Origin of the sequence: Microcoleus sp. BROC3, assembly GCF_036702515.1 — a bacterium.
Classification (GTDB): Bacteria; Cyanobacteriota; Cyanobacteriia; order Cyanobacteriales; family Microcoleaceae; genus Microcoleus.
In genome coordinates, this window is sequence record NZ_JAUBTQ010000004.1 from 113,823 (window position 1) to 225,452 (window position 111,630).

A 111,630-nucleotide genomic window follows, 5' to 3' on the forward strand; every position below is an offset into this window, starting at 1 on the left:
CTCGCAAATTGGTTGATATTGATGCTGACAAATACTAGGCCGATCAAGCCGATCGCAAAACTCAGCCAAGCCCCGTTACCCGAAAGAGCCACGATTAAACCTATATTAGATGCTGGTATAGTTGTAGGTGCAATGACGGCAAAGGATTGAGCTAAAACCTCACCGAAGGAGAGGCAGTCCGGCTTTAAGCCGTGAGTACTGTGATTTTTTTGCGTTTTCTTGGTCATTTATCTTCTCTATTTTTGTCGCTCGACTTTTGGCGATCGGCTTCAACTTGTCGGTGCTGCTTCAGCGTCGGGCCGAGCGTTTAGACGCTTGACTCTAACTCTAAGGCCCTTCAGCGGTAAAATCAAATGTTGTTTTTTATCGAATTCATAAATGCAAGTGATGCAGTGCCGCCCGGAAAAGAACTGTTGGAATACCAGACCTATTTGTCCTCAAAAGCTCAAACCCTTGACGTTAAAAGGAAAATTTAAAGAGCGGCTGATAACCGTGATTTATCGGGAATTCCAACCTGTACCAGAGAGTCGATCGAAAAGTTCAGGTCAAAGCTTAGCCACAAGAGATTTTAATCTCAAAAAATAACTGTATTTAGTAAAGGAACCCTCAGAATGGCCGGAATGACGCTTGACCAACTGCGAGTTTTTATAGCTGTAGCGGAACACCTGCACTTCAGCCGCGCGGCGGAGGAACTTTACATCACTCAACCCGCTGTCAGTGCGGCAATCCAAAGCTTAGAGGCGCAATATGGAGTAAAACTATTTCACCGCATCGGCCGCCACATCGAAATCACTGAAGCCGGGAAGTTGCTGCAAGTTGAAACGCAGAAAATTCTCGACCAAGTTGCTTTGACTGAGAGAGGTTTGCGGGAGTTGAACGACTTGCAGCGAGGCGATTTAAAATTGGGTTGCAGTCTGACCATTGGCAATTATTGGTTGCCTGATAAAATTAGCAAGTTCAAACAGAAATATCCCGGTATTTGCGTGAATTGTACTCTGGCAAATGCCGAAGAAATTTGTGCGGGTACGGCAACGGGAACATTTGATTTGGGTTTAGTGACCGGAGACATCAAAGCTTCGCTTAAGAACACTCTGGAGGAAGAAGTTATAGGCAGCGAACGCTTGCTGATTGTTGTTGGCAAATCTCACCCTTGGTTTGAACGTGCAGAGGTGAATTTAACGGAAATTGCGCAAACGGATTGGGTGATGCGAGAAGCTGGTTCTGGAGTTCAGCAAATGTTGGAACAAGCTTTGCAAAGTTGGGGCATTAATCTCCATGAATTGAATGTCACTTTAGTTTTGAATAGCAGTGAAATGGTAAAAGCAGTGGTGGAAAGCGGCACAGGTGCAGCGGCTATTCCTGAATTGATGGTAAAAAAAGAATTGCAGCTATCTACACTGCGAGCGATTAAAATTATAGATAGCCAAGCAAGTTCAAATGTATCTCTTGAAATAATTAAACCAGTTTTGAAACTGAAGCACAGACAGCGTTTTCAAACTGGAATTACTAAAGCTTTTGAACAGATATTAATTCAATTTTCTGGGGATTGGTAATTCAGGACTTACCCACCAATACTCAAGCAACCGGGTTTTTTACCGACATAAAAAGCTAAACGCCGTGTATTTTCGTAAAAAAAACCCGGTGTCTGGCCAGCCGTGCGTCCAGGATGATAATTATCGATCGACCAATTTCCTCAAATCCAATAAATTTTTACTTCCATCACCAACAATTAGCGGCAATTTCCCATTCCATTTTTCTATAGCTTGCCTTTGCAACAGTTCCGGAGTCAAATTGTCCCGCAGCAATCTTTGCACTTCGGCTTCCCCTTTGGCTAAATTCACCTTAGCCTCTGCCTCTTTTGCTGCCTTCAGTGCTAAAAACTCCCCTTTTTTTGCTTCCTGTTCGGCAATTTGTTTCGCCTCCACCGCATCGCTAAACCGCTCAGAAAAGTGAACGTGCACTAAAGAAATATCGTCAACAGCAATGTGATATGTAACCAACCTCAAGGTCAAAAAATCATCAACTTCCGCTTTAACTGCTCCTCGTTTAGTAATAATTTCTTCAGCCGTGTATTTTGCCATGACGGCTTTTAATACTTCTTCAACTGCCGGATCGATAATGCGATCTATCACTTCTTTTTCGTCACCTATTTGTTGAAAAATAGCATTTGCTTTTTCGGGGATAATGTGCCAGTTCAGCGCTACATCGGTGAAAACATCTTGCAAATCTTTTGAGGAAGCTTCAGCGGAGCTTTCCTGTTTTTGCACCCTGACACTCAATTTTTTTACAGTATAAACTATGGGTACTATGACGTGAATTCCTTCTCCGAGTACCTGTTCTTGCACTTTACCAAACTGCATCATCACGCCCCGTTCTCCAGCGTTTATAATGACAAAAAATTTGGACATAATAGCTAAAAAAACTATCACTAGAGATAATTGAACAGCTATATAAATATCCTTATGTTTTTTATTGCTTGATTTGAGTGAGTCAACTTTACTGCTGGATTCTCCAACCATATTCCACCCCGATCGCACTTAATTATCGGACAAATATTGACTTAACCGCTCTTCTATTTGCCTTCCACCAGCAACCGTTCAAAATCCGCTGCCACCAAAGGAGGACTGAACAAATATCCTTGCATTGTATCGCACTCGTAGCGCCAGAGAAAATCTTTTTCTGCTTCGGTTTCAACTCCTTCGGCAATTACCTCAAGACAGAGACTGTGCGCCATTTCAATAATAGCTTTCACAATCGCTGCATTTGTGCAACCATCGGTGATATTGCTGATAAAACAGCGGTCGATTTTTAAAGTATCGAAGGGGTATTGGGTCAAATAGCTTAAAGAAGAATACCCGGTTCCGAAATCGTCAAGAGATATAGAAAGTCCCAAACTTTTCAATTGTTGCAAAGCAGCGATCGCACTTTCGGCATCCTCTACCATCAAACTTTCTGTCAACTCTAATTCCAAACAGCTCGGTTCCAAACCAGTTTCTGCTAAAATTTGGGCAACTCTGCTGCTGAGATCCGGTTGGTGAAATTGGCGCGGCGACAGATTCACCGCTACCCGCAGCGAAAAACCAGCATTTTGCCAAACTTGCATTTGCCTGCAAGCTGTCTGCAAAACCCACTCGCCTAACTCTACAATGAAGCCAGTTGCTTCGGCAGCAGGAATAAATTCTGCGGGCGAAATCAGCCCTTTTTCTGGATGCAGCCAGCGCACTAAAGCTTCTGCGCTGATAATTTTACCTGTCTGGACATTGACCTGCGGCTGATAGTAAACTTGGAATTCTTCACGTTCCAAGGCGTTGCACAAATTAGTTTTTATCTGCTGTAATTTGTGGGCGGTATCTGGGATTAAGTCGCCGTTTTGCGATCGCCAATTATTGTACTGTTCGGCGACAGCTTCTTGTTTTTTCAAGCGGCTCGATATCGCTCCCACAAGTTCAGCTCTACTAAAAGGTTTAGTCAGGTAATCATCTGCTCCCAATTCCATACCTTGTCGCATTTCAGAGCGATCCGCTTTACCGGTGAGAAAAACAAAAGGTACTGTAGCAGTAACAGGATTCGATCGCAAGGCCACCAGCACCCCGTAACCGTCAAGTTCTGGCATCATCACGTCGCAAATAATCACGTCGGGAAGATTTGACACCGCCGCATATAAACCTTGTGCTCCATTTTCTGCACCTGTCACGTCGAAACCTTCAGCTTTGAGGAGTTTGAGAATATTCTCCCGAATTACTTGCTCGTCCTCAATCACTAGAATCTTTTTCATACGTAATTCCCTGAAAGCGGTATAATTGACCCTGTAGCTGAACGCGATCGGCGTAGCAATAACTCAAAAGGCACAGCTCGATCGGCCCGACAGCCGAATATTTTTAGACAAAAATAGCAAACGCCTGAAAAACCATAATTTTTCAAGGACAACTAGATTAATGTTTCTCTGCTTACTCTGTGCCGTCCGTATTATTACGAGGTTAATTAATAAATCTCTAATTAATTCTAGGCGATCGACAGTTACTAGCGCTCTGAATAATTGTTAAACTGGTTGTGCAGATCGATCGTCTGCAAACAATCTCAGCCTATTTATACCAGTTGCCAAAAAACAACGCAACTGCAAGCAAGTTCCAAACCCTTGCGGAGTCAGTCTTTCCCCATTCTTTAATGTAAAATCTCAACTCTCCCATATCAAATGGTATTACCTACTGGATTCCCTGAACCCGCACAGATTGGGGTCATAGAAGTTAAGCAATATCCTCATTACCGGGCTGTCACCTACACCCACGCGGGCGATTTGCGACAAGCAACTGGAATCGCCTTCAATCCCTTATTTCAACACATCAGCAACAACCAAATTGCGATGACAACGCCAGTAGAAGCGCGCTACACCGAAACTTCCGGGGCAATCGATGCAGTTCCCCAAGCAGAAGTTTCGTTCCTCTATCCCGCACCAAATATCGCCCCCAGCAGCGTTAACTCCGCTGTAGAAGTCACAGATACTTCTCCGATGACAGTTGTCAGCATCGGCGTGCGCGGGGCCTACACTTGGGAAAGCTACGAAAATAACCTCCAGAAACTCAAAGATTGGCTTCAAGAACATCCCGAATACGAAATAGTCGGGCCGCCGCGCCGCTTTTTTTACAATTCCCCGATGACGGCGGAAGCAACTAAAATCAGCGAGGTACAAATTCCGATCAAGTGCCGCTGACGTGAACAACTAATTCGCGAATGTGACCCCGCTGGCGGTGTTCCCACAGGTAAATTCCCTGCCAAGTTCCTAACAGCAACCTGCCGCGATCGATCGGGATTTGTTCGGAAGTGTGAGTCAGCGCAGTGCGAATGTGGGCCGGCATATCGTCTGGGCCTTCCGCATCGTGAATGTAGCGATCGCCCTCCGGTACCAGTTTAGCTAAAAAGTTAGCCAAATCCTTAAGTACATCCGGGTCAGCATTTTCTTGAATCACCAAACTAGCAGAAGTATGGCGCAAAAATAAGCTACAAAGTCCCGTTTTAATACCTGAATTCGCCACCGCATCTTCTATCTTAGGAGTGATTTTGCACAGAGACTTCCCTGTAGTTTGAATCTTGAGTATCTGTTGATAGTGATTCATTCGATTTTAGATTGTAGATTTTGGATGAGACTGATGCAAAACTCTTCATTCGGCGCAGCCCGAGTTTGTTTGTTTAGGATCGATTTCTAATCGCCGTCTTCTATTTTAAACTTTCGATGAGACTGTTGCAAAACTCTTCAGTCGGCGAAGGCTGACTTTGTGTTACAAGAAGCGATGTCAATCGCCTTATGTAAAATAATCTACAACAGCTTGGGCGATCGCCTCCGTACCATTCTTATCCAATTTATCCGACAAACAGGGCGGATGCAGCGGTTGTCGCAAAAACTCCCAATCCCCCTCAAAAAACTCCGTCGCCGTCACAATTTGATGTTCCGCATAATTTTGAATCCCTTCCAGCAACACCGCAGATTCCGCGAAACCTTCTCTCATTATAGAAACAATAGGTATTTCCAAGCGCAAAGCTTCCGCAAAAGTGCTGTATCCCGGTTTAGAAACTAAGCGCCCGCAGACAGGCATAATATCGACCGGACGCGGTAAAATCGGGAAAGATTGTGCAAACTCCGGATTTTTGACATTAATCAAATTCGGCAAATCGGGAGCTCCCGCATCAAAAGTAATAAATTGCCAGTCGCTAAATAGCTGTAAATTTTGATAAGGAATTTCTTCTAAACCCAATCCGCCGAAAGTCAACATTACATTTTTTTCCAGCGGTGTTTCGATGCCGAATACTTCCCGAATTTTTTCGTTACTGTAGCGAGGATTGCCACCAGTCAAGCCCACATCTTGAATATTTGGAAAAGCTGTCATCGGTTCGTGCAAAGGAAGACGAAAAAGCCGATCGCACATTCCGAAACACTCACCAATCCAATCTGCCATTTCTGCAAATTCTCCACCCCAATCTCGATAGATAAAATCCCACCCAAAATTGCTCATCATCCAGCAAGGAACCCCAGCCGCTGCCGCCATTCGCGTTGCCAAAGGAGGAATATCTGCCAGCACCAAACCCACCCGATTTTGCTTGATAAAATTAACTTCGCCCGCAATTAGCGAATTTTGCTTTTTCCGAATTTCCCGCAATTTTTCCAGCGTTGCGTCTTTATCCATATGCAAACTGTCAGCTTGCACCACACCCACATCAAAAGCGCGGGGACGGTGGATAAAGTCGCCGCCAATGTAAGATTCTAGCAGCCAGCGAGGTGCTGTTGTTGTGATAATTAGTAAAATATCTGGATTTAATTCTTGAATTTTTGCAGCTACGGAGGAAAGTCGCACAGCGTGGCCGAATCCGTGATTCGTGATGGCAATATATAATGTGGGTCGAGACATTGATAATAGGGAATAGGGAATGGGGAATAGGGAATGGGGAATAGGGAATGGGGCATCGGGCATCGGGAATTGGAGGTAGAGACTGGAAGCCAACAAGGCCAAGCTTCAAGCGACCCACAACGAACAATGACACAATTAATAACTAATGACTAATGACTAAGCGGTTGTGTATTTAACTTGTATAGCTATCCTAAATCATTTGTGAATTTCTTACTCCCTCCCCTTGATAAGGGGAGGGTTGGGGTGGGGTCAAAAATTTACGACTCCTGCAAGGATTGCTATATATTCCTGGCGTTGCTCAGAGCAACGGCCCAGAATAGTTTTATTATTATTAGTGACTATAATAAAATTAGTTTTTAATGATGAACGCCAGTCCTCTCTTTGTGAATAAATTAAAACTAAAAATTTTCCTCCTAACTTAATTATAATTGTACAGGCATCGAATATGCAAGAACTCATCAATCGGACGCGCCCTCAGACCAAACAGGCAATTGATTAATTTTGTCCAGCGTTATATCTACATACTTTTGACCCTCCGCCGCCCGATTTTCCCCAAAATATCCATCATCGCCGTCGTGCTTGTGAGGGCCGCTCAAAGCTTCTGCATAGCGGCCTTGCAAACGAGCTTGGTTGAAAGGAGAAGTCGCGTACCAGTACCAGCGAGTCGGAAAAACTATGCCGCCAATATCCTCAATTGAATCGCGAGTGCCGCGAAAGTGGAAAATGCGATCGGCTTCTGCAAAACCATTTTCTCCCGAAAACACGCCCCCAACCGAAACAACGGTAATTTCTGCCTTCAGCCATTCTTTAAGATAGCGACTAGCACCCAAAGCAACTTGTGCGCCGCCGCTAGTGCCAATTAAAATAACTTTCAAAGGTTGTTGAGGATTAACTGAAATGGGAGATTGAGCATTCATGCGCTCGATAATTGCATTAGCCATTCCCTGATTGTATGCAAAGCCGTAGCGATAATCTAAAGAAATTGCAAACCTCCAGAGATTGCGAATTTTGATGAATATATCCCCCGCAATCGGCCCTTTTTTTGCCTGTTCTGCAAACCGCCAAAAAGGAGCTAGCCATCGCTCTCCTCCTAAACTTTTGTTAGAAGCCGAATAAGGAAAAATATCGCCCACTGCTACGCACTGCGGGTGATTTTTAACTAAACGCTTGAGAAAAAACTCTTCACCAGGGGTTAATTCATCCCCTGAAAAATCGCCAACTCCCGGTAAAAAGATGATATAACAATTGAGCGGCGAAGACTTGCCCGCTTCTATATTGCCCTTGTTTGAAGGCAATATCTCCGGCGGAGTTTTCTTGAAACCCAAAGTTTCGGCACTTTGATTCAGCCACCATATAACAGTCCCCACCGGGGAAAGAATGCCCCAAATTATCAGGATTACACCGGCGATGAGCAATAAATTTAAACTTCCCCCGCGCAGCCATGCAAGTATCCGTAAAATCAATCTTAGCATTTAATAAAATCTGGTATAATGCCAATTAATTACCTAATTACCTAGAAATAGTTCGGTGATTCTGCTGTATTAGAGCTTATTTTGTAAAAGTTGTCAACTATCTTGAGGAGCAGGAGTTCAACGTGAAGGGAGAAGATTCAATTGCAGGTTTGGGGGCAACGCTTTGGAACGCACTTTCTTTGAACGGCAATTTTTACGAAAAAACTCCCTACACTGGCAGAACTAAGCGAATAGCTTTAACAATTGTAATTTTAGCTGCGCTGTCCCGCGTGTTGGGCAGTGCTGTCATCTTGTTAATCAACCGAACTGAGCCATCAGTATTATTTCTAGGACTTTTGATAGATGGTTTGGCAGTCGCGGGGGGTTATTATTTTTGGACTTTCACTATCTTTAAAATCGGGGAGTGGCTGAAGCCGGGACACGTAACTTATGGGGAGTTGTTGGTGCCGATCGGCTTTGCCTACGCGCCCCAAGTGCTGAATTTTTTAACGCTGATTCCCTTGCTGGGAGAAGGAATAGAGCGCATATTAGCTGTGTGGAGTTTGCTAGCTGTAATTGTGGCGGTTCGCCAAGGTTTGGATATTCAAACTCGCTGGGCGGTGTTCATTTGTTTTGTAGGTTGGCCGTTGATTCAAATTGCGATCGGCTTTGTGAAAGTAATTGAACAGTTGCTTTCACGATGGCTTTAATTAATCAATACGGAAGCAGTATAGTAAACTCGCTGCCCTCTCCGGGTTCGGACTTGCAAATTAGCTTTCCTCCATGCTGTTCTACCACAATTTGATAACTGATAGACAATCCTAAACCAGTCCCCTTACCTACGTCTTTAGTAGTAAAAAACGGGTCGAATATTTTACCCAGTACCTCCGAACTCATCCCCACACCATTATCAACAATGCGAATCGCTACTTGATTTCCTTCGGCGACTTCCGTGCAAATCTGAATTGTTGGAGTCTTTGTCGAGTCAGCTTCACTCACTCTTTCGCAAGAAAAAGCATCAATTGCATTGGTAAGTAAATTCATAAATACCTGATTAATTTCTCCCGGATAGCAGTTCACTAAAGGCAAATTGCCGTACTCCTCGATCACTTGAATATCGCTTAATTTTTGAGCCAAAATCATCAATGTGCTGTCGATACCTTCGTGGAGATTAACCCATTTTTTATCTGATTCATCTAGTCGAGCAAAGTTTCGCAGCGACAGCACAATATCGCGAACCCTCGCAGCACCAACTCTCATGGAATCAATCATTTTAGTGAAATCATTCATCAAAAAAAATAAATCAACTTGTTCACTTTTATTTATTATTTCTTGCACGGGATTTGGGTAATTATTTTGGTATAATTGTAGTAAATCTAGTAAATTTTTAGAGTATTCATTGGTGTAATGTAAGTTTCCATAAATAAAGTTAATCGGGTTATTAATTTCGTGAGCAATCCCCCCTACCACTTCCCCTAAACTGGACATTTTTTCACTTTGAATTAGCTGCAATTGAGTGCGGCGAAGTTCTTCCAGTGCAGTTTGCAATTTCTCAGTTCTTTGGGCTACTCGCGTTTCCAGAATAGTATAAAAACGGGCATTTTCTAGAGAAATAGCTGCCTGTGCAGACAGGATTCCCAAAACTTCTACCCTGTCGCTAGTAAAAGCACCTTTGGTTAAATTATTTTCTAAATAAAAAATACCCGTAAGGTTGCCTTGATGAATAATTGGCAATACCAGGATAGATAGGGGTTGATTGGTCGCAATATACGGGTCAAATTGAAATTGATCGGATCGGGTAGCATCGTCTAAAACCAAGTATTTTCTGGTTCTTTCTACATATTTAATTAAGGAAATTGGCAGCATATCGGATTCGGCAATCGGGAGAGATTGCAACACGGTTACATCCTTAAAGTCACCTGTCAGCGCCGCTTCTATGAATAATTGATTACCTGTATTGGCAAGAAATAATACTTTTCGAGCACCTGCGTTTTCCTTCACAAGCTGTACGAGTTTCTCTAGCAAGCGGCTGAGAATAATTTCGCTCGAAACAGCTTGTGATGCTTTGACAACTGTTGACAAATCCAGCACAAAACTATTATTATTAATAGTAGTTTTGGTAGTGGTGACAACATTTTTATATATTGCGTCTTGATGGCGATCGACTAAATAAGGATAACGGGATTCTAAGTCTTTAACTTTGGCTGTAGCTCCCCAGCGAATGTAAGCATAATAAGCTTTGGTCAGATAAGCTCGAGCACTTATCTCTTTATCCAAAGATTGATAAAACTCTCCAGCTAATTCAGAAGCTAATGCTTCTTCGTGGATGTAACCGTTAGCTGCAGCTCCTTTAATAGCTAAGTCATAATAATCCATTGCGGCAAGTTGATCGCTGATAACTCGCGCTTTTTCTGCTTCGACTAACTCGTATTTATGCTGATAATTCATGGGTGCATGGTAGGCCCACTTTTTCATAATTTGTTGATTAGAGTTAACAATAGCTAGGTATGCTTCTTGATTGTCACTGTCAGGATAGTGGGCGAGGAGAGCCAGCGAATAGTAGAAATTGTGTACCCCAACAGTGATTAAGCCGATCGCCCCATCTGCATATTCTGCCGCTAATTTACCGCTGGCAACAGCCGAAGCATAATCTTTCAATAAATAAAGCAGCATCAATTTACCCGCATAAGCTGCAAACAGCGACATTCGATTATTTTCTTTCTGCCAACGCGACATCACAGCAGGTTCATCCAACCTGCCACTAACTAACCGTAATTGCTCTGCTGTTTGGCTTCTTAAGCTTAAAGCAATTGCTTGCCAAATTTTAGCATAACCTATGGCAAATTCGTGTCTATTTTTTAGCAAAAAATCCATATAAAGGGTTTGTTTTTCTTTGACATATTCTAGCGGTTCTCCTACCAAAAATAAATTGGTAATATAGTGCATAGAATTATATATCGCCCATTCTAAATCGCCCGTTTCCACACCAACATTCATTCCTTCTATAAATGAAGCAAGTGTAGTCTTAGTAGACTCTTTCCAGATTCTTATATGACCATTAAACATTACATAAACCTTAGCTTTCTGTTGGCTAGCATTAAATTGTTCTAGCAGCTTTAAAGCAATTAATCCAGCGTAGTAGCCAGCTTCTATGTCGCCTGCGATGCCGCACAGCATCGTTCCATAAAGAGTATAGGGAAAAGTAGCTAATGCTGAATGACCGCGCTCAATACAAAGATTGACCATAGTCAAGACGAGGGAGGACACAATTTCTGGTTTGGCAATATAAGCAGGAGGATAGAGGGCTGTCAGGATTTCCATAGCTGCCAGTTGATAAGGATCTGTCATAACTGGCAGGTTTTCTAATTCCTCAATTCGCGGCAATTTTGGCACTGCAATGGTTGGGCTATCTAATAGGTTTACTCCCAGCATTTTCAGCACTTCTAAACCTGTTTCAACAGCTTTTAGCATCAGGCTTTGAGCCTGATAAGATAGGATTTTTAGCTGATACACTTTCACTATGTCAAGCTGGTTTTTAGCCGATCGCAAAACCACTTCTGCCAAAACTTCTGCTTGCTCGAAGTTGGTGTTTAAATATTCCGCTTCCAGCGTCTCTACATACAGCCGCAGCGTCATGCGATAGTTGCGAACCCAGCTATCAGGTGCTAATAAGGAAATTCCCACATTCAAATACTTAACAGCGGGTTCGTAAGCATTAGCTGCTTTTGCCTTATGCCCAGCCATTAAATTTAATTCGGCTAATTCATCTTTTTCTGATTGCAGGAGCAGACAATCCATTCCTACATTCAACTGGTTGATAATATCAAAAATTCTCTCTTCTACTTTATCGGGTGGCGTATTTTCAAGTAGCAATTTACCGATGCTAAGATGAGTGGCTTGCTTTTCATCATCAGGAATCAGCGAATATGCAGCTTGCTGGACGCGATCGTGCAAAAATTTATAGCTGATTCGCGAAGAATCGAAAGTTAAATTAGCTACTCCTTCTCCCTCTAAAAATAAAGGAATGAGGTAACTCTCATTCAAGGGAAGTATTAACCCTGCTTGCAAAGCATCCCAGAGTTCAGTCGCCGTGACTGATGGAGATTTTGCGTTGACAGTAGAGAGAACATCTAAAGTGAATTTGTCTCCAACACAAGCCGCCAATTTCAAAACTTGTTGTGTAGTCTCTGGCAATTGTTGAATCCGACTGGCTACCAGTTCAACTACACTCTTATCTGTGATGCCAATAGCCTGAATCTCCTCAATGTTCCACTGCCACTCCCCTCTGCTTCCGGGAGACAGCAGCCGGGAAAAGTCAAACCTCAAAAGTTTTTCTTGATAAAGAGTGTTGAGCAATTGCGTCAAGAAAAAAGGATTCCCACCAGTCTTATTCCAAATTAACTCCGCTAAAGGTTGAATTCTGTCTGAGTCATTCAAGGTCTCCGAAATTAACTCAGTAACCTGGGCTAAAGAAAGAGGTTCCAGCACTAAATTGTTGATAATAATACCCGTTTCTTGAAGGTAATCTACTGTCTGCATTAAAGGGTGTGTAGATCTAACTTCATGGTCTCGATAGGCTCCTATTAATAGTAAATATTTGCTGTCTTGGTCAGTTGCCAGCAATTCCATTAATTGCAACGTCGCTGAATCTGACCACTGCAAGTCATCGAGAAATATGACTAATGGATGCTCTTTTTGCGCGAATACGTGGATAAATTCTTTGAATAGCCTGTTAAAGCGGTTTTGTGCTTCTGTTGGGGCAAGTTCCGCAACGGCAGGCTGTTTGCCAATTACCAATTCTAGTTCGGGAATCACGTCAATAATTACTTGTCCGGCATCGCCTAGTGCGACTAAAAGTTTATCTTGCCAATCTTGTAATTTTTTGTTATTTTCCGCAAGTAACTGCTGGATCAAAGATTGAAAAGCTTGAATTAAAGATGCGTAAGGTATATTCCGCTTGAATTGGTCAAATTTACCTGAAATAAAATAGCCCCGCTGTCTGGTGATAGGTTTTTTAATTTCGTTGACTACTGCCGATTTGCCTATACCTGCATAACCAGAAACTAGGATCAGTTCAATTTGGGAAGGGGAAGAAATTTCCTCGCAGGGATTAGCTACACGTTCAAAGGCTGCTAATAGTTCGCTGACTTGTGTTTCCCGACCGTACAATTTTTGAGGAATCAAAAACTGACTCAATATATCTAAGTTTCCAGGCGTAAAATCGACTATCTTGCCTGTAGTTTCTAACTGATTTAAACAATTTTCTAAATCTGCCAACAATCCGCCTGCGCTTTGATATCTCTGTTCGGCATTCTTTGCCATCAATTTCATCACAATTTGTGATATAGCTGGTGGAATATCTGAATTAATTTGATGGGGTACAATTGCTTGAGAGGCTATGTGACTGTAAACTATTTCTAAGGGGTCGTTACTCAAAAATGGCAATTGACCTGTCAGCATTTCATACAGGGTAATTCCGAGAGAATAAAAGTCGGTGCGGTAGTCGAGGGTGCGGTTCATTCTCCCGGTTTGTTCGGGAGACATATAAGCAAAAGTGCCTACTATCGAGTTATTATTAATTTGCGGATTTTCTTTGGACAATCGAGAAGCAATCCCGAAATCGGTCAGTTTAATAATTCCTGTGTGGCTGTTGATGATGATATTGCTAGGCTTAATATCTTTATGAATAATTTTTTGAAGGTGCAGATATTCTAAGGTTTTTATGAGTTGGATGCCAAACCTCAAACAGGTGATGACTTCGAGCTTTTGTCTGGACATCAGGCGATCGATAGATTCGCCATCAAAGTCTTCCAAAAGCAAGCCGAGACGGTTGTCAAAGGTTTCTAGGCTAATTACTTTAACTAGGCCCGGATGGTCTAAATGTTGGCGAATGCGATACTCGTGCTTGAGCCGGGTAATTGCATCGAGGGTGGGATATTCAGCTTTCAGGATTTTGAGTACGGTTGTCTCGTGATGGGTGGGGATTTTTCCTCGATAAACAATCGTTTCGATACCTTGGTGGAGAGTGGAGTGGATTTGGTATTGCGAGAGAAATTGCATCGAGTTCTCCTCTGAATTAAAAAAATATCTGATTCGAGTCGCTGTTGGCTGTTGACTTTTGGCTGGCGGCACGACCACCGTCAATCGTCAAAAGTCTTGACAGCGCAACCGTTATATGCTTAGCTTAGTTAAATGGTGTACTTAGGTAAAAAAAATCAGGATTTATTTACTGGTACAAAAATATATTTATATATAAAGATTATAGTATCTATGGAATAAAGCCATTTTGCTACTATATATTCTCAATTAATATTCGCTGGTGGCGGACGGCAACCACACCCGTACTATTCGGCTCTCCTCACTGTCGGCCCATCCTCAGCAGCGATACATTAGATTGAAGGAAATACACAAAAATTTACATCTATAATTTGTGTAGTGTTCCAAATCGCTCCTCACCAGCAGCGATACAGCCCTCGCCAAGACAGTAGGATAGAAAAAATATGTTTGAACGCTTTACAGAACAAGCCATTAAAGCAATCATGCTAGCCCAAGAGGAAGCGCGCCGTCTCGGCCACAATTTTGTAGGCACCGAGCAAATCCTCCTGGGACTCGTCGGCGAAGGCACTGGCATCGCTGCAAAAGTATTACTGGATATGGGCCTCAACTTGAAAGAGGCACGCAATGAAATCGAAAATATCATCGGTAGAGGTTCCGGGTTCCTCCCGCCGGAAATTCCTTTTACGCCCCGCGTCAAGCGCATTTTTGAGACGGCGCTGAACGAAGCGCGGCAGTTAGGCCACAATTACATCGGCACCGAGCACATCCTGCTGGGGCTGATTCAGGACGATGAAGGGGTGGCGGCGAAGGTGCTGCAAAACTTGGGGATCGATCGCCAGAGAGTCCGCACGCAGGTAATTCGTGCCGTGGGAGAAGTCGCGGCGGTACCCGGAGGCAGGGGTGATAGCGGCGATCGCAAAATCCCGACTTTAGAAGAATTCGGTACCAACCTGACCAAGTTAGCCGCAGCAGGCAAACTTGACCCCGTAGTGGGCCGCGAAAATGAAATAGAGCGCGTGATCCAAGTGCTCGGCCGCCGCACGAAGAACAATCCTGTGTTGGTAGGGGAACCGGGAGTAGGCAAAACAGCCCTCGCCGAAGGCCTCGCCCAGCGAATTGTTAACAGAAACGTCCCGGAAATTTTAGAAGACAAACAAGTAATCAGCCTCGATATGGGTTCGCTGATTGCTGGTACAAAATTCCGAGGCGAATTTGAGGAACGGCTCACGAAAATCATGGCGGAAATTCGCGCTGCCGGCAACATCATTCTGGTAATTGATGAAATTCACACCTTAGTCGGTGCAGGGGCGATTCAAGGCAGCATGGACGCCTCCAATATGCTCAAACCAGCCCTTGCCAGAGGCGAATTGCAGTGTGTCGGCGCAACTACCTTAGACGAATACCGCAAGCACATCGAGCGCGACGCTGCGTTAGAACGCCGCTTCCAACCGATAAAAATCGGGGAACCGAGCGTGGCTGAAACCATCGAAATATTGTACGGGTTGCGATCGGCTTACGAACAGCATCACAGACTGACAATTTCCGACGCAGCTTTAGAAGCAGCGGCCACACTGTCAGACAGGTACATTAACGATCGGTTTTTGCCAGACAAGGCGATCGACTTAATTGACGAAGCAGGTTCCCGCGTCCGCGTGATGAATTCACAAACCCCGCCCGAAGTTAAAGAACTCAAAAAGCAACTGCCTGCAGTAACAAAAGAAAAAGATGCAGCAGTGCGCGAGCAAGACTTCGACAAAGCTGGAAAATTGCGCGATCGCGAATTAGAAATTGAAGCCGAAATCGCCGAAGCTACGATCAACAAAAGCCAGCTCAAAACCTCTCCCATCGTCACCGAAGAAGACATCGCCCACATCGTGGCTAATTGGACGGGAGTACCGGTCAGCAAGCTGACAGAATCCGAATCGGAATTGCTGCTGCACATGGAAGACACGCTGCACCAGCGCTTGATCGGTCAAGAAGAAGCTGTCAGCGCAGTTTCTCGGGCCATCCGCCGCGCGCGGGTAGGCTTGAAAAATCCGAATCGCCCGATCGCCAGTTTCATCTTTTCCGGCCCCACAGGCGTCGGCAAAACGGAACTTACAAAAGCCCTGGCAACTTATTTCTTCGGTTCCGAAGAAGCCATGATTCGGTTAGATATGTCCGAATTCATGGAACGCCACACGGTTTCCAAACTCATCGGTTCGCCTCCGGGTTACGTCGGCTACGATGAAGGCGGCCAACTAACAGAAGCAGTCCGCCGCCGTCCTTATACCATCGTGCTGTTCGATGAAATCGAAAAAGCTCACCCGGATGTCTTCAACATGATGCTGCAAATCTTGGAAGACGGTCGCTTGACTGATGCTAAAGGTCGGACAGTTGACTTTAAGAATACACTGCTGATTATGACCTCAAACATCGGTTCGCGAGTGATTGAAAAAGGCGGCGGCGGTTTGGGTTTCGAGTTTAATGAAAACTTTGCAGACGTTAAGTACAACCGCGTTCGCAATTTGGTCAACGAGGAACTGAAACAGTTTTTCCGTCCCGAATTTCTAAACCGCTTGGATGACATTATTGTCTTCCGCCAGTTGAATAAGGAAGAAGTCATGCAGATTGGCGACATCATGTTGCGGGAAGTTTTCAGTCGCTTAACGGAACAGGGTATTACTTTGTCGGTGACGGAACGGTTCAAGGAACTGTTAGTTAAAGAAGGCTACAATCCCAGCTACGGTGCTCGACCTTTGCGGCGTGCAATCATGCGGTTGTTGGAAGATGTACTGGCTGAGGAAATGCTTTCTGGGAAGCTGACGGAAGGCCAAAGCGCGATCGTTGATGTGGATGAAAACGGTCAGGTTAAGGTGGTGCCCGATGGTTCATCTGAGCCGAAATTGCCTGAATTCGCTTTGAGTCATTAATCTGACAGACACCCAGATAAATACTGTGGATTAAAAACCCGGTTTCTTGAAGAAACCGGGTTTTTAATTAAAAAAATACCAATTAAAAAAAATGCAATTCTCGACCAGCGATCCCAACCATAATATAGCAATCCTAAATGATTTGTGAGAAACTATCCTAGGTGACAAGCTGGTGAAAATGAAAGATTTAGAGATGAGTGACTAATACCATTTTAGACTTGAGATTTGAGATTTGAGATTGAGACTGACTGACTGTATAAGGGCTTGAATCACAGGTCTAGAGTTGCATTCTTTTTTGAAACTGATATTAGATGGAGGCTTCAAACATTGCCAGACTAGATAGTGGAAGCTTGACTCAATGACGAATGACGCCACCTTCGCGCCCGGGAGGGGCGATTCTAAGAGCGCAATAACTACGCTTCACGCGGGGGGATTCCCCCTACAAAACGCTCTTGTTCGGGGCGATTCCAATAGCGGGATAGCTACGCTTCACGCGGGGGGATTGGCACTATGTGCGTCAATCCTAAAGTCTTGAACCCACTCGACCAAAAAACCCGGTTTCTCGTTGTCACCTTCGAGCCTATATGACCAAATTACGTGCAGAGACCGGGTTTTTGCGTCCAGGACTATCTTATTTAATGCACATCGTGCTTCGGCTCGCTATCCTATTTGTAAAGTTTTTTATAGATCCGATAGAACTGCTTTTGTTTGATGGATAATGTGAGTTTATTTAATTTTGGTCAGGAAAGATCGCTTTACCAAAGTATTTACTTTTCTTTACAAAAATCCGACCAAAAAACGGCGCATGAGGCAAAAATTCCCTTGCAGACTTTAAATGCGCCGCGCGATCGACTAGAGTAAAAAAAATGGCTTTATCCGTTTATTCATCGCAAAGGAAACAAAGCTCATGGTTCAACGCGGTTCTACAGTCCGGATTCTCCGCAAAGAATCTTACTGGTATCAAGAAGTGGGCACCGTTGCTACGGTAGACCAAAGCGGCATTAAATACCCAGTTATCGTTCGCTTTGACAAAGTAAATTATGCCGGCGTCAACACCAACAACTTCGCCCAAAGCGAATTAGTGGAAGTATCCGCCCCCAAAGCGAAAGCAAAATCAACCGCAGCTCCAGGCGGCAAGCAAACCACGATCGAGGAAAAAACCCGGAAAACTGGCAGCGGAGGAGCCCCCCAGCAGCCGAAAACTGCGACGGACAGCAAACCAGGGGCGGAAGTTCCCGGCAGCGTCGAAGGTTCGCCCAATCAAGGAACAGAACAGCGCTAATTGTGCCAGAACTGCCAGAAGTTGAAACTATTTGCCGGGGTTTGAATCAAGCAACCCTCGATCGAGAAATGTTGGGCGGGGACGTGTTGTTAAACAGCTCAATCGCCCGCTCAATCTCTGCGACCGATTTTTTGACAAAACTCAAAGGAAAGTCGATCGAACGCTGGTACAGACGCGGCAAATACCTCCTGGCAGAACTATCTCAATTCCCAGAAGGAGGAAGGGAGAAAGGGAAAGAGGGAGAATTTAGGGATCGAACTCCAAGTTCTTCCACTCTTCCTTCTTCCTTCTTCCCTCTTCCTTCTTCCTCCCTCCTGCCTTCAAAAGCCGGCTGGTTAGGCGTTCACCTGCGGATGACGGGACAACTGCTGTGGGTGAACAGATCCGAACCCCTGCAAAAACACGCGCGAGTGCGGTTGTTCTTTGAAGGAAACCAAGAACTGCGATTTGTAGACCAGCGCACCTTCGGTCAAATGTGGTACGTGCCGGCAGCAACCGAGGTTTCCAGCACTGTCACCGGTCTGAAACTTTTAGGGCCGGAACCGTTTTCAGACGAGTTTACAACAGAATATTTGGCCCGCAAGCTCCACCGGCGGGCGCGACCTATTAAAACAGCTTTGCTAGACCAGTCACTGGTAGCGGGTTTGGGCAATATCTACGCAGACGAAACTTTGTTTTTGTCGGGAGTCCTGCCGACAACTCTCTGTGCGGATTTGACGGCAGCGCAAATTGGGCGCATCCATACAGCTATTATTCAAGTTTTACAGAAGGCGATCGCATCCGGCGGCACCACTTTTAGCAATTTTCTCAACGTCCAAGGTGTCAACGGCAACTACGGCGGCGTTGCTTGGGTGTACAATCGCGCCGGTCAACCCTGCCGCACTTGCTCCGCAACCATCGAACGTATAAAATTAGCAGGGCGATCGACTCATTTTTGCCGCGCGTGTCAGCAATAAGCAGAATGAAGAAGCAAGAAGCAACGAGAGAGAACTGATATCTTGCACCATTGTCAATAAGGCTTTCAGCGGCGGGCGGGACAGCCCACAAGAACCTTTAACTATTGTGGAACAGGCAGTCGGGCCTGTTCTTAAGAATGCTGCAAGATGCGAGAAGAAAGAAGAAGTCCTTTCCAGGCAAATCTAGATTAAAATTTGTATAGTTTTTTAAACTAAACAAAGCAAGTTATGGCAATCAAGAAAGGCAGTATAGTTCGCGCTGTACGCGAAAAATTGGAAAACAGTTTAGAAGCCAAAGCCAGCGACCAGCGCTTTTCCTCCTATATATTTGAAACAAAGGGCGAAGTGATGGATGTTCGCGGTGACTACGCCTTCGTCAAATTTGGCAAAGTACCCACCCCCAATATTTGGCTGCGGGTAGACCAACTCGAAGATTTTAAGTAACTCACCAAAACTAAACATCACTGCTCTTAATGTCGTGTAGGGTGCGCACCGCGCACCTTCCCCCAATTAAGCTGATTGCTAAAATCTAAAATCTAAAATCTAAAATCTAAAATCTAAAATCTAAAATCCAATGAATTCTCCATCAACCCGCGTCTCAATTATTGGTGCCGGCAAAGTTGGCAGCACCTTAGCCCAGCGAATTGCCGAGAAAAATCTGGCAGATGTAGTATTGCTAGATATTGTGGAGGGTTGGCCGCAGGGCGTTGCTTTGGATTTGATGGAAGCAAGGGGAGTGGAACGCCACGATCGCCAAATTGTCGGTACAAATGATTATACAGATACGGCCAACTCAAATATCATAGTAATTGCCGCCGGAGTGCCGCGCCAACCCGGTATCAATCGGGAAGATTTAATTAAAATCAATGCTCGAATTGTCACCGAAGCCTCAAAACAGGCGATCGAGCATTCTCCAGAAGCAATCTTAATCGCAGTCACAAATCCCCTAGATATCATGACTTATTTAGCGTGGGAAGCTGCGGGTTTGCCAAAACACCGAGTCATGGGTATGGGGGGAATTGTAGACTCCGCCCGCTTTCAAACTTTTATTGCAATGGAATTGGGCGTTTCAATTGCTGAAGTCAATGCAACAGTCATCGGTTCTCACAGCGATTTGATGGTTCCTTTGCCCCGCTATTCCACTGTCAACGGTATTCCCATCGGTCAACTTATGGATGCTGGGACGATCGATCGACTCGTACAGCGGACTCGCCACGGCGGCGCAGAAATTGTCGGATTGATGAAGACTGGTAGCGCTTATTTTGCACCGGCATCTTCTGCGTGCTTGATGGTAGAATCAATTTTACTCAATCAGTCGCGACTCTTGCCTTGCTCAGTTTATTTGCACGGCGAATACGGCGTGCAAGATATATTTTTGGGACTTCCCTGCCGCTTGGGATATCAGGGAGTCGAACAGGTAGTGGAACTCGAACTCAGCGATACCGAAAGAGCAGCCTTTATCGAATCGGGCAAATTGGTTGCCCAAAATATTGAGGAAGCCAGGGCGATACTGAAAAGTGCTTCTTAAGCTTGTAGCAGTTCGCCATCGCAGCAGCCGATCGCTCGCCGCTTCACTATAATAATTTATACTGAGTATGACAGTGCGGTCGCTCTCTCGAAAGTACCCCGATCGGAACTCAATCGCGCTTTGACAAATATCATCAATAAGGCTGGTTATGGTGTATTTCAAAAGCCTAAAACTGGGCAGGAAGGAACCGAGCTGTCAACAGAAAATTTCCCTCTCAAAAAGTCGGTAAAAATGCAAAACTTGGCAAAAGCATTTGAACTTGGTCTCCGTGAAAACGGCATCATAATTTCTCTATAAATTCAATCAAAAATCTTCTCTGCTTTCTTTACTACTAAACCGACTGCAGAAGCAATCGGTTTGGAATTGTCTCTGACTCGCCATATTATTGCCGGAAAGCACGGTGGCACTTTAAAGGTAGAAAGCAAAAGGCGAGTTGATACGGAATCGATCGTTATTTTTCCCAAACTTTAATCATCGCGATCGCCATTTCTATTTTTCAAGCTTGAAATACCTTGACTTTAATCAAAAATGTGATACCGTAAACCTTGGTATTATCTAAAAATTTCTACACTTCTCAAAAAATGTAAAAATCGGGCAAAAAGTGTTCGTGAAGCGAGGCTATCCCGAACGCGCCTGCGTGCCCAAAGGGTAGGGAATCGCCCTTGAGTTGAGCTAATTTAACCCTAGCCTGCAACTACCTCAACTTTTTAACCTAAAACTCACCTCTTCTTCAGTGGATTTTAATAAGTTTGAACAATCAAATCGACCGCATAAAAAAATAAAATGCAACCAAAAATATCTCAAAAATCGGATTGCCCGAAAGTGTGTATTAAAAGGAAATTAGGACAGAGAAATCGAGAATTAGCAACAACTATAGAAAAGGCGAGCGCCTCTCTTTAAAAAAAAAATAATAGAGGGGATTGCAACAGGATATTCAAGCGCAAAACCAAGGAAACCTTCGATAGAGTTTGGAGTAATAATAAAAAGGTGCTCGTTACAACCAAAGGCGATCGAAAAAAATGTCAAAATTAGTCAGAATGCTCCTGCCATCGCGTCATGAAACGCGGTTTCTGGTTTCCACTTTCAGAGCTTCCCTGACTTAATTACGTTAAGAAACCCAGTTTATGTGTAAGTTTTGTTAAAATAATTCTCAATTATTGACAATTTATGAAATAGCAAATTACGCCAATTTTTTCAGTAAATATACGGAAGTTAACAGGCTCGATAGACCTCCCAATCTAGAAAAAATACGGAAATGCAGCTTGAGTAGCTGCTAAGTGCTAGCAGAAGGAGGAGAATTTGTCCTTTGCCCTTTTGATTTACCAGGCTCAACTTGTCGATCGCGATTGAGATGCCGTCAACCTCGATACCAAACCGCAAAATCACGAAAGAAAGAGCATTATGTTTCATAAATACCTGTATCAAGAAGTAACCAACCTGCGCGAGAAACTAGCTCACCTAGAAAGACAAACGCAATCTCAAACCTGGTTCAAAAAGCTGCAAGCGCTGATGGGAGTTATTGGCAAAATTCGCGAATCCCTAGACTTAGAAACAATCTTTAAAATCACAGCCACCGAAGTCCGGCAACTGCTAAATGCCGATCGAGTCGCCATCTACCGCTTTCTTCCCGAATCCGACTGGAACGAGGGCGAAGTAGTCTCCGAAGAGGTACTTCCCCTATACACCCCATCTTTGGGAATCAGAGTTCGCGACTACTGCTTCGGCCAACAATTTGCAGCAAACTATGCCAAAGGATACGTTCAAGCTGTCAGCGACATCTACAAAACCCGGTTGAACCCGTGCCACCTCAAAATCCTCAAGCGATTTCAAATCCGAGCAAACTTAGTTGTACCCCTACTGCAAGGGCAACATTTGTGGGGATTGCTGTGCATTCACCAGTGCGGCCGTCCCCGCAATTGGCAAGAAGACGAAATCGAATTTGCCAGACAAGTAGGCGACCATTTAGCAGTTGCGATCTACCAAGCCGAACTGCACTTGCAAACCCAGAGGCAATTAGCAGAAATCCAAGCCGTGCAGCAGAAACTCCGCGACAGCGAGAAAAAATATCACCAAATTCTCGATTCGATCGCCGATATGGTATTAGTCAAAGACCGTCAATCAAAAATCGTCTGGGCTAATAAAGCATTTCGCGATTATTACGGGATGACTCAAGAGGAACTTCAAGGAATCGTAGACGCACCTTTGAGCAATCCCGACCATACTATCGAGTACATCAAAGATGACACCTTCGTATTTGAAACCGGACAGGCTCTGCAAATTTCCGAAGAACCGGCGACGCGGTACGACGGAGAAGTGCGGCTGTTGAGCACAGTCAAAACACCGATCCGCAGCCAAGACGATCGAATCGTCATGACTGTCGGCGTCTCCCGCGACATGACGGAACGCAAACAAGCAGAAGAAGCCCTCAAAGCCAGCGAAACCAAATACCGCCGCCTGGTAGAAACCTCCCAAGACATGATTTGGTCCGTCGATGCTTCAGGACGCTACACCTTCGTCAACCCAGCAGTTAAGTATATCTACGGTTACGAACCAGAAGAAATGATCGGTCGGCCGTTCTCTGACTTTGTGACAGCAGAACAACTGCAAAAAGATTTAAAAGTTTTCGCCCGCCTCCTTACCGGAGGATCGGTTATCCAGCACGAGAGCACTCAAATCGCCAAAGACGGGAGCCTCAAACACCTGATGTTCAATGCCATCGCGCTCTTCGACGAAACAGGAAACGCTCTCGGCACCACAGGCACTGCTACCGACATTACCGATCGCAAGCGCGCAGAAGCGTCATTGGAACACGCCAACGCAGAACTAGAGCGCAGAGTAGAAGCACGCACGGCCGAACTGCGAGAGACTTTTGCCGCACTCAGTGTCAGCGAAACCAAGTTTCGGACGATCGCAGCCACCATGCCGGGAGCTTTGTTCCAGTTTTGCAACCGTGACGGAGTTTGGCGCATTGACTACATGAGCGATCGCATCTTCAATATCAGCGGCGTCACAGCAGCAGAAATGATGCGAGACATGAATACATTCATTTCCCGCGTCCACCCCGAAGACTTGGAAGGCTACATCGCTTCGGTGAATCAAGTTATAGAAAACCTTTCCGTCTGGCACTACGAAGGGCGCTTAGTCAAGCCCGACGGCGAGATTCGCTGGTGGCAGGGTGATTCAATGCCCACCCGCAGCGAGAACGGCGAAATAGTATTTTGCGGCGTTTTGCTCGACATCACCGATCGCAAAGTTGCCGAAACAGCCATCCGCAACAGCCAGCGGCAGCTACAAGAAGCCCAGAGACTCGCCCACGTCGGTAATTGGGAAGTCGACGCAACAATGGGAACCGTCACTTGGTCAGAGGAACTCTTCCGCATCTTCGGACTCGAACCGGCCACCTTTGCCCCCAACCTAGCCGAACAGGTCGCTCTGATCCATCCCGAAGATTTGGAATTGTGGCGGACTCAAGTGCAGCGAGGACTCGAAACGGGCATCCCCTTTGATTTTGACCTCCGCCTTTGCCGTCCCGACGGCACGCTGCGGCATCTCAACGCTTTGGGTCGCGCTGAAACCGATGCTAGTGGCAAAGTGCTAAAATTGTTCGGCACGGCGCTCGACATTACCGATCGCAAAGTCGCCGAAGCAGCCCTGCGGCAAGCAAAAGCCGAGTTAGAAGACAGAGTGAGCCATCGCACAGCCGAACTGTCCCAAGCAGTCGCCCAGTTAGAACGAGAAATCGGCGATCGAAAAGAAGCCGAAGCAGCGCTACAAGTTTCCGAACAAAACCTGCGAACCATATTTAACAATGTCTACGATGCTATCTTCATTCACGATTTAGAAGGCAACATTCTCGATGTCAATAATCGAATGTTAGAAATGTACGGAGTCAGCCCCGAACAAGCAACAAAATTATCAATTAAAAACGACTATTCAAGCTGCGATAATCCCATTCAAAACCTGGAAGAACTTTGGGAAAAAGTATTAGCCGGCGAAACAGGTCGCGTGGAATGGAAAGCGAGGCGTCCCAACGACGGTTCAACTTTTGATGCAGAAGTTGCCCTGTCCAGAATTCATCTCAACGGCAATCTCAGCGTCATTGCCAACGTCCGAGATATTAGCGATCGCAAACAGGCAGAAGCAGAACTGCAACAGGCTCAACAGTTTATGGAATCAGTGCTCAAAACCATACCCGTAGGAGTGCTTGCCAAGGATGCCCAAGAACTGCGGTTTGTACTGTGGAACCCGGCAGCCGAAGAGTTACTCGGTTTCAGTGCAGCAGAAGTTATCGGCAAAAATGATTACGACTGTTTCCCAAAAGAACAAGCTGATTTTTTTACCGCCAAAGACCGAGAAGTGCTCAACAGCGGGCAAATTGTAGACATCGCCGAAGAAGAGATTGAAACGGGCCAAGGAGAATCCCGAATATTTCACACCAAGAAAATAGCAATACTCGATGCTGATGGCAAACCGCAATATCTATTAGCTGTCACCGAAGATATTACCGATCGCAAGCTAGCAGAAATTGCCTTGAGGCGATCGGAAGCCCGACTCAGACAGCAGGCAGATCGAGAAAAATTGCTCAATATTCTCACCGCTCAAATCCGCAATTCCCTCGACTTCGACAGCATCGTTACAGTCGCAGTTGAGCAAATTCGCGCTTTCTTGCAGATCGATCGTTGCAGCTTTAGCTGGTATCGCTGCGACGGAGACGCACCTTACTGGGAGACAATCAAAGAATCTCGCCTCCCCGAACTTCCGGATTTAACAGGTCGCTATCGAGCTTCCGACTTCGGTTCTCTTGGAGAAGAAATCTTGCAGATGGAAATGCTGCGGGTCGATGATGTCGAAACAGTAGCAGACCCTCTTTGGAAACAAACCATTCGATCGTTCGGCTACCAATCTGTATTAATCATCCCCATGCAGGCACTTTCCGGGGTAATGAGTGCAGTTAGCTGTTGCTCTTGCAGTTCTGTGCGGCCTTGGAGCGACAGCGAAGTAGAATTGTTGCAAGCGATTACAGTTCAATTGGCGATCGCCCTCAACCAAGCCGATCTATACGCCCAAACTCGCAATAAAGCTCGCGAATTAGAGCAAACCTTGCAGCAATTAACCAGCGCTCAATCGCAGTTAATTCAAAACGAAAAAATGTCATCTCTCGGTCAACTCGTGGCAGGAGTCGCCCACGAAATTAACAATCCAGTTAACTTTATTTACGGCAATCTCAGCCACGCCAACGACTATGCTCAAGACTTGCTGCACCTGATCGAACTTTACCAAAACTACTATCCCGATCCTGTCCCGGAAATTGTAGAGGAAGTAGAAGCTATTGAACTCGAATTTCTGATGGATGACTTGCCGAAACTGCTTTCCTCGATGAAAGTCGGTGCAGACCGAATTCAGCAAATCGTTGCTTCTCTGCGCACGTTCTCCCGCATGGATGAAGCGGAAATGAAAGCAGTCAACATCCACGACGGCATAGATAGCACTCTCATGATTTTGCAGCACCGGCTCAAAGCCAAACACAATCATCCAGAAATTGAGGTGATTAAAGAATACGGCAAATTGCCGTTAGTAGAATGTTATGCCGGACAGCTAAATCAAGTATTTATGAATATCTTGAGCAATGCTTTAGATGCTTTGGAAGAGAGAGACGCGCGACTTTCTGCCGACCAAATGCGGAAAAATCCCAGCCTGATTCGTATCTGCACTGAAATGCCAAAACCCGATCGGGTGCTGGTTCGGATTGCTGACAACGGCCCGGGAATGACAGAGACTGTCTGCAATCGACTTTTTGACCCATTTTTTACCACTAAACCTGTGGGAAAAGGCACTGGGATGGGCTTGTCAATTAGTTATCAAATTGTTACAGACAGACACAACGGCTCGCTCAAATGCACTTCTTCGCCGGGACATGGTGCAGAATTTGCGATCGAGATTCCGCTCAAAGCTAATGGGTAATGACTAATCAAAGCTAATTGGTAATTGGTAATTGGTAATTGGGAAAGCTCGCATCCCCCTAGCTCGCATCCCCCTGGGCCAAGCGGGACGGGATTGCTGGTATTTCACCGGACTTGAGATTACCGAGATTTATCAGAATTTCAGTGATCGCCAAACTGTCTAAAGGTTTAGAAAACCAATATCCCTGAGCTAATTCGCAGCCGAGTTCTCGAAGCTGTGCTAACTGTTCGGCGGTCTCAACACCTTCGGCGATCGCATTCAATCCCAAATTGTGAGCCAAAGTTACGATCGCCCGCACAATCTGCAAAGGCTGACCCCCGCCGTCACCGTTTTCGACAGCCCCCAAGCGGCTCACAAAAGATCGATCGATCTTCAGCGTATCGAGCGGAAAGCGGTGCAAGTAACTCAAAGACGAATAGCCAGTACCGAAATCGTCGATCGACAACCGAATATTTCTACCTTTTAATTGGGCTAGCACAATATTGGCTTTCTTCACATTTTCCACGATCGCGCTTTCAGTAATCTCCAACTTTAAACAACTCGGCTCGCAGCCAGTTTCTGCCAAAATTTCATCTATCTGTTCGATCAAATTCTGTTGACCGAGCTGTTTTGCTGAAAGATTGACGCTCATTGTTAATTCGGAAGGAGCAATAATTGGTAATTGGAACTTGGGAATTGGTAACGAACCCTCCGTAATTTGTAATTTGTAATTTGTCATCGAAAATTTGGAATTAGAGTCAGTTAAAAAGTCTCTGCCTTCCTCCTTCTTACTTGTTTCTCCTTCCTGTTTCCTGATATCAGTTAAACTCCCTACACTGCTCCTTGCCGAACTTCCTGCTTCCTGCTTCCTGATATCAGTTAAACTCCCTACACTGCTCCTTGCCGAACTTCCTTTAACATCCGTTAACAGTTCTTGCCAAAAGCGCAATTGCCGGCAAGCTTGCCGCAGCACCCAGGCTCCCAGAGGCACGATCAAACCTGTTTCTTCAGCTACAGGAATAAAAGTAGACGGCGGCACTAGACCCCGAACCGGGTGCTGCCAGCGCACCAAAGCCTCAAAACCCTCGATCGCACCGCTGGCGATCGAAACAATCGGTTGATAGTGCACCATAAAGTGCGAACCTTCATCTTTGCTCTTCCCTAATTCCTCCTTGCCACAAATAGCCAACCGCAGGTCAGTTTCTAACTGCAACAGCGACATAGTTTGGTCGTGCATTGCCAAATTAAACACCTCGTGGCGGGCCTTGCCCAAAGCTTTAGCGCGGTACATAGCAATGTCAGCATCGCGTAGGAATTCTTCCGGGTGAGTGTACAGATTCGATTGACGGCTGTCGGCTGCTGCGACTTCGCCTCGACTGAACACAATGCCAATGCTAGCGGTAGTAAATACTTCGTGCCCTTCGATATGAAACGGCTTCGTCAGTTCTTTTTGTATCTTGTTAGCTGCTAGGGTGGCGTCGCTAAGGCTCTGAATGTGGTCTAGCAGGATGGTGAATTCGTCTCCCCCCAGCCTGGCCACGGTATCAGAAGCCCGCACGCAGCTTAGCAGCCGGTGCGCGAGGGCGACTAGCAGTTTGTCTCCTAGAACGTGTCCTAAAGAATCATTAACTACTTTGAAGCGGTCTAAATCTAGGAAAAGTAAACCAAATTTATAATTAGGGGACTGTTTTGAGCGGCGGATAGCTTGTCCTAGCCTGTCGATGAACAAAACCCGGTTGGGCAAACCCGTCAGCGCGTCGTGAAAAGCGCCGTGCAGCAGTTCCCGTTCTACTCGCTTGCGCTCGGTGACATCTCTGATAATAATCTGGGCGGCGAGCGAGCCTTGATAAGTAGCGGGGATGCCGGCCACTTCAACGTCTATTATTTGTCCGTCGAGCCGCATCAGTTTTTGTTCGGCAAGCTCGAGCGGCATATTTTCTTCCTCTACTTGCCGGATTCGCTCTTTGGCTATTTCCACATAGTTTTGATGCACAAAATTCAAGACAGGAAAGCCGATTATCTCTGCCGGAGAGCTAGCGCCCAGAAGTTTAGCACCAGCAGCATTGATATATGCGATTTTCCCTTGACTGTGAACGGCGATCGCTTCGGGAGACAGTTCTACCAAACGGCGGTAGCGTTCTTCACTTTCTTGAAGAGATACTATCAACTCTGAGCGCTCTTGTTCGGCTTGCTGGCGTTCTACTTCCCTTTGGTGATCTGCGAGAAATCTACCTATGCTTTGAGCCATCAATTCTATTATTTCTATGGCCTGAGATTCAAATTCTTTTTTCCTTTCCTCGGGAGCAGAAAAACTCAAGGTGCCGTATATTTTATTGTCAATAAATATCGGTGTTCCAATGTAAGATTTTATTGACCATTTTTTATAGGCTGGATGTTCGCACATATCTAAGGTTCCTCCTATGTGAGAACAAGCGATTGTTTTCTTTGATTTAATCACTGAGCCGCAGTAAGTATCGCTAAGATTTAATTCTAATCCTCGTGTAAAATTTTCTACATCTGTTCTCACGGAGCGAATAACCAGACATTCCTCCTCAACTTGAGCAATGAGACCAATAGAAAGTCCAAAAATTAAACAGCCAGCTTTTAGATAATCGTCAACCAGTTCTTCAAAATTTTGATAGTGATAAGTTGTAATCCGGTGCAGGTGTTTGAGATTGGCACTAAAATTTGCTAAAGCTTGAGACTTTAAAAATAATTCTTCTTCCGCTCGCTGGCGGTCGGTAATGTCGGTTTGAACCCCAATAAAGTGAGTTAAGTGTCGGCGCGAGTTGTAAACAGGAGCAATAGAAAGTTCGTTCCAAAAAGGAGAGCGATCTTTCCGAAAATTTCGCAATATAACTTGAGCTTCTCGACCTTCTTCAATAGCAGTTCGCAGCTTTTTTACACTGGCAGAGTTCGTGCCGCGGCCCTGTAAAAATCGGCAATTTTTACCCATTAATTCATCTCTTCTGTAACCCGTTATCCGCTCAAAACTGGGATTGACATAAATAATCGGATTGTCGGCAAGCGTGGCATCGGTAATTACAATGCCGTTGCTGCTGCTTTCGATCGCCCTTTCCATCATTTGCAAGCGTTCCGAAGCTCCGATCCGCTCGATCGCCGCAGCTAACAGGTTGGCGATCGCCTCCATAAAATAAACGTCATCTTGGTTAAAAACTCGCTCGCCCTTGGTGTGAACCCCCAAAACCCCCCAGACAGGAGATTGAGAAGTGTTCGTTGATTCTGCTAGTCCCCACTTCCTTTTCCCCTGTTCCTTATTGCCAGGAATGATGACGGTGACACCGCTGACGGCGAGGTGGTTGTGCAGCAGCGGCAACTCGCTAAACCGCGTTTCCACCCGCAAATCTTTGACGATCACCGGTTCGTTAACTAACAATGTATAACCTGCTTGAGAGCGGGCCGAAGCGGTGACAGTGGCGCTACCTACCAGGCCAGGCCCCCAGCCGACACCCGCTCGCAACTCCAAAGCATGACCTGATGGCAACAGTTCCAACAACTGACAAAAATCGGCATCCAAGGTTTGGGCAATTAAAACTGCTGCTTTGTCCATCAGTGCCGACAAATCTGTTTCAGAGATCGCCTCATGCCCCAAGTAAGCGACGGCTGCTTGCTGACGGGCCCGCAAGTGGATTGACCCGAGCAATTCCTGCTCTAGCGCTGCGACTCTCTTGCGCTCGGTAATGTCGCAGAACACCGACAGAACAACTTTTTCCGAGTGCAATGTTAGATACCGCATTGATACAGTTGCCCAAAACAGCGTGCCGTCAGTTGTTTTGAGGCGGACTTCGGCTTCGCGGACGTGTCCTTCAACAGCGAGTATGTCGAGCAATTCCTGGCGCTCTGCAGGATCGCTGTAGAGTGTTTCGGCTTTTTGGCGTTCGAGGGACTCGGATGCTGTCAGTCCGAAGGCAATACCGCATAAATCGTTATAATAAAGAATTGTGCCATCAGCCAAACTGCTGATAACAAGTGGCACCGGCATCGCGTCGGCGATCGTCAGAAATATTTCTTTAGTTTGTTGCAGCGCTTCCTGCATTCCTGTCTTGAAGCCACAGCCATGACAGTCTTGGGGGATAAAATTGTCAAATTTGTGATTGATCCATTGCGATAATCTATTTTGCACAGAATCGGACTCCTGTAACTCCGCAGCGGAGAAGTATGAATTGGTCGGTGATCGCTGGCGATTGCAGATGCAGAGGACGATCGACACTTAAATCCCTGCACAAGATCAATCTTAACTAGAAGAATGCCACAGAGCGACCCTAAACTGCGAGGCTGGAGCTTGACAGGCCTGGATGTCTGAGCACATCTGTCTTTGGTATGGAAATCTACTGTTTCTTAAGTTGCGTTAAGTTTTGATTAGAGCGGCTTACTGTGCCAGATGTCGGCGCAAGCCCCTAATCTGAAAGGTAAACTAATCTGCAAACAATTACCGAACGCTATCCGAGGAGAGAGGACAAATGCTTGAGTCTTACCGCCAAAAGGCTGCTGAAAGAGCGGCCTTGGGAATTCCACCGCTGCCATTAGATGCTCAGCAAACGTCTGAACTTTGCGAACTGCTGAAAAATCCGCCACCGGGAGAAGAGGAAACCTTAGTAGAATTATTGCGCGATCGCGTTCCCCCAGGCGTAGACAGCGCAGCCTACGTCAAAGCAGGTTTTTTAACCGGTGTTGCCAAAGGCGAAATCCACACTCCCCTAATTACCCCGAAATGGGCAGTTTACCTGCTGGGGACAATGATGGGAGGGTACAACGTCCAATCTCTAATCGATTTACTCAATCCTACTGCCGAAATCGCCATTCCCGCCACCGCCGCCCGGGCACTGAGCAAAACCCTGTTAGTATTCGACGCTTTCCACGACGTTCTAGCGTTGTCTGATACCAATCCCTATGCCAAACAGGTAGTAGATTCTTGGGCCGATGCGGAATGGTTTACGGGTCGTCCTGTGTTGCCAGAAGCGATTACCGTTACTGTCTTCAAAGTTCCCGGAGAAACCAATACCGACGACTTGTCGCCCGCACCGCACGCTACCACGCGGCCGGACATTCCGCTGCACGCTTTGGCGATGCTGGAAAGTAAGATGCCTGGGGCTTTGCAAACCATTGCAGAATTGAAGCAAAAAGGCCATCCCGTCGCCTACGTCGGTGATGTTGTCGGTACCGGTTCGTCGCGGAAATCGGCGATTAATTCCGTGCTGTGGCACATTGGCAATGATATTCCGTTTGTGCCGAACAAGCGCAGTGGCGGTTATATTTTAGGAAGTGCGATCGCCCCGATTTTCTTCAATACCGCTGAAGATTCCGGCGCTTTGCCGATCGAATGCGATGTCTCCAAAATGGAAACAGGAATGGTAATTACCATCCATCCCTACAAAGGCGAAATTACCAACGAAGCCGGAGAAATCATCTCCACCTTCACCCTCAAACCCGACACAATTCTAGACGAAGTTCGCGCCGGCGGCAGAATTCCGCTATTAATTGGACGCACTTTAACCGACAAAACCCGCGCAGCTTTAGGGCTAGAACCGAGCACTATTTTCACCCGCCCGACTATTCCCGCCGATACCGGCAAAGGCTTCACTTTAGCACAAAAAATGGTAGGCAAAGCTTGCGGTTTGTCCGGCGTTCGTCCCGGTACATCTTGCGAACCAGTCATGACAACAGTCGGCTCGCAAGATACCACCGGGCCGATGACTCGGGACGAATTGAAAGAACTTGCTTGTTTGGGATTTAGCGCCGATTTGGTAATTCAAAGTTTCTGCCACACCGCCGCTTATCCGAAACCAGTTGATGTCAAAACTCACCACGAATTGCCCGATTTCATGTCACAGCGCGCCGGCATAGCTTTGCGTCCCGGAGACGGCATTATTCACTCCTGGCTGAACCGAATGTTATTGCCGGATACAGTGGGAACAGGCGGCGATTCTCACACTCGTTTTCCTTTGGGAATTTCCTTTCCTGCGGGTTCGGGATTGGTGGCATTTGCTGCGGCCTTGGGCGTCATGCCTTTGGATATGCCGGAATCGGTATTAGTGCGCTTTAAAGGCGAATTGCAGCCCGGAGTAACGCTGCGGGATGTTGTGAATGCAATTCCCTATGTAGCAATTCAAAAAGGTTTGCTAACCGTCGCGAAACAGAACAAGAAAAACATCTTTTCTGGACGGATTATGGAGATTGAAGGTTTGCCCGATTTGAAGGTTGAGCAGGCTTTTGAATTGACCGATGCGTCGGCAGAGCGTTCTTGCGCTGGATGTACGATTAAATTGAGTGTGGAGACTGTTTCCGAGTACATTCGCTCCAATGTCGCGCTGCTGAAAAACATGGTGGCGCGGGGCTATCAAGATGCGCGGACGATGATGCGCCGGGTGGCGAAGATGGAGGAATGGCTGGCTAATCCGGTGTTGCTGGAGGCGGATGCTGATGCGGAGTACGTTGAAATCATCGAAATCGATCTCAACGAGATTACAGAACCCATTGTGGCTGCTCCCAATGACCCGGATAATGTTAAGTTGTTGAGTGAGGTTGCGGGCGATCGCGTTGACGAAGTTTTTGTCGGTTCCTGCATGACAAATATCGGTCACTACCGCGCCACAGCGAAGGTGTTGGAAGGTGCAGGGGAAGTGAAAACTCGCCTGTGGATTTGTCCCCCAACTCGCATGGACGAACAACAACTCAAAGAAGAAGGTTATTACAGCATTTTTGGAGCCGCTGGAGCGCGTACAGAAATGCCCGGTTGCAGTCTTTGTATGGGCAATCAAGCGCGGGTTAAAGATGCGACAACGGTGTTTTCAACTTCTACTCGTAACTTTAACAACCGCATGGGCAAAGATGCACAAGTTTATCTGGGTTCAGCGGAATTGGCTGCTGTTTGTTCGCTGTTAGGTCGCATTCCTACAGTCCAAGAATACAATGACATTGTGTCGAAGAGAATCGATCCTTTTGCTGGCGATTTGTATCGGTATTTGAATTTCGATCAAATTGCTGGTTTTGAGGATGAAGGGCGAGTGATTGCTTTGGAAGATATGCCTCGCATTGAGGATATTTTGGGAATTCCCGATGGTGTGTTGAGCAAGTAAAAAGTGTGGCGGGCGATCGCCCGCCCTTTGTTTATAATATGAGTAAATGAGAGAAAGGAAAAAAGTAATTATGTCAGAACAAGTTTTAAGCAGCGAAAGCCAAGAGACAGTAAAATCTGCGCCCGAAACTCCTATAGTTGAAGACAAAGAAAGCGATCGCCCCTTAAGCCAGCCCATCGCAGAATTTCTCCGCTTAATTCAGCAAACTCCCAGAGAATATTGGCCTAATTTACTTCAGATGATGCGCTTATTTATGGAAACGGTGACAGTAAAGCCAGTCTTATCCGAGGAGGTTCCCCCACCTGAGAAAATAGACATTACTAAACTGTCGCTGGAGGAACGGATACAAAGAAATCAAGGTGCAATTGAATTATTGCGATCGTGGCGAGAAGATGATGATGAAGAAGAGCAAAAAGAAACTGCGGAATATCTAGAACAAGTCATCAATGAAGATCGGATGTCTAATCGACCCTTGTTTCAATGAGCAGAATAATTATTTTGGATTCTGGCCCATTAGGGATGGTAACAAACCCTCAAGCCAAACCTCCTTATTTGGAATGCCAACTTTGGCTAGACTCCTTACTAAAAAATGGCGAAATGGTACTCCTGCCTGAAATTGCTGACTATGAGGTGCGGCGAGAATTGATTCGAGCGGGAAAAGAGAGAGGTATCAGAAAACTTGACCTATTCAAGAAAGTCCTTACATACCGTCCTTTGACTACAGAGGTAATGCTTTTAGCCGCTCAGTTGTGGGCTGATTCGAGAAGGAGAGGAAGACCAACAGCCGAACCTAATGCACTTGACGGGGATGTGATTTTGGCTGCTCAAGCAATATTGGAGGCAAGTGAAGGCAATGATGTGGTAATTGCTACAACAAATGTGGGGCATTTGTCGCAATTTATTGATGCTCGCCAGTGGCGACTAATTCAGTAATCTTTAAATCGATCGCACTTACCCTATCCCTGTTATACTTTGAACTACAGCTATTTTTGCAAACACCGTTGGCGAGATAAACAGGATGGTGGAAACAGTGGACACAATCGAAAAAATTGACGATCGCACACAAACCCGCTACTGGGGTCAAGTTACAGTCATAGACGCGGGCGATCGTTATAAGATCAATCGCATTGAAGTCAAGCCGGGGCATCACATCAGCACCCAAATGCACTATCACCGCAGCGAGCACTGGGTTGTCGTCTCCGGTACCGCTAAAGTTATCTGCGACGACAAAGAGACGATTCTCATGCAGAAACAGTCAACCTACGTTCCCATGAATACTGCTCACCGCGTAGAAAATCCAGGCGTTATTCCCCTGGTGATGATTGAAATCCAAAATGGTGAATACCTCGGCGATGATGACATTATCCGCTTCGCCCAAGATGCTCGCGAGGAAGATTGATCTGACATCACATCATAATTATGAAGCAATCGCAGGTGCCAGCGAAAAGTTTCCCACACCGAGCAATGACAATCAAGCATCCAGGATACAAGCCCCCGGATTCATCCGTCCAGAAATCAAAAACCTGTATCCGATGAAACTTGCCCCCCCGAATTTATCCGTCGGGTCAAATCTAAAATCTCAAATCTAAAATCTCAAATCTCAAATCGATTGACCCACACAGCGATCGAAAACGAGATAAATCCTACACTTAAATAAAACTGTAGGGGCCATTTCAGAATTGCCCCTACATTATATTATATTAAGCTTGTTAAGCACCAGAATTTGATATAACAATTGGCGATCGTCCTACGGCAAAGAAGCGTTTTTCAAATCTACATTTGCCATATTGGCATTCTTTAAATTAGCACCTGTCAAGTCGGAACCGTTCAAATTAGCACCGTTCAAATTTGCATTGGTCAAATTTGCATCCCGCAAATTGACTCCCTGTACGTCTATGCCCGACAAAGTGCCACCTCTGAGGCTGACATTAGCTAAATTCGCTACAGACTGGCGAGCATTTCTCAGGTTTGCACCCCCCAAATCGGCACTTTCTAAATTAGCGCCGATTAAATTAGCGCTGGTGAGGTTGCTATTTTTCAAACTGGCAATCACTAAACCCGCCAGACTCAGATTAGCGCGGCTCAAATCAGCACCCTCCAAATTGGCACCGTGCAATTTAGCCCCAATTAAACTCGCACCTTGCAATTTAGCTTGTTTCAGATTTGCTTCGTTCAATTTGGCTTCGTTCAAATTTGCACCGTTCAAATTTGCACCGTTCAAATTCGCACCGCTCAAATCTGCTCCGCTCAGATTCATACCAGCAAGCTGCGCTCCTGTCAAGTCACATTTGCTACATTTTTTAGTTTCTAATAGTTGCTTGACTTGTGATACATTTTCTGCTTTTACTCCCGAGGCACAACCGATCGCAATCAGCAGCCCTGTTGTTGTTAAAATTCCAAGTTTCATATACTTACCCTCAGCAATATCCCTCTTTAATAATATCCCACATTGTTTGAGAGGGTTGGGTGATCGGGCTCTTTGAGAAACTGTGACAATCATCACCCTGTTGTGCACAAAATATGCAATAATAATTGACGTTTAAACTCCCGCCAATTATTGTAAAGAATTATTGCTTTTTCAGGAACCAAAAAGGAAAAGATTGCGTCGGTTCTAAACGGACGCCGGTAACATTTTTCTGAGCAAAGGTGTAGTCCTTATCCTGCCAAAGAGGGACGAAAGGTACATCTTGACCCAATATATCTTGAATTTCGGCAAACAGGGCTTTGCGGGTTTGAGGGTTTGTTTCTTTGCGCTCCTTGTCGATCAGTTGATTTACCCGATCGCTATAATAAAACGAACCCTGACTTTGACTTGCACCCTTGGAGCAGCCCCCAGCCTCCGAACCTGTGGCACAATCTAAAAACGGCTGAATGTAATTGTCAGCGTCAAAAAAGTCGGCGGACCAGTCCACTAAAACCGCTGGATAAATGCCCTTCTCTATGTTTTGAAACAAAGTCGGAGATTCAACGCTGTTAATTTCTACCTGCATTATCCCGTCCATTTTTAGTTTAGTTTGGGCCTCGATCGTACTTGCGACTAAAGCTCTTTTTCTGGAAGCCGAAGCATACCAAATTGGCAGAACAAAAGGATTTGTGGCAGAGTATCCCGCTTTCGTTAAAAGTTCCTTGGCTTTTGCCGTGTTGGCGTCGCCGTACAGTTCTTTGAAAACCGGTTTTTGAACGTCCAAGGTTGTGGGAATCAGACTGTAAAGCGGTTGTGCTTGTCCCTGCAGTACGCGCTCGTTAATCAAGGGGCGATCCATTACTGCTGCGATCGCCTGTCTCACTTCTAACTTGTCCAGCGGTTTAGACTGCATATTCAGCGTCATGTAATTAACCGTACTGCTTTCCCCCACGATTTCCTGCCATTTCCCTTTTTTTGCTCCCTCGTCCAAGCTGCGAACTTGGTCTGCATCCAGAGACAAATAAGCCACATCGATCGCACCCGTCTGAAAAGTATTGAACAAATTTGACGAACTAGAAAGCAGCAAAATGTCAATTCCTTGATTGACCGGCTTTTCCCCCCAATACTTGTCAAACACGTCAAACTTGAGAGAATCGCTGCCGTACTTCGCCAGCTTGTAACGTCCAGTTCCCACAAACTTATCGGGTTCAAATTTACCCTGCCCAATCTCGTAAGCTTTCGGAGAAACGGCACACATACCGGAAAATGTCAACAGGGAAGGAAAAGCAGCAAAAGGCTTTTTGAGTTGAAAAGTTAATTCGTATTCGCCGGTCGCTTTCACCGATTCTACTGCATCGCTCAACAACAAAGCCGGACTGCCGCCATTTTTGATAAACCGTTGCAAGGAAAATTCCATTGCTGCGGCGTTAAACGGTGTGTCGTCGTGAAAAATAACGCCTTGACGCAAGGGGATTGTATATGTCAATCCATCTTGGCTAACTTTTGGCATTGCTGTTGCTAAGTGGGGGATTAACTCAGTAGTTCCCGACTTGTAAGTGTAGAGAGTGTCGCCCAAATTGCGCAGCAATTGTCCTGATAAGGTTTCGTAACCGTCCGCAGGGTCGATCGTCCGCAATTTCAAGGTTGTGCCAATAGTAACGCGGTTATTAGCATTTTCGCCGCTCGCATTCACCGATCGACGTGCCCCCTGTCCGCAACTTGCAGTTAACAAGCAGCACAGAAAGAAGAGAGCTATCGCTTTAATCACTGAAGGTTTTATATGTATTCTAGGCTGCTGCTTGTTAATTTTCATCGTCTTTTTTTGACACTCCAAATTATTGATTATATTATCAGGACTTACGCACTGTTAGACTAGAAACCGGATTTATTGGTAGATTTTCCTGTAATACAAATATCGCTGCCTAACCACAGCAACTTAAAAGCTTGGTGATGTTCGATAGGTTTGAACTCCTTCGGCTCAATTTTTATAGCTGGCTGGGCCATGAGTATTTTTGCTAAGAAGTGCGGCGATCGTCTTAATTAATTCATCCGGTTCGATCGGCTTTGCCAGATGTCGTTGAAATCCAGCTTGCAAAGCTTGCTGTTGATTAAACTCTCCGGCATAGGCAGTCAGGGCGATCGCGGGAATCAGCCCACCCCGTTCTGGCGGCAGGGCTCGCACTTGCCGCAACAGCATATAGCCATCCATCCCCGGCATTCCAATGTCGCTCAACAAGACATCTGGCTGGAACCTAGCCAGCGCTGTGAGGGCTTCTGGAGCGACAGCAACAGTCACTACCTCTGCACCTGCCTCTTCTAGTGAAAAGGAAATCAAGTCTCGCATATCCGGCTCATCATCTACAACCAGTATCCGCATCCCGGATAACGGTTCATCCGCAGTCGATCGTTCCGAAAGTCCTGCAAGAGAGTTTTCTTGTCCCTTTACCTTCCCTGATAGGGGCAGTCTTACAGTAAAGGTAGCTCCTAGCCCTTCACCCTGGCTCTCTGCCCCAACGGTGCCACCGTGCAGTTCGACTAGATGCCGCACGATCGCCAGCCCCAATCCCAAGCCACCAAACTTGCGGGTTGTAGCCCCATCTTTTTGCCGGAAGTAGTCAAACACGTAGGGTAAAAACTCCCGTGCGATGCCAATCCCTGTATCCGCCACCGTAATTTGAGCGTGATTGCCAACACGAGTTAAGCGCACCTCAACGCGCCCCCCGGCTGAGGTGAATTTGACCGCATTGGAAACAAGATTCCAGACAATCTGCTGCAAACGGCCCGAATCCCCCAAAATCTGTCCGATCTGAGGATCTAACACAGTCCGAATATCAATGGATTTGGCAACTGCAGCCAAATTGACAGTTTCGATCGCCGATTCCACGGTTAAAGCTAAATCGACTGCACGAATATTAAGACTGAGCTTGCCTTGGAGAATTTTCGAGACATCGAGCAAATCTTCAATCAGTTCAGTTTGCAGCTTGGCGTTCCGTTCGATCGTCGCTAACGCCTGTGCAGTTTTTGCCGCATCCAGCTTGCCAGTTTGCAGCAGCTTTGACCACCCCAGGATGGGATTGAGGGGCGATCGCAATTCATGGGACAGTACCGCTAAAAACTCATCCTTGATGCGATTTGCTTGTTTTAGCTGTTCCGCTTGCTGCTGGAGCGAATCGTTCAGGTTTGCCCGTTCCAGAGCGATCGCGATTTGGTCACAGGTCGATCCCAGCAGCTCGATTTCTGCAGGGGTAAAGTGCGTCCGAGTCAGACTGGCAAATGAGAGCGTTCCTAATAACCGCCCTTGAGCGATTAACGGTTGACCCACGTAAGCCGTCATGCCCAGTTCACAGAGGGCTTTAGCATTTGGATGAGTGGAAAGTTGGGCTTGATTCAAGACAAGTTGCTGCTGCGTTTGGGCAACCAATCCACAGAGATATTCACCTAATTCGATCCAGGCGATCGCCTGCGCCCTTTCTTCAGAGATGCCATCATAGTTTCTCAAATGCAGCATCGGGCGGTTGTCTTTTTCTTCCACCATGAAGTTGTAGTAACAATGCAGATCGAGTTGCACTGAAAGTTTGCGGAATAGCGCGTGCATCAAAGCCAGAGGCTGTTCTGTCTTCAACAGATCGCGGGTAGTTTCATAAAGCAATTGCAGTCGCTCGCTTGCTTGCCGTTGTGCGGTCTTGTCCTGCATAATTTTGACAAATCCCTGCGGACAATCCGCTTCATTAAGCAGGGGCATCATCAATCCACTCGCCCAAAAGCGATTTCCATCTTTGCGGACGTGCCAGCGTTCGTCTTCTGAGCGTCCTTGTGTTAGAGCTTTTTGCATCTCATACTCGGCTTGTCCTTGTTCGTTATCTTCTGGTGTGAAGATCATCCGACTCGGGCAACCAATTGCTTCTGTCTCGGTATAGCCCAACAGCCGCTCTGCCCCTGAGTTCCAACTAGCGATCGCCCCGTTAAGGTCGAGGGTGAAGATCGCATAATCTTTGGCGCTTTCAAAGATCAGACGGAGGCGGGATTCACTCTGGCGCAGGGCTTCCTCAGCTTGTTTGTGGTCTTCAATATCAACACAGGAGCCGATGTAGCCCAAGAACTCACCTTCCAATCCGTACCGAGGAACAGCTTCATCCATAATCCAACGGTATATGCCATCAAAGCGTTTCAAGCGATATTCCATCTTGAACGGTTGACGGGCATCAAAGGCAGTCACATAGGTGTCTAAACACCGATCGAGGTCGTCGGGGTGGACTCCTTCTGTCCAACCATTGTCCCTTTCTTGCTCGATCGTCCGTCCGGTAAAGTTTAGCCACGGGAGGTTGAAGTAATTACAGAGTTTATCGGTGCCAGCCATCCAAATCAGCACAGGGGCAGCATCTGCCATCAGCCGAAACCGTTCCTCACTCTCCCGTAGTGTGGCTTCGGCTTGTTTGCGATCGGTGATATCGTTGACCAGTGCTACAAACCCTTCAACCTTTCCCTGGCTGTTGAAGCGGGGAACATAGGTCGCATTGACATAACGGGTTCCACCATCTTTGTAGGCAATTTGGCTTTCAAAGGTCAGTTCCTGTCCTGCCAAGACTTGCTCAACATAAGGACGAATTGCTTCATAACCAGTTTCGCCTAAAACCTCTCGGAGATGCTTGCCGTAGATTTCCTTTGCCACAGATCCAAACCATTCTTCGTATGCTCGATTGTGGAAGCGGTAGCGTTGGTCTGAGTCTACAAAGGAAATCAACGCAGGCACGGCATTGGTGACTAAACGAAGTTCTGCTTCTCGTTGTTGCAATACCTCCTCGGCCAGTTTTCGATCGGTGACATTTCGGAAATAAATGGTAATCCCGTTCGCGGCAGGGTAGGTGCGAACGTCATACCACCGATCGTGATCGGGATAAAACGCGGTAACAGACAAAGCCGCGCGCTCGTTTGCTACGCGCCGATAAACCCGCTCAAACTCGCTGCCATCGAGTCCTGGGAATTCTTCCCACAAATTCTTTCCAATCAGATCGCCCGAAGTGCGGTCTAGCAGAATTCTGCCTGACCGATTCAGGTAAGTGAAACGCCAATTCTCATCCAGGGAAAAGAATCCATCATCAATGCTCTCCAGAATGTTCCGACTCTGCTCTTCGCTTTGACGCAACGCTTCTTCGGCTTGTTTGCGATCGCTGATGTCGATGAATACGCCCCGCGTCGAAATTATGATGCCATCAGCGTTGTAGGCGCAATCGCCCTTTGCCAAAATCCAACGAACGGTGCCATCTGCCCACAGCGTCCGATACTCTATTTCAGTATGCGCTTGATTCGCTTTTAGCTCAGTGAGGACGGTGTGAACGAACGGGCGATCGTCGTGATGCACGGCTTCTAAAAACACCTGCACCGACATTGCTGTATTGACGGGTAAACCAAACATCGCTTTGGCTCTATCCGTAAAACTCAGCGTGTCTGTTTCTATATTCCAATACCACAAACCAAAATTGCCGCCTTCGCAAGCAAATCGGAGCTGTTCTTCGCTCTCGCGCAACGCCTGGAACGATCGATCGCGCTCGAAGGCGATGCTGGCAACTTGGGTGCCGAACTCGGCGAGTTTATATTCCCAATCCGTCGGCCTGCGCGCCTCGCTAAAGCAAAGCATCAGCGACCCCAGAGCTAGATTGTCCTGCCCGAGCGCGGGCTGAGAATGACAGGCTAGAATGCCATGAGCCACGCATAAATTTCGCCATGCTTGCGACCAGCGATCGTCGTTGGCAATGTCGGCACAGGTCACGGGCTGACCGCAATACACTGCTTCGCCGCAGGTTCCAATGCACAAATCGTTAATCGGAGCATCCTTGAGTCCTTCACCAAAAGACGGTGGAAAGTCTGGAGTAATCGAGATCTTGAACGTCAGCCGCTGAGCATCGGCTAGCAGGAAGCAGGCGCGGGTACCCGGATTCAGCCTGGATACTGAGTCACACAGGGCTGCCAGACAGTCGTCGAGTGGCTGCCCGAATGCGATCGACTCCAGCAGTCGTTTCTGCTCGACCAGGAGGAGTTCTCCCTGCTTGCGATCGGTAATGTCAGCAAGCAAAACGGTCAGTCCACTGGGCGAAGGGTAAATTCGATAGTCATGCCAACCGTTCCAAGGGGAGTACAGATAATCAAACTGGAGCGGCGTTTGTTCGCGCATTGCCCGATGAAACTGCACGTAAGCAGCGGTGTCAACTGCCGCCGGAAATAGCTCCCAAACGTTCTGACCCAGAATCGCTGACCGCGGCATTCCAACCATTTCACAGTAGCGATCGTTGGCATAGGTGTAACGCCAATCGCGATCGAGGATGTAAAACCCATCGTTGATGCTAGAAAGTACCGTTTCTAGCTGTTCTTTTGCCGCAGTCGCCGCAGCTTGTGCTGCTTCGCCCTGCACCTTTTGTTCTAGTTCCATTGCCTCCTGTAAAGTTTGCAAGGCTGCTTTCGCGTTTTTTATAGCAGTGCGCCACGATAGATTGAGTGAAGCGATCAATCCTGCCGCGATCGAAAACATACCCAGCCGAAGAATTGTCTCTATATTAACTATTTGTAAGGAATAGAACGGCTCAATAAAAAAATAGTTGATTGCCAGCGTGGATAAAATTGTTGCCAGCAACCCAGCCCCAAAACTGCCATACCAGGAACTCACTATCACCGCGATGAAAAACAGGGGCGTCGTGGTTGGGTAGATCCACGGTAAAAGCGATTGGGTTAGCGTCAGTGCCAGTGCCACGGAGAGTGTCGCCACACCATAGGGAAGTAGTCGAATATCTCTGAAAATGCTGTTGATTCCCTGTAAACTCACCCTTTGTACTCCTTATCCGAAAAATATCTTGCTCGCAGCGCCTTACTGCATTCGCGAAGCGTTGCATCTGGCGAATTACCTAACTCAAGCAATATCTAAATTTGCTTGAGTGCCAAGCCAGAAGGCGTAGCGTGTCCATTTGCCCAACGATTAATCGTGGCAAAGGTCGTCCCTAATTCATCCGCCAACTTTTTCTGAGACAGGTTCAGCGCTGGCCGCAGTTCTCGCACCAAATTTCCGATCGCTGGTTGTTCCGCCCTCAGCCGTTCTATTTTGAGAGGCATCACAAATCACGGGTATAAAGCTGTTTATATTTTACACTTTTGATAGACCTTGGAGGTCAGTCATCTCTCTCAAGATAGGTTTTAGTTGTCGCGGCTGGAACATATAAACGGTTCAGCTTATAAACGCCTGTCCCTTAGCGGGGACGATTCGGCTTTTGTTGAAAGTCTCTGGTTTGTACCCAAAAGCTCGATTGTCGATCGTGTTGTGGCTGATTTTAAACACGCGACAGGCTTCTGTTTTATTCATCGCAGAAAGCTCTGTGGCCCGGGATGAATTTGTGACGCCGATCGTAACTGTATGGTTTGGCCGTGAGGGGATTGAACGCTATTAAGACGAGGGACTATCTCTAGTATCTTTCCTAACAGCCTTGGCGACTGTTATATTATTCTGATTTAACCGGATTTGATATGAGTCATGATTCATGACTCATATCAAAAATGGATACTTGCTTTCCGACAGGAGTCGCAAGCAGCTCAAAATTTTAGGCCCAACTTCAATCTCATAGATTCATCTGTGGAGTAAATCTCAAATCTCAAATCTCAAATCTCAAATCTACAATCTACAATCAACTAAATTCCTTTGAGTAGCGATCGCCAATCCCGACAGCGTTTCAGGTAAATGCGAGCTACCCGATCGCTCGGATTTGTCCGCAAACATTCCTCAAACAATTTTCCCGCTTCTCGGAACTCCTTGCGATCGCACAGTAACATAGCTTCATTATATACGCGCAAATTTGCTAGCTTTGCCGACATAATTTCCGGCGGATCGGCATCAAATACCTCATAGACTACGACATATTGAGATTTTCCTTTTACCTGTACTTTATCCACAATCCGAATAGCATAATCGGCCGGATTTCGCAACCGTTCCAAAGTCTGCTGAGAAATTAACAGAGGTACGCAGTAATCTTTGGTCAATCCTTCAATGCGAGATGCCAAATTAACAGCATCGCTAATCACAGTGCTGTCCATCCGGCTGTTACCCCCGACTGTCCCTAGCATCAAAGAACCCGAATTGATGCCAATGCCAATTTGAATCGGGATGTAGCCGACTTTTTGACGGTGTTCGTTGTAATCAGTCAGGATATTTAGCATCGCAATACCCGCTTTCACTGCATCATCTGCACAGTCGCTAAACAGAGCCATAATTGCATCGCCGATGTATTTGTCAATAAAGCCGTTATTGCTAGTAATAGCAGGCTCCATCCGCGAAAGGTAAGCATTGATAAAATTAAAATTTTGTTGCGGCGTCATAGTTTCTGAAAGCGCCGTGAAGTCGCGGATATCAGCAAACAGCACCGACATTTCCTGCTGTACTTGGTCGCCTAAGTTGACATCTATAATACTTTCATATCCCAACAAGTTGAGAAATTGGTGCGGCACAAATCTACCGTAGGCATCAGTTAACTCTGATTCGGCATCCAGGGATTTTTCTAAATTTTGGTTGAGGTCAAATAGTTTCTTAATAAATAAATGGCGGTCGGCTTCAGCTTCTTTGCGTTCCGTGACATCTTGAAAAACTGCGATCGCAAAAGCAACTTTGCCACCCTCGTCAAAAATTGGCGTTCCCCAAATCTCAAGGGGAATTTTCTTGTCTGGTTGATGAATTTCCAGATCCTCAGCCGTCGCGTTTTCGCCCCTCAATGCTCGGACAATCGGCAAATCCTCACAAGGGTAAATAGTATCAGTTCCCGCAATATAAATTTGATAACTTTCTGACAAATCCTCAACTGCTTTTAAGGGCAAAACCCCTTGACCGAGTAACTGCTCTCCGGCGTGATTGACGTAGTAAGGTTGGCCTTGAGCATCGAGTACGGCGACGCCTACCGGAATCGCTTCCAGAAATTGAGCCAGCTTGATTTCGCCTTCTCGCACTGCCTCCAATGCCCGATAGCGCAACTCGGTTTCAACCGTATCGGAATGTTCAGCCGTAGTTTCCAGCAAGATTTCCAGATCCGCTTTTTGCTCCTTCAAGTCTTCCACTTGCTGGCGCAATCTTTCTATCTCTAAAAGTAGCTGTTCTCTAGATGGTTTTTCTTCCAGCATAACCCGAGAATTTGCGCCTCTACTAACAGAAAATTGCTCTACAGCCTGCACCATAAAAGTAATCGTGTATCTATACTAATTCCAACTGCAATCCCGGCATCAGGCGCTGCAAATTCTTCAAAGATTTACCTTGCCAAGCTATGCCTTGAGAGCCTTGTACCGCCATTTGCACCCCCGCTTTTTTGCGCACCTCGATAATAAACTTCGACAGCATATTTATGCCAGAACTGTTCAAAAATTCTAACTGCTGCAAATTGAGGGTAATTTTCGTCGGTTCCACGTCTGCCACCTCGCCCAGCAACTGCACTATTGGCGCGTACTCCGCAGACCCGCTAAGCCTTAGAGAGCCAACAAAGCTCACGGTTGTCGTTGCTGGATCGTAACAGATCCGGTAATCTTGTGTCTTAATTTCCATTGCAGCCAAAAAAGTCCTTTAGATATTATCGATCGCCAGCGTTGCTTATACTCTCAATTGCACCATAGTTGTCACCGCAATTACTTCGGGGTCTTTTTGCACGGTTTTGAACTTCCAGCCGATTTTGGCAGTATAATCGCTGAGCATGGTCAGCAACCCCAATCCTGAATCGGTAAAGCTTTCCTCAGTAGCATTTTTTTCCAACTGCTGAATGTAAAGCTCGCTCGGCTCACAGGTCAGCAACTGCTGAATGTAAGCCTGAAACTTGCCCACAGCTTGCGGAGTGATGCTGTTAGCAACTGAGAAAATCACTCGGTCGCTCTCTAAGTGCAGTTTAATGTCGATCGGGTACTCCGAGGTTTGATCGTTAAACTTCATCGCATTTTCTAATAACTCGTTAGCAATGTAGCTAACAGCGCTTTTTATTTCAGCTTGTCTTTCCATGGTCGAGGGGTCGTCTTCATTGCCCGGAAAAAAAGTCGTCAAGTAGTCAGCCAGAAAATCCGCCGATAAACCGTTGTTCCGCCACCGCTGCTTGAGGGGAACCGAACTAGGAGAAAATCCAATTATTAAGTATTCTTGGCTAGCTGGCTGCTCGATGAAATCGCCTAAAATCTGAATCATATCGATGTGAGAGGTAAAGTTTGAGTTTAGGAATATCAATTAATATATTTTAAACTTGAGGAGGGATATTCAAGTAGTTATTTTTGTTTGAGTACCAGCAATGTGATGTCATCAAAAACTTTTTGTTCGCCGATGTGCGATCGCACGTCCTTAATTACAGCGTGCCTGATTTCTGCGGCCGTTCGCTGCCAATTAATCTGTACTACCTCAATTAACCGCTCTAAACCGTAAAGCACTTTCTCCATATTTTCAGCTTCCGTAATCCCGTCAGTGTACAGCACTACCACATCTCCTGAATGCAAATGCACAATTTTTTCAGCAACAAATTCAGCAATATCTGCATCCAAGCCGATCGGGAAACCCAAATCGATCGTATCAAACCGTTCTACACAACCGCTAGACCGCACAACAATCATTTCTTCGTGCTGGCCGCTCAACTTCAGCATCCCCTCCTCATAGTCTAGCAAGGCAAGGCTAGCGTTTTTGTCTGATTTCATCCGCTGCACGTTACCGTAAATTACACTGTTAATAGCGCTTAAAAATCTCACCGGATCGAGTTCGTTGTAGGCGAGCAAAGTTCGTACTGCCGTTTGCACCATAATCATTAAAACGCCGCTCTCCAATCCATGTCCGGTCACGTCGCCAATGCCAATTTTCACTCTACCTTTGTGCTGGAGTACGTCGTAATAGTCGCCGCCAACTTCCTCAGCAGCTTCCATAAATCCCGCAATATCTAAGCCGATAACTTCCTTGAGTTCTCGGTCTTTCGGCAGCAGCATCTGCTGAATCTTGCGAGTAACGTCTAGTTCGGCGCTCATTCGCACATTTTCAGCTTTTAGGCGATCGTTAAGAACAGTAATTTCTTGATTTGCACTAACTAAGGCATCGGCAATCTTGTTAAACGCACCTACAACTTGCCCCAGTTCGTCTCTGTTATCTAAAATAATTTTGTGGTCTAAATTGCCGCTTGCCATCTTTTTTGAGGTTTCGTCAAGAACAAATACAGTTTGCATAACTGCTCTGTAAAAAGACAAAAATAGATAAAATACGATAACTAATATTATTAACACTAAAATACAAATAAATTGTCTTCTGTTAACAAAAACATCGATCCGGTGTTGAAGAAGAAAATCTAACTCATTTACAGTTTTGTCCCCGAGTTGAAAACTTGCATTTAATGCCAAATTGCTCGCCGTGATATAGGCGTAATATTTTAGCGATACAGTTTGATATATTGTTCGATCTAGTTGGTTAGTTAGCTGCTTAACAAGAGAGTTAAAATTTTTAAAATCCTGTGTTAATTTCGGTCGCAGATTGCCCTGAGGATTATTGCTAAATGCTATTTCCATATTAATCGCCAAACCCTCATTGATTTCTCTCAATCGGCTCGAAAGAGTAATTAGTTCCGCTCTTTCCTCTGGTGTGGCATCGGAACGCACGCTAATTTTTTGAGAAATTAGTCTAATTTGTGACAAGATTTTTTCCATCTCGGGAAGCTTCAGCAAAGTAGCATTCATCAAGTAATAGGTATCCAAATCCGGGTCGGAAATCAGATTTGAAGTATCCCCGACGCTAGCGCTCAGTCTATCAATGTCGCCAGCTAAACGTTGATATACAAAATCGTACGTTTCTAAACTCCACTGGCGGCGGCAAAGTTTAAAGTTTTGCCAATCTTGATGAATTTTATTAAAATTTTTACTTAAGATTAATATGTTTCCGAGCTGGCGCTGGGTATTTAGCAGGGATTGAAAGTTCGCGTCTATCTTAGCTTCTAAATCTGCTCTCGTATCTGGTAGGCTTAAATTTGTATTTAAAGGCTGATAATTTAAGAGTTGAAGTTTCGGTATGTATTCCCTCAACTGGCGGAGGGAGCGCAGGTATTCATTACCGTAAATTTCTTTTTGGGTAAAATTAACCCGGCTATTAATTTCGGAAATCAGCAAGTACATGACCAAGGTTAACGGTATTGCAAATAGAAAACCGATTAAGGTAAATTTTTGAGGATAGCTCAGCCGATTCATTAAATGGATTCCCAGAGATTTTCTGTTCATAATCGAGAGATTTCAACAATATTGTACAAAAAAAGTAGCGTTTGCTACTAAAGTAGTTTCGGGGACGATCGCTCTTGAAAACCCGAATGGTACAATTAATCAGCAATAGCTGGCTTAATTTCTAATGCGTTCCTGTCCTGTGGCAATAGATTGTGCGGCATCCCTTTGATAGAGTCGGCTCAGCTTGCCTCCCACAGTCTAAAACACCTTTAGGAGTTTTGGAACGATGAATAGTCCTTTGTACTGAGATTCTCTGCCTGAATTAGATGCTTTTAAGAATATTTACTTAAGCATAAATTTTTTTTAATACCCCGAGACTAATAGTAAAAATTAAGTAATAACTGGGTAGTACAAGTTTCCTGAAACACAACTGCCTGCTGCGAGTAGAAAATACTTGCGCCGCACCAGCAGTCAAGTCGGTTCTGTCCAAAGGAACTAACAGCACCAGCAACAGTGTCTACATAAGTATCTGCAGTTGAGTGTTCAGGAGCGATCGCGCATTGTGTAAAGTGAGGCAGAGGGCATATGATGAAACGAATCTCCAAAAATAACTCTCAAAACAATCAAAACCGAGACCAAAAGCAGCCCAATCCTTTAATATTGGCTTTGGTGCTGACAGGAATTCTGGCCTGGGAAATGTATCCGGCGCTAAGACACACCGCAGCAGCTAACGCGGGCGCTCTCAAACATTCCCTCAGCCAGTTGGAAAGCCAACCGCAGCAAATCGCGCAGCAATTTTCCGCTGCCGCGATGCCCCAAAAAATCAGCTATTCGGTATTGGCACTCAATAGTCTAATTTCCGAACCGGGCAATTTGGCCGAGGGTACGCGCCAAAATCGCCCGAACCAATTGCCCGCAACCGTAGCAGCAGCAGTTCGCCAAAACTTGTCGCGCTCCACTGGCATTGCTGCTGACAAGTTGAAAGTAACTGAATCGAGCAGACAAAGTTGGTCAAATACTTGTTTAGGACTCGCAAAAGCTGATGAAATTTGCGGTCAAATGATTGTCGAAGGTTGGCGGGTTGTGGTTTCTGATGGCAGCAAAACTTGGGTTTACCGCACTAATGCTAGGGGAAATGTGTTGCGCTTGGAAAAGAAAGTTAGTTAGGTAAATTTGAGCCTGTGAAATCAAAAATAAACTTCCTTTTGGAACAGGCAAGATGCCTGTTCCACAAAGAGTGAGTTTTTTTGTGGGTGGCGATCGCAAACAGGCAAGATGCCTGTTCCACAAAGAGTGAGTTTTTTTGTGGGTGGGGATTGCAAACAGGCAAGATGCCTGTTCCACAAAGAGTGAGTTTTTTTGTGGGTGGTTTCTTGTGGGGTGGGCTTCTAGCCCGCCCCTTGCCTTAATTTGGGAGTTGGTTTCTTTCGATGATGCCGCCGCCCAAGAGCACGTCTCCGTCATACCAAACAGCCGCTTGTCCGGGGGTAATGCTCAACTGCGGTTCGTCAAAAATCAACTTAACTCTTGTACTGCCGGCTTTTTCCTGTGCTTGGGAGGGTTCCACAGGAATAATTGTAGCCGGGACGGGGTGCGATCGATATCGAATCTGTACCTGAGCCCGAATCGGAGCCATCGGCTCGGCCACAGAAACCCAATTGACTTTCTGGACTGTACATTCAGATTCTACTGCCAACTGTCGATCGCCCACAATTACCCGATTGCCAGCAGCATCGAGTTCAATCACGTACAGCGGTTCCGGTGCAGCAATCCCGAGTCCCTTCCGCTGGCCGATGGTGTAGTGGTGCACGCCGTCGTGCTGTCCGAGCACCCGTCCTGACTTGTCCACAATGTCACCCTTTTGCGGCGCAATGTACTTGTCCAGAAAAGCCCGCATCGAACCGTTACTTTCCACCAAGCACAAATCCTGACTTTCCGGCTTATCAGCAGTTGTCAAGCCAAATTCCGCCGCAATTCTGCGAGTTTCTGTCTTGGTAATTTCCCCCAAAGGAAACTCCGTACCCGCCAACAAATCCTGTGTTAGATCGTACAAGAAATAAGACTGATCTTTCGCAGGGTCGATCGCCCGCAGCAACTGATAGCGACCTGTAGCAGCATCGTAACTAATCCGAGCGTAGTGCCCTGTAGCGATTTTTTCAATTCCGAGTTCTTCGCGAGCATACTTGAGCATTGGCCCGAACTTCACAGTTTTATTGCACTGCGAACAAGGCAGAGGCGTAATTCCTGCACTGTAACCCTCCACCAAATAATCCACAATACTTGCCTGAAAGACCTCGCGGCTGTCAACAATGTGGTGGGGAACGCCCAAATCTTCGCAAATTTTAGCTGCATCGACCATTCCCTCAGAGCAGCACTGACCTTTGCCCTTCATCAACCACAGCGTTAAACCCACCACTTCATATCCCTGATGGTGTAAAATTGCGGCTGCTGCGGAACTATCGACCCCGCCGGAGAGGCCTACAACAATCTTGTTCATGGTTGGAGAGAAATTGCTATTTTACTGTGAGTTAGTTCGATCGAGCTAATTTATTATACCACAAAGATACTACAACTTGCCACTGCTGCTGTTAGCTGAAATTTTAGCACTAATATGACTATTCAAAAATTTGTTGTCACCGCCGACCAAATGCGGCAAATAGAAACCAGAATCTTTGCCGCTGGAATGCCAGTAGCAGCTTTAATGGAAAAAGTCGCGGGACTGATTGCTAGACGCATTCAGGAGCTTTTGAAGGTGGAAGGAAATTCGGCAACTAGCAGTGTACGGGATTTAACGGATAGAAGGAAAAGGGAAGAAGGGAAAAATCTTGTTAATTCTCAATTGCCAGTTATCGGCGTATTGGTTGGGCCGGGACACAACGGCGGCGATGCTTTGGTTGTTGCCCGCGAATTGCACTTTCAAGGGTTCCAAGTAGTTATTTACTGCCCGTTTTCTAAACTAAAAGAACTCACAAAAAATCACGCTGATTATGCGCGTTCTTTAAATATTCGATTTGTTGACAAAATTGAACCGCTGAAAAACTGCGATTGGCTCGTAGATGGTTTATTTGGGTTTGGATTAGAACGAGAAATTAATAACGCTACGGCCGCAGCTATTGACGAAATAAATAATTTAAACATCCCCGTTTTTAGTATAGACATTCCCTCCGGAATTCACACAGATACCGGAGAAGTTTTGGGAATGGCAATCCGGGCAAAACATACATTATGTTTGGGTTTGTGGAAAATGGCATTTCTGCAAGATAGAGCGTTAGAATATATCGGAAGTTCAGAATTAATTGATTTTGATATTCCCGCAGCAGATATTGCAGCAATATTGGGTGAAACGCCAGCAATACAACGCATTACAAAAGCCTCGGCAACTCAGCATTTGCCGTTACCCCGATCGCCAATTTCGCACAAATACACCAACGGTAACATACTAATTATTGCAGGTTCCCGCCGCTACAGCGGAGCAGCAATTTTGGCAGCATTGGGAGCAAGAGCAAGCGGCATCGGAATGCTCTCAATCGCTGTTCCTGAGTCGATTAAACCGATGTTGAGCAGCCAGTTGCCAGAGGCATTAGTTATAGGATGTCCCGAAACCCAAAGCGGTGCAATTAGCGAGTTGCCAGTAGCAATTGATTTGGGCCTCTATGATGCGATCGCGGCAGGGCCAGGTCTGACATTGGAAGCGGCAATAGCTGTAGAATCTTTACTGGAGAGCGATCGGCCTCTGGTTTTAGATGCTGACGGTTTAAATATCCTCGCTCAACTCGGCACAGTCCCGATTTTGTCCGAACGCTCAGCACTGACAATTATCACGCCTCACCCGGGCGAATTCAAGCGTTTATTTCCCGAATTAGCCGACGAAACCGGCGAGGATCGAATTGCGGCAACTCAAGCAGCAGCTCAGCTTTGTGGCGCAACGATATTGCTCAAAGGAGCGAGAGTTTGCATAAGTTGGAAGGATGAGGGCGATTCCCTACGGGATAGCTACGCTTCACGTATCATCACCTACCTCAATCCCGAAAGCACCCCAGCCCTCGCCAGAGGCGGCAGCGGCGACGTTCTCACAGGCTTGTTAGGGGGACTGTTAGCAACTGCGATCGCCCGCAATTCCCCCCCCAAATCAGTTGCTGCAACAGCAGTTTGGTGGCACGCTCAAGCCGGAATCATCGCTGCCAAAGAACGGACGGAATTAGGAGTAGATGCCTTTACTTTGACGCAGTATTTAATTCCAGCTTTGCGAGAATTTGCTTAGGAATGAGAATTAAATAACTTCCACTCTTGAAAGTGGGATGGGCGTCCCGCCCGTCCAAAAAAGACGGGCGGGACGCCCATCCCACAATAACAGTTAAAATTGTAAGTTATTTAATTCGCGATCCTTAGTAAACAATCAACAGTAGTTGGTAGGGTGCGCGGTGCGCACCTTTGTATTTTGTAGGGTGCGCACCGCGCACCTTACCCGTTGGTTTGTAGTGACAACGGAATTCCTCTTAAAAATCTTACGACTTGCATTCCTTACGACAAACCAACGGGTAACTCAAACGAGTGACACTCGAAAAAGTGACTGTTCACTCACAAATCCCACCAGTTATACCTGAAATATCAAACACCAAAACTTAAATGTTGAGAGGAACCACATTATGTACACCGAAGAAAGAAGCTTGAACAATGAAACTATGGCTCTTGTCGCCGATACTACTTCTCAATCAACTCTTGCATTTGCTGAAACCACGGGAGTAAACAAACCCACTTTACAAATGGGTTCAACAGGTCAAGCTGTCAAGGAACTACAACAGCTTCTATATCATTGGGCTTATTATTTCGGGCCGATTGACGGTATTTTCGGCGTCCAAGTTCAAAACGCCGTCAAAGGCTATCAACACCGCGTCTTTTTAAAAGAAGATGGGATTGTCGGCCCTACCACTTGGGAAGCACTATACTCTGGTGCACCTGTGAATATGCCGATCGTTATGAAGGGCAGTTCTGGTAATGCTGTTAAAATTGTTCAGAATGTCTTGAAAATCAATGGATACTATTTCGGTGCGATTGACGGATTCTTCGGGGCGATGACAGATGTAGCAGTGCGACAATTGCAAATCAGCAAGGCTTTACCGCAAGATGGAATTGTCGGCTACAGAACTTGGCACGCCCTCAGCAAGTTACCGCACTAATCAGGGGTTGGGTTAACTTTAATCATCGCCAAAAATCGGTAGCTCAATTAGGGATTTAGGCTTTGCCTAAGTCCCTAATTATAGTTAAGGGGAATGCTGGGCACGTCCAGGGCGATCGCCAATTCTGTTACTGTTCCCGGGGATGAAAAATATTCTGAACTTCCCCGTGCTTTTTTGTTACTACATCGTATGAAATTGGGAGTCACAACCCGGTTTATTTCCCTTCAGCTTTAGTTGTAAAGAGTTGCACTCAGAAAAATATTATTCCGATACTTACCTAACAAGATTTACGCATGGGGGGCTTATTCCCGGTTTCTACGAAAAATTCCAGGTTTAGTAACGAGAAATCTAGGAATCAACCGGGTTTCTAAGCCAAGCGCGCGCAAGTGGCGAACTAGCCTTTGATGAACTTTTCTAATTTTTTAGCCAGCTTCTCCACAATTCCATCCGAAGTATCTCCCGGCGATACTTCTGCTTCAATACGCTTGACAGTATCCTCTGGAAGATTCAGCAACTGCACTAATTTTTGATAAGCTGCGGCTTCTTCAGCGTTAATTTTGGGTTCGTCGGGAGTGCGAGAACTAGATGAAATCACTTCATAGCCGAGTTGCAAGACTAATTCCCTTTCCTCTTGAGTTTCTAGTTGCCCGATCAACTCGTCAAGGGGGATATTTTGCATGATGTAATCCCGCAGTTCTTGTTGCATTTGTTGTCCGTCGGTATCTGGGGCAAACAAACCGCAAAAGCGATCGAGCATTAAATTAACTTCTTCTGTCGCGAGTTCGCCGTCAGCCCAAGCCATCGAGGCAACAATTCTCAGCAGATTCATCTGGCGGGGCGTAATTGATGGAGGAGGTGGGGTTTGCATAATCAAAATGGGTAATTGGGAATTGGGAATTGGGAATTGGGAATTGGGAATTGGAATTGAGCCTGATTCCTTCTTGTCTTTTCTTTCCCCTTCTCCTCCATTTATGTCACAATTTCGATAAAGGAACTCCCAGCCATCCAGTAAAGTTTTGTTTCTGAATAGCAGTGGGCTGTTCCAGCGGCACGATCGAGTAACGGCCAGGTCGCGGCGGGGCGAGAGTAACGCGACAAGTCCGCAGTTCGTCTTGGTGAAAAACCGTCACCTCTATTGTGTCCCCCGGCTGATAATCTTTTAGTCTCTCGCCCGCTTGTTCTGCATTTACCCGAAAACCTTCGATCGCCAGCAACTCGTCCCCAGCGTCAATTCCCGCCAATTGTGCCGGAGAGCCTATTTCGACAAATTTAACCATTTCCCGCCCGTTTTCGGCTCCCAACGTCCAACCGATGCGAGGCGTTCGGTCAGTTTCATCTACCCAAATTTGCAGCCCGAAAGGTTCGAGATATTTGTTGTAAGGCAACTCTTCTGTGCCGTCTATATAGCGGGCGAAAAAGTCGCTCAAATCGATGCCGGCGACGGACTCGATCGCACTTTGCAACTCTTCGGGAGTAAAGCCTATTTCTGCCGGCAGCGAAGGAGAATTTAACTCTCCGTTGGATGTCAGATGCGCCGGCTTGGCGTCTGTTTCCGACTTCAGGTCAAAATCGCCGTTTTGGGCCGAATTAGCATTGCCAAACTGCTGCCACATCAAACGCATCACATCGTCGAGCGAGCGATCGTTGCCGTGTCTGGCTCGAATCAACAAATCGAGCAAAAACGAAACAACTTCCCCTTTCAAATAATAGGAAATCTGCGAATTGTCGCTGTTAGCATCCCTGCGATAAAGTTTAATCCAAGCATCCCAGCTCGACTCGCTGACAGGCTGCACGCTCCGCCCCGGAGTCGTCTGCAAGCGAGTGATTTCCTTAGCCATACATTGGAAATAACCTTTGACGCTGTAGAGACCAGCTCGAAAAGGAATCACCAAATCGTAATAACTGGTCGTGCCTTCAGAAAACCATAAAGAAGGAGTGTAGTTCTCTTTTTCGTAGTCAAATACTTCCAGAGCTTTCGGTCGAATGCGCTTGACATTCCAGAGGTGAAAAAACTCGTGAGCCACCAACTGAATAAAGCGTTCGTACTTTTCCTTAGCCCGAAAACTAAAACGCGGATAGTTGAGAGTGCAGCACTCCTTGTGTTCCAAACCACCAAAACCCGATCCGGACAAATGCAGGAAAAATACATAGCGTTCGTAAGGCAAACCGCCGAACATTTTTGCCTCGACTTCGATCACTTTTTGGATGTCTCGAATCGCCCGTTCCGGTTCTAAATTGCCTTTTCCCCAAACAACTAGCTGGTGGAGTTTTCCCATCACTTCAAAATCGTATACGTCGTGACAGCCAATCTCAAAAGGACTATCGACAAGGGTATCAAAATCCGCAGCAGCGAAAGTAAGATTTTGGCCGGAAACAGGTGGCAAAGTAGTAACGGTGCGCCATTCCGGCTGCGGTGGCACAACTGTCACGGTGTAGCAGTTGCGCTCAAAACCGGGCAAGAAAAAGCACAAAGCCGCCGGATTGAAATAACCGTGAGTCGAGTCTAAATGATTGGTTCGCACTGTCAGTTCGTTGGCAAAAATGCGGTAGAAAACCGTGACATCTGACACCGAATTAGTTTCGATTTGCCAGTGATTTTTGCTTTTCTTGCGCCAAGGTAAAGCTCGATCGCCCGCCTGGGCTCTAAAATCTTGCAGGTGGCGGGCGTACTCTCGAATTAAATAAGAACCGGGAGTCCAGACAGGCATTTTTAAATCCAGAACCGGCTCCGACCAACCTTGCACGCGCAAAGTCACTTCAAACAAGTGGGATTCAGGATTGGGCATCGCCACCGAATATTGAATTGTCGGTGCTGTTAGTTGCCCCTCACGGTTGCCGGCAGCAGACGAGGTATCCAAACAAGTAACATCTGTCATTGACTTGCCAAATTAATCAAGTGCTTGAGGTTGATCAAATGGATAGTTTGGCGGTCTGGATCGATTTTGATCCAACCTTTACTATCGAGTTTTTCCATAATTTTGCTGGTTTCATCTAGGGTGATATCTGTGACATCAGCTAAGTCTTCATAAGGGATATTGAAGATATCTTTGCCCTCAGCAGTTTTCTGACCGTAGTTTTCTGCCAGCTCGACTAAAGTATTTGCTAGTTTAACCGCTGGCTGGCGGTTGCGGAGTTGATATCGGAGATTGGTTTGGCGCAGCCGCCGTACCATCAGTTGCAGCATCCGGTGGTGCAATTGCGGGTCTTTAAACAGGGTTTGGATAAATCGCTGAGCTGTGACGCTGAGCAGCCGCACCGAGGAGAGAGCAAGTACGTCATTCGATCGGGGAGATTCGTCAAGAATGGCCATTTCGCCGAAGAAGGCACCCCGTCCTAAAATAGCCATTGATACAGCTCGATCGTTTGACAAGCGGCGGACTTTTACCCAGCCAGACACGACAAAGTAAATCGCGTTGCCCCAAGAATCCTCCATCACCACAGCTCGGCCCGGGGGATACTCATGCTTGACGGCATTTGATAGCAGCCCTCCCAAGGTTTCTGGGTTAGCACCCTTAAATAGAGGGAATAGCTCACTGAAAGCTTCTGTCTTCATGCAAACTCGCGGAGGTGGGAAATATGATTAGGCGACACCCAACAGCTAGGGAACGATCGATGTTTGGGAACACAAACAATCCGTTGCTCCTTTAATTGATGATAAGGGTGCACAGGCCCGGTTCACGTAAAATCGGCAGATTCTTTAATCTTAAACGGGTTTACAAGCCTGTCACTGCCTGTTGAACTTTGCCCAACAGAGGTTCTATGTAATCCGGCCAGCCGATCGCGATTGACTGCGTGTGGGCCAGAGTCTCCGGCTCGATCGCATCTGCCGTCCACCTCAGCGGTTGACCTTGCAAGTCGCAACAAACCAATCCCGCTGCTTTTGCTAGAGCCAGAGGGCCGGCGGTATCCCACACTTTAACTCTGCCGTTGAGATACAGGTACAAACCGGCTCTACCGAAGATAACTTCCATCACTTTTAACCCAAAGCTGCCCAGCGAGTAAAATTCGGCTCCGGGGATGCTTTGGGCGATCGCCCGGGCGTAGTTTTTTTGGTCTTTATCTCCGAGAACAATTTTACAATTTTCTGCTGTCGGGGCCGGGGGTTTGCACAGGGCGATCGGCTGCGGCGCTTGGGTTCCCACACTTTGAAACAATCCCCAATCTTTGCCGCCAAAATACATTTGGTCAAAAGCCGGGGCGTAGAGCCAGCCGGCCACCGGTTCCCCTTCAAGCAGCAGCCCCACCATCGAAGCGTAGTGCAGTTTTCCCCGAATAAATTCTTCAGTCCCGTCGAGGGGATCGATGCACCAGAGGCGCTGGTAATTGGCGCGGTAAGCTGCTCTGGAGGCGCTGTTTTCCTCGGTAATCCTGCCGTCTTCAGGAAACAAAGCGCTAAATGCTGCCGATAGTTGTCGGTCTAGGTATTGATCGATACTCGTCACGTAGTCGTTGGGCCCTTTCTCGGAAACTTCAAAAGGTTCTGCTGCTAGCTTGTAAGCTTCTTGACCGCACTCGCGCAGGGTGTAGCGAATTTTTTGGTCTTGTTCTGGAGAAATATACATGAGGTTAAACATAAATTTTTTAGCTAACTTCAGCATAAAAGCTTAAGTCCTTGGAATCGATCGGCCTGTGTCACTGTTTTTGATTCGTACAGGATTTGCGCGCGGGTGTCGAAAAACCCGGTTTCCTAACCGTCAGCGCCGTTGCGATACAAGCCCCAGACAGGATTGACGGAACTCAAAAAAATTCACACATTAGGGAGAACCCCCCAGATTTATCTGTAGAGTCAAATCTAAAATCTAAAATCTAAAATCTAAAATCGACCAGCGCCGTTGCGATACAAGCCCCAGACAGGATTGGTGGAACTCACAAAAATTCACACATTAGCGACAACCCCCCAGATTCATCTGTAGAGTCAAATCTAAAATCTAAAATCTAAAATCTAAAATCTAAAATTGACTGAGCGATCGCACTAGCACTTTCAACAGCAGAGGATAGAATCTTCTGAGGTTAGATAATTTGTGCCTGTACCAGGATAATTATAAGGAGAATAGTTTGAAATACCATTTGGCATTAGGTCGCAAAATAGACCTAGATGGAATTGACCGCGATGCACAACTCGGTAAATGCCCCCGCCACGTCCTGCGGGCCCTCAGAGACAGCTTAAATGCCACCGTTCATGCCCCGGATGGCGAAGCGATATCGTTGAGTGACAAGCTGCGATCGAAAATTTCTTCTAAACCCGAACATTGGGCCGCCGCGCGCAAATTGTCCGAGCAAGTCAGCAGCGACGACGTGATATTTTGTAACGGTGAGGACATTGGCATTCCAGTCGCGGCGGTTTGCGGCCAATTGCCCGATCGCCCGAAAATTGTTGTACATTTCCACAATATCGATCGGCTGCGCGGCCGCGTCGCCCTGAAACTATTCGGTTTAGCTGACAAAATTGACGTGTTCATGGCCTGCGCCAGCCCTCAAACTGACTTCCTCCGCAGTTATTTAGCTTTACCTGAATCCCGGATTTTAGTGCATCTAGACCAGACAGACACTAAGTTTTTCACACCCGGCCCCGTTTCTGGCGAGAAAAAGCGGCAAACGGTTGTTAGTGTCGGATTAGAAAAGCGCGACTACCGACTTTTAGCAGCAGCAACTGCTGACTTAGATGTTGACGTAAAAATTAGCGGTTTTTCTAAAGATGCCAAAGCTTTATCGCAAGCTTTCCCCGATACTATGCCAGAAAATATGTCCCGCAAGTTCTACGAATGGCCGGATTTAGTGCAGCTTTACCGCGATGCAGACGTAATTGCAGTTTGTTTGGCGGACAATAAATATGCTGCTGGAGTGCAGGGTTTGCTGGAAGCAATGGCTTGCAAGCGGCCCGTTGTCATTACTCGGACTCAAGGTATGGTCGATTATTTAGCGGCCCCGGATATTGCCAAAGTGGTAGATGTGGGAGATGCAGCAGGTTTGCGCGAGGCGATCGTCCATTTGCTAAAAAATCCTCAAGAAGCTGAATCTCAAGCGCAGCGGGGCTACGAAATGGTTGTGAACCAACACAGCAGCGAACCTTATGTCGATGTTTTGGCCCAGAAGCTGCGATCGCTTTAATTAAGTAGGGTGCGCCTCGGCGCACCATAACTCATGTCCGGAGGGTGCCGATTGCGCACTATAACTCACCTCCGGAGCGTGCACAATTCACACCTTATTGCTATACAGAAAAGGTCAAAATATTTGTTACCTAAGTCCTCTTTAAAAAGTAATGAGTTATGAGTTGCAATTACAAATTATATCTCACAGGACTTGCACACCCTACTAAATAAACCGGGTTTTTAAAACATAATCGAAAGCCTTAAAGAAGTATTTTCGTCCATCAAACCCGGTTTATGCACCCAGAACTATCTCACTCAAAACTCAAAACTCAAAACTATTAAGACTCCCGTCCACTGGCCCACTTATCCCGCCATTTCACAGTCCCTTCCGAAACTAAAACCCAGCGGCGACAAACCAGATTTTCTCGCAGTGGCGACTGTCCTTCCCGTAGCAGCGCATACTTATAAGTAATCAACTTCCCCGCACTTTCATTAAAAGGAATTTCCCCAAACCAAGTATTAGTATTGATATACTCCAACGGGAAACCCTTACTAATATCCCAATTCCCCAATTCAGGACAATCTCCTATCACCACAATTCTTTCCCCAGGCTGAGTTTTAACGCTGTTAAGCTGCGCCCGCACGATAGTTGTCGCCTTAACGCGCTCTCCGACGCGGCTAAAAATCATTACTTCCCGCGCACCCAACTCTAAATTGTACAGCTTCCCATCTTTAACTTCAAACTTGCGGCGCGATAAAACCTCCGTATGCTCTCCATCAGGCAGCTCAGTATCAACCTCTTCAAGAGTAACAGAATTGCCACGATTCATCGCTACAAACACCACAGAGTCGCGATAGCGGCGCACGTAACAATAAACATCAGGAGTTAGATATTTTTGCCACTGACTCCCCATCGAAATAGCTGGATTCAGCCGTCGCAATCCAGACAGCAACCGCACATCTCGGTAAATCGACGAATCAGTATCCCACTTTTCCATCATCGGGCGGTTGTAAGGGTCATTTCCCCCTTCGGTATCATCGTGCAGATACTGTTCAGTGCCGTAATAAATACAGGGAATGCCGCGAGTCGTCATAATTAAACCAATCGCCAACTGCAGCATTTGCGGATCGGGATTTAACGACTGAAACCTCGGCATATCGTGGTTGTCAATAAAAGTAATCAACTCCGTCGCCCCGTAGTAGTGGTAATCCAGATCCAGTACATCTTGGATTAACTTAAATCCCTCGCCCGCACCCTTGCCCAATACTTCTCGAATTGCCACGCACAGACCAAAATCTAAAATAGTCATCCCTGACTCGTTGACAAATTCCACAGAACGATCGTTTCGAGGATCGCTGTAAATCCATTCGCCAAAAATGAAAACATCAGGTCTGTGTGTTAAAATGTCAGCATTAAATTCCTGCCAAAACCAAATAGGCATATGCTTGACTGTATCAACCCGCAAAGCATCAACACCTCTGTCTAGCCATTGTTTAATTGCTGATTTAATGTAATTGCGGTAGGCAATATTGTTTTCGTTGAAAGTTGCTAAACCCGACAGTTCGCAGTTTTGGACTTGCCATTCATCTTCCCAGTTTCTGACTTCACCGTAGTGGTGATACCAGTTATCTTCATCGTCGTTAAAGTCAGCTATTTTTACGCCGTCGTCGTAGAGTTCGCCTTTTTTTCCGCTAAAATCAGGGTTGCTGTGATTGCAGACAATATCGAGCACGAGTTTCATGTTTCGCTGGTGCAACTCGTCTACTAATTTGTCAAATACGGTATCTTTAGTTTCTTGTGTTTGGTTGATAGAAGGATTGTCCCCTGTGGCAATGAAGCGGGGATTTAGTCGCTTGAAATCTTTAGTCCAGTAGCCGTGAATTGCAGCTTGTTCGACAAATAATGCTTCTACTTGCTCGAACAGTGGCGTCAGCCAAACTGCGGTAACACCCATATCTTTTAAGTAGTCGAGTTTGTCGATAACTCCCTGCAAGTCGCCGCCCCAATATTTGCCCCAATCTTTGCCTTCTGGATCGTAAAGTTCTGGGTTTGGGCCTTCGTTATTTGTGGGGTCGCCGTCGTAAAAGCGATCGACTACAAGGAAATAAATTGTTTCTTGTCGGAATTCAATGTCTCTGGTGTAGAGGAATTCTAAATCCAGTTCGCTTTCTGGCTTAACTTCTTCTACCAGAGACTCAATTTTTTTTTCTGGTTCGCTAACTTCGTATTGAGAGGAAGTTTGATTGGGAGTGACTGGTGTCATGAGATGTATTTTTTTATATTGTAAGATTGGTCAGTTATTCGGAGCTAGAGTCGGAGATAGCTTTCCCCTTTGACTGACTTTTACAGCATCATACGGAATTTACTCGTTTAATGGAATCTTCCTTTAGAGAGAGGGCAGACTCATCCTTAAGCATTAGGTGGATGAGAGTTAATGTTTAGCGTAATTCTCTATCAAAGAGCCAGAGCGTCAAAAACCTGCGCTACCAGGCTTAGCCTGGTAACGAGAAAAGGTACACTAATTGTGCGATCGCACTTTTTCCCTTCCTTTCATTCCTCCCGCAAGTTTTGGATATCTTCAACGCTCAAACCAGTAGTTTGACTAATGGTTTGATTGTCAAGCACATTGAGAAGTTGCCTAGCAATTTCTAGAGCTTTTTCTCTCATTCCTAGCGCGAGTCCTTCTTCTCTGCCTTCTTCTCTGCCTTGTGCAATCCCTTATTCAATTCCCTTGAGCAAGACACCCTGCTGATCGAGAATAAACATTTCGCGTTCTTCTAAATCTGCCAACTCCTCTGGATTCAAATTAGTTTCATTGGCAATCGCAAAGGCTTGCTGTATTTCCGATACTGTTTCCATTGTTGACGGCACTATTTCCAAGCTGGGAGCATGTTTCATAAAATAAATCCACTTGTCAGTCAAAGTTTCTAACTCATCCAATTGTTTATTGAATTTTGGCAATTCGATAAATATCAATTCAATCTCTGGATCGACATAATCAAATAAACGTTTTTTCTTTAAACACAAAATTAAAAATTACTTCTGGATCATTGTCAAACATTTCAAAATCAGTAATTGTCAAAGCAATTACTGGTTTTAACTTAAAGTAACCTTGACCGCGAATCAGTTGAGTTGAGTAAGTTTTCGCAGCATTGTAAACCACCCGTTTCGCAAAAGATGCTACATTTAAAACTTGCATTTCGATAATTACAGTTGCGCCTCCTGCAAGCCTGGCTTTGACATCCAGGTACGAGTCTTTGAGATACGGAACTCTTGATGCTAAATACGGGTCGATAATTTCTAGGTCAGCGATGGTGGGGTTGCCATCATAAATCATGGCATTGAGAAAGCTGATTAAAATTGGTTTGCTTTCGTTGCAGCCGAATATTTTTTTGAATGCAAAATCGGTTTTGGGGTTAATGAATGTCATGGCTAATCTCTTTTAAAATGACTTACCTATTATTTTAACCCAGTGGAAAAATGGATTGGGCGAGTTACCAAAACTAGATATCAGATGCTTTATCCAAGCTTGATCCGAGCGATAATGAAGTCGAGCAGCCATTAGCGCTTGCTCTATATTCTATTCTGTCAAATCGACTTGTTGAATCTCTTCTAGCGTCATATCCAAACATTGTGCGATTTGCTCGTCGCTCAATCCTATTGCTTGCAAGCGTTGGATAGCCTCCATTTTTGCCTGCAGCTTTCCCCGCAAAAACTCAGGCGACTCTTCCTGTGACGTGCAGACATTCAGCGCTCCGATTACATGACCGCGAGCAACATGATTGCCACTAATGACGCTACCAGTAACGTTGCTAATCCTGGACTTACGAATCAGTGCCGATCGCAAGTTTAATTTATTAACCTCTTCTCCGAAAACATCAGAGAACAACTCCCATAGCTCGTAGCCCACATCTTTAGCATAACCCTCAGTACAGTTAAGCGCTTGGGCAATATCGCCGTACTTTTGCCGCTTCAAAACGCCCTCAATCACGCCCACTTGCATATCATCTAAATGCTTGCCAGTTTTCGCAAAGACCACTTCATCAGCAAAAGCCAGTGCTTCTTGAACGTTCATCAGGCTTCCCTCACAACCTCGCAACAATAAAATTATAACCGTCTATATCCGACTATTTTCGCCTTTAATACAAAAACGGTTAAATAGCTCTTAAAATTTTCTGCATTATCCGACTTTATTCGACTTTATTCGACTATACAAATGAATTTGCAAGTTCTATCATTGTGAGTGTAAAGCCATCGAACACATAAAAATAAACTCATGACGACTACCCAGATCGCTCTCGACAAAAAAGCAAATCCTTTGATGATGCACCTGAGCATTTTACCAAAGTACCGCATCACCGCCAAGGAAACGTTTAGTTACGATCCCACGACACAGACTTCTAATATCCAGTCTATGGATGCCTCCACGTGTCAGCGACAAGGTTCCTGGCGAAGTGACGACTAGCATTTTCTCGGAGTATTGGGATCGGAGTCTTCTTTCTTGAAAGACCTGTCTCTTTTTTGTGTTGCAGGTCTTTCATTATCAACTTTATTTTAATTAATTTAGATATGACCGACCTTTTGATCGTAACTTCCGAGACTGATAATCATGTAAATGTCGTTATCAACGAATTGCATAAATCAGACGTTCAAGCAATTCGATTGAATTCAGAAAGTTTTATTCAACAAAGTCAGTATTTTTATGAATGGCAAGCTTCTGGAAATCCCATTCAAAGTTTTTTGTCTTTTGAAGACTCCTTGAAAAAAGTGCAAGAAGTTGGCGTAATTTGGTGGCGTAAACCAGACGAGTATCAACTATTTCCAGAAGTTAATGATGATTGGGCTATCAAGTATTGTCGAGAAGAAACAGAGCATTTAATTTATTCTCTATCGGGACTCTATCCGAAAGCTAGATGGATCAATAACTACTACAATATGAGATTGTTATCTCATCGAATCAACCAAATCCCAATTGCTCAAAAACTGGGAATTACTATCCCTCCAACACTCGTCACCAATTCATACGAAGCTGCTTGCGAATTTGTGACACAACAGGGAAAGTGCATTGTTAAAGCGATGCGCTACGCTGGATTTGTACATGATGAAAAGCAGTACGCTTGCTATACTCGCCCCATTGATGTAGAAACACTTGAAGCATTTCGAGAGAGCATTCGATTGGCACCAGTTTTCATTCAAAAACGAATTCAAAAGAAGGCAGAATATCGCGTTACATTAATTGGTAAACATGATTTTGTTTGTCGCATTGATGCCAAACATATCAACGATTCAGACGTGACTTTAGATTGGCGCGTCACCGAACCGGATAAACTCGTTCACGTTCCCGACAAATTGCCGATCGACTACCTCAACAAACTTCATCAAATGCTTGACGAGTTTGGTTTAAATTTTGGTGCATTCGATATCATTCGCGACGAGGACGACACCCTCTATTTTATCGAACTCAATCCTAACGGACAATGGTATTGGATCGAAATTCTCACTAAAATGCCTATGGTTCGCGCAATGGTCGAACTCATCGAAGATTTAGCGCTGCAATATCAACAGGATTGCTGATTTTTATCAGGAAATACACATTTTATTGGCATTGCTTGGTTCCTCGCAATGACAAGGAATCAGCGCTGAGATTGCTTCATTCCTCGCATCGCAATGACAAGTAATCAACGAACTACAGCCACATCCTCAACTCCCACCTCAGAATGCTCCACCCGGAACACATTCGCGCTCAGATTAGCAACAATTTGTTTCCCCTGCTGCGTCAGTTCCAAATAGCCGATCGCATCCTTGATATAGCGATAAACCACATTCCAATAAAAGTTCGGATAACCATCCCGCAACTCCCCCGGATTTTGATAGCCCAAAACCAGATTCTGCCCAGTCTCCTCAAACTCGTAAAACAGTGCAGCAATTTTTTGCAAATATCGCGGATCGCTCAACTGACCAATTAAATCAGCAGCGCGAACTAAAGCCGGATAATTCACAGTATCTTGATAATCTTCATCCGCAGGAACCGGGAAACGAGTCAGCTCAATATTATGCTTAACCAGCTCAGTATCAATCAGTTTGTGACCGCCAAAACGCTCGTCAATAAACATTTTTGCCCGATCGATATGATAAGGGGTCAAACTAGCATCCGTCGCCCCCGGGGGTAGCTTCACTTGCAAATCGTCTATCCCAGTTGCATACAGTCTCAAATCAGTTCGATCTTGCCGACAAACCCCTTTTGCATACCCGATATCGTGACACAGCAAAGCAATATGGAAATGCAGCCAATGTTCACATAAAACACCACCCTCGCGAATGTGTTTGCCACGCAGAATCTCCTGTCCCACCAATGTCACTAAAATAGTGTGTTCCACATTGTGGTAAAGAGCATCGCTATTAGCAATATTTTCCAAAGCCATACTCGCTACCCAAGCAATAATTTCACCATAGTCTGATTTGAACCCGCCGTAGGTGTAGCGGTAGCCTTCAATCAGCCGATTTACAAAAGCATTAATCAGCAGTTCAGTTGCGTTAAACATATCCACTTCCCTGTGCCAAAGTAGCTTGTTAAATTATTTTTGTAAAAATAGTTTTTTATTTTACCCTTTGATGTTATTTTGGGCTTAACCGCGACGATGGATGCCTGCTCCTATTTACAGGCATCCAGTGATATTATCCACGATTATGACTTAAATTACCGATCGAACAACTAGCAGTTTCACGCACCCCGTACACGATTCACATCAATGGCGATCGAGGTATGACACCCCTCAATCAGCAGTACGGCGTTACATCTTCCCCGCATACGTCAGCCAAAAAGGAGAGCGACCGAAAACGTAACCCCACTAATTCTTCATACACAGGATTCAGCTTGCACATAGGCGGTATGTGGAAAAGATGGTGTCCCAATAGCTGGATATCTCTCTCAAAAGGACACTGTGCTGGTATAAGTTGGCACAACCACCGAGCTACTTGCGGATCTCCCACTGCAATGCGATCGAGCCACTGTCGCACTGGTTGGACGAGGCGATCGCCAAAACTTAAGTGTTGGCACTGATTTTTAGGAAAAATACTTGTAGTCGAGTTCATAATTAACCTCAGTAATCATTACTAACAAAGAGTTCTGAATCACCCTTTCTTAATAATCAACCAAACCCGCCGTTACCCCAGTGACGTGGATAAGTTTATCCCGTGACACTCGCGGCCTCAAAATGTGATACAGAAAACTAACAGTTGTGATGACAAGTCCCAAAAAGTGTGAGACAGATCACGCCCTGTACCCGCTACGTCATGTATCTTAAGATATATAAAAAATAAATATAACTTTCTACTCCCCGCCTCTACTTTAAAATCCTACTTACCTGTAATATATTACCCGGTCAATTTCCTAATATAAGGTTTCAGGCAATGATTAAACAAAAACATAAATATGCCGACCTTGCTCAACGCCCCCACACAGATACCGTGCTGGAAAAACTCCCTGTAGAAGTTAAAGATTGGGCCCAAAGCTTGCCTTGGAACCAGCGGCGCTATGTCTTGTCCCTCTGCTACATATTGTGCGCCTCTACTCCCGACTTGCAAGCAGAATTTTTAGATGACTATACAGCCGACGGTTTAGTCTCAAAAATGTTTGAAGATGTAGATACTCTACACCGCGTCAAAGAGTATTTAATCAGATTCCGAGTCAAAAAACAATTAAACGAATCAGATTTAAGAAGCTACATCAAACAATTTTATATCCACTCAGCTCAACAAGCGCGCCGAGAAACAGACCAATATTTAGAATCTGCACTCCGCTTCGTCTTGAGTACAGAAGAACGCAATAATGTTTTTAACTACATTTTGGGCTTTGAATTTATTAAAATTGTGTTTCAAATGAGCTGGTTGCAACACGAAAGATTAGCGAGACTGCAAAAAAATCAGTCGCAGTTTATTGAAACCTATATCAAGCCGATTCAGCACGCACACAGAATTAATGGCATAATTCTCCCGAAAGATGAGAGAATATTTTTTGCCAGACGCGCCTATTACGTTCAACTGCCTAACATTTCTTACAGAAAGCTGATTGAGTTAGTCATGGCAACTTTTACTACAGAAATGGTGAGTAATTGCGGATTTTCTATCAGTCGCCACTCTCAAGCTCTGCGCTTTGACTGCGATTACATTTACGATCCAGAACCAGAAGAAGAAAGATTTCCTACGGACTTACAATTTATTCATTGACTTTAGGCAGTAAGGTTCGCACGGCTCTGTACACCCTACTTAGTAGCTTTTTTCTATTTACTTTTAGTGCCGCGTTGGGCAAAGGATAGTTTTTGAAGCATCGCACTTCTAGTAGGTAAGTGAAAACCCGCTTTTTAAGCCGGATTTGATATAAAATACGATAGCTGTATCAATTAACCTTCCGCTTGCATTTCTTCAATTTCAAACCAGCTAACTATCACTCCCGCTAGCGGAATCGCCAGAAATATGCCTAAAAGTCCTGCCGATCTCGCGCCTACTAACAGTGCAAAAAATACCACTACCGGATTGAGGTTAAGGGAATTTTGCATGAGTCTCGGATGAATAAAGTTGTCTTGAATTTGCTGCAAAACAATGCAAGCTGCCAATACTTTTAAAGCTAGCCACACATTTTGAGACAATACAAGAAAACACACTAAGCTAATTCCCAGCGTCGCTCCGATCCCCGGAACTAAATCAAACAATCCGATAATAAATGCTAAAATTAAAGGAAATCTCACATCTAACAGCAGGAAAATTAAAAAGCTTGCTGTTGTCAAAAATAACATTAACAGAATTTGTGCCTGAAAAAATCCTAAAAAGTTTCGCTCTATTGTTACAGTTAAACGCCTGTGCAGGTGTCTAGGTATAAATTTGAGAACCAACAGCCACAGCCTCTCTCCATCAAGTAACATGAAAGAAGCCACTACCATAATTAATATTAAATTCAATAAGTTGGTTAAAAATACTTGTAAAAAAGCAATACTCGAAACAACTCCAGCCAAAGCTTGATTTCGGAGTTGTTCCTCAATAACTCGCAGGTTAACTTGCAGGTTTCTCGCCTGCAGGAAGGCTTCGATGCGCTCGGACAGAGGTGCCAGAGCATTCACAAATTCAGTCATGCTGTCAATTAATTGCTGTCCTTGAGATAAAAGAGTGACCCCTAGGGTGACGGTGAGACCGCCAAAAACTAAAATGGTGAGCAAGACAACGAAGGCGACAGCTAAACTTCGCGGTAAAAATCTCTGGAGAGTTCGCACCGGATAGTTGAGCAAAAAAGCCACGAGTGCAGCAATGGTGAAAACCGCGACTGCTGTTTCAAAGTAAGCTAAAAGTTGCAGTCCAGCCCAACCAGAAGCAAATAAAAGCAAAAACCGGACTAAGGCTAAATTGCTTAGCATATTCCAAAAATTGGGAGGGGTTCTTTCTTGCTCTTTCACAGGGATTTCCAGGGATTAATAACTCAAAAATATTGCAGAGTCCTCTTTTAGAATCTCACCCAAGATCTATCTGCGGCTATCCCCCTCAAGGCTGAAAACATATGTCAAAGGAAGAAGGAAGAAGGAAGGAAGAGGGAAGAAGAAAGAAGGAAGAGATAAGAAGAAAGAGGGAAGAAGGAAGAAGGAAGAAGGAACGAAGGCAGCAGGCAGAAGCTATGAGGAAGGTAGTAGGCAGTGCTTTCTAACTTTTGTCTGAGGCAAGGGTGGGTTCCCAGAGGCATAAGTTCGATCGTACTTATGCCGAATTAAACACGCCCGCGATCGATCAAACAGCCTTTTTGACTCTAAAACCGACTCGGAAGCTCTTTGCGGTACCAGGATTTGCCACCTCGGCCCGCAACTAACACACAGATGCTCAAACTTGCTTGATGCCTCAAAACCCGGTTTCAGTGCCAGTCCCGAAAAATTTCAACTCTGCCTCTTGGAAGATAGTGTGAACAGGTCAATTTTTGGGATACTAGAAACTAGCACTCAACTTAGCTGAGGAACAAACGTGCTGCTATCAAAAGGCTTTGAAGTAGAAATGTATACCGGGACGCCCGAAGGTGAGGTTGTCGGTCTCTCCGATCGCATAGTCGCCGATCTAGAGGGATTTGTCCGGGAGCCTGATAGCCGCAATGTGGAGTACACGACCGCCCCGCTGTGCAGCTACGACCGCCTGTTGTGCGCCTTAGTCAACCCGCGAGTCCGGCTGCGCGAGTATTTAAAACAATTGGGCGACTATACCTTGCTGCCGGGAAGTACCCTGTCTCTCGGAGGGAGCGATCGATTTTACAGATCCGATCCCAACAACCCCTACCACACCTACATCGAGCAAACCTACGGCACCAAAGTCGTCACCGCCAGCATTCACATCAACATCGGCATCTCCCAACCAGAACTGCTGATGCGGGCCATCCGCCTCGCCCGCGTCGAAGCACCGCTGTACCTTGCCTTGAGCGCCTCTTCCCCCTTCCTCGACGGCGAAGTCACGGGCTATCATTCCACTCGCTGGGGTTTGTTTCCCAAAACTCCAGCCATCGTCCCCCTGTTTGAAAGTCACAGACATTACATCCAGTGGACTGAAGAACAGCTAGAACTCGGCACTATGCAAAACGTCCGCCATTTGTGGTCTGCCGTGCGGCCAAATGGCGATCGTCGTCCTTACTGTCTCAACCGCCTCGAACTGAGAATTTGCGACCTCGAAGTAAATCCTCTGGCTTTGTTGGCCATCACTGCCTTACTAGAAGCTCGCATTTGGCAGATGATGGAAGACCCCAGCTTAGACCCCTTAGAACTCAGCACCTTACCTGCGGCCACCCGCAACCAAGACTTAGTTGCTCTCACAGATGCCAACGAAATTGCTGCATCCCGGCAAAGTTTGGATGCCGAACTCACCCATTGGCAAGACGGCAGAACTATTCTGGCACGAGATTGGATTGAGGAAATTTACCGAGAAGTCTGGCCTATAGCCAAAAAACGAGGCTTTAGCTGCTTTCTCTCGCCGCTCAAAAAGATTCTCCGGGAAGGCAACACTGCCCAGCAGTGGTTGAAGCTGCACGAGGGCGGTTCGGACACCCGCAGTATTATTTTGCAAGGGATTAAGGGCATGGCTCACCAAGAATGGGAGCTCGAAGACAACTTGTGCGCCCAATTAGTGGCCTAAACTACCCGCAGCATAGCCAGGAGGCTACTGAAAGCCCCTGGCTATCCGTACTCAGCTAACAATACAAATAGCCCGAACCTCCTGCGAAAAAGTTGCAGGGCGGCTCCCAAAAATAAATCAGAATATTTAATCAATGGAACTCGACAAAGGCCATAAATAAAAGCTATAAGTTATATCTACCTTTGGGTAGATTTCTAGATTTCCAAATGGCTGTATTCAGCGCTGTTAATTAGCTTCATGCCCCAACTTGTCTTAATTCACCCGCAAATCCCCCCCAATACTGGCAATATCGCCCGCACTTGCGCTGCTACAGGCACGGAACTGCACTTAGTCGGCCCGCTGGGGTTTGAAATTAGCGATCGCTACCTGAAAAGGGCAGGCTTAGATTACTGGCCCTACGTCAACCTCCACTGCCACGAAGATTTAGCGGCTTTTTTGACCTTTCGGCAGCAGCGCGGGGGACGGGCGATCGGATTCAGCACTGGCGGGCGATGCAGTTACGCCGAATTCCAATTTCAGGCCAGCGACTGGCTGATGTTTGGCTCGGAAACTGCTGGTATTCCCCAATTCGTCTTAGATGCCTGCGACGCCACAGTTTTTATTCCCATGAGCCAGCCTGGAGTCAGGAGTTTGAACCTCTCCGTCAGCGCCGCTGTAGGTTTATTTGAGGCTAAACGACAGTTGGGCGAGCTGCGATAAATCATTATCAACACATAAATATATAGATATTTAATAGCTGGCGAGGGCGGCCAAATTTCCATTTAAATATAAGAAATTTGTATCAAAGCCAGGAGAATCTAGATAGCTGAGATTAATATATTTTATTCATCCAAAAACAGATTGTTATCAGCAACACCAAATTACTCGCAAGACAATTGAGCAACAAAAACAGAGAATTTCACCGATTTAGGGCTTGAAGGGAGCACAGGCTTGGGTCTGAACGCTATATCTAGTAAATATACGGTTGTAAGCAGTCCGGAAATTAGCGTAGAGTCGGATAATAGGTGAGAGTCTTAGCCTTACCGGAACGCAGATTTTATCTATTCGTTCCAGCTATTGCAGTGTAAGGCTTTTGGGGTGTAATTGCAGCAGGTTGAACCGATAATTTTAAAATTTATGACGGTTCGAGCTTGTCTAAATTAAAAAAGCAAGGTAATCTGGCCTAAGCATGATAGCTGTCAACAATCAGAATATTTTTGCTTGTTGATTTAAATTCAGCGTCATGCGATCCCCTTGAGTGTTTCCAAGGACAGTTAGCGCTTCTCAGTAGGAGGTCGTTTTTTTGAAACGAACATATCCCCAAATTAAGCCTGTTCAGGCTAGTGAAATCGACAGAGACGGTTCAGCAGAACCGTTCAAACAGACAACGCTCAGCACTGGCAGAGTTCGCTCTCTCGCCACGATCGGGCTGGCAATATCGGTAGGTGCTTCTGGCATCCTGCTACCGAGAAATGGAGACAGCGCTCGCGCGTCTGAACTCGCACCGACATCAGAATCCACCGCTGAAGTACAGCCAGTCTCTGCCAACGGGCCCGCTACCGCCGCACAACTTGACGGTTCTAGGGTCGAACAGCCCGGATCGCCTTCTGACCCGGTGGCGGTTAAGGTGCAGCAGGGACAAACCATTTGGGAACTGTCTCGGGACTATGAAGTTGAACCGTTGGCACTAGCAACTGCCAACAGCATCAAACCCGATACCCCACTCCAAGTGGGCCAAGAACTCAGAATTCCGACGGCGACGGAAGCCGCGCCACAAGAGAACGCCGGCAATATCGCGGCGGCTTCGCTAGAGCGCGCTGCAGTCAATCCCGAACAAGAGTTAAATCTGACTGGCTCCGATCCGTTGGATAGTGCAGCCCTGTCAGGGCAGCCATCAACCGCAGCGACTCCGCTGGGCACGACGGTACCGGAACAAGGTTCGATCGATAGCCCGAACGCAGACGGGGCGATCGACAGTTTGAAAAAACAGGAAAACCGCACTACAGAATCGGATCGAACCCTGTTCGGGTCTGAGGGGGGAGCAAATTCATCTACACCTGCGGCATCTTTGCCGGAGTCAGCACCGACGCTGGCATCCCCCGGATATGCAACTCAGACAACTATTCCCGACCTCGGGGCGACACCTATAATTCCAAATGCTGGGGTCGGTCAAGCAGCATCGCCCGATCGAGCATTCGAGTCAATTGAACAGTCTCTGGCAACACCCAGTTTGCCCTCGGCTGTGCTAGTCCCCCCTGCGGGAAGTACAGCCACGCCGGCTGAGGTGCTCTACAGCGTGCGTCCGGGAGATACCCTAGATGCGATCGCCAAAGGTCACGGGGTATCGCCCAATGAGCTGATCTCCGTCAACAAGCTCGGCAACCCTAACTTGCTGAATGTCAATCAACGGCTGAAAATTCCTCAAGTTCGGTTAAATAATCCAGCGGTGCAGGCGGCAGCCTCTTATTCTGCCTCCAACTCTACATCTGTGTTGTCGGCAGCTTCGGTTCCCGCATCTTTGAACCCCAGCTCGTCTACCCCGGAAATAGCCGACACTGGCGTTGCAGCACCCGCGCCAACAGTGCCCGTTGTGTCTCCCCTGGCGAACTTGGAAGGTCTGAACAATATTTCAGCGCCGATGGTTCCCAAAATTAACAGCATTTCGCTAACTCAAGTTTCTCAAACGATTAGCGACCCCAGGAAGCTGGAGCTTCAAGGCGAACCAACATTTACAGGTGCAGTTGACACCAGTGCCCTGCCCCGGTCAGCAAATGCAACGGCTACCGCCATCGCTACGGGAGAATACCCGCAGCCTGTGGGCCTCATGCCAAATGCTAGCGCCCAGGGTTTAAATGCCGCTCAAACTAGCGCTTTACCTGAGTCGAATCCGGAGGCTCTCTCCACCCAGCAGGCTCTCAACCCTTATGCCGAACGCTTGAGGGCAGAAGTTGTGAGGCTGCGAGAGGAATATCGTGCCGAGCGCAATTCGATCGGCGCAAATGCAGTGTCCCTGGCTCCCGCTGACGGCCCCTCGGGCAACCCGTCTGAGGAGCTCCCCAGTGTCAATCCATATCTCTACACCCCCGACTATACTGAGGCGGTGCAGAATGAAATCAGCAGACCGCCGTCGAGAGCCTGGTCTGAGCAGGTTCAGAAGCAGCAGCAAGAGCGTTATGACCCCGCTAGCGCAGCGGAACTGCAACCGATCGACCTGACGCCGACTTCTGCTCAGGATCGGCCTATGGTAGCAACTGCTCCTTTGGGAGCAGAGGGTTACGACCCCCTGAGCAACCCGTCTTTGGGACGCATGGTTTCTCCAGAACTGCCTCCGCTTTCGAGCCCTGATACTTATCTGCCTAACGGCAAACAACAGTCGGCTAACGGGTTTATTTGGCCGTCTAAGGGCGTTCTTACTTCAGGCTACGGTTGGCGGTGGGGACGGATGCACAAAGGAATTGATATTGCAGGGCCGATCGGCACGCCAATTGTGGCAGCATCAGACGGGGTGGTTACCTATGCTCAGTGGAACGACGGCGGCTACGGGTATCTGGTGGAAATTACCCATCCTGACGGCACTGAGACTGTCTATGCCCACAACAGCCGAATTTTGGTGCAAAAAGGTCAGAGAGTCGCTCAAGGGGAACAGATTTCAGAAATGGGCAGCACAGGCTTCAGTACCGGGCCGCACTTGCACTTTGAAATTCATCCCGCCGGACAGGGTGCTATCAACCCAATGGCTTTTCTGCCCGACGATGCGTCCAGCGCTTCTCGGTAACGACTGGTCGGAAGTTATGGGTTTTGAATGATTACCAAAACTCATAACTTTTACTGGAAGTCATTACAAATAGTGTTGTTTTAAAACAAGACATAGCTCGCCCTACCGTGCTACGATAGTAAATCGTGAAGTAAGTTTGGCTCAGTGGCGCAGTGGTTAGCGCAGGGGACTCATAAGCCCAAGGTCGCAGGTTCAAATCCCGCCTGAGCCATGATTTAATCGAAAAAACCGCGCTCTGAATTTTGAGAGCGTGTTTTTTTTTGATTTTTAGAGAAGATACTTGTAGTCGTTATGAGTATGATATATTTGTAACAGTTCGTAAAAAAGGAAACAAAATCTATGACCAGTGAATGCCTCCGGGTTGGTCAAGCTGCACCCGATTTCGCAGCAACAGCCGTAGTGGATCAGGAATTCAAGACAATTAAACTGTCAGACTATAAAGGCAAAAAGTATGTAGTCCTGTTCTTCTACCCCTTGGACTTCACCTTTGTTTGCCCGACTGAGATCACAGCATTTAGCGATCGCTTCGAGGACTTCAAGAAAATCGATACCGAAATCCTCGGCGTATCTGTTGACAGTGAATTCTCTCACCTCGCTTGGATACAAACAGACCGCAAATCAGGCGGTGTCGGCGACCTCAACTATCCCTTAGTTGCTGACCTCAAAAAAACAATTAGTTCTGACTACAACGTCCTCGACCCAGAAGCAGGCATTGCCCTCAGAGGTCTGTTCATCATCGACAAAGAAGGCATCATCCAACACTCTACTATCAACAATCTTGCCTTCGGCCGCAACGTGGACGAAACTCTCCGCACTCTGCAAGCTATCCAATACGTCCAGTCTCACCCCGATGAAGTTTGTCCCGCCGGCTGGCAGCCCGGTGACAAGACTATGACTCCCGATCCGGTCAAGTCTAAGGTATTCTTTGCTGCGGTTTAAGCACATTATATTTGTAGGGACACGGCGCTGCCGTGTCCCTACCCGCAGAGGCATTTATTTAATCGGATTTTTAATTAGCAATTAGCAATTAGCAATTACCCAATTAGGAAATATGCTGACTTCTACTAATTTTAGCGGCTTGTTAAATGAGCGGTTTTTCCAAAATTTATTGCCTGTTCCCGCGACAAATGTTCTGAAGCTGGGACAGATGACCCCAGATTTTGAATTGCCTGATATTAATAATGGCAAATTGGTGCGGCTGTCGAATTATCGGGGCGATAAGCCGGTAGTTCTGGCTTTTACGCGGATTTTTACTGAAAAGCAATATTGCCCTTTCTGTTTTCCTCACATTAAAGCTTTGAATGAAAACTGGGAAAAATTTGCCGATCGCAACATAGAATTATTGATGGTGGCCAGTACCGACGATCGCCAAAGCCAAATTGTAGTTAGAGATTTAGGCTTGAAAATGCCTCTGCTGTCCGATCCAGGCGTAAGAGTGTTTCGGGCTTATCAAGTCGGTCAGGCTTTAGGTGCTCCTTTGCCCGCTCAGTTTGTTTTGGATGCAGAGGGAAAACTCGTCTTCAAACATTTGTTTTCTTTCATAGACCACAATGCTAGTGTGGACACTTTACTGCAATATGTCGATCGCTAGATACCCATAAGGACACGGCAATGCCGTGTCCCTAGCTGACAACGCAAAATTTGTGCCATTAATACTATTAGTTTGAGCGCATTCCGTAAGTTTTTCCCAATCTAATACCAATCTCAAAAATCATGCAACATTAGCTAGGGGCGATCGAATCTAGTCGCATCCGGTTATATCGCTCTTCTATTAATCTAAGCAGAAAAAATAGGAAATCTGGGGTAAAAGTCGTTTGAGTAATAAGACTGGGAAAAAAGTTCATCAAAGAAATCAGCCTAGGAAATTCCAAAGATTATTGCGGCGGAATCGGAAATATCTTCAACCAGCGTTGGATGAGATTGAAATAGATAAATGGCTGGCTAATTAAGCGGAGATTATTGAGGAAATTTTTCCATCCCTTGGACAAATCCCAATTAGGATGTTGTGAGATCAGATTGATGACTGACTGACTACGAGGATTAACGGGTGATGGATTTGAGTCCCTCCAATGGGCGCGAATAAACTGACTAATAAGTAAGCCCTACTAACCAGTTCCCACCATTTTTCAATGCTTTCATAACGACTCAGACGAAAATCCGCCCATCCCAATTCATTTTTGCTCATTGATCGGGCATATTCTACCTAATTTATACAGCCGTATAGATTCCCGACATCTTTGTAGCCAAGGTCGGGAATTTCGGTCATCACATACCAAGTAGAGTTGGGCGGTAAAGTTTCTGGGTCTGTGGTAACTTCCCAATATCTTCGCTCTCCTTTTTTGCCAAAAATTATTTCTATTATCCAGCGCTATTCTTGAGTTTTATCGCTAAAAATGCGATTGAATTTACGCCACTTATTTTGCCGAACCCTCTGCCCTGCTGGTAACCAGACTCAATGATTGCTTCTAATCGCTACAGCAAAATTTAGTTTTAATTGCTCTAGGCCTCCTAAGAAATTTGTTTCAGTTGAACCATATAGGCTATCAGCTAATACTAGCTCTATTTAAAATCCCATTTGCTGAATTTTTTGGATCGACCTCGCGCCTATCTCGGGTTTAGAATAATAGATATCGCCTGCTTTCAGGCGTGATTGCGGTTGATAAATTTCAAACATTAACGAAAAAGCGCTCTGCTCAATTAGTCCCCAGGCTGTGACCGCAACAATTCCGTTATCTATCTTTCCGAGTTTTCCTAAATATTGCCGACTCACATAATCGGTGCTTCTTCCTTTCTGTCGATCTCCGGTTTCATCAATAATTACAAAAATTTTTCTGTTGTTCAAGGCTTGTAAAGTGAAAGATAGTCTTTGATTTGTTAATTGTTGAGCTCATCCTTGGAGATTGAGTTAAAAACTAATGTAAGGATTGTTCATTAGCTAATCCAACTACTTCGGCAATACCTAGTAAAGTTTTACGTTAGACTCAGGAGAGCATTCCTACGTGTAGTTGCGTGAAAGCCTCAAAACTCCTAAAATCTGAAAACAAATTTCTATAGAAGGCACAATATCGATCGATAAAATTGATGGTCGGTCGAGCGGGCGCGGGCTTCATCCACAGACAGCAACTGGGTTGGGAGCATTTTCGGCGGCTATTATACTCCCATCACAGTGACAGAACAGCGATATATCCGTGAAGTTACTTAGTTAAATAGGATGTAGTGCGCACCTTTCATAAATTAATGACAGATAAAATCGATCGACCTCACGCAACAGTAATACTAGCGATCAGTGCTGACGGTAAAATTGCAGATGCAGTTCGATCGCCCGCGAGATTCGGTTCTGCCAACGACAAAGCCCACCTCGAACAGCAAGTAGCAGCAAGTGACGCGGTTTTGTTCGGCAACGGCACGTTACAGGCTTATGGGACGACGATGAGAGTGATTTCGCCGGAATTGCTCAAACAGAGGGAACTGCAAGGGAAGCCACCACAACCGGTGCAAATTGTGTGTTCCCGATCGCCCGCATTTGACCTAAACTTGCGATTTTTCCAGCAACCTGTGCCTCGGTGGCTGCTGACGGGGCAAGAAACTAGGGAGACATTGGCAATGCCGTTTCCTTACCCGATGAAAAACAGTAAGTTCGATCGAATTATCTATGCGAAAACCGCAGAGGGAGAAATTGATTTGATTGATGCGTTTCAACGGCTAGAAACTCTCGGGATCAAACGTTTGGCGATTCTGGGCGGGGGAAAACTCGTCGCGTCTTTGCTTGCTGTTGGCTTGATAGACGAACTCTGGTTGACGGTTTGCCCGTTAATTTTGGGTGGCGCGGATGCACCGACACCTGTGGAGGGAAAGGGTTTTTTAGCGCATTTAGCGCCGAAATTGGAGCTTTTGGCGGTTAAACAGGTGGGGCAAGAGGTATTTTTGCATTATCGGCTCGATCGCCCACAGAGTGAAAATACCCATAAACAGGGGAAATTATATTAACTTAAATGAAGTTCGATCGCTCTACGCTCAAATCTCCCTATGCTGAAACAGCCAAAACCTGAATATTCTGTAGCCTGGATTAGCAAAATAGGCGAAATCCCGCAAGCGTCGTGGGATGCCTTGGCGATGCCGCTAAAAACTCCATTTCTGGAATGGGATTGGCTTAACAATCTCGAAGTCTCCGGCAGTGCCACAGGTAAAACCGGTTGGCTGCCGCATCACTTGACTGTGTGGCGAGACAAACAGTTGATTGCTGGCGCGCCACTTTATGTCAAAAGCCACAGCTACGGCGAATTTGTGTTCGACAATCAGTGGGCCGATTTAGCCCAACGTTTGGGCATTAAATATTATCCGAAATTGATGGGAATGACGCCGTTTACTCCGGCTGAAGGCTATCGGTTTTTGATTGCTGAGGGGGAAGATGAAGACGAGTTAACCGGAGTAATGGTAAGCGCGATCGACCATTTTTGCGATCGGCACAATATCTCCGGCTGCAATTTCCTGTACGTCGATCCCGAATGGCGCGAAAGAATGGAACGCCACGGTTTCAGCACTTGGCTGCACCACAGCTATATTTGGCAAAATCAAGGCTATCAAAATTTTGACAATTATTTAGGCGCATTTAATGCCAACCAGCGCCGCAATATCAAGCGCGAACGCAACGCAGTTGACAAAGCTGGTTTGTTGGTAAAAACGCTGACGGGCGATGAAATTCCCCAAGCCATGTTTGCTCAAATGTATGCTTTTTATGAGAATACTTGCGACAAATTTGGTTGGTGGGGAAGCAAATATCTGACTAAGCGATTTTTTGAACAGTTGCACCACAATTATCGCGATCGAGTTTTATTTGTAGCCGCCTACGACAAGGAAGATGACAGACAACCGGTGGGTATGTCTTTTTGTTTGTATAAGGGCGATCGACTGTACGGGCGTTATTGGGGAAGTTTGCAGGAAATCGACTGCTTGCACTTTGATGCTTGTTACTATACGCCGATCGAATGGGCGATCGATCGGGGCATCCAAAGCTTCGATCCCGGTGCCGGCGGACGGCACAAAAAACGGCGCGGCTTTCCAGCTACGCCAAATTATAGTTTGCACCGATTTTATAACAACCGTCTGGCGCAAATTCTCAAGTCTTATATCGGTCAAATCAACGAAAGAGAACAGGAAGAAATTGATGCAGTCAACGAGGATTTACCTTTTACTAAGTTACCTCCGTTGTTACTCGGCGATTGACGGTTGACTGGGAATGTGGAATTGGAAATTGGGAATTAGTAACAGCCCATCGGTGTCAACATAATACTAAAACCCTGTGTATATCTCGTTTGTATCGAAGTTTCGATCCCCCTAAATCCCCCTTAAGAAGGGGGACTTTGAATGCTCTTCCCCCTTTATTAATGGGAGTTAGAGGGGAGGTAAGAATACTCTTGTCCCCCCCTTATTAAGGGGGGTTAGGGGGGATCGAAACTCAACTATAAACGATATTTATTATGGATTTTAGTCTTAAGTTGACACGAATGGTAACAGTCAACAGTCAACAGTCAACAGTCAACCTAATTCAAAATTACCTTGCCATCTTCCTGAATTTCCAACGATTTTGTATCAACGCTCAACTCCGTTGTCGCGCCGAAACTGACTTGCAACATTCCCGGCATCGCGGTTGCTTGGGGGCGAACCAGCAGCAATCCGCCGTCTGGGCGCTGGTAAGTGAGGGTGATGGGCACTTTGATGGTTTGAAGCAAAATTTCAGATTGTTCGCCCAGAGTGCGCGGCTGGGTCACGCCTACGATTTGATAATTGATGACAGCATTGGTGGTATTCACCAGTTTAATTACTATCATGCCTTCGGCAGGCGTAACTCGCGCACTCGGCATGGGGAAGCGGGGAGGCGCGTCTGTGGGTGTAGAGGGCATACCGCTGGGGATCGGACTCGCAGCCGGAGTCGGTTGGCTGACTGGTTCTTCAGTGGCTGCGGGAGTTTCTGCGGGTTGGGAAACGGGTTTTCCTTGTTGGGGCGGTGGGCCGCCGGCCTGGGAAAGTGTTGCGAGACTAACGAGTAAACCCCCGCAGGTGGCGGCTAGCAAGCTGATTTTTTTGAACGGTAGATTGTGGCGAAACATAAATAACTCCTCACAAGTTCGATCGAGGTTTTCCAACAACGTTTATGTTAATCTATGGCGGAAATGAATTTTAATAGCTGGGTTTGGGCGCGAGGTAGGAAGAATAAGGGTTTGAGGGGTAGATTTTTTTTAAACCGCAGAGGGCTCAGAGGGCGCAGAGGAGGGGAAGAGAGGATTTTTAGAGGTGAGATGCTTCTGATTTGTGGGGGGGGAGGGTGACGGTAACGGCGGTACCTCGATCGACTTGGCTGTCAATGCGGATTTGGCCGCGGTGATTTTCGACAATTGCTTTGGCGATGGCTAATCCTAAACCCGAACCGGCGGCGCTGCGGTGGGTGCGGGCGGGATCTGCGCGGTAGAATCGATCGAATAAATGCGGCAGGGCTTCTGCGGAAATTCCGATGCCGGTGTCTGTTACTTTTATTTGCAGGGCTGGATTTAATATCGGCGAATTTCTTTTGTTTTTAGCTGCAAGCTGCAATTCTACTTGAATTTGACCGCCAGAGGGCGTGTACTGCACGGCGTTGCTGACGAGATTGGTAAAAAGTCGGGCTAGTTGATCCCAGTCGCCCAACAGTGTAAAGTTTTCCTCAGCGTTGGGCAGATCGACAATTTCCAAAGAAAGAGAGAGATTTTGGGTAGTGGCGATCGCCTGTTGTTCTTCAATTACCTCCATCAGCAAAGCATCGAGAGGAACCTCAATCCACTGCTGCTGCACGATACCGCTATCTTGTCTGGCTAAAAACAGCAAATCATCAACCAAGCGCCCCAAACGGCGCGTGAGACGTTCGATAACTTGTAGCTGTTGATGCTGCTGCGGTTCGATATCCGGTTCCGCCAAAGCTACTTGGACGTTAGTTTGAATAGTGGCGATCGGATTTCTGAGTTCGTGAGAAGCATCAGCAGTAAACTGTTTGAGACGCCCGTAAGACTCCCGCACCGGTGCCATCGCCAATCCCGACAGCAGCCAGCCAATAGCTGCAACGCAAATTAGAGTTAAACCCGCGCCCAAAATTAAATCAAGAATTAATTGGCGGATGGGTTTTGTCACTTCAAACCAAGGATGGCTGACTCGCAAATATCCCAGAACTTGGCGGCCGCTTTGTACTCGCTGCGTTACTTGTCTGAGGGAATAGTTTTGATCGGACTGCAACTTATTATTAATTATCCAAACTGTTTCGCCGGTACGGTTAGCGTGAATGGGAATATTCAGCGGTTCCGATAATGTAGACCACAGCAATTCACCTGTAGGACTGAACCATTCTAAATCAATGTGGTCGTCTTCTACTGCATCGGTGCTATCTCGAAAACTCGCTTGAATATTAACTTGCAATTTAATTTTATCTGTGGTATTAGGGAAAGTTAGCGGTTCGATAACGAGAGTTCGCTCTATTACTTCGACAACATGATTGAGAGTGTCATCAATGCGATCGATCAAAGTATTGCGGACGTAGAAATAGAAACCAGTGGCGAATACAAGTAACAATACAGCAGTAACGGCTGTGTACCAAATAGCGAGGCGGCGGCGGGTAGTTTGAAACATTGGAAATGGGTAATTTTTTTTTACTAACGAACCGCGAAGACGCGCGAAGGAAGAAAAGATCGAGAGAATCTTAAAGTGATTGTAAAGTAATAATCATTAACTAACTCTTAACCAACCATTTACAAATATAACGCTCTTCTCTTCTCTTCCTTTGTGTCCTTCGCGCGCCTTCGCGGTTCGTTAAAAAAAGCCTTGTTCAGAAGTCCTGCAATAATTGCTACCACAATATTCCATTATTAATACTTCAGATAGATGTCTAGGTAGGTGTCAGGCTGGTAATCTACTCGCTAAACTTTTTAGGTATCAAGCCTGTGAACAAATTTTTATTTCGAGCTGCGATCGGGCTATTAATGGCATTTTTTGGGGCAATTACCTATTTTACAAACGACGTACAAAATCCCGTAACAGGAGAGAGACAGCGGGTGCAGCTTTCTCCCCGCCAAGAGATAGTTTTGGGATTGCAAGCGCGAGATCAAATGGCCGCCAAGCATGGGGGGCTTTATCCCAGCCAGAGTATTCAGCAGTATGTCGATCGAGTCGGCGAACGAGTTGTCAACGGTTCGGCCGCGAAACAAGCGGGTTATCCGTTTGAATTCCACCTGCTGCGAGACGCCCAAACTGTCAATGCTTTTGCTTTACCGGGGGGACAAGTTTTCATTACTGCGGGGCTGCTGCGGCGGCTGAATTCCGAGGCTCAGTTGGCTGCTGTACTGGGGCACGAGGCCGGTCACGTGGTGGGCCGACACGGTGCGGAACACTTGGCAAAGCAGCAGTTGGGCAGGTCTTTGGTAACGGCGGTTGGGGTGGCTACTAGCGACGATCGCGGGGGCGGGCAGCAGGCAGCATTAATTGCTCAAGCTGTCAATCAAGTGGTCGGTTTGCGGTACGGTAGATCCGACGAACTTGAGAGCGATCGGCTCGGTTTTCGGTTTATAACGGAAGCGGGTTACGATCCTAGAGGTATTGTTGAGGTGATGCAAATCCTCGGTGCCGCTAGGAAGGGCGAAGCGCCGCCGGAGTTTTTGAGTTCTCACCCGAATCCTGAAAACCGAGTTCAAAAGTTGCAAGCTTTAATCGCGCAAAATTACCCTAACGGCGTTCCAGCTAATTTGGTGTCGGGACGCGATGAGTTTGCTAAGAATGTGTCGGGCGGTTAGCGATAATTGCATCGGGCTTTACAAAAGTTATTACTAAAGGCGGAGCTAAGTTCGGCTGGGAGTTGGCACGATCGACTTAATGAGCGATCGAGCAATTGGAAAGTTGAAACCATGATTGAATCTTGGATGATTATCGGCGGCGTGACTTTCTCAGTCGCCTTCGCTACTCTATTTTTTAAACTGCGCGATATTAACTGGGCTATCAAACTTCAAAGACCGGATTGGATGTTTTTTGAGCCTGCTATTCCGTTCATTTGGACGGTGATTTTTGCTTGCGGGGCCGGCAGCGCTACTTTTGTATGGGAACAGGAGCCAGGGAGCCTTAAAACTTGGCTGCTGATGGCTTTGTACTTGCTTTTAGAAATTGTCACAGTTGCTTATATTCCTGCTACTCTCAGAGCCAAAAGTCTCAAAGTAGGGACGATTTTGGGAGGGGCTGGCGAGATTTTGGGAGTTGTGCTGACCTTGGCTGTTTTGCCGATTTCTCAAACCGCCGCTTTGTTACTTTTGCCTTACGCGATTTGGGGTGCGATCGGCACTTATACCACTTGGGAAATGATTCAGTTAAACCCAGAAGCTGCATAAATATTCGGTGCGCATTTCCGCATAAATATTCGGTGAGCATTGCGCACCTTAGATAGAGCTAATTCGGTGGGCAATGCTAACCTTAGATAGAGGCAAGGTGCGCCGAAGATTGCCATCCGATCATTGTTAGTTTTGAATTTGCTCAAAGCAACATTGGCTGGTTAACCCACCCATCGAGTGAGGAAATCCGCTTGACACTGCGTGCCTATTTGATGAGAAAATAAATGAATAAAATTGACTAAAATTCAAGGACGATCGTTATCAATGGCAATTAAAGACCAGCCCCAACCACCTCGTTTTAGGCAAATTAGCAATATTTTGTTATTGCTCTCAAGTTTGTTTCTGCTGGCAAATATCTTTTTGCCCAATTTGTTCGGGCCGCAAATTCCGCAAGTGCCTTACAGCTTGTTCGTCCATCAGGTTCAAGAACAAGATGTAGTCAGAGCTTCGGTAGGCCAAAATGAAATTCGCTACCAACTCAAAGGCGAAGGCGACAAACCCGGTCAAATTCTGTCAACTACGCCGATTTTTGACTTGGAACTGCCTAAACTTTTGGAAGAAAAAGGCGTTGAATTTGCGGCAACTCCCCCGGCTAAAAATGGCTGGATCGGGAGTGTTTTGAGCTGGGTGATTCCGCCGCTGATTTTTGTAGCGATTTTTCAATTTTTCATGAACCGGGGCGGTGGCGGGCCGCAGGGTGCGCTCTCGATCGGCAAAAGCAAAGCTAAGGTCTATGTAGAAGGCGAATCGGCGAAAATTACTTTTGCTGATGTGGCTGGAGTAGAAGAGGCTAAAACTGAATTAGTCGAAGTTGTTGAATTCCTGAAAACTCCTGACAGATTTACGGCAATTGGCGCGCGAATTCCGAAAGGCGTACTGTTAGTAGGACCTCCGGGAACTGGCAAAACTCTGTTAGCTAAAGCAGTAGCTGGTGAAGCGGGAGTGCCGTTTTTTAGTATTTCCGGTTCGGAGTTTGTAGAACTGTTTGTAGGTGTTGGTTCTGCAAGAGTTAGAGATTTATTTGAGCAGGCTAAAAAACAGGCTCCTTGTATTATTTTCATTGATGAATTGGACGCGATCGGCAAATCTCGCAGCAGTAACGCTAGCTTCGGTGGGAATGACGAACGCGAACAAACTCTCAATCAATTATTAACTGAAATGGACGGTTTTGCGGCGGGCAATACTACGGTAATTGTGCTGGCTGCAACTAACCGCCCGGAAAGTTTGGATGCTGCTTTGTTGCGCCCCGGCCGTTTCGATCGCCAAGTTTTAGTCGATCGCCCCGATTTATCTGGCCGCGAAGAAATTTTGAATATTCACGCTCAAAAAGTGAAGTTGGGCCCGGATATTAACTTGAAGGCGATCGCCACTCGCACCCCCGGTTTTTCGGGCGCTGATTTGGCAAATTTGGTGAATGAAGCTGCTTTGTTGGCGGCGCGCAACAAACGCCTAACTGTAGCACAGGAAGACTTTGCAGAGGCGATCGAACGGATTGTAGCGGGCTTGGAAAAGAAAAGCCGCGTGCTCAATGAAAAGGAGAAAACCATCGTTGCTTATCACGAAGTCGGCCACGCAATGGTTGGTGCTTTGATGACTGGTAATGGCGAAGTTGCCAAAATCTCGATCGTCCCTCGCGGGATGGCTGCTTTGGGTTATACTTTGCAGTTACCGACTGAAGACCGTTTCTTGTTAGATGAGTCGGAATTGCGGGGTCAGATTGCGACTTTGTTGGGCGGGCGATCGGCTGAGGAAGTGGTGTTTGGTAGTATTACTACTGGCGCTTCAAACGATTTGCAAAGGGCGACGGATTTAGCTGAACGGATGGTGACAACTTACGGGATGAGTAAGGTTTTGGGGCCTCTAGCTTACGATCGAGGTCAACAATCAATGTTCCTCAACGATGGTATGGGAAATGCCCGCCGGGCGGTAAGTGCTCAGACTGCTGAGGCGATCGACCAAGAAGTGAAGGAAATTGTCGAAACTGCACACCAACAAGCTGTGGATATTCTGAAAGCAAATCGGGAATTGTTGGAAACAATTACGCAGAAACTGTTGGAAACTGAGGTGGTGGAAGGTGACGCACTTCGCGAATTCCTCCGTCAAGTGCGGCCTTTAGATAAGGTGGTGGCTTGAGTTTAATAGGGTTTAATTAAACCGCAGATGAACGCAGATGAACGCAGATGAACGCACATCATCTGCGTTTTTTGGTATTTCTTAGCTCGTAAATTTTCACGCAGAAGGCTTCGGAGCCGGTGCCCCCCGCAGCATTCCTTCTGTACTGAGGTCTTCATCGATTTCTTCCCAGTGAATGCCATAGCCTCCTCCGCATACTTCCCATTTTGCCCTTTGCTCGGGCGTTGCATTAAACAATCTGGGATACCAAATTAAAGGCACAGTAATGGTTCGTCCATCCATCAAATCAACACTAATTGTTTCTTCTGTAAAATGAATTTCCTTAACTCTCTCGTCCGCTCGAATCGCCAAAATACCCATACCAAGCCTCCAATAGCGTTTGTTGATTTTCTTGTACTACCAGGTGTATTTTCCGAAGTTCTTTAGCACTAAAACCCAGGTTGTTTGCCAAACTGACTGGCTCCAACCAAAATTTAACTGATGATTTGTCTCTGTCAATGTGAACATGAGGTGGTTCATTCGGTTCATGGCTGTAAAAGTAAAGTCGGTAAGGACCTACTCGTAAAATAGTTGGCATAATTTCAGGTTATACAACATTTCAATGCGAATATCTGTAAGTTTTGTATTCTATGATAGCACAGGGCGATTTTATATTTTGGTTACAACCCTTTGATATACTGCCTCAATACAGGTGGGAGAGTGTAAAGACTTTCCTGTTTTTCTATCAAGCAGCGCCGCGATAAAGATTGGAGCGCGTTGAGTAAATCAGATGATGATATTTGTCCTTTTTCTAGCAATTTTGCCAAGTTGACTGGCTGGTTTTCTGTCGCCAACAAGGACATAACTTGTTTTTCTAGTTCGGAAGTGCGATCGTACTGCTGCTGTAAAACATCTTTTAAATCTTCCGGCAACAATATGGTATCATCTATTAATAACTCAGTCACGCCGATTCCCAACTCTTCAATCAGATTCGCTACGCTTTTTAACCATAGGGGGTTGCCTTGGTAGCGGTGAATGAGTGCTTGACTGTTGTCGCTTTCTTCTAACCCATAATCTCTGACTATTTCCCGTCCGGCTGCGATGTCTAAACCCTTGAGTTGTAAGGTGCGAATGGGAGTATTTTGGTTTTTAACTTGAGTCACTTCTCTCGGTTGTTCCCAACCGATTAGCAGAAAGCAACATGGATGGGATAATTTTTCTATTTGTTTGAATAAAGAGCGATATTCTTCGCATTCTGGTTTATATTTTCCTGCCACTTCCCCGCTACAGAAAAGGTTGTGAATGTCATCCAAGACTATTAAACAGCGATACTTTTGCAAATACTTAATCAGCGGTAAGCGTTTCTGGTTTGTTGCGGATAAATCTGGTTTTTCTGACTGGGAGAAAAGCTGTGTTAGGTTAGATTGAAATTTATCTATGCTGGGGAATTCGTCGAGAGTGTACCAAACTGCGTAATCAAACTCGTCTTTAATTTGTTGTACGAGTTGCACTGCTAAGGATGTTTTGCCGATGCCGCTGATGCCGGTCAGAGCTATGAGGCGACTGCGTTGTTGTAAAATCCATGTGGTGAGGGTGTCGAGTTCGGGGGTGCGATCGTAGAAATCGCCCAATTCTGGCATTTCGCTTAAATCTTGATGTAGAGTTTGAGGTTGTTTTGTGTTAGATGTTTCCTGATTTTGTGGGTGTGAGTTTGGGATATCTGGCGGGTATCTAGCTTCTCCACAAATGTTAAAATTACCGATGGCTACAACGTCACCTTGTGCAAAATTTGAAGAATTAGAGACTTGGAACCTCTTAATTGCCGATCTAAAATTTGTTTTATTGACATCTTCCCCCAACTCTTCTGAAAGTATCTGCCATAATTGCGAACCAACTTGCCTAAGATAACTCTCATTACAGTGAATCTCTTCGGCAATTTTGGTGTATTTATCACCTTGCATGGTTCCTCGTAGAATTGCCTCTTGTAGGGTATCGAGGTGCTCACCCGTCTTGGCAAACACTATCTCGTCAGCCATTTTTAACACTTCCTTAAGATTCATGCAGCATCGTGGATGATGTGATTTTCCGTATTATACCTAACATTTTCCAACATTTTCTGGCATTTACAAACATTTTTAACATAGGGTGATTTGAAGTAGCTAACAAAATTGCCAACAAAATTGAGCATTTTTGGCTATACAAATTTGGGATTATTGAAATAATGATAGAAGAAATATGTAGTAAGGAAATTTAATAATGCTTTTCAATTTAGTCAAAATAGTCGCTCGGGCTAACAGTTTGGCGAAATTTTATAAAAGCCTTCTTTTGGCATCACTGGTTTTACCTTTTGCAGCTACTCCTGGGCAAGCTTCTCCCAACTATCAAGAACGAGATGGGATCTATGGCGAAATAAAATTTGCTGAATTTTGTAATATTTCTAATGCTTTGAGATTCAGAGTTATCGCCGAAGCTGGTAGTAGAGATTCAAGGGTACAAAGTGTCGAATTTAAAATGTATACAAGATACAGTGTAGGTGTAAATGTTGGAGGACAACAATTTGGTTTTCCTAGTGGTGAAAACTGGCGAAACATATATACTATGTCTAATTTTACAGGCTTAAGAGGTGATCAAAGATTCTACGACACAGGGGCACGCTTTTCCCCACTAATATCAATCGTTGACTCACCTGTCAAATTTTCGATTCACGTTAATCATAGTAGAGGTAAGACAACCGATCTTGGAGGAATTGTTGATATGGGAAAAATTGAAGCAGGAAAGTGCAGAGTATATGATGATGGTAATTTCAGATAACCTTATTGTTGTTATTATGAACTGAATCACAGCGCGCTCGCCCTTTTTGTATGTTGGGTTGACGCTCGTGTTACCCAACCTTTTTTTTCACTTACAATCTTATCCATTTCCACCATTTCAAAGTGCGCTGATTGCACGGAGAGCGATCGCCCCTCACAGCACATACCAAACAGCGCGATGATTCTACGAGTTGCGCGATCGCCCCTCACGCATCAAAAGCGATCGCATCCAACCAATGCAGCAATTACATTATGATTGGTCTGGCGATCGAGTTGGGCTGATAAAAGGCTAATGGCAAGACTCTATTATCGAGGCATGGCAGAAGAAAACGGTAAACCCAAAATGGGACGCAACGCGAGGCTACTGGGAGTCAGACCCAATATTGACATTGATGTTGAGCAAGTGCCCAAAGACTGGTTGGATGAACAAGGTTATTTACTACCAGAAACAGAGCGCAAGTCTTCAGAGGAGTCTGTCACTGTAGCCATTAGAAACACAAAAGGAATGTCTGTATCCCTCTCTATCGAAGGCTTACCACCATTTCGCAAACCCCCAAAATTTGGCGGAACAGGAAAAGATCCTCTTTGGCAGATTGACGACAGCAAGATCCTCGGAGATATTGAAGCTGTGCAAGATAGTCCCACTCATGTCAGTATTTTGCCAAGCGCTACAATGCTTTTAGAGAAATATGAAGCAGCCCTGGCCCAGACACAGAACGAATGGGAGAAAGTTTGATAGTTTAATTTACTCAACGGGAGAACAGCAATGGCATGGGTGTTTAGCTTATCGGCTGAATGTGGTACAAAGCAATCTGAAGCACAGCAATTTGCTCAATATTTCAATGAAATTTCCTGGGTCATCTCAAACGGTAGACATTCCCAATGTCGCGCAGAAATTTTTCAGGACATAGAAGAAAATTGGTGGTGTCGAGTTTGTCCAAGTGGCATCAGTGAGATTGGGATTGACACTCCAGAAAGTGCTTATTTAATGACGGAAATAGGTATATTTCTGTATCAGAGTTTGCGGTTTGCTCCACCGTTTCGGTATGCTTTAGTTGGTATGGAAGTAGATGAGTTTAGAACCTACAGCGAATTGATTGAAGAGCCTGCCTTGGTTTTTCCTGGATTGGTTTTAGCTGAAGCTGTTTGGCAAGCAACGGGAGCATCTTCGGTTTTTCGATCGTTCCGTCTTGGATATGTTTGGAAGCCGTATGAAGGTGAAGTTTATAGACCGCTACTAGCATCACCGGACTTAAAGAACAAGCTTGATGAATTGCTGAGCGTAGGGTAAATCCTTTCAATGGAGGCATCACCCCTCACAGTAAATACCTAACTGTGCAATGTTTACGGAAATAGCGATCACCCCTACCTATCTAATTAGTCGTTTCCTACAGTTAGCATTATAAACATAGAGAAACCCGGCTGCTTCAAAACATCGGGTTTCTAAATATTGTTGCTGCATTTTAGACCGATTAAATCCCGGGCACGTAGGCCATAACTGGAGTACCTTGCTGCTGCTGCTGCGCGATTTCTAAAAGGCGTTGAATGCGATCTTCTGTCGGCGGGTGAGTGCGGAAAAGTGACTGCAAACCTTTAGTCGAAAAAGGATTCACTATCAGCAGCGGCGACATCGCAGGATTGCCGTGCATCGGAATTTCATGACCAATTTTCTCCAATTTTTGCAAGGCGTTTGCTAAACCGATCGGGTTATTGGTAATTTCCACCGCACCGCTGTCGGCTGCAAATTCCCGGGTCCGAGAAATCGCCAATTGAATTACGGTTGCTGATAGTGGCGCTAAAATGATTAAAAACAGCAAACCAAACGGATTCGCGCCTTGTCTGCTATCCCGCGTTACCGGGCCGTAAAGCGCTCCAAAAGTCAGAATTCGCCCGACAAATGTAATTGCACCGGCAATTGTCCCTGCAACTGCTTGAGTGAGGGTGTCGCGGTTGCGGATGTGCGTGAGTTCGTGCGCTAAAACCCCTTCTAATTCTTCGCGGGAAAGCAGCTTGATGATGCCTTCAGTAACTGCTATTGTCGCGTGTTCCGGGTCTCTTCCTGTGGCGAAGGCGTTCGGAGATTGAGTGGGAACTAGAAATATTTTCGGCACCGGAATTTGGGCTTTTTCGCTTAGCGATGCTACCATATCGTAAAGTTCGGGAGCTTCGCTGCGGGCGATCGGCTGAGCGCGGTAAGCCATTAACGCGGCGGTGTCGGAATAGTACCAAGAGCTAAAACTGCTGAAGGCGGCTAGTGCTAAACCGATGTAAAGTCCTTGCTCGTTGCCGATTAAATAATAACTTCCTAAAACTAGAAGGCCGCTTAAGAGTCCTAAAAGAGCTGCAGTCCTGAGTTGATTTGTTCCTAACATGGCGGGTTGAGGGCGATCGCTATTTTGATATTTTTTATCTTGTAATTAGATTTTCATATCTGCGAGCGATCGCGCCTCTATCTGCCGAAATAAGTGCTGCAGCCAATAGTAGTATTTCACCTTTTCAGTCAGAAAATGAGAATGCCGAAGGAGGCTCTATCTGCTTGCTTGCTTGAGCCAGCATATCCGCAGAATATGACATTCCCAGGCAGAGCTTGGAAACGAGATTAATCTCACGAAGTGGCCGCCCAAAGAATACCAATATCGCTGTATTGCTTGAACATTGAATCAGCACTCACAAGCGTCATCTCCTCCATCTGAGCCTGGGCAATCAGCATTCGATCGAAGGGATCTCGATGATGTAATGGTAACGCAGCCGCTCGCAGGGCATGAGGTGCTGTAATTTCCAGCGATCGCGCATCTAACTGTATCATGCGTGTCGAAATGTAGGTATCTATTGGTTCTGGGAGTGGTAACTTTCCGATCGCAACTTTGATGCCCATTTCCCAGACACTAGCAACAGAAAACCACAATTCGTTCGTTTCATCGGCAATCTGTGCGATCGCCTCCTCATTCAATCGATCTGGTTGGGCAAACCACCACAAAAAACACTGCGTATCCAGCAATAGTTTCACTCTTCATCTCCCTCAAATGCTGTCAAAATCTCTTTTGGCAAAGGATCGTTAAAGTCCTCTGGCAAAAGAAATCGCCCTCGATCTTTCCCTAAACTAGCTCGTCGATTGGATGAAGTACGAAACGGAACCAATTTTGCGACTGGGATGCCTTCGTTGGAAATAATGATTTCTTCTCCCAGTTCCACACGCGACAATAGTCGTGAGAGATTCGTTTTAGCTTGATGAATATTTACAGTTTCCATGATCTTAAAAAACTAAGTCTGTAAAATAAGTTTAACAAAATAAACGCAGACAATCTTACATTCATCTGCGTTTGTCTGCGTTTATCTGCGGTTGAATTCTCCAACCCTAAACAGCTTGCACTTGCTTTTCCTCAACAGCAACAGGTTCTTGATATACAGTTTGAGACTCATTAGCCAAAAACTCGGCTAATTGAGCTTCGATTTCATCCCGCACAATCTGGCGGTATTCCAGGAAATGCTCGTTGTGAGCACACACTGTTAAATAATGATCCCAAACAGCAGGATTGCGTTTGAGAATGCTGAACAAATGATGCCAGAACTTCCAGCGAGTTTTGCGCTTGACTCCCTGCCGCCAAACCACAGTTAGCAGTGCTCGCAAATCGATCCAACTAGGAATTCTTGCAGGTATATTTGCTGTAGGTGCACCCAACATTAAGAAATGGCGATAAGTCCGGTCTAAATATTTCTCAGCATCGTACACTTCGCAGAATGCCTCGACATATTCGCGGGCAATATCTTCGAGAGGCCGCGTCGGGATAAAGTTCATTAAAGTAGTCTGATTGAGGTTGCCAGATTTGTCGCGCAACCGCCCTTCTTTTGCTAATCTGTGGGACAATGCCGTGTGCGGCAAAGCTTGCAGCATTCCAAAGGTTGTGCTCGGAATAGCTGCTGCTTCGGCAAACTGGACAATCCGCTGACCGGCACCGGGTTTTTCGCCGTCGAATCCGATGATGAATCCTGCCATTACTCGCAAACCAGTTTTCGCAATTAACTCTACTGATTCGATCAGGGAATTGCGGGTATTTTGGAATTTCTTGGTCATTTGCAGGCTTTCTTCATCAGGGGTTTCAATCCCTAAAAACACTGCATTGAAATTGCAAGCTACCATCATCTCCATCAATTCTTGGTCTTGGGCTAAATCGATGGATGCTTCTGTGTTGAAAGTAAAGGGAAATTTGTGTTCTTCTTGCCAGACTTTTAAGTCTTTTAGCAACAGTTTGACGCTGCGTTTATTGCCGATAAAGTTGTCGTCTACCATGAACACGCCGCGCCGCCAGCCCAAGTTGTAAAGATAGTCTAATTCTGCTATCAATTGTTGGGGGTTTTTGGTGCGAGGTTTGCGGCCGTAGAGGACGATGATGTCGCAGAATTCGCACTGGAAGGGACAACCTCGGGAAAATTGAATCGACATCGAATCGTAGGCGTCTAATTCCAGCAAATCGAAGCGGGGGACTGGAGTTGTAGTAACATCGGGTTTTACGCCATCCGATCGATACATTCCGCTTTTTTCGCCACGCCCGATTGCTTCGACGAACATCGGCAAGGTGATTTCGCCTTCGTCGAGAATCAGGTAATCTATGCCCGCTGCTTGAGGTTCTTCGGGTACGGAAGTGGGGTAGGGGCCGCCGCAAGCTACGGATTTACCGCGCCGTTTTGCTTCGCGAATTATGTCTAGCAAATCTTCTTTTTGGACAATCATTGCGGAGAGAATAACGAGCTCTGCCCATTCCCATTCTGCTTCGGTGATTTGTCTGATATTGCGATCGACTAACTTAAATTCCCATTCTTGGGGTAAAATAGCTGCTACCGTTACCAAACCCAGCGGTGGCAGCAGCACTTTACGATCGACTAATTCTAGGATTTTCTCGTAAGACCAAAATGTTTTCGGAAACAGCGGGTAAACTAGGAGAACTCGCATTATATATTAAACCTCACATCAGTAAACAACTTGCGATCGGGCTGGCGTGTTTGAGAGTTCGATCGACTCTCAAGACTTCATGTTAAGGCTAAAATTACGATCTTGCACTCGATCGAATATCGGGCGATGGGTCACACCCCCTAAGCCACACACAATGAGCGCAATTTTTAGCTTGCAGTTCCCTGTTAAAGTTTGCAAATGCTGATATCTTATCGTATTTGACCCTTAAGTGACGATAATCGCATTTAAAAAGCATGGGATTAAGGCAAAAAAGAACTGGAAAAACTTACCTTATTCGTAAGATGCACCTCGGCGCACCCTACATATATCTCGTAAGGTGCATATTCCCTCTTCCCTCTTCCCTTTTCCTTCTACTTCTAATTTGAATTTTTGCCCGGAATCCCGCTAGTTCTTAACATATCGGCAACTGTGCCGCAGTAACTCGGCATTCCTATGCTTTCGGGATTCACCAGATTTTGATAGGTAAAATGGCGGTAGCTGATGCAAAATCTATCCCAAGCAGCCACTTGAATTCGGAACAGCCAAATAAAGAAATCGGCCAGCCAAGGTGACAGAGTAATCCGAAAAAATATGTTTTTATTCAAATACTTGCAAGCTTGTTCTACCACTTCATTAGCTGTAATCGCCGGATTTCCTAGCACAAAATGTCGCGGTTCCTCGGAAGCCGGCGGATGTTCAACTAAATAATTAACTACTTTAGCAATATCTGCGCCGTGGATGAAGTGAAAACTGCCATCTGCCTTAAACCAGCGAATCAAACCAATCCATTTGGCGACAAGTGGCAGGCCAGATGACAAGTGAGAGACGGGTTTTTCTGCGTCTCCTCCCAATACTAATGTCGGGTAAAGTGCCGTAATTGGAGGCACATTTGTCAACGCTGATAAATGCACCATGCAGTTGTACTTTGAGCTAATATAATCGGTTCCCAGTTCCCCGGCTTCTTTCAGCAAATTGTTGTCTCTACCGAGAATGCTGGCCGTTGAAAAATAAATAACTTGCTGGCAAGTCTGTGGCGAAAGTAGTTGAATTAGGCGCAGAGTTTTGGTCACGTTAACGTCAAAAACTTCTTGAGTTCCTCCCCAAGCAGTAGCGGCTACAATTGCTACATTTATTGTTTGGAGAAGTTCGGCGTGTCGATCGATATCTCGCATATCGCCTTGTATTATATGGATGCCGGGGCGGGCTTTCCAGTCAAATTTTAATTTTTCCGGGTTGCGAACTAAGAGGTAAAGTTCGTGGTTTGTCTCTTGAATCAAAGTTTCGGCCATGTAGTGACCGATACAGCCACTTGCACCCGTCACAAAAATTTTTTTGGAGTTCATTTTGCCGCAGGGGAAGAGGGTTTTTTGACTTGATGCTGAGGCTAAGATCCCCCCTCGCCCCCCTTCTTAAGGGGGGGACAAGATTATTGTCTAAGTCCCCCTTCTTAAGGGGGATTTAGGGGGAACTCTACTCGGTTATAAGCGAGATTTGTCAGGGGTTGTTACTCGTTACCAGGCTCTGACCTGGTAACGCAGATCCGGAGGCTCTGCCTCCATTTTACGCGAGGCAGAGCCTCTGGATATGGGTTCACCAGGCAGAGCCTGGGAACCAGTTAAAGCGAGATTTGTCAGGGGTTGTTACTCGTTACCAGGCTCTGACCTGGTAACGCAGATCCGGAGGCTCTGCCTCCATTTTACGCGAGGCAGAGCCTCTGGATATGGGTTAACCAGGCAGAGCCTGGGAACCAGTTCGCAATCAATTTCAAGCAGCAACTGCAAGCAATTTGTCGGCTTGTTTTGCGGTTTCAAAGAAGAAACGCACGTTATCTTCGGGAGTTCCCGGTAATACGCCGTGTCCCAAATTGAGGATGTGTCCGCGATGACCGGCTTTGCGAATTGTATCAAGAATTCGATCGCGAATAAACGGTTGAGAACCAAACAACACGCCCGGATCGAGATTTCCCTGAACGTTCATGTTGGGGCCCAAACGCTTGCGCGCGTCGGCCATATCAACTGTCCAATCGACGCTGATGATATCCGCGCCGGATGTTGTCATGCGTTCGAGGAGGCCGGCACTTCCAGTGACTAACAGAATTAGCGGTGTGTCGGGATGGGTTTTTTTGACTTGCTCGAATACTTGTTTCTGGTAAGGTAGAGCGAAGGTGTCGTAGTCCTGCGGGGAGAGTTGGCCGGCCCAGGAGTCGAACATTTGCACTACTTGCGCGCCGCAGTCGATTTGATAGCGCACGTAAACGGCGATCGCATCGGCGAATTTCGACAGCAACTGATGCAGTAAAGTTGGATCGGAAAATGCCATGTTTTTGATGATCGCATAATCCTTAGAACCTTTGCCCTCAACGGCATAGGCCGCCAGAGTCCACGGCGCGCCCACAAAACCGAGCACGGTGGATTTGTTGCCGACTTCCTCGCGCAGGGATTTCAGGATTGTTTTAATAAACGGCAAGCTTTCTTCCGGGTTCAGCGGTTGCAGGTTGTCGATTTGCTGCTGAGTGCGGATGGGTGCGTGGATAATCGGCCCTTTACCTTCGGCGATGTCCATGTCGATGCCCAAACCGGGCATGGGGGTGACAATATCGGAAAACAGAATTACGCCGTCGGGTTGAAACGCGCGCCACGGCTGAAGGGAAACTTCGATGGCAACTTCGGGAATTTCGGAACGTTCGCGAAACGAGGGATACTTTTCTCGCAAATCTCGATAAGCCTTCATGTAGCGGCCGGCTTGGCGCATCATCCACACGGGCGGGCGGTCTAGGGTTTCGCCGCGGGCTGCCCGCAACAACAAGGGAACTTCATTTAATGCCGACATTTTAACTTTTCTCTACCTTAGATATTTCAATGCCTTTGGTAGCTTACCACTGTGCGATCGTCCTTTTCGACAAAATCTTGTGTGTACAAATGTGTATTTTGTCATGGCCAAAGAAAGTGAGGCGAGGGTCAATCGATTTTAGATTTTAGATTTTAGATTTTAGATTGAAGCATTGACCTCACGGATAAATTCGGGGGATCCTTTATCGGATACAGGTTTTTTATTTCTCCAGGGATGAATCCGGGGGGCTTGTATCCTGGATGCTTTCGGTCAGAGATCGACTGTATATAAAGGACTGGTATAAATCTTGTGTAGACGCAAAGAAACCGGGTTTCTTCGTAGAAACCCGGCTTCCGATCCCGCGCTACAGTTTGACCTACTTACCTCGTTACGCACACTCCGCCTACCACTACCCGACATTGATCTCGGCCCTCATCGAACCTCCTATTATCATCCAGCCTAGCCGAGTCTAAATCTCTAGTCCGCGAATTGTAATAATAATCTCCCGCCGGAAAGTTTCTATTCGGGACAGCGCAGTAAGTTGAATCTTGATTACCATCGTCAAACCTTACTCTCACCATAGAACGTCTCTCGCTACAGTTGATCGATCGCAAGCCAAAATCATCTTGCAAAAGCTGTGCTCTGTCATATCGACCGTTATCTCGCCCGTTATCTCGCCCGGTGTACCAATCGTCCCGCGAATTGCGAGATCGTCTGTCGCCCCCATCGATTCCCGCAACTTCCAGCGTGTAGCTACCGCCTCTGGCAGCATCTTTTGCTAATACTAAAAGCTTGTAATCACCAGTACGGGGAATTTGATAATTAAAAGAACGGTCTTGCGTAAAAGCGACTTGTTTGTTGTTCCCGTAAAACAGCACCATAACGGGAGTAAAACCGCGACTTCTATCGGTGTCTAAAAACACTTCAATGTTATCGCCTTCCCGAGCACTGAAAGTGTATTCTTGACCCCGCAATTCTTCCGTCGGAGATCCCGGTGTCCACATATTTCGGAAACGGTAAATCGGCGAAGTGCGGCGAATTACTCCATCTATGCGATCGTTATTCCGTATCTGTTCGCCAACAGCACTAGAGGAAATGCCCGTAAGTGCCAATCCTGTAACTAGGAATGCGGCAGCAATACTGTTTAACAAGTTGTGTGCTTTCATATCAACCTCTCGAAAATTTTAAAATCTTTTTGCTTTTTTGGTGCCGACATTTGCATACACAATCCATTTTAAATGTAATTTCTGCCAACCGTGTCAACCTCACCCCACCAGACTCTTTAGCGGGTGCAAAATCTCAAGCTAAAGTTACAGACGTTGATCCCTAATCTAAAGTTGCGATTTATCGCCCCAAATCAGCAATCCCGATTCGGCGTCGAGACAAGCCGTAACTCCCATAGGTAAAGCAGCGTTGACGCCCTCGTGCCCGAAGGGCAAATCCGAGACAATGGGAATATTCAAGTCCCCCAGCCGATCGCGCAAAACTTCTTCAATGCTAAAACTAGGAATACTCGGGTCAATCTCGCAGCGGCTGAAGCGCCCCAAAGCAATGCCCCGCACGCCTGCGAAAGCCCCCGCCATCCGCCACAAAGTCAGCATTCGATCGACCCTGTAAGGAGCCTCAGAAACATCCTCAAATGCGAGAATAACCCCGGTCAAATCCGGTTGATACGGGGTTCCGAGCAAATGAGAAGCCACCGTCAGATTCGCCGGAAACAGCCTCCCGGTAGCTTGTCCGCTGCCCCATCCTTTACCTTGCAAAGATTGTAAGGGACGACCTTCGATGCAGTCAAAAAGTCGATCGACAGACCAATTCGGTTCATCCGCCAAAGTTGTCAGCATCGGCCCGTGAACCCCCCAAACACCCAATTTATCGTGATTCCACAGCAAAGCAGTGATGTCCGAAAAGCCGATTAACCATTTCGGCGAATGGGAATTGGGAGTTGGGAATTGGGAATTTGCCCAATCTCCCACTTTTCCTTTTTCCAAAAGTCGAGTGCTGCCGAAACCGCCTCGAACACAGAGAATACCGCGACAATCCGGGTCATTGAGGGCATCTGCTAGCTGCCGGACGCGGTTTTCGTCGGAACCTGCCAAATAGCCGCAGCGATCGTCAAAACCCGGTGTTAATTCAATTCGATAGCCGCGGGATTTCCAAATTTCTACACCCTTTTCAAAGTTGGTTGATTCTCGCAAAGTGCCACTAGGGGCAATTACTTTGAGCAAATCTCCTGGTTGCAGAAACTTTATGTCAGTCATTAGTTATTAGTTATTAATTATTAGTTATTAGTTAGATCGTGTTTGGTTAATCGATCGTAATTCCGTAGGGGCGGGTTTCACCGACAATATCTAACGATTATCAACAATCTATATAAACCCGCCCCGCCACAACCGATAACCCACATTGAACCTGAAATTTGCATCGAATCCGAAAATGTAGGTTTATATTTATGGGTGGGTGGGGGCGGGTTTGCGATATTGTCTGTTTCAGTCAGAAATTGTCTGTAAAACCCGCCCCTACGGGATATGGTTAATTATTGATTTAGGAGTGAGTTTTTCAGATTGTGTGTTAATAATTGCTAAGGCAAAGTTAGAATTTCCACCCCAGAATCAGTAACAGCCAGAGTGTGCTCGAATTGAGCCGAAAGCTTTCCATCCTGCGTGATCGCAGTCCAACCATCGGCGAGAATTTCCACTTCCCAAGTACCCTCATTAATCATCGGCTCGATCGTGAAAACCATGCCTTGTCTGAGCTTCTTTCCCGTGCCCCGCTTGCCGTAGTGCAGAATTTCCGGTTCAGTGTGAAAGACTCGGTGAACCCCGTGCCCGGCAAAATTTCTCACTACCGAAAAACCCTGTGCTTCAGCATATTCTTGAATCGCTGCACCGATGTCCCCGGTACGAGCACCCGGTTTAACTTCAGCAATTCCTCTTCTGAGACATTCCTCAGTTACTTCCACTAACTTTTTAGCGACAGGCGAAGGTTTCCCGACAAAAAAAGTTTTGGAAGTATCGCCGTGATAACCATCTACTAAAGGCGTTACATCAATATTAATAATGTCACCTTCTTTAAGAATTTGTTTAGCATTGGGGATGCCGTGACAGACAACTTCATTGACGCTTGCACACAGAGATTTAGGAAATCCTTTATAGCCTAGCGGAGCACTTTTTGCTCCGTGTGCCAAAGTCCAGCGTTCGGCTTCGTCGTTAATTTCGAGAGTGCTGACACCGGGTTTTACCATCGGTTCTAGATGCAGCAGAAGTTCGGCAGCTAAGCGACCGGCTTGGCGCATTTTTTCTATTTCTCTACTGGATAAAAGCACTAAACGTTCGGTTGCCATAGTTTTTTCTGTTTTCTTTTTTTGTGGTCGATTAAGAGTTTATTTAACTCAATTTTAGAATAGATTTGAACCAGTGTTCAAAACGATCGCCCAAAGCTCCCAAAGAGTATTCTACCTCTGCTTGTCGCCGGCAAGCGCTGCGGTCAATTTGGTCTAAGCGGGCGATCGCATCTACCAAGCCATTTACACTGTCAGGCTCCACTAAAAAGCCCGTCAGTCCGTCTCGAACAATTTCGGCCGGCCCCCCGCGCTCGTAAGCAATCACAGGTACACCGCAGGCTAAAGCCTCGATCGCGACATTTCCGAAAGCTTCCACCCAACGCGGCGTCATCAACAATGCTCGGCACTGCCGGACTTGCTCTTGCATTTGGGTTGTTGTCAAAAAGCCTAAATATTCTACCGGAGCATCCGGGTAATCTGCACAAATTTTTTGCCAATAATCCTCATCTTGCATTTTGCCCATAATTTTGAGGGGAATGCCTGTAATTTTCGCTGCTGCCACTGCATCTTCTAAGCCTTTTTCCGGGGCGATGCGGCCCAGCCAAGCTAATTTGGGTTCCGGTTGGCTGCCAAATTCGTACAGCGATAAATCGATGCCGCTTCCCAACAACTGACATTTGTCGGCAAAGGCAAAGGTTTCGGCTTGGGAAAGGGTGTAAACTCCGATCGTACCGGGAAACTCTACTGCTATTTGTCCGGCGATGCGATCGAGCGATCGCGAAAGCGATCCCATACTGATAAAATGGGCGATCGGAGTCCTAAAAAATGGCGTCAAATAAAACGGCAGCCAATCGTAGGCAAAGTTAACAATCACATCCCATTCATCCTGAACTTTGCGAGCGTATTCCCACATATTCGCCAGCACAGCATCGGCGGGCATCACAATAGCAGCATTGTAATCTTGTGTTTGGGCAGTTACTTGCAAATCGCCTGTTATTTCGATTACTGGAATTGATTCTAAGACTGAACCTACTGGTGCTACCACTGCTATTTTATGACCTCGGCGGTGCAATTCTTTAGCGATGTTGAGGACTGTAAGTTCGACTCCGCCACCCAACCCCGAACCGAGTTGACCGACAGAAGTTGACAGGAACAATATTTTCAAAGAGTCAGCAGTCATTAGTGATTAGTCATTAGTCAGCAGTTACTAATTCTAACACAATCTAAATTATAAATTGTCCCAGCTAAAATCTAAAATTTACAATCTAATTACTTGAAAATCGCTCGACTTATCAATCCCTCCCTGAACGCGGACGGATGCGGTTCAACTGATTGATTGCCCAGCGAGCAGTTTCCTGAACTTCTGGATCTGGATCGTCCGTAGCACGGTGCAACAAGTGACTGATCTGATTCACCAATTCGTAAATTCGCGTCAAATCGCGAATCGCATTTTTCCGCACTTCGGGGTTTTCATTTTGCAGCGAAATTGACCAGGCATTATTCATGGGTTTGAGCGTGCGAATGCCAATTTCCGAGAGACTTGCCAAAATTAAACTGTACTGCTTCGAGTCGGAATTGGGTAGCAAATCGAGCAACGGTTCAACTGCTCTGGAATCTCCCTGCTGGCCGAGTTCCCAAATTGCTTTGCGCCTCTTTACCGGATTTAAGTGCTGCAAATCTTCAATCAGTGCTTCAATAATATCAACTTTAGGTCTACCATCAGTTTCGGGAAGGGAAATATCTTTCTTCCGACTCGCTAGCGAATCGGCTCGATTAGTTGTTTCGGGAACGTTGAAACCTGTGTCACTGTAGCCGTTGCTGTTAGTTTCCAAGGGCACTGTGTCGGAATTAATTCGATCGCCCTCGACTCCTGCATCATCGGATTCTGGTTCCCCCGATTCCCGGCTCGACGGTAAAGGTCGATCGCTAGTGTCGAGATTGTAGCCCTGTGGGAAATCAAGAGGGTAGGGCAATGCTGGTTGTGGTTTTTGTCTCCCAAAAGAAGCGTTTTGCTGTCCTATTTTCTGCAAGTTTGTATGAGAATTTGGATTGGTGAATCGAGAGTTTCTTTGGTTCTGGCGATCGGCTCTTCCCCGTCTTCGTTTAGAATGATGTGACTCGCCGCTGCTAACTAATTTGAGCATGATAAATACTGCCGCTGCCGTGATGACAACTGCTGCTAAACCCAATATTAAAAACCCCCGCTGGCGAGACAAAATGACGATTATATTAGAGATTGATTTCGGGATTTTGGAATTGGATTTTGGGGTTTTGGACGGCTGAGATTTGCTTTTATCTGGCGCTGGAGAGGGTTTTTGAGGATTGGAGTCCTGGCGGTCGTCCGGGAAAGAGTTCGCCTGAGCAATTTCTTGGGAAACAGCCCGATAGGAGGCATTGAGAGCCTGTTGCCTTCCATCCGCACTTGGACTGAAGGCAGCGCCCAGACAGGCAATGCAAGTGAACAAACATAGAGTGGAGCGGTAGTGCGCCATAAGACTCAATCGGGGTTTTGAGAGGCAACGCCGCATGACGAGCTTTAGTGTAACCTTGAGTTAGCTCGATCCTAGCTGCTATGCGCCCAACTAATTCACAAATAGCACCAGACTCGCAAAAAATCCTGGTTTGAGGTGACAGCGAGGCGGATATCATAAGCACAATTGTGTCATTGACGTGCAACTTCTTTAAATAATTAGTTTGAAACGAACTACATCGGTGGCCGCGGGTAAAGCAACGGCATCCACAAAGTTGATTGCTGCTCACCTCAGCAAACGCAGCCTCAGCTACGTGCAGTGCAGGCGCAGCGCCGCGAGCGAAACGGCTTGGCGGGGCCTCCGGGGTGCGGGCAGGCGATTGTTGCTCGCCGTCGATTTCTCACTTAGGACTTACGCACAATTGTTTAGAAACCGGGTTTTTTTACGAAAAGAAGGGCTGTAAACGGCAGATTCGGTAAAAACCCCGGTTTCTGGGTCTCGACGCGTCAGTCCTGTCACTGATAGCGTGGCACGATCGAGAGTTGAACAAGCTTCCGAGCCGGCGATCGTTTTTGTCTTAATCTGGGCGCGAGACTCTCAATCAGATTAATTTCAGGGGTCGTGATTTTCCCTGGTACTAAGAAACAGAGCGCTGATTTGACCGATGTTAATTGCAAGGGGGGCAATTATGCCGGATAGAAGTGTTTGCGCGATCGACTAACATAACCGTTAGGAAATATTGTATTCAGCAAGCAAGCGCCAAAAATTCTACTATCTTGTAAAAGTAGGGTCGAATTTAGTTAGAAGCTATAGTGACAGCCAGTAGAACCTTTCACGCACGCCCCCTTTGCCAACCTTCTGTTTATTTGTACCCACTTACTTAAGTTAAATCAATCGGTATTTAATCCTGTGCCGCCAAATTTGATATAAGATCGAGCTAAATTTCTAGTGTGAGAGAGTAGAGGCATTTGTGAGCCAACAAGATATTTTAAATTTAGCAAAAGAAGGCGATGCCAGGGCGATCGCATTTCTGATCGGCCAAGCACTCCAAAGCTTCGGCGTCACGGCTAAAGCCAGCCTGGAAAATGACACCCTGCACCTGCTGCTAGAAGCAGAACAATTGCCCGCAGAAGAAGCCTGTCTCCGAGTCGCAGTCAAAGGATTGCAGCGGCTGCAACCAAATAACGTTTACTCCGTAACAGTTTACGGGCGGCGGGGCGGCCAGCAATTGCCCGCTTGGACTCAGACGGTAGAATTAAAAAAACGCTTGACTCCCGCACCCGTGAGTGCACCAGTAGCCGTGAGTGCAGCAGTAGCCGCGAGTCTACCCGCTGCTCCAATTCCTGTGACTTTGCCCAAGCTAGAAAAAACTCAAAATGTCACAACTGCGCCCCCTCAAACACCAGAAAAATCTCCGCCCCAACCCCCTAAAATCCCAACTCCAAAACCTCAAAACCAAAGGCAGCAAAAGCCATCACGGCAGCCCGAGTTAGCAGGCACTAAAACTAAGAAATCTGGGCTGTCAGTCGGTGTTCTGAGTCTAATTATCGTACCGATATCCGGCTTGGTTCTGGCTTCTCAACTTTACAAATCCTCAAGCACCGCTACTATTAACGCTCTAACGTCAAACCCTGCGGTACAAAAAGCGATCTCGACACCCGCACCTGCACCGGCAGCCCAACCCCTGGCAGCTCCCAAATCGCCCTCCCAGGCTGCAAAAAAACCTGCCACTGTGCCCGCAACTGTCAGCATCAAAGCAGTTGGCGACATGATCCCCGGCACAAATTATCCGTACAACAAACTGCCGCCAAAAAAAGAGCTTTTATTAGAGTCGGTAAAACCGTACCTCAAAGGAGCTGATATTCTGTTTGGCAATTTTGAAAGCACGATGACCGATTATCCTTACAGTTCCAAAGCAGGCGGCGGACGAATGCTGTTTGCCTTTCGGACGCCTCCGAGTTATGCCAAAATTTTCAAAGATGTTGGTTTTGATATTTTGAGTATTGCCAACAATCACTCTTACGATTTTAACGAGCAGGGATTTAAGGACACGATTAAAAACATCGACAGCAACGGCATGAAGGCTGTTGGTAAAAGAGATCAAATTGTTTATCAAAATGTCAAGGGCGTGAATTTTGCCTTTATCGGTTTCAGCAACTACGGCGACGTTCACAATTCCTTGCTGGAACTGAAAGCGGGAGCCGAAGTTGTCAAAAGAGCCAAGCAAAACGCTGATATTGTAGTGATATCAGTTCATGCTGGAGCTGAAGGAACGGGAGCTATCAATGTGAGAAATAAAACTGAAATTTTTTACGGAGAAAACCGGGGAAATATGGTTTTGTTTTCGCGGACGATGATTGATGCGGGAGCAGATTTGATTTTGGGACACGGCCCGCACGTTCCCCGAGCGATGGAACTTTATAAAGGGAAATTGGTTGCTTATTCGCTGGGCAATTTTTTGGGTTATCGCACTTTGTCCACAGCAGGATCGCTCGGTAAATCTCTAATTTTGGAGGTGAAAATGACTCCGCAAGGGGATTTTGTTTCTGGTAAGATTATTCCCATCCAACTTGACGGGCGAGGTGTTCCGGCTGTTGATAACAAATTTAGGACTGTGGGGTTGATTGACCGTTTGACAAAGAGCGATTTTCCCAATAGCGGTTTGAAAATTGATGACAAGGGGATAATTTCCAAGAAATGATCGGGGCAATTATTTACCGAAGAAGTGCCTTATGACTCACATCTTTCAGCATTCTCCAGAACAGGCAAGATGCCTGTGAAGCGAAGAATGAGTTTTCTTGTGGGGTGGGCCGGGCCGGAAAGCCCGCCCAAAAAAGGATTATTGATATTGGTGCAAGATGTGAGTTATGACCAGAAGCTATACTTCCGGTGAATCCTCAAATAAGCGATCGCCCCGGTGCAATCCATCTGCCATTTGATAAGTTTGTGCTTGCGATCGCACTGTCGGGGCATGGGCGGCTAAATACCTTGCCGCCGCCACTAATACCACAATGCGATCGCCCGCATTCTCTAATAAAGCATACTGGCGAAATGCTGCTTCTACCTGCTGAATAACGTGGAAATCCCGGTTTTCCCGCAGCATCAGTTTTCCTAAAACTGCCATCAACCGTTCCGATTTGCCACCGCTATATAAGTATTTTGCAACTAATTTACCGACTTGATTCACCTGTTGCTGTCTGTCCAACAAGTCTGGCAGTTGTTTTAGTAATTCCTCTGGATTCTCAACTACATCTGTTGGTTCTGGCAGTCGCGCAGGCGGTACATTTAAGAAACGGTTAAGATATACGCCGATCGCTGCATCGAAAACTCCCCGCAGCAACTCTATTGAAGGCGATCGCCGCAATCCTTGATGCACCGCATTCGCAAAGGTAAAGGGATGGTGCGCTGAATTCCAGTCGCTGTGGTCGTTATTCGTATTAAACCGGGCGACGCGGAGGGCAGCAGCATAAGTGACTGCACTTGCTAATTCTGCTTCGCTACAACCTTCTTTCAAGGCAGTTAAAAGTGCATCGACGATCGCCAATACATCTTCGCCCAACAACATCGGAATTAACTGTTCTCTCCCCAACCAATTGCCCCGGTGCGATCGGCCCATTTCTAAAGCTGCCGGCAACTGCGCCATCGCTGACTCTAAAATTGCCACCACATCCACAGGGTAGCGCCAAGAACTCGACTCTTCCATGCGCGCCGCATTCGCCAAACCAGCCACCAAACTCGCGAAAACAGTTTCTGCCCCTTCCCAATTCACTGCATCCAGGGCTTCTAACGCCTTGTTAATAAAGTCGAGGCTGTGACCGACATCAATGTAGCGGTGGTCAGTAGCGGCCGCAAACAGCATATCAGCAATTTGTTCTCGTTCCAGAGGCGCGCGTACTGCTGTCAACAAACATCGTTCCGCCGCTTCGCTGTCTCTGATTTCAATAAATTGCCGGAACCAGCTTTTGAGTGTCCCTGCATCAACCTCAGCATTAGGCAAGGGGTGAACCGCAAAGTGAGGAGGTGCGCCTGCACTATCGCGGGCCACTGCCGAAAGTCCCTGATAGAGGGCGGGGGGTCGGTCTTCTGGATCTAGATAAGGCAGGATATTCATCAAGCAGGTGTGGATCGATAAACCCGTATCCCATCCCGATTTGTTGTAGCGGGTGCCAAATTCTAATCCGATTTGGAAAGGTTCGCTGGCAGTTGCCCCCATATCTAGCAAGGCAATCACTGACTTGGCGATGACTAGGGAAATTCCTTGTTCTAACCCATCTTGAAGTCGCTGGCGCTGGTGGGCGTAAGGGTCAAGCTGTTGTGCTAAATTTACCCAAACTTCCCCGTCGCGAATTTCCGCTGGGAACGATCGCACGTCGTCGGCCCAAGAGTCAAAAGTACCGCCGCTGGCGACATCAAAGCGGGCGTAGTGCCAAGGACAGGTGACTATGCCATCTTTGCAAGTGCTGCCGTTGAGGGGAAAACCCATGTGGGGACAGCGGTTGTCGATCGCGTATACCCGATCGTTTGAGTAAAAAAGGGCGATCGTGTGTTTTTCCAAATTCACTAACAAGCTGCCCTTTGTCTCGACTTCTGCAAGTTTCGCAGCGCGAACGTAATAGCCTGAAGTCTCAGCCATAAGTTTTAAACTAATTTATTTATATCAACTAGATTAACTCAATCTCGATCGATCGCCAGCAGGTTTCTATTTTGGCTTTACTCCAGATTCATCAGCGATCGCAAAGCTTCTTTCATCTCCTCTACTGTTGTTGTCGCCGTACCGAATTGACGCACGACAATACTAGCGGCCAAATTGCCCAAAACTGCCGCTTCCCAACCAGATGCACCGACGCACAAAGCTAAAGTCATTGCTGCTACGACTGTATCTCCAGCACCGGTTACGTCGAATACATCAGTCTTGTTAAAAGGGGGAATGTCCCAACTTTGAATGGCAAATTCCCCTTTTTCACAAGTCGATGTTGGAGAAGGTGAATTTTTAATTTCTTCGCCGTTCGCCCTTTCAAACAAAGTCATCCCTTCTTCGCCGCGAGTTATCAGGATTTTTTGAGCTTGAGTTAAGTTCAACAAATCGCGTCCTGCTTGCATTAAAGTTTGAGGGTTTTTGATAGCATATCCGACTGCTTGCTCGGCTTCGGGCAAGTTCGGAGTAAATAACATTGCTCCAGAATATCGCTGCAAATTTGTTTGAGCGTCTACAATTGTTTTGCCGGGAACCACTGCCGAGTCGATCGCCAAACGAGTCAAAACTCCGTCGCCGTAGTCGGAACAAACCACGGCATCTACTGTCGGTATTTGCTGCCGGATGTAGTCTGCCAATTGCAACTGCAAATCTAAATCCGGCAACTCGTCCGATTTGCGATCGACTCGGACAATTTGCTGAGTCACTGACTGCCGCGCGTGCCCGGAAATTCGAGTTTTGGTGACAGTTGGACGCTGCGAATCGATTAAAATCCCACCCGTATCAATTCCCGCCGCCTCAAAAATACCGCACAAAGCCTTTCCCTGGTCGTCTTTTCCTACCAAACCAGCAACTTTTACTTTGCCTCCCAGTTTGGCTAAATTATAGACAGCATTTGCGCCACCTCCGGGTACTTGCTGAGTATTTTCGTAGCGCAAAATCAACACAGGTGCTTCGCGGGAAATTCGCTCTACTTGTCCGGTAAGAAACTCGTCCAAGGTCAAATCTCCGATCGCTAATACCTGCGCTCGATGGAAGCAGTCTAATCTTTTCAATAATTGCTCAGTTGAGGCACGCAGTTGAGGCAAAAAATCGGAATAGTCGTTAGTCATTAACCAAAAAAATGAGACTGAGGAGTTGATTATTGAGCGTGGAACGAGCGGGAATTAAAAATCCTAATATAAATTAATAATTAATTTCCTCCCTTGTTTGATTTTTAACTTTTAATTGATTTTCTGACTGGGATTTTGAGAAACCAGTTGCAGGCTATTGGCGATCGCACTCGCTCAAACAATTTGGCAAAAAAATGCGGATAAAATCGCAGCCCTTGAGACTCAAGACAAAGTTTTACGGTGTGGAAGTTTCCTTCTACATAAGTGCCTTCAAAAAACAGCAGAATTATTTCAATTTTTGCTTGATGATCGTAATCACCTGAGTCATTTGTTTTTTGAGTGCATCAATTTCCGCTTGCATTTTCGCCATTTTCACAGTCATCGCCTGAATTTCGGCGGCGCCCGCTCCAGAAGTGGGTGCAGCGGCGGCGGCTGGGGCTTCCGGCACTGGTTTCTTTTTGGCCAGTACCATCGCCGATTTGATTGCCTCGGTTAGCTGCTTCTTCTCAAAAGGTTTGGCGATGAATGCAAAAAAATGCTTCTCGAAGGGTTTCGGAATTTTCTCCATCACCTCTTCTTCGCGGCCCGACATGATCACTAAAGGTATCTTAGAAAGCTCCGGATGGGCTTGCACTTTTTGATAAACTTCCCAACCGCTGACTTTCGGCAGTAGGAAATCTAACATAATTAGATTGGGACGGGCTTGACGGATCAGTTTGAGTCCCTCTTCGCCGTCTTTTGCTTCTAAAACTTCAAAGTTACCCTGAGGCAACATCTCTCGGACTCGGACGCGGATGACTTTACTGTCATCGATTACCAAGATTTTTTGACCAGCCACGACTGACTCCTTCAGTAATGAATGAGTGATGATTTGCAACCTTCAGTATATCCCTAACAGAATTCTACCCATAATTCTGGGCGAGTGTAGTTTTGTTGCACCTGGGCGCGATTCTGGTTTAGGGTGAGACTGCTACAAGTTCAGGGACTTTGATTTCGGATACGATCGAAGGAATTAACTCAATCGCCACTTAATTTTATGTCGCCCCAAACTCCTAAAACTCCTACTGTCAAAGCAGTTGCCGCCCAAATGCGGGGTGAAATCGAGGCGATGCCGGAGTGGTTGCGCAGGCCCGTTGGCAAAGCTAGCGAACTTTCGCAAGTGCAAAAAATTATCAAACAGCGGCAAATTCACACGATTTGCGAGGAGGGGAGATGTCCCAACCGGGGCGAGTGCTACGCGCAAAAAACGGCGACTTTTTTGTTGATGGGGCCGACTTGCACCCGCGCTTGTGCTTTTTGTCAAGTAGATAAAGGTCATTCTCCGATGCCCCTCGACCCGGAGGAACCGCAAAAGGTGGCCGAGGCTGTGAAGTTGTTGGGTTTGCGCTATGCCGTGCTCACTTCGGTGGCGAGGGATGATTTGCCGGATGGGGGTGCGGGTTGGTTTGCCAGGACGATCGCCCAAATCCGCATTCTGAACCCGGATACTGAAGTGGAGGTACTGACGCCGGATTTTTGGGGGGGAACGGGTAGGGGCGGTGCCTCCGTGCCCGCCCTTCCCGTGCCCGCCCCCGACGGGGAGAATGCCGGCATCGATGAGTTGCAGCGACAGCGGATTCGCACGGTGGTGGAGGCTAAACCGGCTTGTTACAACCACAATATTGAGACGGTGCGTCGGTTGCAAGGGCCGGTGCGGAGGGGGGCGAAGTACGATCGCTCGATCGACGTTCTGCGTATTGTGAAGCAATATGACCCAAATATTCCCACCAAATCCGGTTTGATGTTGGGGCACGGGGAAACCGAAGCCGAGATAGTCGAAGCGATGACCGATTTGCGGGATGCCAAGTGCGATCGGCTCACCCTCGGTCAATACATGAGACCGTCTCTAGATCACCTCCCAGTGCGCAAATACTGGACGCCGGCCGAATTTGACCGTTTTGGGTCGATCGCCCGGGAGATGGGGTTTGAGCACGTGCGATCGGGGCCTCTCGTCCGCAGTTCCTACCACGCCGGAGAGAGCGATTGAAACTAATCTGAATTCAACTCGGTATAAACTCCTTGTTACAAAAAATAACTCTAGAGGATTGTGCATAAGTGCGACGCTCTCTGCTATTTGTAAATAGAGTGACATTATGAATTAGGAGCTTTACCTATGGCAGAGATAGCGAAGAACCAATTAAAATCCGACTCCGTGATGAAAACGGGCAAATTCCCTTACACCTTTCGCGCAGCCTGGTTTCTGTTGCTGTTAGCGATCAATTTTTTGGTTGCAGCCTATTATTTCCATATCATTGAATAGTTCTGCAAGTTGATTTTTAGCAGACCCTGCTGCTCTCGACCTCAACGTCCGAGAGAGGGAGAGAGGGAGAGTTTTGAGTTTTGAGTTGGCGAGAATATGACTTCATCCTTCTAACTAATGACTACTGACTTCTTCCCTCTTCCTTCTTCCTTCTAACTAATGACTCCTCTAACGATTTCTCGACGCTTCTAGCTTTGACAACCGCTCTTGAATTTTGATAACATCTTGCTTCGTTTCAATTGCCAAAGTTGCTAAATTGTCAAACATCGGGTCTCCCGACCGCACTCTAGGATTTGTCCTACCAGAACCCGGAAGGTTAGGAGACTGAGGCCGGTTAACTCTAGAACCTTGATTCTGCAAACTGTAGATTTGTCCTCTGAGTTCAGAAATTTGACTTTCTAATTGAGTAATGCGAAATTCTAATTGACTTGTGGATTGAGCGGGCGTAAAAATTGGCGCAACAGCAATTGCTAAGGCGCAAGCCAGATACAAAAGACAGATTTTTATGGCGCGATGGCGAATATTTTTCGGCATAGCTTTAATAATTTAAATTATACCAGTTCTACGATAACAAATCGCCGAGATTTTTTGCCTCTATCAGAAGTAGGTCTTATGGCAACTAGGAACGTAGCTATTTTAATGTTCGATGATGTCGAGGTACTGGACTTTGCAGGCCCTTTTGAAGTGTTTTCGGTGACATCAGAATTAAGTAAGGGCGAGCGACCTTTTGCAGTCTCTACCGTAGCCGAACATCCCGCTGCTGTCAGCGCCCGCAACGGTTTGAGCATAAATCCCGACTGCACCATTTTCGATTGTCCGCCACCGGATATTTTAATTGTACCGGGAGGACAAGGTACGAGAAAGTTAATCGAGAATTCAGCAGTTATTAATTGGATACAAGATTGTGCGCCAACAGCAGAATTAGTGCTTTCTGTCTGTACGGGTTCGCTGCTTTTGGCAAAAGCTGGCTTGTTGGAAGGTTTGGCAGCAACTACCCACCATCGGGCATTGGAGTTACTGAGAGAATTAGCGCCCAACACAACTATTATCGAAAATCAGCGATTTGTAGATAACGGCAAAATCATCACCTCTGGGGGAATTGCTGCGGGAATTGATATGTCTTTGCACGTTGTCGGCAAACTTTTGGGTACAGCACAAGCTGAACAAACAGCAGAGCACATGGAGTATAAAATTGGGAATGGGTAATTGGGCATTGGGAATTGTATAATTTGCGCGTAGATACTGTCTTGACCTGTCAAGGGGTAGCAGTCAAATAATTGGGGTCGAAAGGCTTTTGGGATTTTAAAATCCCA

General features: G+C 46.3%; 88 protein-coding genes, 1 tRNA gene and 2 pseudogenes (1 of these 91 cut by a window edge). 42 read left to right on the forward strand and 49 right to left on the reverse strand.

Annotation, left to right across the window (positions count from 1 at the left end; translation table 11 throughout):
* On the reverse strand, positions 1-227 hold the beginning of the coding sequence (locus QUB30_RS03920; protein ID WP_333329354.1) for an APC family permease. The gene continues 1,279 nt to the left of window position 1, outside the view; 227 of the gene's 1,506 nt are visible here — the first part of the coding sequence; it begins with the start codon at positions 225-227; its stop codon lies off the left edge, out of view.
* A 393-nt stretch (positions 228-620) separates the two neighbouring features.
* Between QUB30_RS03920 and QUB30_RS03925 the strand changes: the two genes are divergently transcribed.
* Positions 621-1,553, forward strand: coding sequence for a LysR family transcriptional regulator (locus tag QUB30_RS03925; protein ID WP_333329357.1), 933 nt, complete (start codon positions 621-623; stop codon positions 1,551-1,553).
* A gap of 120 nt (positions 1,554-1,673) precedes the next feature.
* On the opposite strand, the gene QUB30_RS03930 is transcribed toward QUB30_RS03925, so the two are convergent.
* Positions 1,674-2,408 (reverse strand): prohibitin family protein, encoded by a 735-nt coding sequence (locus tag QUB30_RS03930; RefSeq protein ID WP_333329359.1) that lies wholly within the window; start codon positions 2,406-2,408, stop codon positions 1,674-1,676.
* Positions 2,409-2,572: 164 nt separating this feature from the next.
* Positions 2,573-3,775: an EAL domain-containing response regulator gene (locus QUB30_RS03935; RefSeq protein ID WP_333329362.1), complete on the reverse strand. Its 1,203-nt coding sequence runs from the start codon at positions 3,773-3,775 to the stop codon at positions 2,573-2,575.
* Positions 3,776-4,192: 417 nt separating this feature from the next.
* Between QUB30_RS03935 and QUB30_RS03940 the strand changes: the two genes are divergently transcribed.
* Positions 4,193-4,708: a heme-binding protein gene (locus tag QUB30_RS03940; protein WP_333329365.1), complete on the forward strand. Its 516-nt coding sequence runs from the start codon at positions 4,193-4,195 to the stop codon at positions 4,706-4,708.
* Here the strand turns inward: QUB30_RS03940 and QUB30_RS03945 are convergent.
* The 3 genes from QUB30_RS03945 to QUB30_RS03955 form a co-directional block, all read right to left on the reverse strand.
* A complete protein-coding gene (locus tag QUB30_RS03945) occupies positions 4,695-5,111 on the reverse strand; it encodes a secondary thiamine-phosphate synthase enzyme YjbQ (protein WP_333165987.1) in 417 nt (138 codons plus the stop codon). The genes QUB30_RS03940 and QUB30_RS03945 overlap by 14 nt on opposite strands.
* A 186-nt stretch (positions 5,112-5,297) precedes the next feature.
* Entirely contained in the window at positions 5,298-6,398 is a 1,101-nt protein-coding gene (locus QUB30_RS03950; RefSeq protein WP_333329368.1) for a glycosyl transferase, read from the reverse strand.
* A gap of 458 nt (positions 6,399-6,856) precedes the next feature.
* Positions 6,857-7,870 (reverse strand): hypothetical protein, encoded by a 1,014-nt coding sequence (locus tag QUB30_RS03955; protein WP_333329371.1) that lies wholly within the window; start codon positions 7,868-7,870, stop codon positions 6,857-6,859.
* Positions 7,871-7,992: 122 nt separating this feature from the next.
* On the opposite strand from QUB30_RS03955, the gene QUB30_RS03960 reads away from it, so the two are divergent.
* Positions 7,993-8,559 (forward strand): hypothetical protein, encoded by a 567-nt coding sequence (locus QUB30_RS03960; protein WP_333329374.1) that lies wholly within the window; start codon positions 7,993-7,995, stop codon positions 8,557-8,559.
* A gap of 4 nt (positions 8,560-8,563) precedes the next feature.
* Here QUB30_RS03960 and QUB30_RS03965 read toward each other — a convergent pair whose 3' ends face one another.
* On the reverse strand, positions 8,564-13,909 hold the full coding sequence (locus QUB30_RS03965) for an AAA family ATPase (RefSeq protein ID WP_333329377.1): 5,346 nt from the start codon (positions 13,907-13,909) through the stop codon (positions 8,564-8,566).
* Positions 13,910-14,349: 440 nt separating this feature from the next.
* Here QUB30_RS03965 and QUB30_RS03970 point away from each other — a divergent pair, with 440 nt between their 5' ends.
* From QUB30_RS03970 to QUB30_RS03995, 6 genes are all read left to right on the forward strand, one after another.
* Positions 14,350-16,818: an ATP-dependent Clp protease ATP-binding subunit gene (locus QUB30_RS03970; protein ID WP_333329380.1), complete on the forward strand. Its 2,469-nt coding sequence runs from the start codon at positions 14,350-14,352 to the stop codon at positions 16,816-16,818.
* 907 nt (positions 16,819-17,725) lie between these two features.
* Positions 17,726-18,100, forward strand: coding sequence for a photosystem I reaction center subunit IV (locus QUB30_RS03975; RefSeq protein ID WP_333329383.1), 375 nt, complete (start codon positions 17,726-17,728; stop codon positions 18,098-18,100).
* Between the two features lie 2 nt (positions 18,101-18,102).
* Positions 18,103-19,056, forward strand: a complete 954-nt coding sequence (locus QUB30_RS03980) for a DNA-formamidopyrimidine glycosylase (RefSeq protein ID WP_333329386.1) — start codon at positions 18,103-18,105, stop codon at positions 19,054-19,056.
* Between the two features lie 228 nt (positions 19,057-19,284).
* Positions 19,285-19,500 (forward strand): NAD(P)H-quinone oxidoreductase subunit O, encoded by a 216-nt coding sequence (locus QUB30_RS03985; protein ID WP_015178120.1) that lies wholly within the window; start codon positions 19,285-19,287, stop codon positions 19,498-19,500.
* A gap of 130 nt (positions 19,501-19,630) precedes the next feature.
* A complete protein-coding gene (gene mdh, locus QUB30_RS03990; RefSeq protein ID WP_333329389.1) occupies positions 19,631-20,584 on the forward strand; it encodes a malate dehydrogenase in 954 nt (317 codons plus the stop codon).
* Positions 20,585-20,704: 120 nt separating this feature from the next.
* Entirely contained in the window at positions 20,705-20,881 is a 177-nt protein-coding gene (locus QUB30_RS03995; protein WP_333329392.1) for a hypothetical protein, read from the forward strand.
* Between the two features lie 915 nt (positions 20,882-21,796).
* Here the strand turns inward: QUB30_RS03995 and QUB30_RS04000 are convergent.
* Positions 21,797-21,994, reverse strand: coding sequence for a hypothetical protein (locus QUB30_RS04000; protein ID WP_333329395.1), 198 nt, complete (start codon positions 21,992-21,994; stop codon positions 21,797-21,799).
* Here QUB30_RS04000 and QUB30_RS04005 point away from each other — a divergent pair.
* Positions 21,986-26,545 (forward strand): PAS domain S-box protein, encoded by a 4,560-nt coding sequence (locus tag QUB30_RS04005; RefSeq protein WP_333329399.1) that lies wholly within the window; start codon positions 21,986-21,988, stop codon positions 26,543-26,545. The genes QUB30_RS04000 and QUB30_RS04005 overlap by 9 nt on opposite strands.
* Positions 26,546-26,603: 58 nt before the next feature.
* Here QUB30_RS04005 and QUB30_RS04010 read toward each other — a convergent pair whose 3' ends face one another.
* On the reverse strand, positions 26,604-30,581 hold the full coding sequence (locus tag QUB30_RS04010) for an EAL domain-containing protein (RefSeq protein ID WP_333329593.1): 3,978 nt from the start codon (positions 30,579-30,581) through the stop codon (positions 26,604-26,606).
* Positions 30,582-31,005: 424 nt separating this feature from the next.
* On the opposite strand from QUB30_RS04010, the gene acnB reads away from it, so the two are divergent.
* The 4 genes from acnB (at position 31,006) to QUB30_RS04030 (ending at position 35,020) form a co-directional block, all read left to right on the forward strand.
* On the forward strand, positions 31,006-33,621 hold the full coding sequence (gene acnB, locus QUB30_RS04015) for a bifunctional aconitate hydratase 2/2-methylisocitrate dehydratase (protein WP_333329402.1): 2,616 nt from the start codon (positions 31,006-31,008) through the stop codon (positions 33,619-33,621).
* 70 nt (positions 33,622-33,691) lie between these two features.
* Positions 33,692-34,105: a hypothetical protein gene (locus tag QUB30_RS04020; protein ID WP_333329405.1), complete on the forward strand. Its 414-nt coding sequence runs from the start codon at positions 33,692-33,694 to the stop codon at positions 34,103-34,105.
* Between the two features lie 35 nt (positions 34,106-34,140).
* Positions 34,141-34,554, forward strand: coding sequence for a nucleic acid-binding protein (locus QUB30_RS04025; RefSeq protein ID WP_333329408.1), 414 nt, complete (start codon positions 34,141-34,143; stop codon positions 34,552-34,554).
* 85 nt (positions 34,555-34,639) lie between these two features.
* A complete protein-coding gene (locus QUB30_RS04030; RefSeq protein ID WP_445300464.1) occupies positions 34,640-35,020 on the forward strand; it encodes a cupin domain-containing protein in 381 nt (126 codons plus the stop codon).
* Positions 35,021-35,368: 348 nt separating this feature from the next.
* On the opposite strand, the gene QUB30_RS04035 is transcribed toward QUB30_RS04030, so the two are convergent.
* The 4 genes from QUB30_RS04035 to QUB30_RS04050 all read right to left on the reverse strand — a co-directional run bounded on the left by QUB30_RS04035 (position 35,369) and on the right by QUB30_RS04050 (position 43,123).
* A complete protein-coding gene (locus QUB30_RS04035; RefSeq protein WP_333329411.1) occupies positions 35,369-36,028 on the reverse strand; it encodes a pentapeptide repeat-containing protein in 660 nt (219 codons plus the stop codon).
* Positions 36,029-36,188: 160 nt separating this feature from the next.
* Positions 36,189-37,838: an ABC transporter substrate-binding protein gene (locus tag QUB30_RS04040; RefSeq protein ID WP_333329414.1), complete on the reverse strand. Its 1,650-nt coding sequence runs from the start codon at positions 37,836-37,838 to the stop codon at positions 36,189-36,191.
* Between the two features lie 165 nt (positions 37,839-38,003).
* On the reverse strand, positions 38,004-42,839 hold the full coding sequence (locus QUB30_RS04045) for a PAS domain S-box protein (RefSeq protein ID WP_333329416.1): 4,836 nt from the start codon (positions 42,837-42,839) through the stop codon (positions 38,004-38,006).
* 95 nt (positions 42,840-42,934) lie between these two features.
* Positions 42,935-43,123 (reverse strand): helix-turn-helix transcriptional regulator, encoded by a 189-nt coding sequence (locus QUB30_RS04050; protein ID WP_333329419.1) that lies wholly within the window; start codon positions 43,121-43,123, stop codon positions 42,935-42,937.
* Between the two features lie 155 nt (positions 43,124-43,278).
* Between QUB30_RS04050 and QUB30_RS04055 the strand changes: the two genes are divergently transcribed.
* Entirely contained in the window at positions 43,279-43,455 is a 177-nt protein-coding gene (locus QUB30_RS04055) for a hypothetical protein (protein WP_333329422.1), read from the forward strand.
* A gap of 238 nt (positions 43,456-43,693) precedes the next feature.
* On the opposite strand, the gene QUB30_RS04060 is transcribed toward QUB30_RS04055, so the two are convergent.
* From QUB30_RS04060 to QUB30_RS04075, 4 genes are all read right to left on the reverse strand, one after another.
* On the reverse strand, positions 43,694-45,169 hold the full coding sequence (locus QUB30_RS04060) for an adenylate/guanylate cyclase domain-containing protein (RefSeq protein WP_333329425.1): 1,476 nt from the start codon (positions 45,167-45,169) through the stop codon (positions 43,694-43,696).
* A 70-nt stretch (positions 45,170-45,239) separates the two neighbouring features.
* Positions 45,240-45,584, reverse strand: a complete 345-nt coding sequence (locus tag QUB30_RS04065; RefSeq protein WP_333329429.1) for a slr1659 superfamily regulator — start codon at positions 45,582-45,584, stop codon at positions 45,240-45,242.
* A gap of 45 nt (positions 45,585-45,629) precedes the next feature.
* Positions 45,630-46,208: a DUF6272 family protein gene (locus tag QUB30_RS04070; RefSeq protein ID WP_333329431.1), complete on the reverse strand. Its 579-nt coding sequence runs from the start codon at positions 46,206-46,208 to the stop codon at positions 45,630-45,632.
* Positions 46,209-46,285: 77 nt separating this feature from the next.
* Positions 46,286-48,259, reverse strand: coding sequence for a PP2C family protein-serine/threonine phosphatase (locus QUB30_RS04075; protein ID WP_333329434.1), 1,974 nt, complete (start codon positions 48,257-48,259; stop codon positions 46,286-46,288).
* Positions 48,260-48,784: 525 nt separating this feature from the next.
* Between QUB30_RS04075 and QUB30_RS04080 the strand changes: the two genes are divergently transcribed.
* On the forward strand, positions 48,785-49,366 hold the full coding sequence (locus tag QUB30_RS04080) for a hypothetical protein (protein WP_333329437.1): 582 nt from the start codon (positions 48,785-48,787) through the stop codon (positions 49,364-49,366).
* 238 nt (positions 49,367-49,604) lie between these two features.
* Here the strand turns inward: QUB30_RS04080 and mnmA are convergent, their stop codons facing one another.
* Positions 49,605-50,696, reverse strand: a complete 1,092-nt coding sequence (mnmA, locus tag QUB30_RS04085) for a tRNA 2-thiouridine(34) synthase MnmA (protein WP_333329439.1) — start codon at positions 50,694-50,696, stop codon at positions 49,605-49,607.
* A 114-nt stretch (positions 50,697-50,810) separates the two neighbouring features.
* On the opposite strand from mnmA, the gene QUB30_RS04090 reads away from it, so the two are divergent.
* On the forward strand, positions 50,811-52,460 hold the full coding sequence (locus tag QUB30_RS04090; protein ID WP_333329442.1) for an NAD(P)H-hydrate dehydratase: 1,650 nt from the start codon (positions 50,811-50,813) through the stop codon (positions 52,458-52,460).
* Positions 52,461-52,845: 385 nt separating this feature from the next.
* Positions 52,846-53,376, forward strand: coding sequence for a peptidoglycan-binding protein (locus QUB30_RS04095; RefSeq protein ID WP_333236033.1), 531 nt, complete (start codon positions 52,846-52,848; stop codon positions 53,374-53,376).
* A 394-nt stretch (positions 53,377-53,770) separates the two neighbouring features.
* On the opposite strand, the gene QUB30_RS04100 is transcribed toward QUB30_RS04095, so the two are convergent.
* The 4 genes from QUB30_RS04100 to QUB30_RS04115 all read right to left on the reverse strand — a co-directional run bounded on the left by QUB30_RS04100 (position 53,771) and on the right by QUB30_RS04115 (position 57,950).
* Positions 53,771-54,244 (reverse strand): TerB family tellurite resistance protein, encoded by a 474-nt coding sequence (locus QUB30_RS04100; RefSeq protein WP_333329445.1) that lies wholly within the window; start codon positions 54,242-54,244, stop codon positions 53,771-53,773.
* Positions 54,245-54,350: 106 nt separating this feature from the next.
* Complete coding sequence (locus QUB30_RS04105; protein ID WP_333329448.1) at positions 54,351-56,252, reverse strand: M61 family metallopeptidase; 1,902 nt, start codon at positions 56,250-56,252, stop codon at positions 54,351-54,353.
* Positions 56,249-56,929, reverse strand: a complete 681-nt coding sequence (locus tag QUB30_RS04110; protein WP_333329451.1) for a Crp/Fnr family transcriptional regulator — start codon at positions 56,927-56,929, stop codon at positions 56,249-56,251. Before QUB30_RS04110 ends, QUB30_RS04105 begins: the two co-directional genes overlap by 4 nt.
* A 160-nt stretch (positions 56,930-57,089) precedes the next feature.
* On the reverse strand, positions 57,090-57,950 hold the full coding sequence (locus QUB30_RS04115) for an inositol monophosphatase family protein (RefSeq protein WP_333329454.1): 861 nt from the start codon (positions 57,948-57,950) through the stop codon (positions 57,090-57,092).
* Between the two features lie 481 nt (positions 57,951-58,431).
* On the opposite strand from QUB30_RS04115, the gene QUB30_RS04120 reads away from it, so the two are divergent.
* Positions 58,432-59,484 (forward strand): glycosyltransferase, encoded by a 1,053-nt coding sequence (locus QUB30_RS04120; RefSeq protein WP_333329457.1) that lies wholly within the window; start codon positions 58,432-58,434, stop codon positions 59,482-59,484.
* Positions 59,485-59,803: 319 nt separating this feature from the next.
* On the opposite strand, the gene QUB30_RS04125 is transcribed toward QUB30_RS04120, so the two are convergent.
* From QUB30_RS04125 to QUB30_RS04135, 3 genes and pseudogenes are all read right to left on the reverse strand, one after another.
* Positions 59,804-61,729, reverse strand: coding sequence for an alpha-amylase family glycosyl hydrolase (locus tag QUB30_RS04125; protein ID WP_333329461.1), 1,926 nt, complete (start codon positions 61,727-61,729; stop codon positions 59,804-59,806).
* A gap of 287 nt (positions 61,730-62,016) precedes the next feature.
* Positions 62,017-62,896: pseudogene (locus QUB30_RS04130) on the reverse strand (Rpn family recombination-promoting nuclease/putative transposase).
* A 150-nt stretch (positions 62,897-63,046) separates the two neighbouring features.
* Positions 63,047-63,541 (reverse strand): hypothetical protein, encoded by a 495-nt coding sequence (locus tag QUB30_RS04135; protein ID WP_333329464.1) that lies wholly within the window; start codon positions 63,539-63,541, stop codon positions 63,047-63,049.
* A 201-nt stretch (positions 63,542-63,742) separates the two neighbouring features.
* On the opposite strand from QUB30_RS04135, the gene QUB30_RS04140 reads away from it, so the two are divergent.
* Together QUB30_RS04140 and QUB30_RS04145 are read left to right on the forward strand one after the other, a co-directional pair.
* On the forward strand, positions 63,743-63,931 hold the full coding sequence (locus QUB30_RS04140) for a hypothetical protein (RefSeq protein WP_333329467.1): 189 nt from the start codon (positions 63,743-63,745) through the stop codon (positions 63,929-63,931).
* Positions 63,932-64,035: 104 nt separating this feature from the next.
* Positions 64,036-65,040: an MvdC/MvdD family ATP grasp protein gene (locus QUB30_RS04145; RefSeq protein WP_333329470.1), complete on the forward strand. Its 1,005-nt coding sequence runs from the start codon at positions 64,036-64,038 to the stop codon at positions 65,038-65,040.
* A 104-nt stretch (positions 65,041-65,144) separates the two neighbouring features.
* On the opposite strand, the gene QUB30_RS04150 is transcribed toward QUB30_RS04145, so the two are convergent.
* Both QUB30_RS04150 and QUB30_RS04155 read right to left on the reverse strand, forming a co-directional pair.
* Complete coding sequence (locus QUB30_RS04150; RefSeq protein WP_333329474.1) at positions 65,145-66,008, reverse strand: Npun_R2479 family HD domain-containing metalloprotein; 864 nt, start codon at positions 66,006-66,008, stop codon at positions 65,145-65,147.
* Positions 66,009-66,243: 235 nt separating this feature from the next.
* Entirely contained in the window at positions 66,244-66,558 is a 315-nt protein-coding gene (locus tag QUB30_RS04155) for a Mo-dependent nitrogenase C-terminal domain-containing protein (RefSeq protein ID WP_172186305.1), read from the reverse strand.
* Between the two features lie 318 nt (positions 66,559-66,876).
* On the opposite strand from QUB30_RS04155, the gene QUB30_RS04160 reads away from it, so the two are divergent.
* Positions 66,877-67,692 carry a cobyrinic acid a,c-diamide synthase gene (locus QUB30_RS04160; protein ID WP_333329477.1) on the forward strand — a complete coding sequence of 272 codons (816 nt, stop codon included), beginning with the start codon at positions 66,877-66,879 and terminating at the stop codon, positions 67,690-67,692.
* A 173-nt stretch (positions 67,693-67,865) separates the two neighbouring features.
* Here QUB30_RS04160 and QUB30_RS04165 read toward each other — a convergent pair whose 3' ends face one another.
* Positions 67,866-68,909, reverse strand: coding sequence for an AI-2E family transporter (locus tag QUB30_RS04165; RefSeq protein WP_333329480.1), 1,044 nt, complete (start codon positions 68,907-68,909; stop codon positions 67,866-67,868).
* A 101-nt stretch (positions 68,910-69,010) separates the two neighbouring features.
* On the opposite strand from QUB30_RS04165, the gene QUB30_RS04170 reads away from it, so the two are divergent.
* The 7 genes from QUB30_RS04170 (at position 69,011) to QUB30_RS04200 (ending at position 75,959) form a co-directional block, all read left to right on the forward strand.
* Positions 69,011-69,154: a hypothetical protein gene (locus QUB30_RS04170; RefSeq protein ID WP_333329483.1), complete on the forward strand. Its 144-nt coding sequence runs from the start codon at positions 69,011-69,013 to the stop codon at positions 69,152-69,154.
* A gap of 308 nt (positions 69,155-69,462) precedes the next feature.
* Positions 69,463-70,614: a glutamate--cysteine ligase gene (gene gshA / locus QUB30_RS04175; protein WP_333329485.1), complete on the forward strand. Its 1,152-nt coding sequence runs from the start codon at positions 69,463-69,465 to the stop codon at positions 70,612-70,614.
* A 237-nt stretch (positions 70,615-70,851) separates the two neighbouring features.
* A complete protein-coding gene (locus QUB30_RS04180; protein ID WP_333329488.1) occupies positions 70,852-71,313 on the forward strand; it encodes a tRNA (cytidine(34)-2'-O)-methyltransferase in 462 nt (153 codons plus the stop codon).
* Between the two features lie 583 nt (positions 71,314-71,896).
* A complete protein-coding gene (locus QUB30_RS04185) occupies positions 71,897-74,368 on the forward strand; it encodes a peptidoglycan DD-metalloendopeptidase family protein (RefSeq protein WP_333329491.1) in 2,472 nt (823 codons plus the stop codon).
* A 138-nt stretch (positions 74,369-74,506) separates the two neighbouring features.
* Positions 74,507-74,579, forward strand: a tRNA-Met gene (locus QUB30_RS04190).
* Between the two features lie 128 nt (positions 74,580-74,707).
* Complete coding sequence (locus QUB30_RS04195; protein ID WP_333244544.1) at positions 74,708-75,307, forward strand: peroxiredoxin; 600 nt, start codon at positions 74,708-74,710, stop codon at positions 75,305-75,307.
* Positions 75,308-75,419: 112 nt separating this feature from the next.
* Positions 75,420-75,959, forward strand: coding sequence for a redoxin domain-containing protein (locus tag QUB30_RS04200; protein ID WP_333329494.1), 540 nt, complete (start codon positions 75,420-75,422; stop codon positions 75,957-75,959).
* A gap of 130 nt (positions 75,960-76,089) precedes the next feature.
* Here the strand turns inward: QUB30_RS04200 and QUB30_RS04205 are convergent.
* Positions 76,090-77,478: pseudogene (locus QUB30_RS04205) on the reverse strand (IS701 family transposase).
* A gap of 127 nt (positions 77,479-77,605) precedes the next feature.
* On the opposite strand from QUB30_RS04205, the gene QUB30_RS04210 reads away from it, so the two are divergent.
* A complete protein-coding gene (locus QUB30_RS04210; RefSeq protein ID WP_333329498.1) occupies positions 77,606-78,355 on the forward strand; it encodes a dihydrofolate reductase family protein in 750 nt (249 codons plus the stop codon).
* 39 nt (positions 78,356-78,394) lie between these two features.
* The gene (locus QUB30_RS04215; protein ID WP_333329501.1) at positions 78,395-79,591 is read left to right on the forward strand and encodes a GNAT family N-acetyltransferase; all 1,197 of its coding nucleotides are present in this window, start codon (positions 78,395-78,397) and stop codon (positions 79,589-79,591) included.
* Positions 79,592-79,908: 317 nt separating this feature from the next.
* On the opposite strand, the gene QUB30_RS04220 is transcribed toward QUB30_RS04215, so the two are convergent.
* A complete protein-coding gene (locus QUB30_RS04220) occupies positions 79,909-80,475 on the reverse strand; it encodes a hypothetical protein (protein WP_333329503.1) in 567 nt (188 codons plus the stop codon).
* A gap of 178 nt (positions 80,476-80,653) precedes the next feature.
* Positions 80,654-82,018 (reverse strand): ATP-binding protein, encoded by a 1,365-nt coding sequence (locus QUB30_RS04225; RefSeq protein WP_333329507.1) that lies wholly within the window; start codon positions 82,016-82,018, stop codon positions 80,654-80,656.
* A 311-nt stretch (positions 82,019-82,329) separates the two neighbouring features.
* Between QUB30_RS04225 and QUB30_RS04230 the strand changes: the two genes are divergently transcribed.
* From QUB30_RS04230 to ftsH4, 3 genes are all read left to right on the forward strand, one after another.
* The gene (locus tag QUB30_RS04230) at positions 82,330-83,175 is read left to right on the forward strand and encodes a M48 family metalloprotease (RefSeq protein WP_333329510.1); all 846 of its coding nucleotides are present in this window, start codon (positions 82,330-82,332) and stop codon (positions 83,173-83,175) included.
* A gap of 111 nt (positions 83,176-83,286) precedes the next feature.
* Positions 83,287-83,760, forward strand: coding sequence for a tryptophan-rich sensory protein (locus QUB30_RS04235; RefSeq protein WP_333329514.1), 474 nt, complete (start codon positions 83,287-83,289; stop codon positions 83,758-83,760).
* Between the two features lie 264 nt (positions 83,761-84,024).
* Entirely contained in the window at positions 84,025-85,893 is a 1,869-nt protein-coding gene (gene ftsH4, locus QUB30_RS04240) for an ATP-dependent zinc metalloprotease FtsH4 (protein WP_333329599.1), read from the forward strand.
* A 96-nt stretch (positions 85,894-85,989) separates the two neighbouring features.
* Here the strand turns inward: ftsH4 and QUB30_RS04245 are convergent, their stop codons facing one another.
* The 3 genes from QUB30_RS04245 to QUB30_RS04255 form a co-directional block, all read right to left on the reverse strand.
* Entirely contained in the window at positions 85,990-86,253 is a 264-nt protein-coding gene (locus tag QUB30_RS04245; protein WP_333329517.1) for a DUF2442 domain-containing protein, read from the reverse strand.
* The gene (locus QUB30_RS04250) at positions 86,216-86,470 is read right to left on the reverse strand and encodes a DUF4160 domain-containing protein (RefSeq protein ID WP_333329520.1); all 255 of its coding nucleotides are present in this window, start codon (positions 86,468-86,470) and stop codon (positions 86,216-86,218) included. Before QUB30_RS04250 ends, QUB30_RS04245 begins: the two co-directional genes overlap by 38 nt.
* 82 nt (positions 86,471-86,552) lie before the next feature.
* Positions 86,553-87,932 carry an ATP-binding protein gene (locus QUB30_RS04255; RefSeq protein ID WP_333329523.1) on the reverse strand — a complete coding sequence of 460 codons (1,380 nt, stop codon included), beginning with the start codon at positions 87,930-87,932 and terminating at the stop codon, positions 86,553-86,555.
* A 196-nt stretch (positions 87,933-88,128) separates the two neighbouring features.
* On the opposite strand from QUB30_RS04255, the gene QUB30_RS04260 reads away from it, so the two are divergent.
* The 4 genes from QUB30_RS04260 to QUB30_RS04275 all read left to right on the forward strand — a co-directional run bounded on the left by QUB30_RS04260 (position 88,129) and on the right by QUB30_RS04275 (position 89,973).
* Positions 88,129-88,683, forward strand: coding sequence for a hypothetical protein (locus QUB30_RS04260; RefSeq protein WP_333329526.1), 555 nt, complete (start codon positions 88,129-88,131; stop codon positions 88,681-88,683).
* 131 nt (positions 88,684-88,814) lie between these two features.
* On the forward strand, positions 88,815-88,964 hold the full coding sequence (locus tag QUB30_RS04265; protein WP_333329529.1) for a hypothetical protein: 150 nt from the start codon (positions 88,815-88,817) through the stop codon (positions 88,962-88,964).
* Positions 88,965-88,974: 10 nt separating this feature from the next.
* Positions 88,975-89,418 (forward strand): Tse2 family ADP-ribosyltransferase toxin, encoded by a 444-nt coding sequence (locus tag QUB30_RS04270; protein WP_333329531.1) that lies wholly within the window; start codon positions 88,975-88,977, stop codon positions 89,416-89,418.
* Between the two features lie 30 nt (positions 89,419-89,448).
* Positions 89,449-89,973, forward strand: a complete 525-nt coding sequence (locus QUB30_RS04275; protein ID WP_333329534.1) for a hypothetical protein — start codon at positions 89,449-89,451, stop codon at positions 89,971-89,973.
* A gap of 181 nt (positions 89,974-90,154) precedes the next feature.
* On the opposite strand, the gene QUB30_RS04280 is transcribed toward QUB30_RS04275, so the two are convergent.
* The 11 genes from QUB30_RS04280 to QUB30_RS04330 form a co-directional block, all read right to left on the reverse strand.
* Entirely contained in the window at positions 90,155-91,054 is a 900-nt protein-coding gene (locus QUB30_RS04280; protein ID WP_333329536.1) for a M48 family metalloprotease, read from the reverse strand.
* Between the two features lie 233 nt (positions 91,055-91,287).
* Entirely contained in the window at positions 91,288-91,689 is a 402-nt protein-coding gene (locus QUB30_RS04285) for a type II toxin-antitoxin system VapC family toxin (protein ID WP_333329540.1), read from the reverse strand.
* Positions 91,686-91,931: a type II toxin-antitoxin system Phd/YefM family antitoxin gene (locus QUB30_RS04290; protein WP_006635187.1), complete on the reverse strand. Its 246-nt coding sequence runs from the start codon at positions 91,929-91,931 to the stop codon at positions 91,686-91,688. The genes QUB30_RS04285 and QUB30_RS04290 overlap by 4 nt, the downstream gene beginning before the upstream one ends.
* Positions 91,932-92,037: 106 nt before the next feature.
* Positions 92,038-93,630 carry a B12-binding domain-containing radical SAM protein gene (locus QUB30_RS04295; RefSeq protein WP_333329546.1) on the reverse strand — a complete coding sequence of 531 codons (1,593 nt, stop codon included), beginning with the start codon at positions 93,628-93,630 and terminating at the stop codon, positions 92,038-92,040.
* Between the two features lie 377 nt (positions 93,631-94,007).
* Positions 94,008-94,973, reverse strand: coding sequence for an NAD(P)-dependent oxidoreductase (locus tag QUB30_RS04300; RefSeq protein WP_333329549.1), 966 nt, complete (start codon positions 94,971-94,973; stop codon positions 94,008-94,010).
* 421 nt (positions 94,974-95,394) lie between these two features.
* A complete protein-coding gene (hemE, locus tag QUB30_RS04305; RefSeq protein ID WP_015178097.1) occupies positions 95,395-96,459 on the reverse strand; it encodes a uroporphyrinogen decarboxylase in 1,065 nt (354 codons plus the stop codon).
* Between the two features lie 380 nt (positions 96,460-96,839).
* Positions 96,840-97,625 carry a hypothetical protein gene (locus tag QUB30_RS04310; protein WP_333329552.1) on the reverse strand — a complete coding sequence of 262 codons (786 nt, stop codon included), beginning with the start codon at positions 97,623-97,625 and terminating at the stop codon, positions 96,840-96,842.
* Positions 97,626-97,790: 165 nt separating this feature from the next.
* Positions 97,791-98,720 (reverse strand): LD-carboxypeptidase, encoded by a 930-nt coding sequence (locus tag QUB30_RS04315; RefSeq protein WP_333329556.1) that lies wholly within the window; start codon positions 98,718-98,720, stop codon positions 97,791-97,793.
* A 320-nt stretch (positions 98,721-99,040) separates the two neighbouring features.
* Complete coding sequence (gene map / locus QUB30_RS04320; RefSeq protein WP_333320359.1) at positions 99,041-99,802, reverse strand: type I methionyl aminopeptidase; 762 nt, start codon at positions 99,800-99,802, stop codon at positions 99,041-99,043.
* Positions 99,803-99,845: 43 nt separating this feature from the next.
* Positions 99,846-100,922, reverse strand: coding sequence for a glycosyltransferase family 4 protein (locus QUB30_RS04325; RefSeq protein ID WP_333329559.1), 1,077 nt, complete (start codon positions 100,920-100,922; stop codon positions 99,846-99,848).
* 112 nt (positions 100,923-101,034) lie between these two features.
* On the reverse strand, positions 101,035-102,234 hold the full coding sequence (locus QUB30_RS04330) for a HEAT repeat domain-containing protein (RefSeq protein ID WP_333329562.1): 1,200 nt from the start codon (positions 102,232-102,234) through the stop codon (positions 101,035-101,037).
* A gap of 949 nt (positions 102,235-103,183) precedes the next feature.
* On the opposite strand from QUB30_RS04330, the gene QUB30_RS04335 reads away from it, so the two are divergent.
* The gene (locus QUB30_RS04335) at positions 103,184-104,914 is read left to right on the forward strand and encodes a CapA family protein (RefSeq protein WP_333329565.1); all 1,731 of its coding nucleotides are present in this window, start codon (positions 103,184-103,186) and stop codon (positions 104,912-104,914) included.
* 177 nt (positions 104,915-105,091) lie between these two features.
* On the opposite strand, the gene QUB30_RS04340 is transcribed toward QUB30_RS04335, so the two are convergent.
* From QUB30_RS04340 to QUB30_RS04350, 3 genes are all read right to left on the reverse strand, one after another.
* A complete protein-coding gene (locus tag QUB30_RS04340) occupies positions 105,092-106,846 on the reverse strand; it encodes a Rieske (2Fe-2S) protein (RefSeq protein ID WP_333329568.1) in 1,755 nt (584 codons plus the stop codon).
* 77 nt (positions 106,847-106,923) lie between these two features.
* Positions 106,924-108,018, reverse strand: a complete 1,095-nt coding sequence (locus QUB30_RS04345) for a PfkB family carbohydrate kinase (protein WP_333329571.1) — start codon at positions 108,016-108,018, stop codon at positions 106,924-106,926.
* Positions 108,019-108,304: 286 nt separating this feature from the next.
* Positions 108,305-108,856, reverse strand: a complete 552-nt coding sequence (locus tag QUB30_RS04350) for a response regulator (protein WP_333225019.1) — start codon at positions 108,854-108,856, stop codon at positions 108,305-108,307.
* Between the two features lie 198 nt (positions 108,857-109,054).
* Here QUB30_RS04350 and QUB30_RS04355 point away from each other — a divergent pair, with 198 nt between their 5' ends.
* Positions 109,055-110,044, forward strand: coding sequence for a lipoyl synthase (locus tag QUB30_RS04355; protein ID WP_333329574.1), 990 nt, complete (start codon positions 109,055-109,057; stop codon positions 110,042-110,044).
* 168 nt (positions 110,045-110,212) lie between these two features.
* Positions 110,213-110,317, forward strand: coding sequence for a photosystem I protein PsaX (gene psaX / locus QUB30_RS04360; protein ID WP_333309486.1), 105 nt, complete (start codon positions 110,213-110,215; stop codon positions 110,315-110,317).
* A 168-nt stretch (positions 110,318-110,485) separates the two neighbouring features.
* Here the strand turns inward: psaX and QUB30_RS04365 are convergent, their stop codons facing one another.
* Positions 110,486-110,851 (reverse strand): hypothetical protein, encoded by a 366-nt coding sequence (locus tag QUB30_RS04365; RefSeq protein ID WP_333329577.1) that lies wholly within the window; start codon positions 110,849-110,851, stop codon positions 110,486-110,488.
* Positions 110,852-110,929: 78 nt separating this feature from the next.
* On the opposite strand from QUB30_RS04365, the gene QUB30_RS04370 reads away from it, so the two are divergent.
* Positions 110,930-111,523: a DJ-1/PfpI family protein gene (locus QUB30_RS04370; RefSeq protein ID WP_333329580.1), complete on the forward strand. Its 594-nt coding sequence runs from the start codon at positions 110,930-110,932 to the stop codon at positions 111,521-111,523.
* The last annotated feature ends 107 nt before the right edge of the window (positions 111,524-111,630 follow it).

Coding starts and splice junctions, on each gene's coding strand:
- QUB30_RS04065 (WP_333329429.1), bottom strand. CDS start 45,584: ATGGAAATTAAGACACAAGATTACCGGATCTGTTACGATCCAGCAACG.
- QUB30_RS03945 (WP_333165987.1), bottom strand. CDS start 5,111: ATGAATCACTATCAACAGATACTCAAGATTCAAACTACAGGGAAGTCT.
- QUB30_RS03935 (WP_333329362.1), bottom strand. CDS start 3,775: ATGAAAAAGATTCTAGTGATTGAGGACGAGCAAGTAATTCGGGAGAAT.
- QUB30_RS04300 (WP_333329549.1), bottom strand. CDS start 94,973: ATGAACTCCAAAAAAATTTTTGTGACGGGTGCAAGTGGCTGTATCGGT.
- QUB30_RS03925 (WP_333329357.1), top strand. CDS start 621: ATGACGCTTGACCAACTGCGAGTTTTTATAGCTGTAGCGGAACACCTG.
- QUB30_RS04160 (WP_333329477.1), top strand. CDS start 66,877: ATGATTAAACAAAAACATAAATATGCCGACCTTGCTCAACGCCCCCAC.
- QUB30_RS03955 (WP_333329371.1), bottom strand. CDS start 7,870: ATGCTAAGATTGATTTTACGGATACTTGCATGGCTGCGCGGGGGAAGT.
- QUB30_RS04255 (WP_333329523.1), bottom strand. CDS start 87,932: ATGAATCTTAAGGAAGTGTTAAAAATGGCTGACGAGATAGTGTTTGCC.
- QUB30_RS04105 (WP_333329448.1), bottom strand. CDS start 56,252: ATGACAGATGTTACTTGTTTGGATACCTCGTCTGCTGCCGGCAACCGT.
- QUB30_RS04150 (WP_333329474.1), bottom strand. CDS start 66,008: ATGTTTAACGCAACTGAACTGCTGATTAATGCTTTTGTAAATCGGCTG.
- QUB30_RS04330 (WP_333329562.1), bottom strand. CDS start 102,234: ATGGCGCACTACCGCTCCACTCTATGTTTGTTCACTTGCATTGCCTGT.
- QUB30_RS04075 (WP_333329434.1), bottom strand. CDS start 48,259: ATGAACAGAAAATCTCTGGGAATCCATTTAATGAATCGGCTGAGCTAT.
- hemE (WP_015178097.1), bottom strand. CDS start 96,459: ATGTCGGCATTAAATGAAGTTCCCTTGTTGTTGCGGGCAGCCCGCGGC.
- QUB30_RS04180 (WP_333329488.1), top strand. CDS start 70,852: ATGCCCCAACTTGTCTTAATTCACCCGCAAATCCCCCCCAATACTGGC.
- QUB30_RS04270 (WP_333329531.1), top strand. CDS start 88,975: ATGGCAAGACTCTATTATCGAGGCATGGCAGAAGAAAACGGTAAACCC.
- QUB30_RS04250 (WP_333329520.1), bottom strand. CDS start 86,470: ATGCCAACTATTTTACGAGTAGGTCCTTACCGACTTTACTTTTACAGC.
- QUB30_RS04215 (WP_333329501.1), top strand. CDS start 78,395: ATGCTGAAACAGCCAAAACCTGAATATTCTGTAGCCTGGATTAGCAAA.
- QUB30_RS04000 (WP_333329395.1), bottom strand. CDS start 21,994: ATGAAACATAATGCTCTTTCTTTCGTGATTTTGCGGTTTGGTATCGAG.
- QUB30_RS04110 (WP_333329451.1), bottom strand. CDS start 56,929: ATGAAGACAGAAGCTTTCAGTGAGCTATTCCCTCTATTTAAGGGTGCT.
- QUB30_RS04170 (WP_333329483.1), top strand. CDS start 69,011: ATGTCAAAGGAAGAAGGAAGAAGGAAGGAAGAGGGAAGAAGAAAGAAG.
- QUB30_RS04260 (WP_333329526.1), top strand. CDS start 88,129: ATGCTTTTCAATTTAGTCAAAATAGTCGCTCGGGCTAACAGTTTGGCG.
- QUB30_RS04275 (WP_333329534.1), top strand. CDS start 89,449: ATGGCATGGGTGTTTAGCTTATCGGCTGAATGTGGTACAAAGCAATCT.
- QUB30_RS04050 (WP_333329419.1), bottom strand. CDS start 43,123: ATGCCTCTCAAAATAGAACGGCTGAGGGCGGAACAACCAGCGATCGGA.
- QUB30_RS03970 (WP_333329380.1), top strand. CDS start 14,350: ATGTTTGAACGCTTTACAGAACAAGCCATTAAAGCAATCATGCTAGCC.
- QUB30_RS03940 (WP_333329365.1), top strand. CDS start 4,193: ATGGTATTACCTACTGGATTCCCTGAACCCGCACAGATTGGGGTCATA.
- mnmA (WP_333329439.1), bottom strand. CDS start 50,696: ATGAACAAGATTGTTGTAGGCCTCTCCGGCGGGGTCGATAGTTCCGCA.
- QUB30_RS04365 (WP_333329577.1), bottom strand. CDS start 110,851: ATGCCGAAAAATATTCGCCATCGCGCCATAAAAATCTGTCTTTTGTAT.
- QUB30_RS04125 (WP_333329461.1), bottom strand. CDS start 61,729: ATGACACCAGTCACTCCCAATCAAACTTCCTCTCAATACGAAGTTAGC.
- QUB30_RS04155 (WP_172186305.1), bottom strand. CDS start 66,558: ATGAACTCGACTACAAGTATTTTTCCTAAAAATCAGTGCCAACACTTA.
- mdh (WP_333329389.1), top strand. CDS start 19,631: ATGAATTCTCCATCAACCCGCGTCTCAATTATTGGTGCCGGCAAAGTT.
- QUB30_RS04225 (WP_333329507.1), bottom strand. CDS start 82,018: ATGTTTCAAACTACCCGCCGCCGCCTCGCTATTTGGTACACAGCCGTT.
- QUB30_RS03985 (WP_015178120.1), top strand. CDS start 19,285: ATGGCAATCAAGAAAGGCAGTATAGTTCGCGCTGTACGCGAAAAATTG.
- QUB30_RS04070 (WP_333329431.1), bottom strand. CDS start 46,208: ATGATTCAGATTTTAGGCGATTTCATCGAGCAGCCAGCTAGCCAAGAA.
- QUB30_RS04295 (WP_333329546.1), bottom strand. CDS start 93,630: ATGCGAGTTCTCCTAGTTTACCCGCTGTTTCCGAAAACATTTTGGTCT.
- QUB30_RS04325 (WP_333329559.1), bottom strand. CDS start 100,922: ATGACTGCTGACTCTTTGAAAATATTGTTCCTGTCAACTTCTGTCGGT.
- QUB30_RS04290 (WP_006635187.1), bottom strand. CDS start 91,931: ATGGAAACTGTAAATATTCATCAAGCTAAAACGAATCTCTCACGACTA.
- QUB30_RS04200 (WP_333329494.1), top strand. CDS start 75,420: ATGCTGACTTCTACTAATTTTAGCGGCTTGTTAAATGAGCGGTTTTTC.
- QUB30_RS04095 (WP_333236033.1), top strand. CDS start 52,846: ATGTACACCGAAGAAAGAAGCTTGAACAATGAAACTATGGCTCTTGTC.
- QUB30_RS04140 (WP_333329467.1), top strand. CDS start 63,743: ATGACGACTACCCAGATCGCTCTCGACAAAAAAGCAAATCCTTTGATG.
- QUB30_RS04145 (WP_333329470.1), top strand. CDS start 64,036: ATGACCGACCTTTTGATCGTAACTTCCGAGACTGATAATCATGTAAAT.
- QUB30_RS04010 (WP_333329593.1), bottom strand. CDS start 30,581: ATGCAGGAAGCGCTGCAACAAACTAAAGAAATATTTCTGACGATCGCC.
- psaX (WP_333309486.1), top strand. CDS start 110,213: ATGAAAACGGGCAAATTCCCTTACACCTTTCGCGCAGCCTGGTTTCTG.
- QUB30_RS04080 (WP_333329437.1), top strand. CDS start 48,785: ATGATGAAACGAATCTCCAAAAATAACTCTCAAAACAATCAAAACCGA.
- QUB30_RS04315 (WP_333329556.1), bottom strand. CDS start 98,720: ATGACTGACATAAAGTTTCTGCAACCAGGAGATTTGCTCAAAGTAATT.
- map (WP_333320359.1), bottom strand. CDS start 99,802: ATGGCAACCGAACGTTTAGTGCTTTTATCCAGTAGAGAAATAGAAAAA.
- QUB30_RS04005 (WP_333329399.1), top strand. CDS start 21,986: ATGTTTCATAAATACCTGTATCAAGAAGTAACCAACCTGCGCGAGAAA.
- QUB30_RS04280 (WP_333329536.1), bottom strand. CDS start 91,054: ATGTTAGGAACAAATCAACTCAGGACTGCAGCTCTTTTAGGACTCTTA.
- QUB30_RS03930 (WP_333329359.1), bottom strand. CDS start 2,408: ATGTCCAAATTTTTTGTCATTATAAACGCTGGAGAACGGGGCGTGATG.
- QUB30_RS04210 (WP_333329498.1), top strand. CDS start 77,606: ATGACAGATAAAATCGATCGACCTCACGCAACAGTAATACTAGCGATC.
- QUB30_RS04195 (WP_333244544.1), top strand. CDS start 74,708: ATGACCAGTGAATGCCTCCGGGTTGGTCAAGCTGCACCCGATTTCGCA.
- QUB30_RS04135 (WP_333329464.1), bottom strand. CDS start 63,541: ATGAACGTTCAAGAAGCACTGGCTTTTGCTGATGAAGTGGTCTTTGCG.
- QUB30_RS03975 (WP_333329383.1), top strand. CDS start 17,726: ATGGTTCAACGCGGTTCTACAGTCCGGATTCTCCGCAAAGAATCTTAC.
- QUB30_RS03965 (WP_333329377.1), bottom strand. CDS start 13,909: ATGCAATTTCTCTCGCAATACCAAATCCACTCCACTCTCCACCAAGGT.
- QUB30_RS04310 (WP_333329552.1), bottom strand. CDS start 97,625: ATGAAAGCACACAACTTGTTAAACAGTATTGCTGCCGCATTCCTAGTT.
- QUB30_RS04040 (WP_333329414.1), bottom strand. CDS start 37,838: ATGAAAATTAACAAGCAGCAGCCTAGAATACATATAAAACCTTCAGTG.
- QUB30_RS04355 (WP_333329574.1), top strand. CDS start 109,055: ATGTCGCCCCAAACTCCTAAAACTCCTACTGTCAAAGCAGTTGCCGCC.
- QUB30_RS04115 (WP_333329454.1), bottom strand. CDS start 57,950: ATGTTTAACCTCATGTATATTTCTCCAGAACAAGACCAAAAAATTCGC.
- QUB30_RS04220 (WP_333329503.1), bottom strand. CDS start 80,475: ATGTTTCGCCACAATCTACCGTTCAAAAAAATCAGCTTGCTAGCCGCC.
- QUB30_RS04245 (WP_333329517.1), bottom strand. CDS start 86,253: ATGGGTATTTTGGCGATTCGAGCGGACGAGAGAGTTAAGGAAATTCAT.
- QUB30_RS04030 (WP_445300464.1), top strand. CDS start 34,640: ATGGTGGAAACAGTGGACACAATCGAAAAAATTGACGATCGCACACAA.
- QUB30_RS04020 (WP_333329405.1), top strand. CDS start 33,692: ATGTCAGAACAAGTTTTAAGCAGCGAAAGCCAAGAGACAGTAAAATCT.
- QUB30_RS03950 (WP_333329368.1), bottom strand. CDS start 6,398: ATGTCTCGACCCACATTATATATTGCCATCACGAATCACGGATTCGGC.
- QUB30_RS04025 (WP_333329408.1), top strand. CDS start 34,141: ATGGTAACAAACCCTCAAGCCAAACCTCCTTATTTGGAATGCCAACTT.
- QUB30_RS04060 (WP_333329425.1), bottom strand. CDS start 45,169: ATGCTGGAAGAAAAACCATCTAGAGAACAGCTACTTTTAGAGATAGAA.
- acnB (WP_333329402.1), top strand. CDS start 31,006: ATGCTTGAGTCTTACCGCCAAAAGGCTGCTGAAAGAGCGGCCTTGGGA.
- ftsH4 (WP_333329599.1), top strand. CDS start 84,025: ATGGCAATTAAAGACCAGCCCCAACCACCTCGTTTTAGGCAAATTAGC.
- QUB30_RS04345 (WP_333329571.1), bottom strand. CDS start 108,018: ATGACTAACGACTATTCCGATTTTTTGCCTCAACTGCGTGCCTCAACT.
- QUB30_RS04100 (WP_333329445.1), bottom strand. CDS start 54,244: ATGCAAACCCCACCTCCTCCATCAATTACGCCCCGCCAGATGAATCTG.
- QUB30_RS04090 (WP_333329442.1), top strand. CDS start 50,811: ATGACTATTCAAAAATTTGTTGTCACCGCCGACCAAATGCGGCAAATA.
- QUB30_RS04035 (WP_333329411.1), bottom strand. CDS start 36,028: ATGAAACTTGGAATTTTAACAACAACAGGGCTGCTGATTGCGATCGGT.
- QUB30_RS04340 (WP_333329568.1), bottom strand. CDS start 106,846: ATGGCTGAGACTTCAGGCTATTACGTTCGCGCTGCGAAACTTGCAGAA.
- QUB30_RS04235 (WP_333329514.1), top strand. CDS start 83,287: ATGATTGAATCTTGGATGATTATCGGCGGCGTGACTTTCTCAGTCGCC.
- QUB30_RS04370 (WP_333329580.1), top strand. CDS start 110,930: ATGGCAACTAGGAACGTAGCTATTTTAATGTTCGATGATGTCGAGGTA.